The 112,559-nt window shown below is 72.9% G+C and carries 102 protein-coding genes, 2 tRNA genes and 1 pseudogene (1 of these 105 running past the window's edge); 66 read left to right on the plus strand and 39 right to left on the minus strand.

The genetic code is table 11. The annotated features are described in order from the left end of the window. Positions 1-208 precede the first annotated feature (208 nt). Together ACZ6MA_RS14970 and ACZ6MA_RS14975 are read left to right on the plus strand one after the other, a co-directional pair. Positions 209-586 (plus strand): annotated as a pseudogene (locus ACZ6MA_RS14970) (sensor histidine kinase); the annotation flags it as partial. After that, the gene (locus ACZ6MA_RS14975; protein ID WP_469433895.1) at positions 583-1,224 is read left to right on the plus strand and encodes a response regulator; all 642 of its coding nucleotides are present in this window, start codon (positions 583-585) and stop codon (positions 1,222-1,224) included. The pseudogene ACZ6MA_RS14970 and the gene ACZ6MA_RS14975, both read left to right, overlap by 4 nt. 21 nt (positions 1,225-1,245) lie before the next feature. On the opposite strand, the gene ACZ6MA_RS14980 is transcribed toward ACZ6MA_RS14975, so the two are convergent. Then, positions 1,246-2,154 (minus strand): transglutaminase-like domain-containing protein, encoded by a 909-nt coding sequence (locus ACZ6MA_RS14980; RefSeq protein ID WP_469433897.1) that lies wholly within the window; start codon positions 2,152-2,154, stop codon positions 1,246-1,248. 74 nt (positions 2,155-2,228) lie between these two features. Further along, positions 2,229-3,251 carry a GNAT family N-acetyltransferase gene (locus tag ACZ6MA_RS14985; RefSeq protein WP_469433898.1) on the minus strand — a complete coding sequence of 341 codons (1,023 nt, stop codon included), beginning with the start codon at positions 3,249-3,251 and terminating at the stop codon, positions 2,229-2,231. A 114-nt stretch (positions 3,252-3,365) separates the two neighbouring features. Here ACZ6MA_RS14985 and fdxA point away from each other — a divergent pair, with 114 nt between their 5' ends. Beyond that, positions 3,366-3,695 carry a ferredoxin gene (fdxA, locus tag ACZ6MA_RS14990; protein ID WP_087926433.1) on the plus strand — a complete coding sequence of 110 codons (330 nt, stop codon included), beginning with the start codon at positions 3,366-3,368 and terminating at the stop codon, positions 3,693-3,695. Positions 3,696-3,813: 118 nt separating this feature from the next. Next, complete coding sequence (gene dapC / locus ACZ6MA_RS14995; protein WP_469433901.1) at positions 3,814-4,917, plus strand: succinyldiaminopimelate transaminase; 1,104 nt, start codon at positions 3,814-3,816, stop codon at positions 4,915-4,917. Between the two features lie 145 nt (positions 4,918-5,062). Here the strand turns inward: dapC and ACZ6MA_RS15000 are convergent, their stop codons facing one another. Continuing rightward, on the minus strand, positions 5,063-5,443 hold the full coding sequence (locus ACZ6MA_RS15000) for an ATP-binding protein (RefSeq protein ID WP_469433903.1): 381 nt from the start codon (positions 5,441-5,443) through the stop codon (positions 5,063-5,065). A 299-nt stretch (positions 5,444-5,742) separates the two neighbouring features. Further along, positions 5,743-6,669 carry a VldE C-terminal domain-containing protein gene (locus ACZ6MA_RS15005; RefSeq protein ID WP_469433904.1) on the minus strand — a complete coding sequence of 309 codons (927 nt, stop codon included), beginning with the start codon at positions 6,667-6,669 and terminating at the stop codon, positions 5,743-5,745. Between the two features lie 146 nt (positions 6,670-6,815). Here ACZ6MA_RS15005 and dapE point away from each other — a divergent pair, with 146 nt between their 5' ends. Beyond that, positions 6,816-7,895 carry a succinyl-diaminopimelate desuccinylase gene (gene dapE / locus ACZ6MA_RS15010; RefSeq protein WP_469433906.1) on the plus strand — a complete coding sequence of 360 codons (1,080 nt, stop codon included), beginning with the start codon at positions 6,816-6,818 and terminating at the stop codon, positions 7,893-7,895. 142 nt (positions 7,896-8,037) lie between these two features. Then, entirely contained in the window at positions 8,038-8,787 is a 750-nt protein-coding gene (locus ACZ6MA_RS15015; protein ID WP_469433908.1) for an LOG family protein, read from the plus strand. Positions 8,788-8,864: 77 nt separating this feature from the next. On the opposite strand, the gene folP is transcribed toward ACZ6MA_RS15015, so the two are convergent. Then, a complete protein-coding gene (gene folP / locus ACZ6MA_RS15020) occupies positions 8,865-9,725 on the minus strand; it encodes a dihydropteroate synthase (protein ID WP_469433910.1) in 861 nt (286 codons plus the stop codon). Between the two features lie 124 nt (positions 9,726-9,849). On the opposite strand from folP, the gene ACZ6MA_RS15025 reads away from it, so the two are divergent. Then, on the plus strand, positions 9,850-10,251 hold the full coding sequence (locus ACZ6MA_RS15025) for a DivIVA domain-containing protein (RefSeq protein WP_469433911.1): 402 nt from the start codon (positions 9,850-9,852) through the stop codon (positions 10,249-10,251). Beyond that, complete coding sequence (locus ACZ6MA_RS15030; protein ID WP_469433913.1) at positions 10,248-10,865, plus strand: DNA-3-methyladenine glycosylase I; 618 nt, start codon at positions 10,248-10,250, stop codon at positions 10,863-10,865. Before ACZ6MA_RS15025 ends, ACZ6MA_RS15030 begins: the two co-directional genes overlap by 4 nt. A 593-nt stretch (positions 10,866-11,458) precedes the next feature. Here ACZ6MA_RS15030 and chcB read toward each other — a convergent pair. After that, positions 11,459-12,247: a 2-cyclohexenylcarbonyl CoA isomerase gene (chcB, locus tag ACZ6MA_RS15035; RefSeq protein WP_469433914.1), complete on the minus strand. Its 789-nt coding sequence runs from the start codon at positions 12,245-12,247 to the stop codon at positions 11,459-11,461. Positions 12,248-12,558: 311 nt separating this feature from the next. Between chcB and ACZ6MA_RS15040 the strand changes: the two genes are divergently transcribed. After that, on the plus strand, positions 12,559-12,726 hold the full coding sequence (locus ACZ6MA_RS15040) for a DUF3117 domain-containing protein (RefSeq protein WP_009997451.1): 168 nt from the start codon (positions 12,559-12,561) through the stop codon (positions 12,724-12,726). Between the two features lie 113 nt (positions 12,727-12,839). On the opposite strand, the gene ACZ6MA_RS15045 is transcribed toward ACZ6MA_RS15040, so the two are convergent. Further along, entirely contained in the window at positions 12,840-13,505 is a 666-nt protein-coding gene (locus ACZ6MA_RS15045; protein ID WP_469433916.1) for an O-methyltransferase, read from the minus strand. 130 nt (positions 13,506-13,635) lie between these two features. Here ACZ6MA_RS15045 and sigE point away from each other — a divergent pair, with 130 nt between their 5' ends. The 5 genes from sigE (at position 13,636) to ACZ6MA_RS15070 (ending at position 18,412) form a co-directional block, all read left to right on the plus strand. Next, entirely contained in the window at positions 13,636-14,412 is a 777-nt protein-coding gene (gene sigE / locus ACZ6MA_RS15050) for an RNA polymerase sigma factor SigE (RefSeq protein ID WP_469433917.1), read from the plus strand. Further along, complete coding sequence (locus ACZ6MA_RS15055) at positions 14,409-15,173, plus strand: zf-HC2 domain-containing protein (RefSeq protein ID WP_469433919.1); 765 nt, start codon at positions 14,409-14,411, stop codon at positions 15,171-15,173. Before sigE ends, ACZ6MA_RS15055 begins: the two co-directional genes overlap by 4 nt. Positions 15,174-15,344: 171 nt before the next feature. Further along, a complete protein-coding gene (locus ACZ6MA_RS15060; RefSeq protein WP_469433921.1) occupies positions 15,345-17,042 on the plus strand; it encodes a S1C family serine protease in 1,698 nt (565 codons plus the stop codon). A 109-nt stretch (positions 17,043-17,151) separates the two neighbouring features. Beyond that, a complete protein-coding gene (locus ACZ6MA_RS15065; RefSeq protein WP_469433922.1) occupies positions 17,152-17,586 on the plus strand; it encodes a sec-independent translocase in 435 nt (144 codons plus the stop codon). A 118-nt stretch (positions 17,587-17,704) separates the two neighbouring features. After that, complete coding sequence (locus ACZ6MA_RS15070; RefSeq protein WP_469433923.1) at positions 17,705-18,412, plus strand: hypothetical protein; 708 nt, start codon at positions 17,705-17,707, stop codon at positions 18,410-18,412. A 99-nt stretch (positions 18,413-18,511) separates the two neighbouring features. On the opposite strand, the gene ACZ6MA_RS15075 is transcribed toward ACZ6MA_RS15070, so the two are convergent. The 3 genes from ACZ6MA_RS15075 to ACZ6MA_RS15085 form a co-directional block, all read right to left on the minus strand. Then, positions 18,512-19,645 (minus strand): Mrp/NBP35 family ATP-binding protein, encoded by a 1,134-nt coding sequence (locus ACZ6MA_RS15075; protein WP_469434125.1) that lies wholly within the window; start codon positions 19,643-19,645, stop codon positions 18,512-18,514. 71 nt (positions 19,646-19,716) lie between these two features. Continuing rightward, complete coding sequence (locus ACZ6MA_RS15080) at positions 19,717-20,355, minus strand: DUF1003 domain-containing protein (RefSeq protein WP_469433925.1); 639 nt, start codon at positions 20,353-20,355, stop codon at positions 19,717-19,719. Then, positions 20,345-21,649, minus strand: coding sequence for a magnesium transporter MgtE N-terminal domain-containing protein (locus ACZ6MA_RS15085; RefSeq protein ID WP_469433927.1), 1,305 nt, complete (start codon positions 21,647-21,649; stop codon positions 20,345-20,347). The genes ACZ6MA_RS15080 and ACZ6MA_RS15085 overlap by 11 nt, the downstream gene beginning before the upstream one ends. 180 nt (positions 21,650-21,829) lie before the next feature. Here ACZ6MA_RS15085 and ACZ6MA_RS15090 point away from each other — a divergent pair, with 180 nt between their 5' ends. Further along, positions 21,830-22,618, plus strand: coding sequence for a hypothetical protein (locus ACZ6MA_RS15090; protein ID WP_469433928.1), 789 nt, complete (start codon positions 21,830-21,832; stop codon positions 22,616-22,618). Between the two features lie 313 nt (positions 22,619-22,931). Here the strand turns inward: ACZ6MA_RS15090 and ACZ6MA_RS15095 are convergent, their stop codons facing one another. Continuing rightward, on the minus strand, positions 22,932-23,432 hold the full coding sequence (locus ACZ6MA_RS15095) for a hypothetical protein (RefSeq protein WP_469433930.1): 501 nt from the start codon (positions 23,430-23,432) through the stop codon (positions 22,932-22,934). Positions 23,433-23,612: 180 nt separating this feature from the next. Between ACZ6MA_RS15095 and ACZ6MA_RS15100 the strand changes: the two genes are divergently transcribed. Both ACZ6MA_RS15100 and ACZ6MA_RS15105 read left to right on the plus strand, forming a co-directional pair. Continuing rightward, a complete protein-coding gene (locus ACZ6MA_RS15100; protein WP_469433932.1) occupies positions 23,613-24,503 on the plus strand; it encodes a DMT family transporter in 891 nt (296 codons plus the stop codon). A gap of 438 nt (positions 24,504-24,941) precedes the next feature. After that, positions 24,942-25,310 (plus strand): hypothetical protein, encoded by a 369-nt coding sequence (locus ACZ6MA_RS15105; protein ID WP_469433934.1) that lies wholly within the window; start codon positions 24,942-24,944, stop codon positions 25,308-25,310. A gap of 147 nt (positions 25,311-25,457) precedes the next feature. Here the strand turns inward: ACZ6MA_RS15105 and ACZ6MA_RS15110 are convergent, their stop codons facing one another. Beyond that, positions 25,458-26,564 (minus strand): magnesium and cobalt transport protein CorA, encoded by a 1,107-nt coding sequence (locus ACZ6MA_RS15110; RefSeq protein WP_469433936.1) that lies wholly within the window; start codon positions 26,562-26,564, stop codon positions 25,458-25,460. Positions 26,565-27,038: 474 nt separating this feature from the next. On the opposite strand from ACZ6MA_RS15110, the gene ACZ6MA_RS15115 reads away from it, so the two are divergent. The 4 genes from ACZ6MA_RS15115 to ACZ6MA_RS15130 all read left to right on the plus strand — a co-directional run bounded on the left by ACZ6MA_RS15115 (position 27,039) and on the right by ACZ6MA_RS15130 (position 30,317). Beyond that, complete coding sequence (locus ACZ6MA_RS15115) at positions 27,039-27,635, plus strand: suppressor of fused domain protein (RefSeq protein ID WP_469433938.1); 597 nt, start codon at positions 27,039-27,041, stop codon at positions 27,633-27,635. Positions 27,636-27,801: 166 nt separating this feature from the next. Then, a complete protein-coding gene (locus ACZ6MA_RS15120) occupies positions 27,802-28,452 on the plus strand; it encodes a DUF6758 family protein (protein WP_469433939.1) in 651 nt (216 codons plus the stop codon). Positions 28,453-28,673: 221 nt separating this feature from the next. Continuing rightward, positions 28,674-29,549, plus strand: coding sequence for a PHP domain-containing protein (locus tag ACZ6MA_RS15125; RefSeq protein WP_469433941.1), 876 nt, complete (start codon positions 28,674-28,676; stop codon positions 29,547-29,549). A gap of 162 nt (positions 29,550-29,711) precedes the next feature. After that, entirely contained in the window at positions 29,712-30,317 is a 606-nt protein-coding gene (locus tag ACZ6MA_RS15130; protein ID WP_469433943.1) for a MarC family protein, read from the plus strand. Between the two features lie 98 nt (positions 30,318-30,415). Here ACZ6MA_RS15130 and ACZ6MA_RS15135 read toward each other — a convergent pair whose 3' ends face one another. Then, positions 30,416-30,568 (minus strand): hypothetical protein, encoded by a 153-nt coding sequence (locus tag ACZ6MA_RS15135; RefSeq protein ID WP_469433945.1) that lies wholly within the window; start codon positions 30,566-30,568, stop codon positions 30,416-30,418. Positions 30,569-30,787: 219 nt separating this feature from the next. Here ACZ6MA_RS15135 and ACZ6MA_RS15140 point away from each other — a divergent pair, with 219 nt between their 5' ends. After that, the gene (locus ACZ6MA_RS15140; protein WP_469433946.1) at positions 30,788-31,738 is read left to right on the plus strand and encodes an NYN domain-containing protein; all 951 of its coding nucleotides are present in this window, start codon (positions 30,788-30,790) and stop codon (positions 31,736-31,738) included. A gap of 207 nt (positions 31,739-31,945) precedes the next feature. After that, positions 31,946-32,728 carry a VOC family protein gene (locus ACZ6MA_RS15145; RefSeq protein ID WP_469433947.1) on the plus strand — a complete coding sequence of 261 codons (783 nt, stop codon included), beginning with the start codon at positions 31,946-31,948 and terminating at the stop codon, positions 32,726-32,728. Between the two features lie 188 nt (positions 32,729-32,916). Here ACZ6MA_RS15145 and ACZ6MA_RS15150 read toward each other — a convergent pair whose 3' ends face one another. Next, the gene (locus ACZ6MA_RS15150) at positions 32,917-33,771 is read right to left on the minus strand and encodes an alpha/beta fold hydrolase (protein ID WP_469433949.1); all 855 of its coding nucleotides are present in this window, start codon (positions 33,769-33,771) and stop codon (positions 32,917-32,919) included. A gap of 100 nt (positions 33,772-33,871) precedes the next feature. On the opposite strand from ACZ6MA_RS15150, the gene ACZ6MA_RS15155 reads away from it, so the two are divergent. After that, complete coding sequence (locus ACZ6MA_RS15155) at positions 33,872-34,639, plus strand: SDR family oxidoreductase (RefSeq protein ID WP_469433951.1); 768 nt, start codon at positions 33,872-33,874, stop codon at positions 34,637-34,639. A 78-nt stretch (positions 34,640-34,717) separates the two neighbouring features. On the opposite strand, the gene ACZ6MA_RS15160 is transcribed toward ACZ6MA_RS15155, so the two are convergent. After that, a complete protein-coding gene (locus tag ACZ6MA_RS15160) occupies positions 34,718-37,375 on the minus strand; it encodes a DEAD/DEAH box helicase (protein ID WP_469434127.1) in 2,658 nt (885 codons plus the stop codon). A gap of 518 nt (positions 37,376-37,893) precedes the next feature. Between ACZ6MA_RS15160 and ACZ6MA_RS15165 the strand changes: the two genes are divergently transcribed. Beyond that, positions 37,894-38,637, plus strand: a complete 744-nt coding sequence (locus ACZ6MA_RS15165; RefSeq protein WP_469433952.1) for a ferritin-like fold-containing protein — start codon at positions 37,894-37,896, stop codon at positions 38,635-38,637. Positions 38,638-38,808: 171 nt separating this feature from the next. Here the strand turns inward: ACZ6MA_RS15165 and ACZ6MA_RS15170 are convergent, their stop codons facing one another. From ACZ6MA_RS15170 to ACZ6MA_RS15185, 4 genes are all read right to left on the minus strand, one after another. Continuing rightward, entirely contained in the window at positions 38,809-39,090 is a 282-nt protein-coding gene (locus ACZ6MA_RS15170) for a hypothetical protein (protein ID WP_469433953.1), read from the minus strand. Positions 39,091-39,305: 215 nt separating this feature from the next. After that, a complete protein-coding gene (locus ACZ6MA_RS15175; RefSeq protein ID WP_469139257.1) occupies positions 39,306-39,533 on the minus strand; it encodes a DUF3107 domain-containing protein in 228 nt (75 codons plus the stop codon). Between the two features lie 185 nt (positions 39,534-39,718). Continuing rightward, the gene (locus tag ACZ6MA_RS15180) at positions 39,719-40,354 is read right to left on the minus strand and encodes a TetR/AcrR family transcriptional regulator (protein ID WP_469139258.1); all 636 of its coding nucleotides are present in this window, start codon (positions 40,352-40,354) and stop codon (positions 39,719-39,721) included. Between the two features lie 190 nt (positions 40,355-40,544). Beyond that, positions 40,545-40,763, minus strand: a complete 219-nt coding sequence (locus tag ACZ6MA_RS15185) for a hypothetical protein (RefSeq protein WP_469433956.1) — start codon at positions 40,761-40,763, stop codon at positions 40,545-40,547. Positions 40,764-40,976: 213 nt separating this feature from the next. Here ACZ6MA_RS15185 and ACZ6MA_RS15190 point away from each other — a divergent pair, with 213 nt between their 5' ends. From ACZ6MA_RS15190 to moeZ, 12 genes are all read left to right on the plus strand, one after another. Continuing rightward, the gene (locus ACZ6MA_RS15190; RefSeq protein WP_469433957.1) at positions 40,977-41,963 is read left to right on the plus strand and encodes an alpha/beta fold hydrolase; all 987 of its coding nucleotides are present in this window, start codon (positions 40,977-40,979) and stop codon (positions 41,961-41,963) included. A 364-nt stretch (positions 41,964-42,327) separates the two neighbouring features. Further along, positions 42,328-43,308: a DUF3152 domain-containing protein gene (locus tag ACZ6MA_RS15195; RefSeq protein WP_469433959.1), complete on the plus strand. Its 981-nt coding sequence runs from the start codon at positions 42,328-42,330 to the stop codon at positions 43,306-43,308. Between the two features lie 129 nt (positions 43,309-43,437). Further along, entirely contained in the window at positions 43,438-43,530 is a 93-nt protein-coding gene (locus tag ACZ6MA_RS15200; protein ID WP_311775271.1) for an Ms4533A family Cys-rich leader peptide, read from the plus strand. A 145-nt stretch (positions 43,531-43,675) separates the two neighbouring features. Beyond that, positions 43,676-45,403 carry an ABC transporter substrate-binding protein gene (locus tag ACZ6MA_RS15205; protein WP_469433961.1) on the plus strand — a complete coding sequence of 576 codons (1,728 nt, stop codon included), beginning with the start codon at positions 43,676-43,678 and terminating at the stop codon, positions 45,401-45,403. Continuing rightward, the gene (locus tag ACZ6MA_RS15210; RefSeq protein ID WP_469433963.1) at positions 45,400-46,401 is read left to right on the plus strand and encodes an ABC transporter permease; all 1,002 of its coding nucleotides are present in this window, start codon (positions 45,400-45,402) and stop codon (positions 46,399-46,401) included. Before ACZ6MA_RS15205 ends, ACZ6MA_RS15210 begins: the two co-directional genes overlap by 4 nt. Further along, a complete protein-coding gene (locus ACZ6MA_RS15215) occupies positions 46,398-47,387 on the plus strand; it encodes an ABC transporter permease (protein ID WP_469433964.1) in 990 nt (329 codons plus the stop codon). The genes ACZ6MA_RS15210 and ACZ6MA_RS15215 overlap by 4 nt, the downstream gene beginning before the upstream one ends. Then, the gene (locus tag ACZ6MA_RS15220) at positions 47,384-49,018 is read left to right on the plus strand and encodes an ABC transporter ATP-binding protein (RefSeq protein WP_469433965.1); all 1,635 of its coding nucleotides are present in this window, start codon (positions 47,384-47,386) and stop codon (positions 49,016-49,018) included. Before ACZ6MA_RS15215 ends, ACZ6MA_RS15220 begins: the two co-directional genes overlap by 4 nt. Before the next feature lie 168 nt (positions 49,019-49,186). Next, positions 49,187-50,827 (plus strand): DUF3492 domain-containing protein, encoded by a 1,641-nt coding sequence (locus ACZ6MA_RS15225; RefSeq protein WP_469433967.1) that lies wholly within the window; start codon positions 49,187-49,189, stop codon positions 50,825-50,827. Further along, positions 50,824-52,002, plus strand: coding sequence for a hypothetical protein (locus ACZ6MA_RS15230; protein WP_469433968.1), 1,179 nt, complete (start codon positions 50,824-50,826; stop codon positions 52,000-52,002). The genes ACZ6MA_RS15225 and ACZ6MA_RS15230 overlap by 4 nt, the downstream gene beginning before the upstream one ends. A 128-nt stretch (positions 52,003-52,130) precedes the next feature. Further along, positions 52,131-53,045, plus strand: a complete 915-nt coding sequence (locus ACZ6MA_RS15235; protein ID WP_130879769.1) for an NAD-dependent epimerase/dehydratase family protein — start codon at positions 52,131-52,133, stop codon at positions 53,043-53,045. Then, entirely contained in the window at positions 53,033-53,785 is a 753-nt protein-coding gene (locus tag ACZ6MA_RS15240) for a spherulation-specific family 4 protein (protein WP_469433970.1), read from the plus strand. The genes ACZ6MA_RS15235 and ACZ6MA_RS15240 overlap by 13 nt, the downstream gene beginning before the upstream one ends. 84 nt (positions 53,786-53,869) lie before the next feature. Continuing rightward, on the plus strand, positions 53,870-55,048 hold the full coding sequence (gene moeZ / locus ACZ6MA_RS15245; protein WP_469433972.1) for an adenylyltransferase/sulfurtransferase MoeZ: 1,179 nt from the start codon (positions 53,870-53,872) through the stop codon (positions 55,046-55,048). A 105-nt stretch (positions 55,049-55,153) separates the two neighbouring features. Here the strand turns inward: moeZ and ACZ6MA_RS15250 are convergent, their stop codons facing one another. From ACZ6MA_RS15250 to ACZ6MA_RS15280, 7 genes are all read right to left on the minus strand, one after another. Further along, entirely contained in the window at positions 55,154-56,692 is a 1,539-nt protein-coding gene (locus ACZ6MA_RS15250) for an alpha/beta hydrolase (protein ID WP_469433974.1), read from the minus strand. 92 nt (positions 56,693-56,784) lie between these two features. Beyond that, positions 56,785-57,930 (minus strand): hypothetical protein, encoded by a 1,146-nt coding sequence (locus tag ACZ6MA_RS15255; RefSeq protein WP_469433975.1) that lies wholly within the window; start codon positions 57,928-57,930, stop codon positions 56,785-56,787. A gap of 121 nt (positions 57,931-58,051) precedes the next feature. Then, on the minus strand, positions 58,052-59,566 hold the full coding sequence (locus ACZ6MA_RS15260; RefSeq protein WP_469433976.1) for an alpha/beta hydrolase: 1,515 nt from the start codon (positions 59,564-59,566) through the stop codon (positions 58,052-58,054). Between the two features lie 354 nt (positions 59,567-59,920). Continuing rightward, the gene (locus ACZ6MA_RS15265; protein ID WP_469433978.1) at positions 59,921-61,852 is read right to left on the minus strand and encodes an ABC transporter permease; all 1,932 of its coding nucleotides are present in this window, start codon (positions 61,850-61,852) and stop codon (positions 59,921-59,923) included. Next, positions 61,849-62,631, minus strand: a complete 783-nt coding sequence (gene modA, locus ACZ6MA_RS15270) for a molybdate ABC transporter substrate-binding protein (protein WP_469433979.1) — start codon at positions 62,629-62,631, stop codon at positions 61,849-61,851. Before modA ends, ACZ6MA_RS15265 begins: the two co-directional genes overlap by 4 nt. 26 nt (positions 62,632-62,657) lie before the next feature. Then, positions 62,658-63,059: a TOBE domain-containing protein gene (locus ACZ6MA_RS15275; protein WP_469433981.1), complete on the minus strand. Its 402-nt coding sequence runs from the start codon at positions 63,057-63,059 to the stop codon at positions 62,658-62,660. Positions 63,060-63,563: 504 nt separating this feature from the next. After that, entirely contained in the window at positions 63,564-66,353 is a 2,790-nt protein-coding gene (locus ACZ6MA_RS15280) for a lysylphosphatidylglycerol synthase transmembrane domain-containing protein (RefSeq protein ID WP_469433982.1), read from the minus strand. Positions 66,354-66,540: 187 nt separating this feature from the next. Between ACZ6MA_RS15280 and ACZ6MA_RS15285 the strand changes: the two genes are divergently transcribed. From ACZ6MA_RS15285 to nudC, 5 genes are all read left to right on the plus strand, one after another. Further along, on the plus strand, positions 66,541-66,936 hold the full coding sequence (locus tag ACZ6MA_RS15285; protein WP_469433984.1) for an MGMT family protein: 396 nt from the start codon (positions 66,541-66,543) through the stop codon (positions 66,934-66,936). A gap of 239 nt (positions 66,937-67,175) precedes the next feature. Next, positions 67,176-70,469, plus strand: a complete 3,294-nt coding sequence (locus ACZ6MA_RS15290) for an ATP-dependent helicase (RefSeq protein WP_469433986.1) — start codon at positions 67,176-67,178, stop codon at positions 70,467-70,469. A gap of 94 nt (positions 70,470-70,563) precedes the next feature. After that, positions 70,564-74,154, plus strand: coding sequence for a UvrD-helicase domain-containing protein (locus tag ACZ6MA_RS15295; protein ID WP_469433987.1), 3,591 nt, complete (start codon positions 70,564-70,566; stop codon positions 74,152-74,154). Between the two features lie 46 nt (positions 74,155-74,200). Next, positions 74,201-75,601 (plus strand): dipeptidase, encoded by a 1,401-nt coding sequence (locus tag ACZ6MA_RS15300; protein ID WP_469433988.1) that lies wholly within the window; start codon positions 74,201-74,203, stop codon positions 75,599-75,601. Between the two features lie 61 nt (positions 75,602-75,662). Next, the gene (gene nudC / locus ACZ6MA_RS15305; protein ID WP_469433990.1) at positions 75,663-76,610 is read left to right on the plus strand and encodes an NAD(+) diphosphatase; all 948 of its coding nucleotides are present in this window, start codon (positions 75,663-75,665) and stop codon (positions 76,608-76,610) included. Positions 76,611-76,695: 85 nt separating this feature from the next. Here nudC and ACZ6MA_RS15310 read toward each other — a convergent pair whose 3' ends face one another. Beyond that, complete coding sequence (locus tag ACZ6MA_RS15310) at positions 76,696-76,953, minus strand: glutaredoxin domain-containing protein (RefSeq protein ID WP_469139281.1); 258 nt, start codon at positions 76,951-76,953, stop codon at positions 76,696-76,698. Between the two features lie 147 nt (positions 76,954-77,100). Between ACZ6MA_RS15310 and ACZ6MA_RS15315 the strand changes: the two genes are divergently transcribed. The 5 genes from ACZ6MA_RS15315 (at position 77,101) to ACZ6MA_RS15335 (ending at position 80,893) form a co-directional block, all read left to right on the plus strand. Then, positions 77,101-79,320 carry an ATP-dependent DNA helicase UvrD2 gene (locus tag ACZ6MA_RS15315; protein ID WP_469433992.1) on the plus strand — a complete coding sequence of 740 codons (2,220 nt, stop codon included), beginning with the start codon at positions 77,101-77,103 and terminating at the stop codon, positions 79,318-79,320. A gap of 143 nt (positions 79,321-79,463) precedes the next feature. After that, positions 79,464-79,742: a hypothetical protein gene (locus ACZ6MA_RS15320; protein ID WP_469433994.1), complete on the plus strand. Its 279-nt coding sequence runs from the start codon at positions 79,464-79,466 to the stop codon at positions 79,740-79,742. Positions 79,743-79,870: 128 nt separating this feature from the next. Further along, positions 79,871-80,233, plus strand: coding sequence for a WhiB family transcriptional regulator (locus tag ACZ6MA_RS15325; protein ID WP_469433995.1), 363 nt, complete (start codon positions 79,871-79,873; stop codon positions 80,231-80,233). Continuing rightward, positions 80,230-80,556, plus strand: coding sequence for a hypothetical protein (locus ACZ6MA_RS15330; RefSeq protein ID WP_469433997.1), 327 nt, complete (start codon positions 80,230-80,232; stop codon positions 80,554-80,556). Before ACZ6MA_RS15325 ends, ACZ6MA_RS15330 begins: the two co-directional genes overlap by 4 nt. A gap of 130 nt (positions 80,557-80,686) precedes the next feature. Further along, entirely contained in the window at positions 80,687-80,893 is a 207-nt protein-coding gene (locus ACZ6MA_RS15335; RefSeq protein ID WP_469433999.1) for a hypothetical protein, read from the plus strand. Between the two features lie 45 nt (positions 80,894-80,938). On the opposite strand, the gene ACZ6MA_RS15340 is transcribed toward ACZ6MA_RS15335, so the two are convergent. Beyond that, positions 80,939-82,303 carry an ABC1 kinase family protein gene (locus tag ACZ6MA_RS15340; RefSeq protein WP_469434001.1) on the minus strand — a complete coding sequence of 455 codons (1,365 nt, stop codon included), beginning with the start codon at positions 82,301-82,303 and terminating at the stop codon, positions 80,939-80,941. Between the two features lie 42 nt (positions 82,304-82,345). Continuing rightward, positions 82,346-83,521, minus strand: a complete 1,176-nt coding sequence (locus ACZ6MA_RS15345) for a ThiF family adenylyltransferase (RefSeq protein ID WP_469434128.1) — start codon at positions 83,519-83,521, stop codon at positions 82,346-82,348. 281 nt (positions 83,522-83,802) lie between these two features. Here ACZ6MA_RS15345 and ACZ6MA_RS15350 point away from each other — a divergent pair, with 281 nt between their 5' ends. The 4 genes from ACZ6MA_RS15350 to ACZ6MA_RS15365 all read left to right on the plus strand — a co-directional run bounded on the left by ACZ6MA_RS15350 (position 83,803) and on the right by ACZ6MA_RS15365 (position 87,861). Next, positions 83,803-84,399, plus strand: coding sequence for a M48 metallopeptidase family protein (locus ACZ6MA_RS15350; protein WP_469434003.1), 597 nt, complete (start codon positions 83,803-83,805; stop codon positions 84,397-84,399). Between the two features lie 267 nt (positions 84,400-84,666). After that, the gene (locus ACZ6MA_RS15355) at positions 84,667-86,382 is read left to right on the plus strand and encodes a TerD family protein (protein WP_469434005.1); all 1,716 of its coding nucleotides are present in this window, start codon (positions 84,667-84,669) and stop codon (positions 86,380-86,382) included. A 17-nt stretch (positions 86,383-86,399) separates the two neighbouring features. After that, positions 86,400-87,083 (plus strand): AIM24 family protein, encoded by a 684-nt coding sequence (locus tag ACZ6MA_RS15360; RefSeq protein WP_469434130.1) that lies wholly within the window; start codon positions 86,400-86,402, stop codon positions 87,081-87,083. A gap of 16 nt (positions 87,084-87,099) precedes the next feature. Next, positions 87,100-87,861 (plus strand): AIM24 family protein, encoded by a 762-nt coding sequence (locus ACZ6MA_RS15365; RefSeq protein WP_469434006.1) that lies wholly within the window; start codon positions 87,100-87,102, stop codon positions 87,859-87,861. A gap of 52 nt (positions 87,862-87,913) precedes the next feature. Here ACZ6MA_RS15365 and ACZ6MA_RS15370 read toward each other — a convergent pair whose 3' ends face one another. Both ACZ6MA_RS15370 and ACZ6MA_RS15375 read right to left on the minus strand, forming a co-directional pair. Beyond that, complete coding sequence (locus ACZ6MA_RS15370; RefSeq protein WP_469434008.1) at positions 87,914-88,435, minus strand: NUDIX hydrolase; 522 nt, start codon at positions 88,433-88,435, stop codon at positions 87,914-87,916. Next, positions 88,432-89,892: a zinc-dependent metalloprotease gene (locus ACZ6MA_RS15375; protein WP_469434010.1), complete on the minus strand. Its 1,461-nt coding sequence runs from the start codon at positions 89,890-89,892 to the stop codon at positions 88,432-88,434. The genes ACZ6MA_RS15370 and ACZ6MA_RS15375 overlap by 4 nt, the downstream gene beginning before the upstream one ends. A 192-nt stretch (positions 89,893-90,084) precedes the next feature. Here ACZ6MA_RS15375 and ACZ6MA_RS15380 point away from each other — a divergent pair, with 192 nt between their 5' ends. From ACZ6MA_RS15380 to ACZ6MA_RS15395, 4 genes are all read left to right on the plus strand, one after another. Then, complete coding sequence (locus ACZ6MA_RS15380; RefSeq protein WP_130879793.1) at positions 90,085-91,209, plus strand: SDR family oxidoreductase; 1,125 nt, start codon at positions 90,085-90,087, stop codon at positions 91,207-91,209. A gap of 88 nt (positions 91,210-91,297) precedes the next feature. Next, positions 91,298-91,777, plus strand: a complete 480-nt coding sequence (locus ACZ6MA_RS15385; protein ID WP_469434131.1) for a molybdenum cofactor biosynthesis protein MoaE — start codon at positions 91,298-91,300, stop codon at positions 91,775-91,777. Between the two features lie 246 nt (positions 91,778-92,023). Then, entirely contained in the window at positions 92,024-92,206 is a 183-nt protein-coding gene (locus tag ACZ6MA_RS15390) for a hypothetical protein (RefSeq protein ID WP_469434012.1), read from the plus strand. 65 nt (positions 92,207-92,271) lie between these two features. Beyond that, positions 92,272-93,360: a YlbL family protein gene (locus ACZ6MA_RS15395; protein ID WP_469434014.1), complete on the plus strand. Its 1,089-nt coding sequence runs from the start codon at positions 92,272-92,274 to the stop codon at positions 93,358-93,360. An 84-nt stretch (positions 93,361-93,444) separates the two neighbouring features. Here the strand turns inward: ACZ6MA_RS15395 and ACZ6MA_RS15400 are convergent, their stop codons facing one another. After that, positions 93,445-94,023 carry a PPA1309 family protein gene (locus ACZ6MA_RS15400; protein ID WP_469434015.1) on the minus strand — a complete coding sequence of 193 codons (579 nt, stop codon included), beginning with the start codon at positions 94,021-94,023 and terminating at the stop codon, positions 93,445-93,447. Positions 94,024-94,166: 143 nt separating this feature from the next. Here ACZ6MA_RS15400 and ACZ6MA_RS15405 point away from each other — a divergent pair, with 143 nt between their 5' ends. The 4 genes from ACZ6MA_RS15405 to ACZ6MA_RS15420 all read left to right on the plus strand — a co-directional run bounded on the left by ACZ6MA_RS15405 (position 94,167) and on the right by ACZ6MA_RS15420 (position 99,877). Next, positions 94,167-97,049, plus strand: coding sequence for a UPF0182 family membrane protein (locus ACZ6MA_RS15405; RefSeq protein ID WP_469434133.1), 2,883 nt, complete (start codon positions 94,167-94,169; stop codon positions 97,047-97,049). A 51-nt stretch (positions 97,050-97,100) separates the two neighbouring features. Next, positions 97,101-97,174 (plus strand) — tRNA-Met (locus ACZ6MA_RS15410). Between the two features lie 239 nt (positions 97,175-97,413). After that, positions 97,414-99,381 (plus strand): tetratricopeptide repeat protein, encoded by a 1,968-nt coding sequence (locus tag ACZ6MA_RS15415; RefSeq protein WP_469434017.1) that lies wholly within the window; start codon positions 97,414-97,416, stop codon positions 99,379-99,381. Between the two features lie 422 nt (positions 99,382-99,803). Then, positions 99,804-99,877: transfer RNA gene (locus ACZ6MA_RS15420), tRNA-Met, on the plus strand. A gap of 84 nt (positions 99,878-99,961) precedes the next feature. Here the strand turns inward: ACZ6MA_RS15420 and ACZ6MA_RS15425 are convergent. Then, positions 99,962-100,378, minus strand: a complete 417-nt coding sequence (locus ACZ6MA_RS15425) for a Fur family transcriptional regulator (protein WP_184732813.1) — start codon at positions 100,376-100,378, stop codon at positions 99,962-99,964. Positions 100,379-100,560: 182 nt separating this feature from the next. Here ACZ6MA_RS15425 and ACZ6MA_RS15430 point away from each other — a divergent pair, with 182 nt between their 5' ends. Further along, entirely contained in the window at positions 100,561-102,036 is a 1,476-nt protein-coding gene (locus ACZ6MA_RS15430; RefSeq protein ID WP_469434019.1) for a catalase, read from the plus strand. 135 nt (positions 102,037-102,171) lie between these two features. Here the strand turns inward: ACZ6MA_RS15430 and ACZ6MA_RS15435 are convergent, their stop codons facing one another. Together ACZ6MA_RS15435 and hisN are read right to left on the minus strand one after the other, a co-directional pair. After that, a complete protein-coding gene (locus ACZ6MA_RS15435; RefSeq protein ID WP_469434021.1) occupies positions 102,172-102,582 on the minus strand; it encodes a CBS domain-containing protein in 411 nt (136 codons plus the stop codon). A 246-nt stretch (positions 102,583-102,828) separates the two neighbouring features. Then, entirely contained in the window at positions 102,829-103,623 is a 795-nt protein-coding gene (hisN, locus tag ACZ6MA_RS15440; protein WP_469434023.1) for a histidinol-phosphatase, read from the minus strand. 123 nt (positions 103,624-103,746) lie between these two features. On the opposite strand from hisN, the gene ACZ6MA_RS15445 reads away from it, so the two are divergent. Then, positions 103,747-104,394: a TetR/AcrR family transcriptional regulator gene (locus ACZ6MA_RS15445; RefSeq protein ID WP_469434025.1), complete on the plus strand. Its 648-nt coding sequence runs from the start codon at positions 103,747-103,749 to the stop codon at positions 104,392-104,394. Between the two features lie 122 nt (positions 104,395-104,516). On the opposite strand, the gene ACZ6MA_RS15450 is transcribed toward ACZ6MA_RS15445, so the two are convergent. From ACZ6MA_RS15450 to ACZ6MA_RS15465, 4 genes are all read right to left on the minus strand, one after another. Further along, positions 104,517-104,840, minus strand: coding sequence for a DMT family transporter (locus ACZ6MA_RS15450; RefSeq protein WP_469434134.1), 324 nt, complete (start codon positions 104,838-104,840; stop codon positions 104,517-104,519). A gap of 88 nt (positions 104,841-104,928) precedes the next feature. Continuing rightward, positions 104,929-105,933 carry a ribosome small subunit-dependent GTPase A gene (gene rsgA / locus ACZ6MA_RS15455; RefSeq protein ID WP_469434026.1) on the minus strand — a complete coding sequence of 335 codons (1,005 nt, stop codon included), beginning with the start codon at positions 105,931-105,933 and terminating at the stop codon, positions 104,929-104,931. 17 nt (positions 105,934-105,950) lie between these two features. Beyond that, positions 105,951-107,306 (minus strand): 3-phosphoshikimate 1-carboxyvinyltransferase, encoded by a 1,356-nt coding sequence (aroA, locus tag ACZ6MA_RS15460; RefSeq protein ID WP_469434028.1) that lies wholly within the window; start codon positions 107,304-107,306, stop codon positions 105,951-105,953. A gap of 26 nt (positions 107,307-107,332) precedes the next feature. Next, positions 107,333-108,046: a M50 family metallopeptidase gene (locus ACZ6MA_RS15465; RefSeq protein ID WP_469434030.1), complete on the minus strand. Its 714-nt coding sequence runs from the start codon at positions 108,044-108,046 to the stop codon at positions 107,333-107,335. Between the two features lie 41 nt (positions 108,047-108,087). Here ACZ6MA_RS15465 and ACZ6MA_RS15470 point away from each other — a divergent pair, with 41 nt between their 5' ends. From ACZ6MA_RS15470 to ACZ6MA_RS15490, 5 genes are all read left to right on the plus strand, one after another. Beyond that, on the plus strand, positions 108,088-108,912 hold the full coding sequence (locus ACZ6MA_RS15470; protein WP_469434031.1) for an SOS response-associated peptidase: 825 nt from the start codon (positions 108,088-108,090) through the stop codon (positions 108,910-108,912). A 117-nt stretch (positions 108,913-109,029) separates the two neighbouring features. Beyond that, positions 109,030-109,668, plus strand: a complete 639-nt coding sequence (locus ACZ6MA_RS15475; protein ID WP_469434032.1) for an alpha/beta hydrolase family protein — start codon at positions 109,030-109,032, stop codon at positions 109,666-109,668. Positions 109,669-109,997: 329 nt separating this feature from the next. Next, a complete protein-coding gene (locus ACZ6MA_RS15480) occupies positions 109,998-110,684 on the plus strand; it encodes a sigma-70 family RNA polymerase sigma factor (RefSeq protein WP_469434136.1) in 687 nt (228 codons plus the stop codon). Beyond that, on the plus strand, positions 110,681-111,016 hold the full coding sequence (rsrA, locus tag ACZ6MA_RS15485) for a mycothiol system anti-sigma-R factor (protein ID WP_469434034.1): 336 nt from the start codon (positions 110,681-110,683) through the stop codon (positions 111,014-111,016). Before ACZ6MA_RS15480 ends, rsrA begins: the two co-directional genes overlap by 4 nt. A gap of 261 nt (positions 111,017-111,277) precedes the next feature. After that, positions 111,278-112,559, plus strand: the 5' portion of a protein-coding gene (locus ACZ6MA_RS15490) for an HD-GYP domain-containing protein (RefSeq protein WP_469434036.1). The gene runs 53 nt beyond the window's last position; only the first 1,282 of its 1,335 coding nucleotides appear in the window; it begins with the start codon at positions 111,278-111,280; its stop codon lies off the right edge, out of view.

The raw sequence follows: 112,559 nt of genomic DNA on the forward strand, positions 1-112,559 counted from the left end.
CGTTTGCGGGTTCGGCTGGGGGTCCTTCTGTTGGTTTTTGGTGGGTTTTTTGTGGGGGTGGTTGTTTTTTCTTTTGGGCGCCCCCTCCCCCCGGGGGGGGGGGGGGTTTTTTTTTTCCCCCCCCCCCCCCCCCCCCCCCCCCCCCCCCCCGACCCCCCCCCCCCCCCCCCCCCCCCCCCCCCCCCCCCCCCCCCCCCCCCCCGGCGAGGGGGAGGCCCGCGCCGAGCTGCGGCCCGAGGAAGAGGGCGCGCTGGCCTGGGCGCTGCGCGAGGCCGTGACCAACGTGGTGCGGCACAGCGGGGCGAGCCGTTGCGAGGTGACCCTCCGGGAACAGGGGGACGAGCTGTGCCTGACCGTCACCGACAACGGCCACGGCCCCGCCCGGCCGCACGGCAACGGCCTGACGGGCCTCGCCGAGCGGCTGGCCCTCGCGGGCGGCCGGCTGGAGACCGGGCGCGGCCCCCGGGGCGGTTTCCGGCTGCGGGCGTGCGTACCGCTCCCGCCCCGCCCGGCGGACGAGCCCGCGGAGGTCCGCCCCGACGGCCGGGCCGCCGACCCCGGCGAACGGCCTAACCTGTCGCTGTGAACGATCTTCCCGTGCGCCCCGACGGCCACCGCCCCGTCCGCGTCCTCCTCGCCGAGGACCAGTCCATGGTCCGCGAGGCGCTCGCCGCGCTGCTCGGGCTGGAGGGCGACATCGAGGTCGTCACCCAGGTGGCCCGGGGCGACGAGGTGCTCGACGCGGCCCGGGCCACGGCGATCGACGTGGCGCTGCTCGACATCGAGATGCCGGGGATGACCGGGCTGGAGGCGGCGGCGCTGCTGCGCCGCGCCCTGCCCGACCTGAAGATCGTGATCCTCACGACGTTCGGGCGGCCCGGATATCTGCGCCGGGCGATGGAGGCCGGGGCCGACGCCTTCCTCGTCAAGGACGCGCCCGCCGCCCAGCTCGCGGACGCCGTACGGCGCGTCCTGCGCGGTGAGCGGGTCATCGACCCCACGCTCGCCGCGGCCGCGCTCGCCGAGGGCGCGAATCCGCTGACCGACCGCGAGCGGGCCGTGCTGCGCGCCTCCGCCGACGGCTCGACCAACGCGGAACTGGCCGCCGGCCTGCACCTCTCGCAGGGCACGGTCCGCAACTACCTCTCCACGGCGATCCAGAAGACCGGCGCCCGCAACCGCGCGGAGGCCGTCCGGATCGCCCGGGACAAGGGCTGGCTGTGACGTGGCCGGTCACCCGGCCCCTCAGTTGAGCATCGCCCGCGCCGCCCGCGCCTGATGGAGCACGGTCTCGGCCGTACCCGGCTCCACCACCGCGATCACCTCCGCGTACTCCTCCAGCTCCCGTGCGCCGCCCATGAAATCCCCGCGCTCCACGAGCAGCTCGGCACGCTCGTAGCGCAGCCGCGCCGGATGCCGGGGGAGCAGCAGCGAGAGTTCGAGGGCCCACAGCTGGACGTCGCTGCGCTCGGGCCGGGCGGCGGCCCAGGCGCGGATGTTGTTCAGCACCCGCAGCACGATGTCCAACGGCTCCGCGGGGCCGAACGCCGACGGCGACAACGGGGCCCCGGTCGCGCCCGCCACCAGCAGCCCGGCGTCCTCGTCGGACAGCGGCCGGCCGCCGTCGAAGGGATCGACCAGCACCTTCTCCCCGTACGGGTCACCGAAGCCGACGACGAAATGGCCCGGTAGCGCCACCCCGTACACCGGCGCGCCCGCACGCCGCGCCACCTCCAGCCACACCACGGACAACAGGATCGGCAGACCGCGGCGGCGCGCCAGCACCTCGTCGAGCAGCGAGGACTCCAGCCTGCGGTAGTCCGCGGGGGCACCGTGGAAGCCGCAGCGCTCGCCGAGCAGCCCCGCGAGCGCCTCCGCCCACCGCCTCGGCTCCGCCTCGCGGCCGAGCGCCGGCAGCAGCCCGGCGAGCCGGTCCAGCTCTATCTGCGCGGCGTCGATCCGCTGCTCCTCCGACGACACCCCCTCGGACGCGGCTCCCTCCGGCGGCGTCTCCTCCGAAGGCACCCTCTCCGACGCCGCCCCGGGCCCGGCGTGGGCTTCGGCCGCGACCAGCAGACAGAGCAGGGCGAGATCCGGGCGCACCTCCCGGGCCGCCTCCGTGAACCGCCGCCGTCGGCCAGTCGTGTCGTGCATACGTGCCTCGTACCCGCTCGGGGCGCTGGACGGCAAGCCCACCGCCGGTTTCCATGATGCGGCCGCGACCGTGCCTACCGCCGCGGCTCGCGGCGGTAGTGGTAGGCGTGGTGCGTGGTGAAGCCCAGGCCGTCGTAGAGGTCACGGGCGGCGTCGTTGCCCGTCTCGACCTGGAGGTACGCGGCCGAGGCGCCCTCGTCGAGGGCCCGCTTGGCGAGCCGCGCCATCACCAGGGTGCCCAGCCCCCGCCGGCGGTGGGCCGGGCCGACCTCCAGCGCGGCGAACCCCGCCCACCGGCCGTCCACCACACAACGGCCGATCGCCGCCGGGCCCGGCTCGCCGGGCCCGCCCGGCACGGTCGCGAACCAGACCGACGGCCCGCCCGCCAGCACCTCCAGCACGTCCCGGGCGCTCCCGGTGGCCGTCGCGACGCGCCCGTAGGCGGCCCGCCACTCCGCGGAGGGCTCCCGGGAGAGCAGCACCTCGTCCGTGGCCACCCGCGGCGCCCGGTCGGCGATCGGCGCCAGCGCCGCCGTGCGCATCACCGCGTGCCGCTCGGCCGTCCAGCCGCGCCGGGCCAGCTCGGCGTCGAGCGCCGCGTCCGCCGCCGCGTCACCCGTGGTGACCTGCACCGACGCGGGCAGCGAACGCTCGGCGTACCAGGCGGTGACCCGGTCCAGCGCGGCCGGCAGGGGCAGTCCGCAATCACCGAGGGGCAGCACGGAGTTGGCCCGGGCGGTGAAGCCGCCGGCCGCCCGCAGCGTCCAGTCGCCCAGCCGCCCGGTCTCCCGCGCGGGCCAGCCGCGCGCCGCGACCTCCTGGAGCTCGCGCGTGCTCGTGGCCGGGCCGCGCCGCCGTGCGGGGGCGTCCGGCACGACCTTCCCCGCGACGAGCGCCGACTCCCGGACCTCGACCGTCTCCCCGTTTCGGCGTGTGATCCGCAGCACACCGTGGTCCCAGGACGAGAGCACCCCCACCGCGTCGGTGAAGCGCTCCGGTGAACGCTCGCGGTCGTTCAGCAGACGTACGGATACCCTTTTTCCTACATCAGCAGTATTGATCCGGACTTCCAGTCGTCCGCCCGTGGTGAATTCCACAGCTCTCCCCACCCCTCCTGTTCGTCATGTGCCCGGAAACGGAGATACTAGGTGTGGGCATCGACGACGCCGCGCTCCCGCGCGAGATGAGCCCTACCGAGGAGGAACGACAGCGTGACCTACGTCATCGCGCAGCCTTGTGTCGACGTGAAGGACAAGGCGTGCATCGAGGAGTGCCCCGTCGACTGCATCTACGAGGGCTCCCGGTCCTTGTACATCCACCCGGACGAATGCGTCGACTGTGGTGCCTGTGAGCCGGTATGCCCCGTGGAAGCGATCTTCTACGAGGACGACACTCCTGAGGAGTGGAAGGACTACTACAAGGCGAACGTCGAGTTCTTCGACGAGCTGGGTTCGCCCGGTGGTGCCTCCAAGCTCGGCCTGATCGAGCGTGACCACCCCTTCATCGCGGCGCTGCCGCCGCAGGCCGAGGGCGAGCACTGACCGCCCCGAGCAGCGCCGCCGCGGCCCCGTACGGCCCTTCCGCCGTACGGGGCCGCGGCGTTTCCACGGCGGACCGCCGACACCAGACCGACTTCGGACCGACGTAAGAGAGAATTTCGTGGGCGCAGTCTCCTCCCGCCTCCCCGCCTTCCCCTGGGACCGGCTCGAGCCCTTCAAGGCCACCGCCGCCGCGCACCCGGACGGCATCGTGGACCTGTCGGTGGGCACCCCCGTCGACCCCGTCCCCGCCCTGATCCGGCGGGCGCTGACCGACGCGGCGGACAGCCCCGGCTATCCCACGGTGTGGGGGACACCCGCGCTGCGCGCGGCCCTGACAGGCTGGGCGGAGAGCCGCCTGGGCGCCAAGGGACTGACCGAGACCCATGTGCTGCCCGTCGTCGGCTCCAAGGAGCTGGTGGCCTGGCTGCCGACCCAGCTCGGCCTCACCGCCGGCGACAAGGTCGGCTACCCGCGGCTCGCCTACCCGACGTACGAGGTCGGCGCGCGGCTCGCGGGCGCCGAGCCCGTCGTCTACGACGACCCGACGGAGCTGGACCCCACCGGCCTCAAGTTGCTCTGGCTCAACTCCCCGTCCAACCCGACGGGCCGCGTCCTGTCGGCGGACGAGCTGCGCCGCACGGTCGCCTGGGCGCGCGAGCACGGGGTGCTGCTCTTCAGCGACGAGTGCTACCTGGAGCTGGGCTGGGAGGCCGACCCGGTCTCCGTCCTGCACCCGGACGTCTGCGGCGGCTCCTACGAGGGCATCGTCGCCGTCCACTCCCTCTCCAAGCGCTCGAACCTGGCCGGCTACCGGGCGGCGTTCCTCGCCGGTGACCCCGCCGTCCTCGGCGAGCTGCTCCAGATCCGCAAGCACGGCGGCATGATGGTCGCCGCCCCCGTCCAGGCCGCCACCGTCGCGGCGCTCGGCGACACCGCGCACGTCACCGAGCAGCGCGAGCGCTACGCCCGCCGCCGGGCCGCCCTGCGCACGGCCTTCGAGGGCGCGGGCTTCCGGATCGAGCACAGCGAGGCGTCGCTGTACCTGTGGGCCACGCGCGACGAGCCGTGCTGGGACACCGTCGACGCACTCTCCCGACGCGGCATCCTCGTCGCCCCCGGGGACTTCTACGGCACGGCGGGCGACCGCTTCGTACGGATCGCGTTCACGGCGACCGACGAACGAGTGGCCGCGGCCGTCAGCCGGCTGACGGCCCGGGCCTAGCCGGCGGATCTTCGGCTGCGGGCCGTCTTTGCCGCCTGCGGCGGCGAGCGCCCTGCGGGCGCGTCCTCAATCGCCGCGCAGCAGTGGTGCGCACAAAACAAGAGGGCCCGGGAACCGACTCCCGGGCCCTCTCGGCGTGGATGGATCAGCCGCCGAGCGGAGTGCTGGGCAGCCCGCCCTTGGTCGCGGACTTGGCGGTCTCGCCCAGGACCTTGCCGGCGGAGGAGCCGACCTGGCCCGCGGCCTTCTGGACGACCGGGGTGGCCTCCTTGCCGACCTTGCCGACGGTCTTGGTGGCGGCGGGTACGCCCTCGACGGCCTTGCCCCCGAGGTTGGTGGCCGCGCCACCGGCCTGGTCGGTGACCGCGCTCACGTTGTTGGTCAGGTTCGCGGTGTCCAGGCTGCTCAGGGGGGCCTGGGTCACGTCCGCGGCGCTCGCGACGCCGGCCGCGCCGATGGCACCGGCGGCACCGGCTGCGACGAGGAGGGCAGCCTGGGCGATCCGACGCGTGAGGGGGAGGGACATGTTGCTCCTTTGACGGAGTGGAGGAGGTTTGCCGTCCGGCTCACCGACTGGCGAGCGGACGCAGTGACTACCGCGCGAATGCCGTGAAGGTTGCGGTGCCCGAGGGTAAAGAGTTTGCAATGCGTCGCATTATCGGCTCTGCGAAAACCCGGGCAAACGTGGCGCTCCGTCATGGGGTGCGGAAGGCTTACAAGCCTTTAGTCACAAGGGATTCGGGTAAATTCCGTGGCCCTTCCATGCAGGCGGTGACCACGGCATTCGCCTACACCGGGCATCCCCCGGAAGAGGGCGCCGTCGCACTACTGATCGGTGGTGATCCGGACGGTGGGTGCCGCATCCGCACCGGCCTCCCCGGCGGGCCCCGCGCTCTTGCGCCAGCCGGCGGCGGAATCCCCGGCCGTCCACACCCGGCCGTCGAAGGAGACGCGCTCGATGCGCAGTTCGGCCGCGTGCGCCACCGCCCACGACGCCAACGCCCAGCCGCGCCGCGGCAGATCGTCCTCCGTCGACACCGCCCGCAGCGGGACCGTCACCGTGCGGGCGCCCGCCGCGCCCTTGCCGCCCCCGGCCCCGGCGCCCACGACCGGGCGCACCAGCGTGCCGAACTCGCGGGTCAGTTTGGCCCGTACCGCCGACGGGTCACCGGGCTTCCCGTCGCCGGGGCTCCTGGTGCAGCTGAACGCGCCCGTCACACGGCCGGTGAGCGCCGCGGCGAGCAGCGCCGCGCGCGGCTCGTGTTTGGCGTACGCCTGCGGGAAGCCGCTGCGCTGCACCTTCTGCGCGGCCACCGTGAGCGGCAGCCGGGAGTAGCCCGGCACCTCGACCAGGTGAGCGTAGAACTTCCCCGACGCGTACACCGGATCGGTGATCTGCCGCGCGGTGCCCCACCCCTGCGTCGGCCGCTGCTGGAACAGGCCCAGCGAGTCGCGGTCGCCGTGGTGGATGTTGCGCAGCCCCGACTCCTGCATGGCCGTCGCCAGCGCGATCGTCACCGCCCGCTCCGGCAGCACCCGGGAGGTGCCCACGGCCGAGATCGTTGCGGCGTTCACCGCCTGTTCGGGGTCGAGCGAATACTCCTCGCCGTGATCGCGGACGACGCACCGGGGCGCACCCGGCCCACCCGTGACGAAATGCGCCACCAGATACCCGATCAGCGCCAGCAGCACAGCACAGGCGGCCACGGTACGCAGCAGTCGGCCACGACGGGCGAGGGAGATCCGGGACATGCGGGTCACGTTACTGGAGAGACATAAGAATCGATTGAGCCGGACCACGCCTTTTCCCGGTCCCAGGTCTTTCGGGCCCCTTTCCCGAAGTGCCCGAAATCGCCCCGGGCCTCCTCGAACACCACCGCGAGAGTTAGAGTCGCGGCATGGACCATGCCGCACTTGACCTGTCCCTCGACGCGAGCGCCCTGACCGCACAGCTCGTCGACTTCCCGTCGGTGAGCGGTGACGAGAAAGCCCTCGCGGACGCCGTCGAACAAGCGCTGCGCGCCCTGCCCCACCTCACCGTCGACCGGTACGGCAACAACGTCGTGGCCCGTACGAACCTGGGCCGCGCCGAACGCGTCGTGCTGGCCGGCCACCTGGACACCGTCCCGATCGCCGACAACGTCCCCTCCCGGCTGGACCCCGACGGCTATCTGTGGGGGTGCGGCACCACCGACATGAAGTCCGGCGTCGCGGTGCAGCTGAGCATCGCCGCGACGGTGCCCGAGCCGAACCGCGATCTGACCTTCGTCTTCTACGACAACGAAGAGGTCGCCGCCCACCTCAACGGCCTCGGTCACGTCGCCGAGGCCCACCCCGACTGGCTCGCCGGGGACTTCGCCGTCCTGCTGGAGCCCTCCAACGGCCAGGTCGAGGGCGGCTGCCAGGGCACCCTGCGGGTGCTGCTGCGCACGGAGGGCGAGCGGGCCCACTCGGCGCGCTCGTGGATGGGCAGCAACGCCATCCACGCGACGGCGCCGATCCTCGCCCGGCTGGCGGCCTACGAGCCGCGGCGTCCGGTGATCGACGGACTGGAGTACCGGGAAGGGCTCAACGCGGTCCGCATCGAGGGCGGCGTCGCGGGCAACGTCATCCCCGACGCCTGCACCGTCGCCGTCAACTTCCGCTACGCGCCCGACCGCAGCGAGGCCGAGGCGCTCGCGCACGTCCGCGAGGTCTTCGCGGACTGCGGGGTGGCGGAACTGGTGGTGGACGACCACTCGCCCGCCGCGCTGCCCGGCCTGTCCCACCCGGCCGCCGTCGCCTTCATGGAGGCCGTCGGGGGCCGGCCGATGCCCAAGTTCGGCTGGACGGACGTCTCCCGCTTCAGCGCCCTCGGCGTGCCCGCGGTGAACTACGGCCCCGGCGACCCGCTGCTCGCGCACAAGCGTGACGAGCGGGTGCTCGCCTCCCTGGTCGACGACTGCGCGGAGCGACTGCGCGGCTGGCTGACGGCCTGACGGCCTCTCGGATACCCACGCGAAGCCCCCGGGGCTCCCTCCGCATCCCGAATTTCACCGCGCTCCCCGTGCGGGGGCCTAGGCTGATTGGAAGATCCTTCCCCCGCCACGGCGGGGAGGCCCCATGCGGAGGGAGCACGGCATGAACAATCCCGAAGGCAGGCGCGCGCAGCGGGAACAGCGCCGGGGGCCGGTCACACGCCGGCACGGTCAGATGCAGCAGGGGACCACCGACCAGCACCTGCTGGACACCAGGGGCACCGCGGACTGGGTGCACGAGGACCCCTTCCGGGTCATGCGCATCCAGTCCGAGTTCGTCGAGGGCTTCGGTGCCCTCGCCGAACTGCCGCCCGCCATCAGCGTCTTCGGCTCCGCCCGTACGCCCCGGGACTCACCGGAGTACGAGGCCGGGGTGGCCATCGGGCGCGGCCTGGTCGAGGCGGGCTTCGCGGTGATCACGGGCGGTGGCCCCGGGGCGATGGAAGCGGCGAACAAGGGCGCGACGGAGGCGGGCGGCGTCTCGGTCGGTCTCGGCATCGAGCTGCCCTTCGAGCAGGGGCTCAACCCGTATGTGAACCTGGGCGTCGACTTCCGTTACTTCTTCGTCCGCAAGACGATGTTCGTGAAGTACGCGAGCGGCTTCGTCGTCCTGCCGGGCGGGCTCGGCACCCTCGACGAACTCTTCGAGGCGCTGACCCTCGTCCAGACGAAGAAGGTCACGCGCTTCCCGATCGTGCTGTTCGGCACCGCGTACTGGCAGGGGCTGGTCGACTGGGTGCGCGGCACGCTCATCGCCCAGGGCAAGGCGGGGGCGAACGACCTCCAGCTCTTCCACCTCACGGACGACATCGACGAGGCGATCGGCCTGGTGACGAAGGAAGCGGGCACGTAACCGGGGCTCCGCCCCGGCTCCCGGCCCGCAAGCGCCGGACGGGCCCGTCGTCGAGCCCGTCCGGCGCTTGATTCGCTCTAGGCGAGTCCGCGCCTGGCCACCGCGGGTGCCCGATGGCCGGCGATCGTGGCCACCATGTCCAGCACCTGCTTCGTCTCCGCGACCTCGTGCACGCGGTAGACCCGGGCGCCCAGCCACGCCGAGACCGCCGTCGTCGCGAGGGTGCCCAGCACCCGCTCCTTCACCGGCTTGTCGAGCGTCTCGCCCACGAAGTCCTTGTTCGACAGCGAGACGAGCACCGGCCAGCCGGTCTCCGTCATCTCGCCGAGCCGCCGGGTGGCCTCCAGCGAGTGCCGGGTGTTCTTCCCGAAGTCGTGCCCCGGGTCGATCATGATGCCGTCGCGCCGGACCCCGAGCGCGACGGCCCGCTCGGCCAGCCCGAGGGTCACCCGCAGAATGTCCGCCATCACGTCGTCGTACTCGGTGCGGTGCGGCCGGGTACGCGGTTCGACGCCGCCCGCGTGGGTGCACACCAGGCCCGCGCCGTACCGGGCGGCCACCTCGGCCAGCTTCGGGTCGACTCCGCCCCAGGCGTCGTTGAGCACGTCCGCGCCGGCCTCGCAGACCGCCTCGCCGACGTCGTGCCGCCAGGTGTCCACGCTGATCACCACGTCCGGGTGGCGCCTGCGGACCTCGGCCACGAAGCCGACCGTGCGGCGCGCCTCCTCCTCGGCGGTCACCTCCTCGCCGGGGCCGGCTTTCACCCCGCCGATGTCGATGATGGCGGCACCCTCGGACACCGCCCGCTCGACCCGCTCCAGCGCGGGCTCGTCGTGGAAGGTGGCGCCCTGGTCGTAGAAGGAGTCCGGGGTCCGGTTCACGATCGCCATGATCATCGGTTCACGCTCGTCGAACTCGCGTCGTCCAAGCCGCAGCATTTCCGTACTCCCTCTCCGTGGTCCGCCAGCGACCTTAACTGTCAGTGGGCCGTGGCACGATCGTCGGAGCACGGTTTGGCTTGCGGAATACCGACGCACCGCGTGACGGGCGCACCTCGGGGAGATGGTCGTGTTCTGGTTCTTTCTCATCACGCTGCTCGTGGTGGTCGCCGCGGTGACGCTCGCCGTCGGCGGCGGCAGCGGCGGCGGTGCCCTGGCCGACGCGGCCCCGGACCGGATCGGCCCGCAGCTGCCGGCCGAGCGCCCGCTGGCCCGGGCCGACGTCGACGGGCTGCGGCTGCCGGTCGCCCTGCGGGGCTACCGCATGGCCGAGACCGACGACGTCCTGGACCGGCTCGCGGCCGAGCTGGCCGAGCGTGACGCCCGGATCGCCGAGCTGGAGGCGGCCCTCGCGGGAGCGCAGGCGGCGGCCATGAGCGGGCCCGGCCTCCTCAAGGGCGACCCCGGCCGCGGTCGCCCCGGGCAGCCGGGGGACTCGGCTTCGGAGGGGGGAACGGAATCATGAGCGGGGACGCGGTCGTGGGGCCGGACGGGCTGGCGCGCTGCCCGTGGGGTCTGGAGGCGGAGTCCATGGCGGACTACCGCGTCTACCACGACACCGAGTGGGGCCTGCCGGTCCGCGGTGACGACGCGCTGTACGAGCGGATGTGCCTGGAGGCCTTCCAGTCCGGGCTGTCGTGGCTGACGATCCTGCGCCGCCGGGAGGGCTTCCGCGCGGCCTTCGCCGGGTTCTCCATCGCCAAGGTGGCGGCCTTCACGGACGCGGACGCCGAGCGCCTGCTGGCCGACCCGGGCATCATCCGCAACCGCGCGAAGATCGCGGCCGCGATCGGCAACGCCCGGGTCGCGGCGGAATGGGAGCCCGGCGAGCTGGACGCCCTCATATGGTCCTACGCACCCGACCCCGCCGACCGGCCCGCCCCGCGCAGGTGGGCCGACGTACCGGCGACGACGCCCGAGTCCACGGCGCTGGCCAAGGACCTCAAGAAGCGAGGATTCCGCTTCATCGGCCCCACGACGGCTTACGCCCTGATGCAAGCGTGTGGTCTGGTCGACGACCATTTGGCGGACTGCCACGTTTCGCGCCGTCGGCCGCCCGCCCTGCGGGCGGCTCAATAGCCGGACGGGCCGGGGGCTGCGTCCTCAAGCGCCGGACGGACTGAGGCTTCCTGTCCTCTCACGCCGGATGGGCTTGATGTGGGGTGTCCTCAATCGCCGGACGGGCTGGTTTCGGCTGAGGTGGGCCCCATCAAGCCCGGACGAGTTGGTTTTGGCTGGACGGGCTGCTTTGGCTGGCGCCGGCCACATCAAGCTCGGACGGGGCTGTTTTGCCTGAGCCCAGCCCCCGTCAGGCCCGGGCGGGCTGTTTGGCGGGGGATGGCCGCATCAGGCTCGGAGGCTGTGTGGCTGGGGCTGGCCACCTCAGGCCCGGACGAGCTGTTTGGCTGGGGCTGGCCCCACCAGGCTCGGACGGGCTGGTTTTGGCTGGGACTGCCACCTCAAGCCCGTCCGGGCCGGTTTCGGCTGAGGCCAGCCACACCAAGCCCGCTGGGGGCACCTCCCAGCGGTAGCTGGGGGAGATTGAGGACGCGCCCGCAGGGCGCCCGCCGCCGCAGGCGGCAAGACGGGCCTGCAGGCAGAAGGAGCCGCCGCCCAGGCGAGCGGCGGCGAGACGGGCCGCAGGCCAAAGAAACCGCCGGCCAGGCGAGGGGCTACCGACCCACATACCTCGGCTTCTCCTTCTTCAGGAAGGCGTCCACGGCGATGCGGTGGTCCTCCGAGGCGCCCGCCTTGGCCTGGAGTTCGTTCTCCTTGGCCAGTGCCTCGGCCAGGGAGTGCCCGGCGGCGAAGTCCAGGGACGCCTTGATCGCCGCGTAGGCGAAGGTCGGGCCGTCCGCCAGCCGGCGGGCCACGGCGGTCGCCTCGGCGGCCAGCTCCGCGGCCGGGACGACCTTGTTCGCGATGCCCAGCTCCCGCGCCTCCTCGGCGCTGACATTGCGGGGGAAGAGCAGCAGATCCGCGGCCCGGCTGGGGCCGATGAGGCGCGGGAGGGTCCAGGAGACGCCCGAGTCGGCGGTGAGGGCCACCCCGGCGAAGGAGGTGTTGAAGCCCGCGGTGTCCGCGACCACGCGGTAGTCCGCCGCGAAGGCGAAGCCCGCGCCCGCGCCCGCCGCGACCCCGTTGACCCCGGCGACGACGGGCTTCGGCATGCCCGTGATCGCGGTGACGATCGGGTTGTAGTGCTCCGCGACCGTGCTCATCACCTTCTCGGAGTCCCGGGCCAGCAGCTCGACGTGTTCCTTGAGGTCCTGGCCGACGCAGAAGGCGCGGCCGGTGGCGGTGAGCAGCACGGCCCGTACGGCGGGGTCGCCGGCCGCCTCCTCAAGGGCCCGGAGCAGGGCGACCTTGGTCTCGATGTTCAGCGCGTTCATGGCGTCGGGACGATTCAATGTGATCGTCGCGAGTCCGTCGTTCACCTGGTACAACACGGTGTCGGCCATGGTGCGGTCCCTCCCTCGGTCGGCTGTGGTCAGGGCTCAGCATGCCGGAGATCATTCCGCGTCGATATGTGACCTGCGTCAAAGAATCGGGACTCTGTGCGGGTGTGGTGGCGGAGCAGTATCGCAGCCGGATCCCCGAATTGGGTGGTTTTGCGCGAGAGCGTTGTCGAAGGGATGCGGACCGATGTTGGTCATCGGGTCGCGCCATGCGGGATAATGGCCTGGAAGCAATGTGTTCGATGCCGGTGATGCGGAGCCCTGCCAGGGACCCGTCGGCTGACGATGAGCTGGTTTCAGGAAGGGGAACGAGCATGGCGGCCATGAAGCCGCGGACGGGCGATGGCCCGCTCGAGGTGACCAAGGAGGGGCGGGGCATCGTCATGCGGGTTCCGCTCGAGGGCGGCGGTCGTCTCGTCGTCGAGCTGACACCGGACGAGGCCGAGGCCCTCGGAGACGCCCTGAAGAAGGTCGTCGGCTGACGCAGGCCCACGATTCTTTCACTGCCCCGGCGGCCGGATCACCGGCACCGGGGCAGTGGTATGTCCGGGGCGATCCCAGGCCCGGGCCCCGGCCCGGTCCCGGTCGGTCCCGGTCAGCCGCGCCGGACGGCGCACAGCAGCCCGTCGCCGACCGGCAGCAGCGACGGCAGCAGCACGGTGGACTCCCGGACCGCCCGGAGCAGTTCGCGCAGCCGCTGGACCTCGGCGGGCTGCACCGCGGAGTCCACCGTGCGGCCGTCGGCGAAGACGCCCTCGAAGCAGACAAGGCCGCCGGGCCGCAGCAGGCGCAACGATTCGGCTAGGTAGTCGAGGCACTCCAGCCGGTCGCCGTCGCAGAAGACCAGGTCGTATCCGCCGTCGGCGAGGCGCGGCAGCACCTCCAGCGCACGGCCGGGGATGAAGCGCGCCCGGTTGCCGGCGAAGCCCGCCGCGCGGAACGCCTGCCGGGCGAACTGCTGGCTCTCGGGGTCGCTGTCCACCGTCGTCAGCACGCCGTCGGGCCGCATGCCGTGCAGCAGGTGGATGCCGGAGACCCCGGTGCCGGTGCCGATCTCGGCGACCGCCTTGGCGTCCACCGCCGCGGCGAGCAGGCGCAGCGCGGCGCCGGTGCCGGACGACACCGAGCGAAGGCCTGCCTCATGGGCCCGGTCACGGGCCCAGCGCAACGCCTCGTCCTCGGCGACGAACGCATCGGCGAACGCCCAGCTCGTCTGCCGGTTGCCGGTAATGGCCCTCTCCTGTCCCCGTAGTCGACGCACCCGTGACTGTATCCGCTGACCACGGGAACCCGCAGATGGGACCGGGCGTTGAGAGGAGCAGAGGCAGTTGGCGGACCAAGACCAAAAGCAGGTCAAAAATACTTATCCGGAGCTAACGGGCGGGGTGGATATGGTAGGGGCTCTACTGGAGACCGCCAGAGCCGACAGGGGAGGTGCGGCCGGGGCCGGAGACCGTCGGGGAGCGCTGCGGCGCTTTCGCAGGTCCGCCGTCGAGCCGAAATCCGTGACCAACACCGCTGACAGCCCGATCCGCACCGCGGACGCATCCACCGCGACCTTCGCCACCGACGCGGATGCCCAGGCGTGGACCCCTCCCACCTGGGAGGAGATCGTCAGCACCCACAGCGGCCGGGTCTACCGTCTCGCCTACCGCCTGACCGGCAACCAGCACGACGCCGAGGACCTCACCCAGGAGGTCTTCGTCCGGGTCTTCCGGTCGCTGTCCACGTACACCCCGGGCACGTTCGAGGGGTGGCTGCACCGCATCACCACCAACCTCTTCCTCGACATGGTCCGGCGCCGCCAGCGCATCCGGTTCGACGCGCTGGGCGACGACGCCGCAGAGCGGCTGCCCAGCCGCGAGCCCTCCCCGCAGCAGCACTTCAACGACACGCACTTCGACGCGGACGTCCAGCAGGCGCTGGACACCCTCGCCCCGGAGTTCCGCGCCGCGGTGGTCCTGTGCGACATCGAGGGGCTGTCCTACGAGGAGATCGCCGCGACCCTCGGCGTGAAGCTCGGCACCGTGCGCAGCCGTATCCACCGTGGCCGCTCCCATCTGCGCAAGGCCCTGCAGCACCGCTCGCCCGCCGCCCGGGCCGAGCAGCGCGCGGTGGCGGGTGTGGCGCATGGTGTTCCCATCGGTGGGGAGGTCGGGATCGCGTGACCGGTTCAGGCGGTCAGTCCCCCGCCGAGCACCATCTCGGCGACCGCCTCGCGGCCCTGGTCGACGGGGAGTTGGGACACGACTCTCGGGAGCGGGTGCTGGCGCACCTGGCGACCTGCTGGACATGCAAAGCGGAAGCCGACGCACAGCGTCGGCTCAAAAGCGTTTTCGCCCAGGCGGCCCCCCCGCCGTTGTCCGACAGCCTGCTCGCCCGGCTCCAGAGCCTGCCGGCCACCGGCGGTGACGACGGGCCGGACGGACGGCAGGGCCCGGGCGGTCCGGGAAAAGGCGCCTTCGGCGTACGGGCGGAGGATTCGGATCTCCTGCCCGGCGCCGGCCCCCGGCCCCTTGAGCGCGGCTTCCGCACCCATGACGTGGAGCGCGGCGGGGCGCGCGGGCGCCGGTTCGCGTTCGCCGCGGCCGGTGCCGTCTCGCTCGCCGCGTTCGCGCTCGGCGGCTCCCAGCCGCTGGAAACGGCCGTGGACACCCCCCGGGCCCGCGCCGAGAACGCCCGCCGGGTCGCGAGCCCGCTCGCCATGGCCCCCGGCCGGGTCCGCGAGGACACCCGCCGGGAGCGGGGCATGGCCGCCGCCTCGCAGGACCGGCCCGCCGCGATCGGCGCCCCCGTGGTGCCCACCTCGCTGAGCGTGGCCCTGCTGCGCCCCTCCGGGGCGCCGCTCCTGCCGCCGCGGCTGCGCACCACGCTCGCGGTCCCGACGGCACCCCCGCCGCCCGCCGGCGGCGCGTCCTCTGCGCACTGACCGCACCGCACCGGCTCCACCGGCCGCTTCGCAGCGCCACCCTCGCCCTGACGGCGTCGCACTGACAGCCGAGGCCCTCTGCGCACACCCGGGCAGACCTGGTTGAATCCGTAGTGGGCCGCGCACGCCTCGGGCGACGCCGCGCGCCCTCAGGCGAACCGTGGGGAGAAGATGGACGAGGGGAAGGCGGGGGCTCTCGGGCCCAAGCCGCAGTGGTGGAGCCGTCCGCGCCGGGCGCGGGCAGACGGGCCGGACGGGGCGGGCGAGCGGCCCGGACCCCAGGGAGCGGCCCCGCACGCCGCCGACGCTCCACGGACCGGGCCGGCCGGCTCCGAGGGCACGCCCGTCGACGCGGCGTGGCCCGAGCCCGTCGCCCCGCCCCTGCCCCAGGACGCCCCAAGGGAAGCGCGCCCCGCGTACCCCGTCGGGCAGCCTCCCGCCGACGCGACGGTCCCGCCCGTCACCGAGGCCCCGCCCGTTACCGAGACGGGCCACGGCGGCGCACCGGCCCCCCTGCACGCCCCCGATCCCTACGGGACGCCCCCGTACGGCGGCCCCGGCCCCTGGGCACCCGCGCCACCCGTCCAGCGACCGGTGACCCCGGCGCACGGCACTCCTGTGCCGCCGGCCGGTGTCACCCCCGCGCACGGCACCTCCTTCCCCGCCGCCCTGCCCGAGCCGGGGCCGTGGCAGTACGACCCCTGGGCGCCCCGGCCGCACGGCGCGGCGGGAGCCGCCGGCGCCGAGGCACCGGCGAAGCGGGCCCGGCGCGGCAGGCTCGTGGCGGGGGCCGCCCTGGTGGCCCTGGCCGCCGGCGGGGTCGGCGGCGCGATCGGTGCCCATCTGGAGCGGGACGGCGGCATCGGCGGTGGTGTGACGCTGCCGCAGGCGTCCGCGGAGCAGGCGAGCCGCGCCCCGGGCAGCATCGCGGGCATCGCCGCCCGCGCGCTGCCCGGCGTGGTGACGATCCATGTGCGCGGTGGCGAGGACCAGGGCACCGGCACGGGCTTCGTGCTGGACAAGCGCGGCCACATCCTCACCAACAACCACGTCGTGGAGCCCGCCGGGGCCGACGGCTCCATATCCGTGACGTTCAACGGCGGCCAGACCGCCAAGGCCACCGTCGTCGGCCGGGACAGCGGCTACGACCTGGCCGTCATCAAGGTCACCGGGGTCTCCGGGCTGACCCCGCTGCCGCTGGGCAACTCGGACTCCGTCCGGGTCGGTGACTCCGTCGTCGCCATCGGGGCGCCGTTCGACCTCGCGGGCACGGTCACCACGGGCATCATCAGCGCCAAGGAACGCCCGATCACCGCGGGCGGCGAGAAGCGGGACGGCAGCGACGTCAGCTATGTCGACGCGCTGCAGACCGACGCTCCGATAAACCCGGGCAATTCCGGCGGCCCCCTGATGGACGCCCAGGCGCGTGTCATCGGGATCAACAGCGCCATTCGCTCCGCCGGGAACGAGGACGGTCCCGGCGGCGGCCAGGGCGGCAGCATCGGTCTGGGCTTCGCCATACCGATCAACCAGGCCAAGCGGGTCGCCGAGGAACTGATCAACACCGGCAAGGCCACCCACCCGGTCATCGGCGTGACGCTCGACATGGAGTACACCGGCGACGGCGCGCGGGTGAACACCAAGGGCACCAAGGGCCCATCCGTGACCCCCGGCGGGCCGGGCGCCAAGGCGGGCATCGAGCCCCGGGACGTGATCACCAAGGTGGACGGCGTGCCCGTGCACAGCGGCCAGGAGCTGATCGTCAAGATCCGCAGCCATCGCCCGGGCGACCGGCTCGCGCTGACCGTCGAGCGGGACGGCCGGGAACGGACCGTGCGGCTGACCCTGGGGTCGGCGGACGCGGGCTGAGAGGCTTTGGCCCGATGTTGGCCCGACTGTTTCCCTCGGCGCACCCGGGGCCAGGTACCGTGATAGGTGGCCTGGCCCGGCGGCCACTGACGCATCAAGGAGCTGCAACGTGCTCGACATAGGATTCTTCGAGCTGGTCGCGCTCGCCGTGCTGGCGGTACTCATCTTCGGCCCGGACAAGCTGCCCAAGGTCATCCAGGACGTGTCCCGGACGCTGCGCAAGATCCGGCAGTTCTCCGAGAACGCCAAGGAGGACATTCGCTCCGAGCTGGGCCCGGAGTTCAAGGACTTCGAGTTCGAGGACCTGAACCCCAAGACCTTCGTCCGCAAGCACGTCCTGGACAAGGACGAGCTGGGACTGAAGGAGATCCGCAACGGCTTCGACTTCCGGTCGGACATGGCCGACGTCGCGGACGCCGTGCACGGCCGTGAATCCACCCGGCCGGCCCCGTCGACGCCCGGCTCGGGCACCCCGGACCTGCTGAAGAAGCAGACCAGGCCGGACGCGTCCGCACCCCCGCCGTTCGATTCCGACGCCACCTGAGTCCGCGTATGCCGGGCGCCATTGACGGGGGTGGCTATTCTCCCTGTGTTTGGGGTGACGTGGTCCCGCGGGGACGCGCTCGCCCGGGCCGGCAGGGCAACAAGGAGGCGCCACGCAGATGGAGACGACGAGTCGGGTAGGGGCCCAGGGGGCCGGTACAACCGATGCGTCCGCCGTGGACACCGCGTCCGCGGTGCAGGAAGCGGCACAGGGCGGGACCGGTACCCGGCGGTCGGTCGACGGCTATCTGATGGCTTCGTTCCCCTGGTACGGCCTGGACGAGGCGTACACCGGGCGGCGCTGGCTGATGCAGGTGGGTGCCGCCGCCGACGGCACGGTGGAGCACGGGGCGACGGGCCACGGCGAGGAGCCCGCGCTGCGCGGCGAGCACGTCGGCGGCCACGGCTCCCGGCAGCGCTTCGCGGTCGTGGTGACCGTCGCGAGCCGCCCGCTGCGGCGCAGCGCCGACGGCACGGGCGTACTGGAGGCCACCTCGGTGTCCTCGGCGGCCTGGCTCGCCGGCTCGGGGCTGCTGTCGTGCACGTGGCCCGCGCAGATGGAGCGGGCCCTGCGGCAGAACTGGCTGGACCAGCAGACGGCACTGGCCTGGGAACTCGCGGACCATCTGGACGACGCGGCCTGGTCGACCCTGTCGCTGCCGGTGGACGGCGTGCCGACCGACTTCCGCTACCGCGAGTCCGAGTACGGCTGGGTCCTGGCGGGATCCGCCGAAGGAGGCGTCCACCTGGGCGCCTACGGGCGCGGCATGAGCGCGTACGGCATGGGCTTCTCGGTGATCAAGGAGATCACCTCCTACGAGCACTGACCGGGAGCACTGACCGGCAGCCGGGCATGGGTAAGGGGCGGTCTCCCAGGGAGACCGCCCCTTACCGTCCGGCTCTGTGGCCGGTCGGAACGTGCCGGTTCAGAACTTGTTGCGCGGGGTGATGCCGAGCGACATGCCCGACAGACCGCGCTGACGGCCGCCCAGCTTGCCGGCGATGGCGCGCAGCGCGCTGCCCGCCGGGGACTCCGGGTCGGTCAGGACGACGGGCTTGCCCTCGTCGCCGCCCTCGCGCAGGCGCACGTCGATCGGGATGGAACCCAGCACCGGCACGTTCGCGCCCGTGGTCCGGGTCAGCCCGTCGGCGACCCGCTGACCGCCGCCCGAGCCGAACACGTCGACCATCTCGTCGCAGTGCGGGCAGGGCAGCCCGGACATGTTCTCCACGACACCGACGATCTTCTGGTGGGTCTGCACGGCGATCGAACCGGCCCGCTCGGCGACCTCGGCGGCGGCCTGCTGAGGGGTCGTCACCACCAGGATCTCGGCGTTCGGCACGAGCTGCGCGACGGAGATCGCGATATCGCCGGTGCCCGGCGGCAGGTCCAGCAGGAGGACGTCGAGGTCGCCCCAGTAGACGTCCGCGAGGAACTGCTGGAGCGCGCGGTGCAGCATCGGGCCGCGCCACACCACCGGGGCGTTGCCCGGCGTGAACATCCCGATCGAGATGACCTTCACGCCGTGCGCCGACGGCGGCATGATCATGTTCTCGACCTGGGTGGGCTTGCCCTCGGCGCCCAGCATGCGCGGCACCGAGTGGCCGTAGATGTCCGCGTCGACGACGCCGACCTTCAGCCCGTCGGCCGCCATCGCCGCCGCCAGGTTGACCGTCACGGAGGACTTGCCGACGCCGCCCTTGCCGGAGGCGACCGCGTAGACCCGCGTCAGCGAACCGGGCTGGGCGAAGGGCACCTCGCGCTCGGCGGTGCCGCCGCGCAGCGCGGCGGCCAGCTCCTTGCGCTGCTCGTCGCTCATCACGTCCAGCTCGACGGTGACGCCCGTGACGCCGGCGACGCCCGCGACCGCGTCACGCACGTTCGTCGTGATCGTCTCGCGCATCGGGCAACCGGAGACCGTCAGGTACACCACCACGGCGACCGTGCCGTCCGCGGCGATCCCGACGGATTTGACCATGCCCAGCTCGGTGATCGGCCGGTGGATCTCGGGGTCGTTCACCGTCGCGAGCGCGGCGCGGATCGCGTCCTCGCTCGGCACGGAGCCCGGTGCAGTGTCGGTAGCCATACGGTCGATGGTACGGCGCCCGACCAGGGCCGCGGAAAGGGCCGTCAGCGGTCGCGTTCCTCACTCTCTTCCGGGAATATCCGCCGCTGTTCCAGTTCCTTCACCAGTTCCTGGAACTCCGAGCGGATCCAGTCCCGCGTCGCGACCTCGCCGAGCCCCATCCGCAGCGCCGCGATCTCCCGCGTCAGATACTCGGTGTCCGCGATGGACCGCTCGTTCTGCTTGCGGTCCTGCTCCAGATTGACCCGGTCCCGGTCGTCCTGCCGGTTCTGCGCCAGCAGGATCAGCGGCGCCGCGTACGAGGCCTGGAGCGACAGCATCAGGGTCAGGAAGATGAACGGATACGTGTCCCACCGCAGATGCGCCGGCGCGGTCGAGTTCCACACCACCCACAGCACGATGACGACCGTCATCCACACGATGAAGCGGCCCGTGCCCAGGAACCGCGCGATCCGCTCCGAGGCGTGGCCGAAGGCCTCCGGGTCGTACGCCGGCAGCCAGCTGCGCCGCTTGGTCCGGGGCTGGTCCAGCCGCACCCGCTGCGGGGCGGCGGACTGCGCCTTGGTCCGTTCCTTCGTGCGCTCCTTGGCCCGGCTCCGGGCCCGGTCCCTGGCCCGGTCCCCGGCTTCGCCGCGCTCCCCGCGCGGGGTGAGCCCGAAGTCGCGGCCGCGGTCAGTGCCCATCGACGGTCTCCCGCAGGTCGCTCATGTCCAGCGCGCCGTGGTGCAGCTCGGTCTCCCGCCAGTCCTCCGGCAGCAGATGGTCCAGGACGTCGTCGACGGTCACCGCGCCCAGCAGCGAACCGCTCTCGTCCACGACGGGAGCGGCGACCATGTTGTACGTCGCCAGATAGCTGGTGACGGCCGGCAGCGGGGTCTCCGGCGGCAGCGGCCGCAGATCGGTGTCGGCGATCGAGCCGACGAGCGTGAACGGCGGATCGCGCAGCAGCCGCTGGAAGTGCACGGTGCCCAGGTACTTGCCCGTCGGCGTCTCGTCCGGTGGCCGGCAGACGTAGACCTGCGCGGCGAGAGCGGGGGAGAGGTCGGGGTTGCGCACCCGGGCCAGCGCGTCGGCGACGGTGGCGTCCGGGCGCAGCACGATCGGTTCGGTGGTCATCAGCCCGCCGGCCGTCCGCTCCTCGTACGCCAGCAGCCGCCGGACGTCGGCGGCGTCGCCCGGCTGCATCAGCGTCAGCAGCCGCTCCATCTCGTCCTCGGGCAGCTCCGAGAGCAGGTCGGCCGCGTCGTCGGGGTCCATCGCCTCCAGGACGTCGGCGGCGCGCTCCTCCTTCAGCTTGCCGAGGATCTCGATCTGGTCGTCCTCCGGCAGCTCCTCCAGCACGTCCGCCAGCCGGTCGTCGTCCAGCGCCGCCGCCACCTCCGCGCGCCGCTTGGGCGACAGATGGTGCAGCACGTTGGCGAGGTCGGCCGGGCGCAGCCGCTCGAAGGTCGCCAGGAGGTTCTCCGCGCCCTGCCCCTGCTCCTCCATGGAGAAGCCGGTGACGGCCGACCACTCGACGGTCAGTGTCTCTCCCTTGCGGCGCAGCGCCCCGCCCTTGCCGCGCCGTACGAAGACCTTGTCGATCTCCCAGTCGCGGCGGGCCGGCAGCTGGGTGATCGACACGTCGAGGACCGTGACCTCCGCGTCCTTCGGGTCCGCGTCGGCCAGCCGCACCCGCCGGTCCAGCAGCTCGCCGAGGATCAGCCGCTCGGTCGGCCGCTGCTCGAAGCGCCGCATGTTCACCACGCCCGTGGTGATGACCTGGCCGGACTCCACCCCGGTCACCCGGGTCATGGGCAGAAAGATCCGCCGGCGGCTGACGACCTCCACGACCAGCCCGAGGACCCGCGGCGGGCGGCCGCCGACCCGCAGCATCGCCACCAGGTCGCGCACCCGGCCCACCTGGTCGCCGTTGGGGTCGAAGACGGCCACGCCCGAGAGGTGCGAGACGAAGACCCGAGGGGCGCCTGCCGCCATGCCGCGAACCTCCTGTCCCCTGGCCGTTCCCCGGCCGGTCACCGGCCGATCTGCGATTCAGGCTAACGTGACCGGCTGCGCCCCGCCGCGAGGGTGCGCCCGTACGGTCTCCCCGCGTACGCTCCGGGCGGCGCGGGTACGCTGCCGTACTCCCATCGGTAACAGGAGGCAAGAGCCAAGGTGCGAACCCGGAACGCGGCCCTCGTGGGGGCGGTGTGCGCCGTCCTGGCCACGGCCCTCACGGCCTGCGGCGGCGGCACCCCCGAGGATCCCGACAAGGGGACCAACGGTGTCGGCAAGCTCGAGGCCCCGGCGATCCAGACCAAGGCCCGCGCGGCCGCCCGTGGCGCCGCGGCGGTCCACCTCTCCGGCAACGTCGTCAGCCAGGGCCGTACGTACAAGCTCGACATGCGGCTGAAGAAGGACGGCGGCATGGGCCGGGTCTCCTCCAACGGCAGCACCTTCGAGCTGCTGCGGGTGGGCGACGCGCTGTTCCTGAAGGCGAACGCGGCGTTCTGGTCGCACGACGCCGTCCCGGGCCAGGGCGGCCGGAGCACCCCCGGAGCCACCGCCGCGAAGCCGTCCGCGAAGGGCGACGCGGCGGCCGCGGCCACCAAACTCGACGACAAGTACGTGAAGGTCCCGACCGGGGACCCCTCCTACCAGCAGTTCAAGGGCTTCACGGACAAGGACGTGCTCCTCGACGGCCTCCTCGGCCTGCACGGCAAGCTCGCCCGCGGCGAGCACGGTACCGTCGGCGGCGTCCAAACGATCCGCATCAGCGGCGGCGCGGGCAACGGCGGCCAGCTCGACGTCTCCCTCAAGGGCACCCCGTACCCCCTGCGCGTCCAGCGCGCCGGCGGCGCGGGTCAGCTGGAACTCGGCGACTGGGGACAGGACTTCGCCCTGACCGTGCCGGAGAAGAAACAGATGGTCGACTACGGAAAGCAGATTCCGCGCACGGCCTAGCCGGTGTCCTTGCCGGACGGGCTGGTGTGTTCTGTCCTCAACCGCCGGACGGGCTTGCTGTGGGGTGTCCTCAATCGCCGGACGGGCTTGCTGTGGGGTGTCCTCAATCGCCGGACGGGCTTGATATTGCTGACCTCAGCCAAAACCAGCCCGTCCGGCGATTGAGGACGCGCCCGCAGGGCGCCCGCCGCCGCAGGCGGCAAGACGGGCCGCGACCGAAGAACCGCCGGTCAGGCGAGAGGCGGCAAAGACGGCCCGCAGGCAAAAGGTCCGTCGGCCAGGCGAGGCCGAAGGAGCCGCCGGCCGGCCGAGACTAACGCCGCTTCTTGCGAAGCAACCGCGGCAACGCCGCCGGCATCGGCCGCCGCGTCGTGGCCGACGTGGGCAGCGGGCGTGCGGCCAGTGACCCGTCGGGCAGTTCGCCCGTCACCCCGCTCGGATCGATCCGCAGCACCCGGCAGTCGCGGGCCCAGCGCTCCTCGATCTGCTCGGCGTCCGGCGCGTTGAGCCGCTTGCCCTTCAGCTCGGCCACGGCCCCGGTCCATGCCTCGCCCCGGGGCTCCAGCACAGTGACCCGCCCGCTCCACATGACGAGCCGACCGCCCTTGTCCTTGCTGCGCACGGTCACGGTCGCCACCCCGCCGTCCTCGAGCGCGAGGCCCGTCAACGGCTGCTCACCGGGCCCGCCCACCAGATGCACGGCCCCCTCGTGCCACACATGCCACAGCGCACGACTGGGCCCGGCGGGGCCTTCCACCCAGATGAGACCGGACTTCTTGGTGGCCTCTTCGATCAGGGCCTGCGTCAGCGTCATGCGCTTACCTTATGCGGCGGCCCCGGCCCTCCACCGGGGCGGCGAAGCGCAGCACATACGCTGGGAGGCGTGAGAGCTGCCCGTGCCCCCCGTAGCGCCCCGTCCCCCGCGATATCCACCGGTGCGCACCGCCCCGAGGGGCGAGACGAAGGCGCTCGCCCGGGGACGCGTACGGATCTGATGCTGCTCGCGACAGCCATCGCCGGCGTCTCGCTCTCCGCCCCGCTCATCGCCGCCACCGCGGCCCCCGCACTCGCCGTCGCGTTCTGGCGCAACGCCATGGCCGTCGGCGCGCTCACCCCCTTCGCCCTGTTCCGGCACCGCGCGGAGCTGTTCGGCATGGGCCGGCGCGCGCTGCTGCTGGCCGTCGCCGCGGGGGCACTGCTCGCCGTGCACTTCGCGGTGTGGCTGCCGAGCCTGCACATGACCTCGGTCGCCTCCTCGACCGCGCTGGTCACCACCACCCCGATCTGGACGACGCTGCTGCTGCGGCTGCGCGGTCATCGCCCGCCGGCCCTCGTCTGGGCGGGCACCGCCCTCGCCTTCCTCGGCGTCGTGATCCTCACCGGTGTGGATCTGTCCCTCTCCCCGCGCGCCCTCGCCGGGGACGCCCTGGCCCTCGTGGGCGGCATGGCGGCGGCGGGGTACGTGCTGCTGGGCGCCGAGGTGCGCCGCACGGTGGGCACCCTCGCCTACACCTACGTCTGCTACGCCACGACGACCGTGCTGCTGCTCGGTACCTGTCTGCTCTCGGGCTCCGCCCTGGGCGGCTACAGCGGTGCGACGTGGCTCAAGCTGGCCGTGCTGACGGTCTGCGCCCAGTTGCTCGGGCACTCCCTGATCAACCGGGTCGTCAAGGGCCTCGGCCCGTCCGTCACCTCGACGGCGATCCTGTTGGAGACGCCGGGCGCGGCCCTGATCGCGGCCGTCTGGCTGGGGCAGCTGCCGTCGGTCGCGGCCTACCCGGCGCTCGCGGTGATCATGGCCGGTCTCGCCCTGGTGATCATGGCGGACCGCACCCGGAAGCCGGCCGACGCCGGTCCGGCCGACCCCGGCCCGGTCGGCGTCTGAGCACCGCCGTGCGGCGCGGTACGTCCCTCGTTCGGTGTGATGACCATTTTCCGATGGACCGCGTCACCCCGTAGGGGACGGGTGTGCCGCCAGGTCGCCTGTTGGTTGCACGGTGGCACCGGTTTCACCCTTTCGGTACGCCGAATTCCGGTGACAGGTGACGTCCGACCGGCCCGCGAGCCGAACTGATGGGTCGTCAGTCGATACCGCTTGCCTGCTCACACCGCACGTTCGACACCATTTCCGGCCTGCTGATCGCATGATTTGACCGGTCTGCTCGGCGGCCCGTAGGAACTGGTGCTCACCACCGGGCGTCCCCCGGCGGCGCTCTTCGCCCCCGGCCGCGTGACGACCGTGGAGGCGCTGACCTTCCCGTCAACGGGCCGGCCGCCTTTGTCCGGCGACTCTTCCCGGCCCGCTCTTCAAGAGGAGTAGTTGATGTTCGCTGCACGTACCCGCCTGGCCGCCGCCGTGGTGGCTGTCGCCGCGTCCGCCATGGTCTTCGGTCAGGCGTCGGCCGCGATGGCCGACGACCACGACCGTGGCCGCGGCCTGGGGCCGCTGCCGGTGGCGATCGTTTCCCCCGCGCCGGGGAAGATCACCAAGGAGCACAAGGTGACCGACACCTACCAGTACGACGCCAAGGGCGGCTCCTCCTCGCCCGAGGCGCCCCCGGCCTCGCAGACCCCGCCGCCGGCCCCCGCCCCGGAGCCCGGCCCGCTCACCTCGGCCAAGGACACCGTCAACTCCGCGGCCCAGTCCGCGACCGCCGGTGCCTCGAGCACCGTCGACTCCGCCCTGAAGTAGCCGGACCGTTCGTGGGCCCGGGCTTTCGCGTGCCGGGCCCACGGGCACCCCGCGGGGGCGTCCTCACCCTCCCCGGTTACCGCTGGGGGACCCCAGCGGGCTCGATCCGGGCCCGTCCGCGAGTGAGGACATCGTCCTGCCCGCCCGCTACAGCCACCCGTTCCGCTTGAAGCCCCGGTGGATGGCCACGCAGATCGTGACCGTGACGACCATGACCGTCGGGTAGCCGTACTTCCACTTCAGCTCCGGCATGTGGTCGAAGTTCATGCCGTAGATCCCCGCGATCATCGTCGGCACGGCGAAGATCGCGGCCCACGAGGTGATCTTGCGCATGTCCTCGTTCTGCGCGACCGACGCCTGGGCCAGGTTGGCCTGGAGGATCGAGTTGAGCAGGTCGTCGAAGGAGACGACCTGCTCGTGCACGCGCGCGAGGTGGTCCGCGACGTCGCGGAAGTACTTCTGGATGTCCGGTTCCACCAGCCGCATCGGCCGCTCGCTCAGCAGCTGCATCGGCCGCATCAGCGGGGTGACCGCCCGCTTGAACTCCAGCACCTCACGCTTGAGCTGGTAGATCCGGCCCGCGTCGCCACCGCGCGAAGTGCCCTTGCTGGGCGCGGAGAAGACGTCGATCTCGACCTCGTCGATGTCGTCCTGCACCGCGTCGGCGACCGCGATGTAGCCGTCGACCACCTGGTCGGCGATCGCGTGCAGAACGGCCGAGGGGCCCTTGCCGAGCAGTACCGGGTCGTCCTGGAGGCGGTGGCGCAGCGCGCGCAGTGAGCCCTGGCCGCCGTGCCGGACGGTGATGATGAAGTCCCCGCCGGTGAAGCACATCACCTCACCGGTCTCCACCACCTCGCTGGTCGCGGTGAGTTCGGCGTGCTCCACGTAGTGGATGGTCTTGAAGACGGTGAAGAGCGTGTCGTCGTAGCGCTCCAGCTTCGGCCGCTGGTGGGCGTGGATCGCGTCCTCGACGGCGAGCGGGTGCAGGCCGAACTCCCGGGCGATGCCGGAGAACTCACGCTCGGTCGGCTCGTGCAGCCCGATCCACGCGAAGCCCCCCTCGGCCCGTACCCGCCGCATGGCCTCCGCCGGGCTGACGTGGGCGCTCGCCCGCTTGCCGTCGCGGTAGACGGCGCAGTCGACCACGGCGCTGCTGGTGGAAGGGTCCCGGGTCGTGTCGTAGGTGTACGGGGTGTCCCCCCGGCGGAGGGCGGGGCGGACGGCTGCACGCAGGTCACGGATCATCGACATGGCTGGCTCCTTCACGGGCCGGCCGTCAGCCACGGACGCGGGCGCAACGCGGCCGGGAACGTGGACGTGGGTGCCTGGGCAGGGGGATACGTCCGCGAATCGGGCTGCGCTTCGTGCGGGGCGTGGAGGCTGACGGCAGTTCGCAGAGAACTTCGCAGAGAACACGGAACAAAGCGAGACGAAGGCGCTCTTCCGTCAAGTACTGCGGGCGCGAAAGGACTTCCGGGGCCGGGACGGCCGATACGGCGGCCGGGTCTCGGAAGGCTCTTGGGTCACACAGGGCGCGTCCGGAGCGGAGGGACGGGAGAACTGTCGGTACTGCACGGTCGACTAGGATCCACCGCAGCCCCACCTCCTCCGGCCGGTCCCCGCTGAGGGACGAACGTAATTCCCTGACCAGAGGTCAAGGCTAGCAGCCGTGTGACACGCCGGACCCCGCCTTTGCCCGTTCGATACGCGTTCTATGCTCGCTGCATGTCAGACGTTCTCGCACTGGTCGAGGCCCGGCTGCGTACGGCCCTGGGCGAGCCGGACGCACGCGCCGCGGTCACCTTCCTGGGCACGGACCGCATCGAGGTCCTCCGCTTCACCGCTTCCGACGGCGGCGGCGAGGTCGTCCGCTATGCCACCCTCGGGATGTCCGCCCAGCCGATGGCCGATCCCACGGCCACCCTCGTCGATCCGCTGCGCGGCCCCCGCGCCGAGCTGCTCCTCACCGTCCACAAAGGCCGGGCCGACACCGACAAGGTGCTGCGTCCGCTGGCCGTGCTCGCCGCGTCCCCGCAGGTGGAGGGCGTCATCGTGGCGCCGGGCGCCTCGCTGGACACCGGTGAGCCGCTGTGGCCGGGGGCGCCCTTCACCTCCGTGCTCGTCGCCGGGTCCGGAGGCCTGGTCGAGGATCTGGAGCTGGACGAGCCCAGGGAACCGGTCCGCTTCCTCCCCCTGCTGCCGATGACGCCCAACGAGGCGGCGTGGAAGCGGGTCCAGGGCGCGTCGGCCCTGGAGGAGCGCTGGCTGCGGCACGGCACGGATCTGCGTGATCCGCTGCGCGCCGGGGTCCCGCTGGACTGACCGCGGCCGCCGTGGGGCGCGCGGCGGCTTCCGTGCCCCGCCGCCGTGCCGGATGTGACGCGGACGGGGCCGGAGCGACCGGGCACCGGGATGAATCCGCCATGACTCCGCCCGGACGGGTGATCGTCCTTGACGCGGGGCCGACCGCGGAGGACCGTTGGACCCTATGAGGGGCGAACCCAGTTGCCCGAAGTGCGGTGGCCGGGTGCGGGCGCCCGGTCTCTTCGCCGACTCCTGGCAGTGCGGCGTGCACGGAGCTGTGCACCCCTTGCAGCCCGTCGTCCCGCCGAGCGTCGAAGCGCTGGCCGTCGTGGTCAACCGGGCCCGGGTGCCGGTGTGGATGCCCTGGCCCCTGCCGGTGGGCTGGCTCTTCACCGGCGTGGCCTGCGCGGGTGACGACCGCAGCGGCGGGCGGGCCACCGCCGTGGCCTGTTCCGGGCCCGGGCCGCTGGGCGGCCCCGGTGAGCTGCTGCTCGTCGCCGAGGAGCTGGGCGTCGGCCTCGGCGCGCGGTACGCGGGCATCGACGGCCCGGATCCCGGCCCCCATATGTGCGTGGACCGGCCGCCGGACTCCAAGGTGCACGCCGCCGGCCGTCCCACCCCCCTCTGGCACGTCGAGGGCGCGCCGCACGACCGGGCCGTGTTCGCGGGCGAGGCGCGCGGGCTGTGGCTGTGGGCCGTCGTCTGGCCGGAGCGCTCGGGGCTGCTGATGTACGACGAGCTGGTGCTCACGGATCTGCGCGACGCGGGCGCGGAGGTCGACCTGCTGCCGTGCGGCGCGCTCTCGCCGCGCATCCTGACCCCGGGCCCCCAATGAGACCCGTGCCGTCCGCGCTGTCCCGGCCGTCCGGGCTGTCCGTGCCGCCCGCGCCGAGCCGTCCGGCGGGGTGACCCTGACGTGCGTGCGGGCGTCAGATGGCCGTAAGCGATCACGCATGATCCTTGACCGGGCCGGACCCGGTCGTATTCAGGCCGTATTCAAACGACGGCTATCCTGAACCGGTCCTGTCCATACCGCTTGCCGTGGGGAGCCGTGTCGTGCGCATCGATCTGCACACCCACTCCACGGCCTCGGACGGTACGGACACCCCCGCCGAGCTGGTCCGCAACGCGGCCGCCGCCGGGCTGGACGTCGTCGCGCTGACCGACCACGACGGGGTCGGCGGACACGCGGAGGCCATCGCGGCCCTCCCCGCGGGGCTGACCCTGGTCACCGGCGCCGAACTCTCCTGCCGACTGGCCCCCTCCCCGTCCGGGGAGGCCGCCGTCGGCCTGCACATGCTGGCCTACCTCTTCGACCCGCTGGAGCCGGAGCTGGCCCGCGAGCGCGAGCTGGTGCGCGACGACCGGGTGCCCCGCGCGCGCGGCATGGTCGCCAAGCTCCGTGAGCTGGGCGTGCCGGTCACCTGGGAGCGGGTGGCGGAGCTGGCCGCCGGCGGGGCCGTGGGGCGGCCGCACGTGGCCAGCGCCATGGTCGAACTCGGCGTGATCGACACCGTCTCCGACGCCTTCACCTCCGACTGGCTGGCCAACGACGGCCGTGCCTACGTCGACAAGCACGAACTCGACCCCTTCGACGCCATCCGGCTGGTCAAGGCCGCCGGCGGGGTCACCGTCCTCGCGCACCCGCTGGCCGCCCGGCGCGGCCGGTGCGTGTCGGAGAGCGCGATAGCCGCCCTGGCCTCGGCCGGCCTGGACGGCATCGAGATCGACCACATGGACCACGACGAGCCCACCCGCGCCCGGCTGCGCGGCCTGGCCGCCGACCTCGGTCTGCTGACCACCGGTTCCAGCGACTACCACGGCAGCCGCAAGACCTGCCGGCTCGGCGAGTACACGACCGACCCGGAGATCTACGGCGAGATCACGCGCCGCGCGACGGGCGCGTTCCCCGTTCCCGGCGCGGGCGGCTGACCCACCCCGGGTTCCGCCGGCTCCCACGGCCGCCCTCCGCCTTCGCGGGCTCCGCCACGGACGACGTGTCCGTATGCCCGTACCCACCCCTACGCCCTCGGCATCCGCGCTCCCGCGCGCTCCCCACCTCCCCGCTCGCACCACTCCCGCAAGGCCCTCACTGTGTTCGACATCGCTGTCTTCGGATCCCTCTTCCTCACGCTTTTCGTGATCATGGATCCGCCCGGCATCACGCCGATCTTCCTCGCCCTCACCTCCGGCCGTCCCGCCAAGATCCAGAAGAAGATGGCCTGGCAGGCGGCGGCGGTCGCCTTCTGCGTCATCGCCGTGTTCGGCATCTGCGGCCAGCAGATCCTGGACTATCTGCACATCACGACGCCCGCGCTGATGATCGCCGGTGGTCTGCTCCTGCTGCTCATCGCCCTGGACCTGCTGACGGGCAAGTCGGAGGAGCCGACGCAGACCAAGGACGTCAACGTCGCGCTCGTGCCGCTGGGCATGCCGCTGCTCGCCGGCCCCGGTGCGATCGTCTCGGTGATCCTCGCGGTGCAGCACGCGGACGGTTTCGCCGCGCAGGTGTCGGTGTGGACCGCGATCGCCGCGATGCACCTCGTGCTCTGGCTCGTGATGCGTTACTCGCTGCTGATCATCCGGGTCATCAAGGACGGCGGCGTGGTGCTCGTGACGCGGCTCGCGGGCATGATGCTCTCCGCGCTCGCCGTGCAGCAGATCATCAACGGCATCACCCAGGTCATCCACGGCACCTGAGGCCCGGCCGGACTGCCCCGGAGGCACGACCCGGGCATACGAAACGCCCCCGTACGATCGAGCGTACGGGGGCGTCGGCCGTTGCCGAACGTAAGGCGTTACCGGACCGCGGTGGCGGCCGGGCGGATATAGATGCGCTGGCCGATCTGAGCGGCCTGCTGCACGATCCGGTTGACGGAGGCGGCGTCCACGACGGTGCTGTCCACGGCGGAGCCGTCGACGTCGTCCAGGCGCATGATTTCGAAGCGCAAGGCTTCTCCCTTCGTCTGATCCTCCTGAGGAGAACTTCAGTGAATAGTGACGCGCGCGGCTACAGTGCGGCGCGTTCCATACGTGTCCAACGAGGTGGTGCCTGCAAACATTCCCTACGCTAAGGAAATTTTTAACTTAACTAATTACCGGTCGGTAGCGTGATGGATTGTGTCCGCTGGGTGACCGCCGCGAGCATGAGACGCGACAATGAGATGTGTATGAATGACACGCAGGGCCGCACCGGCCCCCAAGAGCACCCCGGCCCCCTGGACCTCGCCACGATCGCCGCCGGCGTCGAGCGCACGAACGAGCTGCTCACCCGGGTGCTGGCCGAGGTCGCGACGACCCCCTCGACCCACGCGATCTTCGTGGACGCCGGGTACGTCTACGCCGCCGCGGGGCGGCTCGTCACCGGCACCGAGGACCGGCGCACCTTCGATCTCGACGCGGAAGGACTCATCGAGGCCTTCATCGACCGGGCCCGCACGATCTTCCCCGACAGCCGGCTGCTGCGGGTCTACTGGTACGACGGCGCCCGCCGCCGGATCCACACCACCGAACAGCAGAGCATCGCCGAACTCCCCGACGTGAAGGTCCGGCTCGGCAACCTCAACGCCAACAACCAGCAGAAGGGCGTCGACTCCCTCATCCGCACCGACCTCGAATCCCTCGCCCGGCACCGCGCCATCAGCGACGCGGCGCTCATCGGCGGCGACGAGGACCTCGTCTCGGCCGTCGAGGCCGCACAGGGCTACGGGGCGCGCGTCCACCTCTGGGGCATCGAGGCCGCCGGCGGCCGCAACCAGGCCGAGCCGCTCCTGTGGGAGGTCGACAGCCAGCGCACCTTCGACCTCGACTTCTGCAAGCCGTACGTGACCCGCCGCGCCGTCTACGAGCCCTTCGGCGACGCCCCCGTCCACCAGGGCCCCGCCCCCACCCGCGACGACGTGCGGTTCGTCGGCGCCCGGGTCGCCGCCCAGTGGCTCGGCTCGCGCGGCCGGGCCACGCTCGCCGAGCTGCTGCCCGGCCACCCCTATCTGCCCGGCTCCGTCGACCAGGAGCTGCTGGTGGAGGCGGAGGCGCTGCTCGGCCTGTCACTGCGCGGCCACGCGGATCTGCGCCGGGCGCTGCGGGACGGCTTCTGGGACCATCTGCGCACCCAGTACTGAACGACGGCCGCCGGGCGGGCGTCGTACGGTCGTACGTAGGGCCCACTGCCCGGCGACATCACCGGGCGCGCCCGCGCGTGCCGGAATGCGCGCGGGGGACACGAGTGGAACCCTGACAAGGGGTAACCCTGACCAAGGGGTGGTCGCGGACGTCGCGGCCGGCCCCGACCGTCGGCGAAGTGCGGAAGAGAAACGAGGCGATCGGCCATGTCGGCCTCCGACCGTGCGGGGCGCGGGGCGCCCTGCTGGGTGAGCCTGCTGACCAGCAACCTCAGCGCGGCACAGGACTTCTACAGTGCGGTGATGGGCTGGACCTTCCGGCCCGGCTCCCTGGGCGAGGACTTCTCCGTGGCGCTCGCGGACGGGAAGCCGGTCGCCGGTCTCGGCAACGTCGCCAAGTCCATGGGCGTCCCCGTCTCCTGGACCTCCTACTTCGCCGTCGACGACGCCGATGTGGTGGCGGCGCGGATCCGTGAGCGCGGTGCGACGGTCGCGGTCGGGCCGATCGCCGTCGGGCGCGGCCGCGCGGCGCTGGCGGCGGATCCGGCGGGGGCCGTGTTCGGATTCTGGGAGGGCACGCTCCTGCCCGGCTGGCACATCGGCAGCGGCAGCGCCCCGGCCTGGCTGGAACTGCGCACCCGGGACGCCTTCGCCGCCGCCATGTTCTACGGCGAGGTCTTCGAATGGGCCACGGACCGGCCGGGCCGGATCGAGGTCCGCTACGAGGACGAGGCGGTCATGGTGCTGGCAGGCGAGCAGACGGTGGCCTGTCTGCGCGGCGGCGGCGTCGAGGCGGCCCCCGATCCCCGGGTCCGGCCGCGCTGGCACGTCTACTTCTGCGTCGACGACGTCGAGAAGGCCGTGGAGGCGGCCCTCGCCGCCGGCGGAACGGTCGCCGCCGAGCCCGGCCGCTCGTCGGTGGGCCGCGAGGCGACGCTGCGGGACCCGGAGGGCGGTCTCTTCACGGTGACGGCGCAGGCCGAGTGCTAGGGCGGGGCCCGCACCACCGCTGCGCGGCGGTGCCCTCAAGCGCCGGACGGGCTGCTGGGCTCTGTCCTCAAGCGCCGGACGGGCTTGGTTTCAAGCCCGTCCGGCGCTTGAGGACGCGCCCGCAGGGCGCTGGCCGCCGCAGGCGGCAATGACAGCGCAATGACGGCGCGCCCGCGGCGGCACCGCGTTCAGTCCGCGGTGCCCCAGAAGCGGATGAGAGCTTCAGCCGTGGCGGCCGGGCGTTCGGCGTTGGGGGAGTGGCCCGCGCCCTGGACGACCGTGCGCACCGCCGACAGTTCCTTGGCCATCGCGTCGATCGACGGCACCGGCCAGGCATAGTCCAGCGCCCCGGAGACCACGTGCTTGGGCAGCGCCACTTCCGCCAGCTCCGACGTGCGGTCCGGCTCGCTGATCAACTGGCGCCCGGTGACGATGAGTTGCTGCGGGGCCGTGCCCATCCAGCGCCGGTGCAGAAAGGCGTCCAGCTCCGGCGACGCGTCCTCGGCGGGGCCGTTCTCCGCGTCCACCCGCCGCATCTCCTGCCAGACGGCCTCCATGTCCAGCGTGGTCAGGGCGTGGATCAGCATCCGGGTCCGGTCCTGCTGCACCGCGGAGATCGCGGCGGGGCCACAGCTCATGACGGTGAGCGAGCGGAACGGCGACGCGTCCGCGAGCACGGCGGCGCGGGTGATCAGCCCGCCCAGGGAGTGTCCGAGCAGATGGACGTCACCGCCCAGCGCGGCCGCCTGCGCGAGCACGTCCAGGGCCAGTTCGCCCTGCTCGTACGCGCCCTCCTCGCGCGGACCGTCGCTCTCGTGCTGCCCCCGGCCGTCGACGGCCACCGCCCGGTACCCGGCGGCCGCGAGGGGCTCCAGCAGGGCGATGAAGTCCTCCTTGCCACCGGTGAAGCCCGGTACGAGCAACACCGTGCCGCGCGGGCGCGAGGCCGGGCGCGCGTCGTGCACGGCGAACTCCCCGCGCGAGGTGGCCAGGCGGTACGCGCGTGCACACGCGGGGAGGGTGAGGAAGGGCGGACGGCTCATGGCACGAGGCTAACGCGACGTCCGATGGCCGCCGGAACCGCGGGCTCGCGACGACGACGATCGGGTTATGTCCTTGAAAGTCGAATCATCGGAGAACGCAGTGAACACGGCAGACACGGCGCACACGGCACGGGCGCTCGACGGCAAGGTGGCCCTCGTGACCGGCGGCAGCCGGGGGATCGGCGCGGCCGTCGCACTCCGGCTCGCGCGGGACGGCGCGGATGTGGCGTTCACCTACCAGCACAGCGCGGAGCGGGCGGCGGAACTCGTCGCCACGATCACGGCCCTGGGCCGCCGGGCCACGGCCGTGCGGGCCGACGCGGCCGACGGGGCGGCGGCGCGGGAAGCGGTGGAGCGGGTCGTCGCGGAGTTCGGACGGCTGGACATCCTGGTCAACAACGCCGGTGCCGGGGCGGTGGGTCCGATCGGGGAGATGAGCCCGGCGGACGTCGACCACATCCTCGCGGTCAACGTCCGGGGCTCCTTCCTGACGGCCCAGGCCGCGGTCGCGCACCTGGGCGAGGGCGGGCGGATCGTGACGGTCGGCAGTTGCATGGCCGAACGGGTCGCCTTCCCCGGAGCGTCGCTGTACGCGATGAGCAAGGCGGCCCTCACCGGCCTGACCAAGGCTCTCGCCCGGGAACTCGGGCCCCGGGGCATCACGGCCAACATCGTGCACCCCGGCCCCGTCGACACCGATATGAATCCGGCAGACGGTCCGTCCGCCGCCACCCAGGCCGCCCTGACCGCGGTGGGCCGCTACGGCCGGCCCGAGGAGATAGCCGACACGATCGCCCACTTGGCGGGCCCGTCGGGGGCGTACATCACGGGCGCGTCCGTCGCCGTGGACGGGGGCTTCGCGGCCTGACCCCGATACGGCCCCGGCCCCGGGTACACCAACGGCCGGTCACCCCGCGTGGGGTGACCGGCCGTCGGTGGTGGTGCGTCAGCCTTCGGTGGTGACCTTGGGCTTGGTGGTGCGCGTGCGCTTCGGCTTGGCCGGGGCCTCGTCCGTCACCTCGGCCGCGGGCTTCGCGGCGCGGGTGCGCTTCGGCTTCGCCTCGGCGGCCGGGGCGGCCTCGGGCTCGGCGGCGACGGCCTTCTTGGCGCGGGTGCGCTTGGGCTTGGCCTCGGTGGCTTCGGCCGTCTCGGCGACGGCGTCGGCGGCCGGGGCGACGGCCTTCTTGGCGCGGGTGCGCTTGGGCTTGGCCTCGGCGGCCTCGGCCGTGTCGACCACGGCTTCGGCCTTCGCGGCGGCGGCCTTCGTGGTGCGAGTGCGCTTCGGCTTGGCCTCGGCAGCCGGCTCGGCGGCCTCGGCCTCGGCGGCGACGGCCTTCTTGGCCCGCGTGCGCTTGGGCTTGGCCTCGGTGGCTTCGACCGTCTCGGCGACGGCGTCGGCGGCCGGGGCGACGGCCTTCTTCGCGCGGGTGCGCTTCGGCTTGGCCTCGGCGGCCTCCTCGGCCACGGGGGCCTCGGTGACGGCGGCGGTCTCGACCGGGGCGACGGCCTTCGTGGCGCGGGTGCGCTTCGGCTTGACCGGGGCGGCCTCCGCGACCTCGGCCACCTCCGCGGCCGGGGCGGCGACGGTCTCCACCGCGGCCTCGGCCTTCTTCGCGCGGGTGCGCTTCGGCTTGACCGGGGCGGCCTCGGCAGCCTCGGCGACCGGGGCCGTCTCCAGGACGGGCTCGGCGGCGACGGCCTTCTTGGCGCGGGTGCGCTTCGGCTTGGCCTCGGCGACCTCCTCGGCCACAGGAGTCTCGACGACGGCGGCGGTCTCGACCGGGGCGGCGGCCTTCTTCGCCCGGGTGCGACGGACCGGCTTGGCCGGGGCGGCCTCTACGGCCGGGGCCGGGGCGACCGTCTGGAAGTCGGCCTCGGGCGCGGCCACGACGGCCTTACGGGCCCGGGTCCGCTTCGGGGCGACGGGGAGCGCCTCGGTGGCCTGAGCCGGAATGACCGAGGTGGCGGCCGCCGCGACAACGGTCTGGACCGTCTGGAAGTCGGGCTCGGGGGCCTTCCGCACGGCCTCCAGCGGCGCCAGCGGCGCGAGGGCGCCCTGCGGCCGGCTGCCACGCGTACGGCGACGGCGCTGCTGACGGTCGGGCTGCTGCTCCGGCGCCGGTGCCTTGGCGGCCGGGGCGTCGGTGGCCGGCGCCTCGCTCGTCACGGGCGCGACGGCGGCCGGGGAGCCGGAGCCGTTACGGGTGCGACGGCGACGGCGCGGCTTCGCGGGCGTCTCCGGAGCGGACTGCTCCACAGCGGTCCCGGTCGGCGCCGGGGCGGCCGCCTCGGCGACCGGGTCCGAGCCACCGCGGGTGCGACGACGCTGACGGGGCGTGCGGGTACGCTCCGGGCGCTCCTCGGCCACCGGCGCGGACGCCTGCTTCGGACCCCGGCCGCGACCGCGGCCACCGGTCTCGCCGAGGTCCTCGATCTCCTCGGCCGCGAGCCCGGCACGGGTCCGCTCGGAACGCGGCAGGATGCCCTTGGTGCCGGCCGGAATGCCCAGCAGCTCGTAGAGGTGCGGGGAGGTGGAGTACGTCTCCTCCGGCTCGTCGAACGGCAGGTCGAGCGCCTTGTTGATCAGCTTCCAGCGCGGGATGTCGTCCCAGTCGACCAGGGTGATCGCCGTACCCGACTTGCCCGCGCGGCCGGTGCGGCCGATGCGGTGCAGGTAGGTCTTCTCGTCCTCGGGCGTCTGGTAGTTGATCACGTGGGTGACGTTGTCGACGTCGATGCCGCGGGCCGCGACGTCGGTGCAGACCAGGACGTCGACCTTGCCGTTGCGGAAGGCGCGCAGCGCCTGCTCGCGGGCGCCCTGGCCGAGGTCGCCGTGGACCGCGCCGGAGGCGAAGCCGCGGCGGGCGAGCTGGTCGGCGATGTCCGCCGCCGTCCGCTTCGTCCGGCAGAAGATCATCGCGAGCGCGCGGCCGTCCGACTGGAGGATGCGCGAGACCATCTCCGGCTTGTCCATGTTGTGGGCGCGGAAGACGTGCTGCGTGATGTTGGCGACGGTCTGGCCCTCGTCGTCCGGCGCGGTGGCGCGGATGTGCGTGGGCTGCGACATGTAGCGGCGCGCGAGGTTGATGACCGCGCCCGGCATGGTCGCCGAGAACAGCATCGTCTGGCGCTTGGCCGGCAGCATCGTGATGATCCGCTCGACGTCGGGCAGGAAGCCCAGGTCGAGCATCTCGTCGGCCTCGTCCAGGACGAGGGCCTTCACGTGCGAGAGGTCGAGCTTGCGCTGGCCGGCCAGGTCGAGCAGCCGGCCGGGGGTGCCGACGATCACGTCGACGCCCTTCTTCAGCGCCTCGACCTGCGGCTCGTAGGCCCGGCCGCCGTAGATCGCCAGGACCCGCACATTGCGGACCTTGCCGGCGGTGAGGAGGTCGTTGGTGACCTGCTGGCACAGCTCGCGGGTGGGGACGACCACGAGGGCCTGCGGGGCGTCGGTCAGCTGCTCGGGCTTGGCCCGGCCCGACTCGATGTCGGCGGGCACGATGACGCGCTCCAGCAGGGGCAGGCCGAAGCCCAGCGTCTTGCCGGTGCCGGTCTTGGCCTGGCCGATGACGTCGGAGCCCGACAGGGCCACCGGGAGCGTCATCTCCTGGATCGGGAAGGGGTGCACGATGCCGACGGCTTCGAGGGCTTCGGCGATTTCGGGGAGAATCCCGAGGTCTCGGAAAGTGGGCTGAGATGTCAGCGGATTGCCTCTTCTGTGAGACGCGGCGTGAGGCGGCGAAGGGGGTCGTACGTACCGCGCCGGGGTACTGCCCGGCCTGGGGAAGCCGGAAAGCGCGGGACCACTGCCTTCGCTCGAGCTCTCGTGCCGCGAGCGGATCCCTCCAGATGTGCGTACGTCTCGCACGCACCGCGCGGAGGGCGGTCGGTTTTGTGGAAGCCGATCGGGCCACCGACCGGGCATCCGCTGGAACTCCGGGGACCGGTGAGTGACGTCTCCAGAGGACACAGCATTGGAACAGCCCACCGAATACTCGGCAGGCGCATTACCACTGTACCCCGGAAACGCGCATGTGTGTCCGGACAATCCTTCGGACGGATGGGGATGAAGTGGCTGACCAGGGCCTTCCCCCTGTAGCGGAGCGGGCTAGGGTGCCTTCCATGGAGACGCCCGACAAGGCCAACGAGCCCGCCGACGAAGAAGCACTGACCGGAATCGCCGCCCAGGACTGGGCCCAGGCCTCCGCCGCCCCGCAGTACCGCGCCGCGGTCGTGGACCTGCTGGGCGCCCTCGCCTACGGCGAGCTGGCCGCCTTCGAGCGGCTCGCGGAGGACGCCAAGCTGGCGCCGACGCTCGACGACAAGGCCGAGCTGGCCAAGATGGCCGCCGCCGAGTTCCAGCACTTCCAGCGGCTGCGCGACCGGCTCGCCGCGATCGACGTGGAGCCGACCGGCGCGATGCAGCCCTTCGCGGCGGCGCTGGACGAGTTCCACCGCCAGACGGCGCCCTCGGACTGGCTGGAGGGCCTGGTCAAGGCGTACGTCGGCGACTCGATCGCCAGCGACTTCTACCGCGAGGTGGCGGCCCGGCTGGACTCCGACACCCGCGCCCTGGTGCTGACCGTGCTGGACGACACCGGTCACGCGACCTTCGCGGTGGAGAAGGTCCGGGCCGCGATCGAGGCCGAGCCCCGGGTCGGCGGCCGGCTGGCGCTGTGGGCCCGGCGGCTCATGGGCGAGGCGCTCTCGCAGGCGCAGCGCGTGGTCGCCGAGCGCGACTCGCTCTCCACGATGCTGGTCGGCGGGGTGGCCGACGGCTTCGACCTCGCGGAGGTCGGAAAGATGTTCTCCCGCATCACCGAGGCGCACACCAAGCGGATGGCCGCGCTCGGCCTGGCCGCCTAGGTCGTGTCGGGAACGTAGCGCCGTACGCCCGGAGGGCGTGGCCCGGTGCGTTTGGTGCGTCCGTGCCAGGCGTCGCGGGCCGGGTGGGACGTGGCGCGCACGCCCTGGCGGCGGCGCGCTCCCCCGGCGCACGGGTGCCGGCCGGGGCGCGGGAATCCGGGCGCGCTCGCTTCAAGCGGTGGCTGATCGGCGGGGCGCCCGGCCCGCCGGGCGCAGCAGCAGGGACTGCAGGGCGACGGCCACGCAGAGGGAGGCGACCAGGGTGGCCACCGCGTGGCCGGACCCGAGGACCGAGTGGGTCAGCAGGGCACCGAAGAGCGCGGAGACCGGTCCGGTGGACAGCGCCAGGAGCCGGGACCGGAACTGCCCGTAACGGCTGGGCAGCCAGCGCAGGGCTCCGTAGGAGACGGCGAGGCCGATGAGGACCGAGCCGAGCGCTTCCCAGAGGATCATGGTCACTTCCCTCCCGTGCGGGGCCGAGGAGCAGGTGCAAATCGGTCGTAGCGGTCTTACCCCATGCCCGTCCGTGGCAATCCTCGCCCCGGACGCCGGGCCGGGTGCGACGGCGCGTACGACGACGGGTGTCGCGGCGGGTACGACGAACGGCGGGGCCCCGGTGAATTCCGCACCGGGGCCCCGCCGTTCGTCACTGCCGTCCGACTGCGGACTCAGAGCGTGCTGAAACCGACCCTGCGGACGGTCGGCTCGCCGAGCTCCACGTACGCCAGTCGCTCAGAGGGCACCAGGACCTTGCGGCCGTGGTCGTCCACCAGGCTCAGCAGCGGCGTCTTGCCGCCGAGGGCGTCGGCGACCAGGCGCTCGACCTCTTCGGCAGACTGCCCGCTCTCCAGAACGATCTCGCGGGGTGCGTGCTGCACGCCGATCTTGACCTCCACGGCTTATGTCCCTCCGAAGATGTGGGTTCCCCCGTGCCGGAGCCCGGGGGAGGGGTGCGCGGTCAGCCGCGCCGTACCTGCCACACACTAGCCCGGTACGGCCACGAGCCGAGCCGGTCTCCGCTCGCTCGCAGCGAACAGGGCGAATCGCCGAAGACCGGCCGGGGCCGTCCCGGAGTCCCGCCTCAGAGTTCCGGGGCGTTCTTCGGGAAGCCCGCGATGCCGCGCCACGCCAGCGAGGTCAGCAGCTGGACGGCCGTCTCGCGCGGGACCGCGCTCTCGCTGGAGAGCCAGTAGCGGGCGACGACCTGGGAGACGCCGCCGAGGCCCACGGCCAGCAGCATGGCCTCGTCCTTCGACAGCCCGGTGTCCTCCGCGATGACCTCGCTGATGGCCGTCGCGCACTCCAGGGAGACCTTGTCGACCCGCTCGCGCACGGCCGGCTCGTTGGTCAGGTCCGACTCGAAGACGAGCCGGAAGGCCCCGCCCTCGTCCTCCACGTACGCGAAGTAGGCGTCCATGGTGGCCGCCACGCGCAGTTTGTTGTCCGAGGTGGAGGCCAGTGCGGTGCGCACCGCGTGCAGCAGGGCCTCGCAGTGCTGGTCCAGCAGGGCGAGGTAGAGGTCCAGCTTGCCGGGGAAGTGCTGGTACAGCACCGGCTTGCTGACGCCGGCGCGCTCGGCGATGTCGTCCATCGCCGCCGCGTGGTACCCCTGCGCCACGAAGACCTCCTGGGCCGCGCCCAGGAGCTGATTGCGTCGGGCTCGGCGCGGCAGGCGCGTGCCTCGCGGGCGCGCCTCGGTCTGCTCGATGGCTGTCACGCCGCCTCCCATGATTGTTCCGTGCACGGTGTGCACCGCGCCCGCCATCGTACTTTTGGGTAACCGGGCCGTGCGTGGTCGGAGCGGAGAATTTCACGGAGCGGACGCTGTCGGAAGCCGACAAATAGCCGACAATCGGTGCAGGTCACCTCAGGTGACCCCGGGTTACCCGGCGGGACCGCGGTCGCGGTCACCGGTAGTCGTCCTCGTCCTCCTCCACGATCCGGGCCTGTTCCAGGAGGTCCGCCTCGTTGGCGGAGTCGGGTCCGGAGGGCGGTGGCGACTCGTCCCGGCGGGGGGCGAGGTCCGCGCGTTGCTCCGCGGCGTCGGCCTCCGGTGCCTCGACATCGAATTCCGTGACGTCCTCGTCGTCCTCGAACGTCGCGGGGTCGGACGGGTCGATGGTCATACGGCGCCTCTTTCCCGGTCTGCCTGATCGAGCCTTGTCGTTCGCGCTGTCCCGTGTGTGCTGCCCGTGCTGTCCCCGGCCGCCGTCCCGTGCCGAAACGGGCCCCGCGCGGCCTTGCGGTTACGAGCCTAGGAGAGGCGGCAGCCGACCGCCAGACGATCTGTGACGGCCGCCACAGGGGGCCGGGCGTGATCGTCTCGTAACATTGCCCGCATGTCATCGACCCAGTCGCCGGACGCCCGCGCCGTACCCGTGGTGCCACCCACGCGGTCCTCGCAGGTCAGCGAGGGCGAGGAAGTGCGCACGGTGTCCCTGGCCGGGGCCACGCTGGCCGTGCGCTCCCGGCCCGCCGCGCGGCCGGGGCTGGCGCCCGCGCTCTTCGTCCACGGACTCGGTGGTTCCTCGCAGAACTGGTCCGCGCTCATGGAGCGGCTCGCGGACACGGTCGACGGCGAGGCGCTGGACCTGCCGGGCTTCGGGGAATCGCCCCCGCCGGACAACGGCGACTACTCCATCACCGGGCACGCACGCGTGGTCATCCGCCATCTCGACGCGGCCGACCGCGGCCCGGTCCACCTGATCGGCAATTCGATGGGCGGCGCCGTCGCCACCCGCGTCGCCGCCGTCCGGCCGGACCTCGTCCGCACCCTCACCCTCGTCTCGCCCGCCCTGCCCGAGCTCCGCCCGCAGCGCACGGCCGTGCCGACCGGGCTGCTCGCGGTGCCGGGCGTCGTCTCGCTCTTCGCCCGCATGACCAAGGACTGGACGCCCGAGCGGCGCACCCGCGAGGTGCTGGCGCTCTGTTACGGCGACCCCGCGCGGGTGTCGCCGGAAGGTTTCGCCCTGGCCGTCGCGGAGTACGAGCGCCGACTCGCGCTGCCCTACTTCTGGGACGTCATGGCGCGCTCGGCCCGCGGCATCGTCGACGCGTACACCCTCGGTGGCCAGCATTCGCTGTGGCGGCAGGCGGAGAAGGTCCTTGCCCCTACGCTGCTCGTGTACGGAACACGCGACCTGCTCGTCTCCTACCGCATGGCACACCGCGCGGCCAAGGCTTTCCGCGACTCGCGGCTCCTGACGCTGCTGGACGCGGGCCACGTCGCCATGATGGAGGATCCGGACGCGGTGGCCCGTGCCTTCCGCGAACTCCTCGCGGACACCGCGAACACGTCTGAACGGAGCGCCCCGCCCCGTGGGTAAACACAGCGCACGCACCCCCCGGGCCGCACAGGAGGCCGCGGCACCGGCCGCCCCCGGCACGGGGCGCAGGCGCGCACCGGCCGGCCAGGGCCCGCCGGCCCCGCGCTCGGGGGCACCGGGCCGGGCCGGCCAGGGGGACGTCGCGGGTCCGGCGGACCACCGTGCGGACCCCGCGGGTGAGGCCATCCGGCCGTCCGCCAGGAGCGGGCATCCCGCCCCGGCGGAGCGGGGCCTCGGCTGGGGATTCATCGGCCCGCAGCGGGGGGAAACCCCCCAAAGCCCGGGGCGCGGGCATGCTCCGCCCGAGGATGGCTCCTCGGCCTCCGAGGCCTATGGCCATGGATCTTCCGGGCATGATCCAGATGTGTATGAGACTTCCGGGTACGGCCCCTCCGGCCAGGCTTCCGCTCCGGCCGCCGCCTACGTTCCCCCGGCGTACGTCCCGTCCGGGGACTACGGCTGTGACGACCCCGACCGGACGCCGCTGCCCACGCCGCGCGGCACGGGCGGCGGTGGCGACCGGCGGGTCGCCGTGGCGAGATCCGGCGGCCCGGCGCGGACGGTGACCGGCGTGGCCGCCGCCGTGGTCACGGCGGTGCTGGCCGTCGTCGTCGGCGGTCAGGTCGAGGACACCGCGGACGTCAAGGCCCAGGCGCGGTCCGCGGATGTCGAGCGGCACCGCTCGGACGCCGCCTCGCGCTCCGACAGCCGGCCCACGCCGAACGGCGGCGCGGCCCTGCCGCTCTCCTACGGCCAAAAGATGGCGAAGAAGTTCCCGCTGGACGCGAAGGCCAAGGCGTCCGGCACGTTCGAGCCCGTCGGCGGCCTCGACCGGGGCCCCGGTACGGGTGAAGTCCTGCGTTACCGCGTTGACGTGGAAAAGGGGCTGCCGCTCGACGGGGCGCTCTTCGCCGAGGCCGTGCACAAGACCCTCAACGACGACCGCAGCTGGGGCCACGGCGGCAAGCGGACGTTCGAGCGCGTCTCCTCCGGGAAGGCCGACTTCGTGGTCACCCTGGCCAGCCCCGGCACGACGCACGTGTGGTGCGCCAAGTCGGATCTGGACACCACCGAGGACAACGTCTCCTGCGACTCCGCCGCGACCGACCGCGTGATGATCAACGCCTATCGGTGGGCGCAGGGCGCACAGACGTACGGCGACCGGATGTACGCCTACCGGCAGATGCTGATCAACCACGAGGTCGGGCACCGCCTCGGGCACGACCACGAGTTCTGCGCGAAGCAGGGCGCCCTCGCGCCGGTGATGATGCAGCAGACCAAGTTCCTGACCACGGACGGCGTGACGTGCCGCCCCAATGCCTGGCCCTTCCCCGAAGAGGACTGAGAAGAGTCGAGGTGGGCCGGGGGGCGGGAAGACCGAGGCTCCCCTTGCCCATCCCATTCCCTGAGACATCTGGTCTCTGATCCTGAGACATCTTTGCCAGTGGCCGAAAATTCGTTCAATGTTCTGGCCATGTCGCACCACCACGCCTCCGAGATCGCCGGCTTCGAGCTGGCGCTGATCGGCGTGGCCGCGCACGCAGTCGCCGACATCCTCTGTCGCTGAGACCGCCCTTCCCCCGCGTGCTTCCGCGCCGCCCTTCGGGGCCGCGCCCGCCGGGGGCGGTCCGTGCGCCGTGCGCCCTTCCCGACCGCCTTCCGTGGGTGCATTCCGCTCTCTTTTCTCGCTTCCGCGAAAGGCATACCCCGTCATGCGTCACATGTCCGTCATATCCCGCCGCGTGGCCGCGGCCGCCGTCAGTGTGGTCCTGATCGGAGGCGCGGCGGCGTGCGGCCCGGAGGGCGGCGACGGCGCCGACGGCGACGGCGGCGCCCAGGGCTCCGCGAAGAAGGGCGGCACCCTCACCGTCCTCAACCGGCAGCCGCAGAAGCAGTTCGACCCCGCCCGCCTCTACACCTCCGGCGGCGGCAACATCCCCTCGCTCGTCTTCCGCACCCTCACCACCCGCAACCGGGAGAACGGCGCCGAGGGCACCAAGGTCGTCCCCGACCTCGCCACCGGCATCGGCACCCCGAGCGACGACGCCAAGACCTGGACGTACACGCTCAAGGACGGGCTGACGTACGAGGACGGCTCGCCCATCACCTCCGCCGACGTCAAGTACGGCGTCGAGCGCTCCTTCGCGGCCGAACTCTCCGGCAGCGCCCCCTACTTGCGCGACTGGCTGATCGGCGGCGACACCTACCAGGGCCCGTACAAGGAGAAGAAGGGCCTCGACTCGATCGAGACGCCCGACGCGAAGACCATCGTCTTCAAGCTGAAGAAGTCCGAGGGCGACTTCCCCTACTTCGCCACCTCCACCCAGTTCGCACCCGTGCCCAAGGCGAAGGACACCGGCGCCAAGTACGCGGAGCACCCGGTCTCCTCCGGCCCGTACAAGGTCGTGAAGAACGTCGGCGACGGCGAGCAGCTGGTGCTGGAACGCAACACCCACTGGTCGGAGGAGACCGACAGGGAGCGGCACGCCTACCCCGACCGGATCGAGGTCAAGTCCGGTCTCTCCCCGGCGGTCATCAACCAGCGCCTCTCCAGCGGCCAGGGCGCGGACGCCGCCGCCGTGACCACCGACACCAACCTCGGCCCCGCCGAACTCGCCCAGGTCAGCGGCGACAAGAAGCTCGCCGCCCGGGTCGGCACCGGCCACTTCGGGTACACCAACTACCTGGCCTTCAACCCCAAGGCGAAGCCCTTCGACGACCCGAAGGTGCGCGAGGCCGTCGCCTACGCGGTCAACCGCACGAGCGTGGTGAACGCGGCGGGCGGCTCCTCGCTGGCCGAGCCGGCGACGACCTTCCTGCCGAACCAGAAGTCCTTCGGCTTCACGCCGTACGACCACTTCCCGGCGGGGAAGACCGGCAACGCGGCCAAGGCCAGGGAACTGCTGAAGGAGGCCGGTCACGAGGACGGCCTGGAGATCACCCTGACGCACTCCACCGCCCAGGACTTCGAGACCAGCCCCGAGATCGCCACCGCCGTCCAGGCCGCGCTCAAGGAGGCCGGGATCAAGGTCAAGCTCGAGGGCCTGGAGACCAACGACTACGAGGAGAAGACCCACAGCCTCGACAAGCAGCCGGCCCTCTTCCTCGCCCACTGGGGTGCCGACTGGCCCTCCGGCGGCCCCTTCCTCGCGCCGGTCTTCGACGGCCGGCAGATCGTCAAGGAGGGTGCGGGCAACTACAACGCCTCCCGCCTCGACGAGCCCGAGGTCAACGACGAGATCGACGCGATCAACAAGATCACCGACCATGACGCAGCCGCCGCGCGCTGGGGCGCCCTCGACCGCAAGATCGGCGAGCGGGTGCTGACCGTGCCGCTGTTCCACCCGGTCTACAAGCGCCTCTACGGCAAGAGCGTCAAGAACGTCGTCATCAGCGACTGGACCGGTGTCCTCGATGTCTCGCAGGTCGCGGTCAAATGACGGACCTCCTCATCACCTCGGAACCGGAGGCGGGGACCGCCCCCGCCTCCGGCGCCCGGCAGGTCTGGCGGCGGCTGACCGCGCGCAAGTCCGCGGTCGCGGCCGCCGCCGTGCTGGGCCTGCTCGTCCTCCTCGCCCTCGGCGCACCCCTGCTGGCCGCGCTGGAGGGCCAGGACCCGAACACCTACCACGACACGCTCGTCGACTCCGCGCGCGGCGGAGTACCGCTCGGCGACTTCGGCGGCATCAGCGCCGAGCACTGGCTCGGCGTCGAACCGGGCACCGGCCGCGACGTGTTCGTACGGCTCCTCTACGGTGCCCGCGTCTCCCTGCTCGTCGCCCTCGGCGCCACCGTCGTCCAGGTGCTCATCGGCCTCGTGGTCGGCCTGGCCGCGGCGCTCGGCAACCGGTTCGTCGACAGCGCGCTCAGCCACCTCACCGATGTGATGGTCGCGATGCCGCTGCTCGTCTTCGCCATCGCGCTGATGGCCGTCGTGCCCGCGGACTTCCCGCGGCCGGTACTGCTGGTCTTCGCCATCGGCCTGCTCGCCTGGGGCCCCACGGCGCGGCTCGTGCGCGGTCAGACGCTGAGCCTGAAGAAGCTCGACTACGTCTCGGCCGCCCGGCTCACGGGCGGTTCGACCTGGCGCGTCGCACGGCGCGAGCTGCTGCCCGCACTCGCCGCGCCCGTCATCACCTACGCGGCCGTCCTGCTGCCGAGCAACATCGTCATCGAGGCGAGCATGTCCTTCCTCGGCGTGGGCGTGAAACCGCCGACGCCCTCCTGGGGGCAGATGCTCTCCAATGCCACCACCTGGTTCCGCGCGGACCCCGCGTACGTCCTGCTGCCGGCCCTGCTGCTGTTCGTCACCACGCTCGCCTTCACCGTGCTCGCGGACGGGGTGCGCGTCGCGCTCGACCCGCGCGAGGCGTCCCGGCTGCGGGTCGGCAGAGGGCGGCGCGAGTCCCGCAAGGCCCGCCCGGGAGGCACGGCGTGATCACCTACTTCCTGCGCCGCGCCCTGGGCGCGGTCGCCGTCGTCCTCGTCCTCTCGGCCGTCGTCTACGTGACGTTCTACGTCGCACCCGGCGACCCCGCCCGCCTCGCCTGCGGCCCGCGCTGCAACCCCGAGCAGATCCGGCAGGTCCGCGAGCAACTCGCGCTGGACGACCCCCTCCTGCTCCAGTACTGGCACTTCCTGCAGGGCGTGTTCACCGGCCGCGACTACTCCACCGGTGCCGCCGTGCTGCACTGCGACGCCCCCTGCTTCGGCCTGTCGTACCAGAACAACCAGCAGGTCACCGACATGCTCGTGGAGCGGCTGCCCGCCACGGCCTCACTGGCCGTCGGCGCCATGGCCGTCTGGCTCGTGGTGGGCATCGGCACCGGACTGCTGTCCGCGCTGCGGCGCGGCGGGGCGACCGAGCGGATCCTCACCTGGCTCACCCTCGCCGGCACCGCCACCCCGGTCTTCATCAGCGGCCTGGTGCTGCTGATGGTCTTCTGCGCGTACCTGGAATGGCTGCCCTTCCCGTCCTACGTGCCGCTGACCGAGGACCCCGAGCAGTGGGCCTGGAACATGCTGCTGCCCTGGGTGGCGCTCGGCCTGTTCGAATCCGCCAAGTACGCGCGCCTGACCCGCAGCTCCACGCTGGAGACGCTGGCCGAGGACCACATCCGTACCTTCCGCGCCTACGGTGTGCCCGAGCGCTCGCTCGTCGCGCGGCACGCCCTGCGGGGCGCGCTGGCCCCGGTCATCGCCCTGACCGCCGCCGACTTCGGGTCGATCTTCGGCGGCGCGGTGCTGACCGAGACGATGTTCGGCCTGCCCGGCATCGGCCAGCTCCTGGTGCGCGCCACCCAGACCATCGACCTGCCGGTCGTCGTGGCCGTCGTGGTGCTCACCGGTGCCGCCGTCGTGATCGCCAACATCGTGGCGGACGTGCTCTACGCCGTCGCCGACCGAAGGGTGGCCCTGCGATGACCGCCGACCTCCAGCCCCTGGTGTCCGTGGCGGACCTCTCCGTCGCCTTCCCCACCGGGGACGGCACCGTACGGGCCGTCGACGGCCTGTCCTTCGAACTCGCCCCCGGCGGGGCGCTCGCCATCGTCGGCGAGTCCGGTTCGGGCAAGAGCACCGCCGCGTACGCCCTGCTCGGACTGCACCGGGGTACGGGCGCCGAGGTCACCGGCTCGGTCCGGGTCGCCGGCCACGACGTGACGGCCGCGGACGACGCCGAACTGCGCCGGGTACGCGGCGGGGTGGCGGCCATGGTCTTCCAGGACCCGCTCTCCTCCCTCGACCCCTACCAGGCCGTCGGCGACCAGATCGCCGAGGTCTACCGCCTGCACCGCCCCGGCGCCTCCCGGCGGGACGCCCGGGCCCGGGCGGCCGAGGTGCTCGACCGGGTCGGCATCCCGGACGCGGCCCGCCGCGCCCGCTCCCGCCCGCACGAGTTCAGCGGCGGCATGCGCCAGCGCGCCCTCATCGCCATGGCGCTCGCCTGCGAGCCCCGCCTCCTCGTCGCCGACGAGCCCACCACCGCCCTCGACGTCACCGTCCAGGCCCAGATCCTCGACCTGCTGCGCGATCTGCGCGCGGAGACCGGCATGGGCCTGCTCCTGGTCACCCACGACCTGGGCGTGGCGGCCGGCAGCGTCGACGACCTGCTGGTGATGAAGAACGGCCGCGCGGTCGAGCGCGGCCCCGTCCGCGCGCTGCTGGGCGCGCCGCGCGAGACGTACACGCGCGACCTGCTGGCGGCCGTGCCCCGGGTGAACGTACGCCGGACGGCCCTGCCCGCACCGCCTGTGGACACCCGCCCCGACGATCCCGTCCTGCTCGAAGCCACCGGCCTGCGCCGGGAATTCGGGCGCGGCAAGCGGGCCGTCACCGCCGTGGACGGGGTGTCGCTGACCGTACGGGCCGGGGAGACGGTCGGTGTGGTCGGCGAGTCCGGGAGCGGCAAGACGACCCTCGGCCGGATGCTGGTGCGGCTGCTGGAACCCACCGGCGGAGAGCTGCGCTACCGGGGCCGTGAGATCGGCACCCTGCGCGAGCGGGAGCTGCGGTCCTTCCGCAGCGAGCTGCAAATGGTCTTCCAGGACCCGGTCTCCTCGCTCAACCCCCGGCGCAGCGTGGGCGAGTCGATCGCCGACCCGCTGCGGGCCGCCGGGAAGCTGGACGACGGACAGATCGTCGCGCGGGTGCGGGAACTGCTGGAGCGGGTGGGGCTCGGCCCCGGCGCGTACCACCGCTATCCGCACGAGTTCAGCGGCGGCCAGCGACAGCGCGTGGGCATCGCCCGGGCGCTCGCGCCCGAGCCCAGGCTGATCGTCTGCGACGAGCCCGTCTCCGCCCTGGACGTCACCACCCAGGCCCAGGTCGTACGGCTGCTCGGCGAACTGCAGCGCGACCTGGGGCTGGCGCTCGTGTTCATCGCGCACGACCTCGCCGTGGTGCGGCAGGTCAGCGACCGGCTGGTGGTGATGCGCGGCGGGCGGATCGTCGAGGAGGGCCCCGCCGACACCGTCTACGAGCGGCCCCGGGACCCCTACACCCAGGGCCTGCTGGCGGCCGTACCCGTACTCGAACCGGCGGAAGCCGTCGTCTAGCGCGGAATAACGCCGCATCCCCCGGAAAGTCACGTGCGTTCACCCCTTCCGGTGGCGCGACGGACAACCGTCCATCGCGCCACCGGGGACCGCGCATAGCGTGCTCCCGCTGCCGTTCGGCGGTTGCCGACGTGGCCATCAGGGAGAGACGGGGGTGCGCTCGTGCGCGTGGGACTGCTGACCGAGGGTGGGTACCCGTACACCGCGGGCGGGAGCGGCCGGTGGTGCGAGCGGCTGGTCCGCGGACTCGGCGGGCACGACTTCGAGATCTACGCGCTGAGCCGCGACGCCCGCCAGGAACAGGGCGGCCGGTACGCGCTCCCCGACCACGTGCGGCGGGTGCGGACGGCCCCGCTGTGGGGCGAACCGGCCGCCCGGGCCGGGGGGCGTGCGTACGGCGCGTACGGCAGGCGCGAACGGCGCGCGTTCGACGGGCACTTCGGCGAACTGGTCGCGGCGATCAGCTCGCCGGGCCCCTGCGCGTCACCGGAACTGGCGTACCGTTTCGCCGACGGACTGTACGGTCTCGCCGAGCTGGCCCGCGACGCCGGCGGCCTGGGGGGCGCGCTCCGCTCCGAACAGGCCCTGCGCACACTGGAGAAGGCCTGCCGGGCGCCGGGCGCGCACCCCGCCGCCTACGGCGCCCGCGTCGCCGACCTCCTCCTCGTCTCGGGGCTGCTGGAACGGGTGCTGCGCCCGCTGTCCCTGGACTGGTACGGCGCCTCAGGCGTCGGCGGCGGCGGTGCCGACCGGGGGCTGGCCGGCGTCGACCTGTGCCACGCGACCTCCGGCGGCGCCGCCGCGCTGCCGGGCCTGCTGGCCAAACGCTTCTTCGGGACGCCTCTCCTCGTCACCGAATACGGGTCGCGACTGCGCGCGTATTACCTGCTGGAAGGCGGTGCGGGGCCCGCCGCCGAGACGGCCGGCGCCGGGCTGTCCCGCGCCGCGCGCACCCTGCTCTCCGCCTTCCACCGGCGGCTGGCCGCCGAGATCTACGACGCGGCGGCACTCGTCACCCCCGGCGACGCCCGGGACCGGCGCTGGCAGGAACACTGCGGCGCCGACCCCGAACGGCTGCGCACGGTCCACCCCGGCATCGACCCGGGCCGCTACGAGGCGGTGGGCGAGGGCGTGGGCGAGGCCGGTGCGGCCCGCACCGACGACGGCCGGACCCTGGTGTGGGTGGGAGGCCGCCCCGAACCCGCCCTGTGGCAGGCGCTCGCCGAACTGCGCGAGGCCGAGCCCGACGTCCGCCTCCGCGTCGTCGGCCCCCCGGACCCCGAACCCCCACCGGATTCCGGGCCCGGCGCGGCCCTGGGCCCGGCCGTCACGTTCGAGGAGACCGCCTCCTACGAGGAGGCGGGCGACCCGGACGTCTACGCCTCGGCCAGCGTCGTGATCCTCGCCGGAACCGTGGACGGCTTCCCGGCTCCCCTGGTGGAGGCGATGCTCTGCGGCAGGGCCACGGTCTCGCCCGACATCGCGGCGGTGCGGGACGTCATCGGCGGGACCGGGCCGGTCGTGCCGCCGGGCGACGCCCCGGCCCTCGCCGAAGCCTGCCTGGCGCTGCTGCGCGACCCCGAGCGGCGGGCCCGGCTCGGTGCCGCCGCCCGGGCACGGGCACTCGAACTCTTCACCGTCGAGCGGAACGTGGCCGCGTTCCACGGGATCTACCTCGAAGTCCTCTCCCGCGCCCCGGTGCGGCAGGAAACCCCGGACCCGTCCGTGCCGTTCGCCCACGCGGCCGACGCCCACCCGCCGCTGCCCTGGAGCCGTTCCACCGCACCGACCTGGGCGGGCCGCCCATGACGACCTCCCTCACCGACGACAGCTCCCCGACCGCCGCCGGCATACCCCCAGCCCACGCCGGCCCCGCCGATCCGGTCAAGGCGCTCATCCGACGCCACCACCTGCTGTGTGCCCGCGCCGCGGATCCCTCGGAACTCGCCGCCGCCCTGGAGGCGCGCGGCGTCACCGACCGGGTGGCGGCCGAGTGCCGGCACCGCGACGTGTTCTCCCTGGCGGAAGAGATCCACGCACGCGTGGAGCGCGCGGACGGGCCGCTGCCGATCGAGCCCGCCACCCCGGCGGCCGACGGACCGGACGCCCGCGGCCCCGGCGCGTCCGACCGGAGGGCATACGACCGCAGCCCCTACGGCTGGGGCCTCACGGGCTGGCTCTGCTGCCTCTGGCTCGTCGCCTACGCCCTCGTCGGCGACCGCCTGCTCGTCGCACTGCACGGCGACCACCGGGGCACCGGTCTGCCCGCCCTGCCCACCGTGGCCGCGGGCGCCGTGCCGACCGCCGTCGCGCTGGCCTGCGCCCTCGCCCCGGCGGCCTGGTGCGGCTACTGGTTCGGCATCCGGGCCTGCCGCGCACTCGCGACCAGCCGGGGACTCGCGGAATTCGGGGCCCGGGTACGCCCGCTGCTCCTCGCCGCGGTCGGCGCGTTCCTCGCCCTGCTCCTCGCGCTCCTGTGGGCCGCGCACCGGGCGGTGTCCACGGCCCCGGTCGTCCCGCCCGGCACCCGGCTGGGCGGACCCTTCGCCGCCGCCCTGGAGTCCGCCGGGCAGCTCGCCGCCACCCCGGCGCCCACCACCTGGCCCGCGCTCGGCTACGCCACCGTGGCGGCGCTGGGCACGCTCCTGTTCGTCGGCCGGCTGCTGGCGGCCCACGGCTTCGGCAAGGCGGCCGTGACCGCCCTGCTCGCCGCCTGCGCGGCGGAGGCCGCACCGCTGGGCGTGCTACTCGCGGCCCGGCTGCCCGGGTGCGCGGACCTGGGGTGGCCCGTGGCCCGGGCGGCCGGGGCGTACGGGCCCGCCGTCTTCCCCCTCGTGGCGTGCGCCGTCCCCGCGCTCGCCCTGCTCGCCTACTCCCTCTCCGCCCTGTCCCGCGCCTGCGCCCATGGCCGCGGGGAATTCGCGTACGCGCCGGGTCGCCTCCGCCCGGGCGCCTCCCCCTCGGCCCCCGCGCCGGAGGCATAGGGGGAGGAGCCCTCGCCCGGTGACCCCGATCCGCCGCCCCCGCGGCACGCCGCACACCCCGTCAGAGGAGCAAGAAAGATGACCGTTCACCCCCTCAGCACCGCCGGGCGAGAGCGAGGGCGCGACCGATGAGGGTCCTTCTTCTCGGCGCCAACGGCTACCTCGGCCGCTATGTGGCCGACCGGCTGCTCGCCGACCCCGCCGTCCAGCTCACCGCCCTCGGCCGGGGCGACGAGGCGGACGTCCGCTTCGACCTGGCCACCGGCAGCCCCGGCGCGCTCACCCGGTTCCTGAACGCCGTCCACCCCGGCGTGGTGATCAACTGCGCCGGCGCGACGCGCGGCGGCGCCCGCGATCTGGCGCGGCACAACACCGTCGCCGTCGCCACGGTCTGCGAGTCGCTGCGCCGCAGCGGCTGCGGAGCCCGCCTGGTGCAGGTGGGCTGCTCCTCGGAGTACGGGCCCTCGCAGCCCGGCTCCTCCACGGCCGAGGACGCCGTGCCGCGTCCCGGCGGCCCGTACGGGGTGAGCAAGCTCGCCGCCACCGAGCTGGTGCTCGGCTCCGGGCTGGACGCCATCGTGCTGCGGGTCTTCTCCCCGGTGGGGCCCGGCACACCGGCCGGCTCGCCGCTGGGCCGGCTCGCCGAGTCCATGCGCCGCGCGATGCAGAGCGGCGACAACGAACTCAAGCTCAGCGGCCTCGGCGTCCAGCGCGACTTCGTCGACGTGCGCGACATCGCCCGGGCCGTCCACGCGGCCTCGCTCTCCGCGGCCCAGGGCGCCGTCAACATCGGCACCGGCCGCGCGGTCCGGCTGCGGGACGCCGCGTCGCTCCTCGCCCGGGTCGCGGGCTTCGGGGGCGCCCTGCACGAGCTGGACGACCCGCACCTGGGCAGCCCGCCCGCGTACCCCTACCCGGACGGCTGCGGCACCTGGCAGCAGGCCGATGTGCGCACCGCCCGCGACCGGCTGGGCTGGCGGCCCCGGATCGGCCTGGAGGAGTCGCTCGCCGATATCTGGATGGAGGCGGCGTGTCGCATTTGATCTCCTCGGGGCGCCGCCGGTCCGCGCCGCCGGGGGAATCGCCGCTCCGCTTCGGTGTCCCCGGCTTCGCCCACCCTCTGGTCGCCCCGCTCGAATGGGGCGAACTGGCCCGTGCCGAAGTGTCCTTGGACTGGACCGTGCTCAATGTCGCGAGCGGCCCGGGCAGCCGCCCCGACCCGTACTGTCTGACCGCCGCCGCCCGGCTGCGCGAGGCGGGCGTCCGCGTCCTCGGTCACCTGGACGTGCGGTTCGGCTCCCGCCCGTTCGGTGAACTGGTGTCGGAGGCACAGCGCTTCCTGAACTGGTACAAGGTCGACGGCTTCTCCTTGGACCGCTGTCCGACCGAGGCATCCGCCCTCCCCGGCATCCGGCGGGCGGTCACTACGCTGCGCACCCTGCGCGAGCGTGCGTACGTCGTACTGGTCCACGGCACGCACCCGTGTTCCGGCTACGCCGCCCTCGCCGACCAGCTCGTCACCTTCGCCGGGCCCTGGTCTCGCTACCGCTGGTCGCAGGTCGCCGAGTGGACCGCCGACCACCCGCCGGAGCGCTTCTGCCACCTCGTGCACGGTGTGCCGCGCCCCCATCTGGACGAGGCCCTGCGCATCGCCCGCTGGCAGGGCGCGGGGACCGTCTACTTCACGGACCGGACGGATCGCGACGAAGCGGACCCCTGGGAGTCCATGCCCGGCTACTGGGACGAAATCGTCTCGCGCATCGGACCGGGTCTCTCGGAATGAGACGGGGCGTGGCAGGGTTACAGGGGAAGTACGTACGTCGCCTGCATGTTCCCCCGTACTCGCGGGGATGACCCTGGAGACCCCGTGTCGCTGCCACCCCTGGTCGAGCCGGCTGCCGAGCTCACCGTCGAAGAGGTCCGTCGGTACTCCCGCCACCTGATCATCCCGGACGTCGGGATGGACGGGCAGAAGCGCCTCAAGAACGCCAAGGTGCTCTGTGTGGGGGCCGGCGGTCTCGGTTCGCCCGCCCTCATGTACCTCGCCGCCGCCGGTGTCGGCACGCTGGGCATCGTGGAGTTCGACGAGGTCGACGAGTCGAACCTGCAGCGCCAGATCATCCACAGCCAGGCGGACATCGGCCGATCCAAGGCGGAGTCCGCCCGCGACTCGGTGCTCGGCATCAACCCGTATGTGAACGTCGTCCTCCACCAGGAGCGCCTGGAGGCGGAGAACGTCAAGGAGATCTTCTCCCAGTACGACCTGATCGTGGACGGCACGGACAACTTCGCCACCCGCTATCTCGTCAACGACGCGTGCGTGCTGCTGAACAAGCCGTACGTGTGGGGCTCGATCTACCGCTTCGACGGCCAGGCCTCGGTGTTCTGGAGCGAGCACGGCCCCTGCTACCGCTGCCTCTACCCGGAGCCCCCGCCGCCGGGCATGGTGCCCTCCTGCGCCGAGGGCGGGGTGCTCGGTGTGCTCTGCGCCTCGATCGGCTCCATCCAGGTCAACGAGGCCATCAAGCTGCTCGCGGGCATCGGCGAGCCGCTGGTCGGCCGTCTGATGATCTACGACGCCCTGGAGATGAGCTACCGCCAGGTCAAGATCCGCAAGGACCCCGACTGTGCGGTCTGCGGGGAGAACCCGACGGTCACCGAACTCATCGACTACGAGGCGTTCTGCGGTGTCGTCTCGGAGGAGGCCCAGGAGGCCGCCGCCGGGTCCACGATCACTCCCAAGCAGCTCAAGGAGTGGATCGACGAGGGTGACGACATCGACATCATCGACGTCCGCGAGCCGAACGAGTACGAGATCGTCTCCATCCCCGGCGCGCGTCTGATCCCCAAGAACGAGTTCCTGATGGGCACCGCCCTCCAGGACCTCCCGCAGGACAAGAAGATCGTCCTGCACTGCAAGACGGGCGTCCGCTCCGCGGAGGTCCTCGCGGTCCTCAAGGCGGCGGGCTTCGCCGACGCGGTGCACGTGGGCGGCGGCGTGATCGGCTGGGTCCACCAGATCGAGCCCGAGAAGCCGGTCTATTAGCCGGTGTCCTCAAACGCCGGACGGGCTGGATGTGGCTGACCTCAGCCGTATCCAGCCCGTCCGGCGTTTGAGGACGCGCCCGCAGGGCGCTCGCCGCCGCCGGGACTATGCGCAACTCGTACCGGCGGCCGGGACCTTGCCGTTGAGCAGGTAGTCGTCGACCGTGCGTGTCATGCAGGCGTTGCCGCTGTTGTACGCGCCGTGGCCCTCGCCCCGGTACGTCACCTCGATGCCGACCCGCTCGCCGAGCTGCCGTGCCATCTTCCGGGCGCCCTCGTACGGCGTGGCCGGGTCACCCGTGTTGCCGATCACGACGATCGGGGCGGCGCCCTCCGCGCGTACGTCCGGTGCTTTCCACTGCCCCTTGACCGGCCAGTCCGTGCAGCCGAGCAGGGACCAGGCCGCCGACTCCCCGAAGACCGGCGACGCCGCACGGAACTCGTTCAGGTGCGCCTTCACGTCGTCCACGCTGTAGCGCTGGTCGGCGTCGGCACAGGAGATGGCCCTGTTGGCGGCCTGGAGGTTGCTGTAGCGGCCGTCCGGGTTGCGGCCGGCGAGGGAGTCGAAGAGCAGCAGCAGGGTGTCACCGGTGCCCTTGCCCATGGCCTCCTGGAGCCCGGCCGTCAGGTACTTCCAGGTGTCCTTGGAGTACAGGGCGGCCGCGATGCCGTTCACCGCCTCGTCCTGGGTGAGCCTGCGGCCGCCCTGAGAGGTGGGCAGCGGCTTCTCGTCGAGCTTCTTCAGCAGGTCGGTGATCCGGTCCTGCGTCGGGCAGCCCGGCGCGCCCTGGGAGGCGCAGTCCTTCAGGTAGTTGCCGAGGGCGAGCTGAAAGCCCTTGGTCTGGCCGAGGTTGCCCCGCAGGACGTCCTGGGTCGGGTCGACGACGGCGTCGAGGACGGCGCGGCCGACCTTCTTCGGGAACAAGTGGGCGTAGACGCCGCCCAGTTCCGTGCCGTAGGAGATGCCGAAATAGTGGAGCTTGTCGTCACCGAGGGCGGCCCGCAGCCGGTCCAGGTCGCGGGCGGTGTTCGTCGTGGTCACATGGGGGAGCAGCTTGGCCGAATTGCGCCGGCAGGCGTCCACGTACGCCTTGTTGGTGGCCAGGGCGGTGCGGAGTTCGGCGTCGTCGTCCGGTGTGGCGTCGAGCTGCGCGGCCGCGTCCAGCTCCGCGTCGCTCTGGCACCGCACGCCCGCGCTCTCGCCGACGCCGCGCGGGTCGAAGCTCACCAGGTCGTAGCGGTCGCGCAGTTTGTCGTAGCTGTCGGCGAAACCCGGCAGTGTGGCCACGCCGGAGCCGCCGGGGCCGCCGAAGTTGAAGACGAGTGAGCCGATACGGCGCGAGGTGTCCCGGGCCTTGACGCGGATCAGCGCGAGGTCGATCTTCTCGCCGTCCGGGTCGGCGTAGTCCAGCGGTACGGGCAGTGTCGCGCACTCCCATGCCCGGCCGGGCGCCTTGCCGTCGCCGCCCTGCGCGGCGGTGGGGGCGGAGCACTTCTTCCAGCGCGGGGAGCCGCTGCCGGAGGCACGGTCCTCCGAGCCGTTCTTGCCGTCGATGGGCCTGCCGTTCTCGCACCCGGTGGCGGCGAGGACGATCGCGAGGGCGGCGGAGGCGAGGGCGGTGGCCCGTAGCCGTATGGGACTCATGGCGCAAACTCTACGGACCGGACGCCGGGGAGGTGGCGGGGCCGCCGGGAAACCCCTGGCCGGGGGGAGTGCGGCGCCGGTGGCGAGCCGGGTCAGGTGCGCAGGCGCGCGCAGCCCGCCTCGCGGGCCGCCGCGTCGACGAAGGCCGGGAAGGCGACGCGCGCGTCGTCGAGCCGGGTGTGGGTGCGGCCCGGTCCGGTCCGCAGGGCGAAGACCGTGGGGCGGCCGGCGCAGTCGGCGCGCACGAGGGCCCTCCTCTCCTCGATACGGCCGTGGGCCCGCCAGCCGGGCGCGGGCGGCCGGTCGCCCGTGAGGCCGTCGAAGAGGGCGACGAGCCGGGGTATGCCGATCGCCGCGAACCGGATCGCCGGCCGGCCGTCGGCGGCGGGCACGGCGCAGGTCCACAGGGTGCCGGGCGGCGTGCCCACCGCCTCGGAGGGGCGCCGGACGCTCTTGGCCGGATGCCCGGGACGCCCGGAACCCTTCTGGACGGAGTGCTCGGCGCCCTCGGTCGCGCCAGCCGTGAGCCCGGGTATGGCGCAGCCGTCGCCCCGCTCCTCGCCCGTGCCGTCCCGGCCGTCGCCTCCGGTGGCGGGGGGCGTCCGCAGGGGTGGCCCGGAAGCACAACCGCTGACGCTTATCGCTCGATTGGCTATTTCTATCAGCAGTTTTCCGGTTATCTCCGGTGCCGGTCCCCGCGCGAGGCCGGGGTGGCCGCCGGGGGCGGTGGAATCGGCGAAGGTGCCGGTCAGGGACACGACGGAGGGGCGGCCGCCCACATCGCAGCTCTCGGGCAGGACCAGCGCGCCCGACCCGGCCGTGACGAACCCGGGAAGCCCGCCCGGCAGCGCCGTGCCGCCGCCCGCGAGCAGCTCCTCCAGCCAGCTCCGCCGCTGGTCGGCGCCGCGCGGACCGGTGTCGAACCGGACGGAGATTCGCTGGCGGTAGGCCTCCGGGCCCCGGTCGACCTGCCAGCTCAAGGCGCAGTGACCGCTGGGCCGTTCGCGCGTGGGGGCGCGCTCGGCGGCGGTACGGTGGCGGGCGCCGCGCGGGAAGGGCCCGCCCTCCCGTGCGTCCCCGGGCCAGGTGCCCCAGCAGTACCCGGGGGAGGTGAGCGGTCTGAACTGCGTCTGCCACAGGGCCACCAGGGCGGCGACCAGGGCCGCGATGGCCAGAGCCCCGGTGAGCAGCCGTGCGGTGCCCCCGGTGCGCCCGGCCCGTGACGTGCTGTACGACACCTCGTCACCCCGCTCGTCGACTCGCCTGCCCAGTGCGGAACTTCAGTGCGGGGAATCGTAGTGCGGGCCACTGACATTCGATCCGGTGTGTCCGAACCGCCGGTGTGATGTGCTATGTGTGCTATGAGCAGACGATGCCCGACTTCGGCACGGTGCCGTCCAGCAGGTACGCGTCGACCACCCGCGTGACGCACGCGTTGCCGCTGTCGTAGGCGCCGTGCCCCTGGCCGCGGAAGGTCATCTCCACGCCGACGCCCGGGCCCAGTTCGCGCGCCATCTCGCGCGCCCCCTCGTACGGTGTGGCCGGGTCACCGGTGTTGCCGACGACGAGGACGGGGGCGGAGCCGGCGGCGCCGACGTCCGGGTTCCGCCAGGCCCCCTTGACGGGCCAGCCGGTGCACTGGGTGAGGCTCCACGCCATGAAGTCCCCGAAGACGGGGGACGCCCGGTGGAATTCCGGCACCTTCTCCTCGATCTCGGCGGCCGTGTAACGCTGCGCGAAGTCGGCGCAGTTGATGGCGGCGAGCGAGGACTGCAGCGAGCTGTAGTGGCCGTCCTCGCTCCGGCCGTTCATGGCGTCGCCGAGCGCGAGGAGGAGTTTGCCGTCCCCGTTCTCGGCGTCCTCGATGCCTTCCGTGAGGTAGTCCCAGAAGTCCTTGGAGTACAGGGCCTGCGCGATGCCGCCGGTGGCGAGGGACTCGGTCAGCTCGCGGGTGCCGCCGGCGGGTACCGGATCGCCGTCCAGACGCTTGAGCAGATCGGTGATCTGCTTCTCGGTGGGGCAGTTGTCGGATGTTCGCGCACAGGCGTCCAGGTAATTGCCGAGGGCCAGCTGAAAGCCCTTCGCCTGGCCGAGGGCGCCCTGTACGGGGTCGTCGGACGGGTCCACGACGGCGTCGAGGACGGCCCGGCCGACGTTCTTCGGGAACAAGTGCGCGTATACGCCGCCCAGTTCGGTCCCGTACGAGACGCCGAAGTAGTGCAGCTTGTCGTCCCCGAGCACCTGACGCATCAGGTCCATGTCGCGGGCCGCGTTCTCCGTCCCCACATGGGGGAGGATCTTCCCGGAGTCCTTCTCGCAGCCGGAGGCGTAGCGGCTGACGCGCTCCACCAGGGCCTTTTCCTCGTCCTTGCCGTCGGGGGTGCCGTCGGCCGCGTAATAGACGTCGAGGTCCTTGTCGCCCAGGCAGGTCACCCCGTCGCTGCGGCCGACGCCGCGCGGGTCGAAGCTGACCAGGTCGTACCGGGTGCGCAGCGCCTTGTAGTCGTCGGCGAAGGCCGGGAGGGAGGCGACGCCGGAGCCGCCGGGGCCGCCGAAGTTGAAGACGAGCGAGCCGATGCGGCGGGCCGGGTCGGTGGCCCGGGCGCGGATCATGGCGATGCCGACGCTGCCGCCGTCGGGGCGGCCGTAGTCCAGGGGGGCGCGCAGCGTCGCGCACTCCCAGTCGCCGCCGGGTGCCTTGCCGGTGCCCTGGCTGGTGCTGGGCGCGGGGCAGGTCTTCCAGTCCGGCCGCTGCCCGGCCGAGGCGGAGGACGCGGCTTCCGCGCGGTCGGCGCCGTCGCCGTCGCAACCGGTGACCGCGCCCGTCAGCAGCACCGCGCAGAGCAGGGCGCCGGCCCGTAGCGATCTGGACACGGTGGCACTCCCGGGGCTCGGCGGAACACGGCGCTCCCATCCTCCGGCCGGTGGTGCGGGGGGCGCGCGGCGTGCGGGGCGTACGGGTTAGGCGTGGCCGGCGGGTGTTTGGGTGACGGCCGGTTGTGCCTCTTGCCTGGCCGGCGGTTCTTTGGCCTGCGGGCCGTCGTTGCCGCCTTTCGCCTGGCCGGCGGATGCTCGGCTGCCAGCCGGTTGTGCCGCCTGCGGCGGCGGGCGCCCTGCGGGCGCGTCCTCAAACGCCGGACGGGCTTGATGTGGCTGGGCTCGGCCGACACCAGCCCGTTCAAGCCCGTCCGGCCATAGAGGGCACAGGCTCGCGGCCCAAAACCGCCTCTACAAGGCGACGAACGTGATCTCGGTGGCCTTGACGCTCACCCATACCGGCACGCCTTCGGCCAGGGACAGGTCGGTGGCGGCGGATGGGGTGATCTCGGCTACCACTTCCGGCTCGCCGTCCACCAGGACGCGTAGTCGGCCGCCCTGTGCGGTGATTTCCCGGACCTTGCCGTGCCAGACGTTACGGGGGCTGCCGGTGGGCCGGGTGGTGTGCAGGGACACCGCCTCGGGGCCCACGACCGCCAGCCCGGCGGTGGCCTTCGCGGGCACCGGGTCCGCGAGGACCAGGCTCGCGCCGCCGTCCAGCAGCAGCGTCCGCTCGTCCGTGGGCGTGCCCGGCCAGGCGTTGCGGCCGAGCATGCGGGCCACCCAGGGGGAGCGGGGGTGCCGGGTCAGCTCGGCCGGTGACGCGTACTGGACCGTACGGCCGTCCTCCAGCACCAGGATCCGGTCGGCGAGCGACACGGCCTCCACGGGGTCGTGGGTGACGAGCAGACAGACGCCGGGGAAGTCGGCGAGGTGGGTGCGCAGGGTGTGCCGGACATGGGCCCGCGTCGACTGGTCGAGCGCGGCCAGCGGCTCGTCGAGCAGCAGCAGCCGGGGGCGCGCGGCAAGGGCGCGCGCCAGGGCCACGCGCTGTGCCTGGCCGCCGCTGATCCGGCCGGGCTTGCGGTGGGCGAGCTGCCCGACGCCCAGCCGGTCGAGCCAGCGCTGGGCTTCGCGGCGTGCCTCGTCCTTGGGCACGCCCTGGGCGCGCGGACCGTACGCGGTGTTGGCGAGCGCGGTCAGGTGTGGGAAGAGGGCACCGTCCTGGGGGACCCAGGCGATGCGGCGCCGGTGCGCGGGGACGCCGGACACGTCCGTGTCACCGAGGGCCAGGACGCCCGCCGTGGCGCGGGGGGTGAGACCGAGGAGGGCCCGCAGCAGCGTGGACTTGCCCGCGCCGTTGGGGCCGACGACGGCGATGGTGGTGCCGGCGGGCGCGTCGAGGTCCGCCTCGGTCGCGCCGGTCACGGTGGCGCGCAGGGGGAGCGGTTCGGCGGGCGGGCCCGCCGGGACCGCCGCCGCCGCCCCAGACTGCTCGGGCGCCGGGGGCTCGGGCGGTCCGGCCGTCGGCCCCGGCACGTCCCGCCCGGCGGTCAGCCAGCGGCCGCGCAGGGCCAGCAGGACCGTCGTGGCGATGGCGAGCAGGAGCAGCGAGACGGCCGTCGCCCCCTCGGGGTCCTCCTGCAGGAGCAGATAGACCTGGAGCGGCAGGGTCTGCGTCGTCCCCGGCAGATTGCCCGCGAAGGTGATCGTCGCCCCGAACTCGCCGAGGGCGCGGGCCCAGCACAGGGCGGCGCTCGCGATCAGCCCGGGCCCGACCATGGGCAGGGTGATCGTGCGGAACACCCGCAAGGGGGCGGCGCCGAGCGATGCCGCCGTCTCCTCGTAGCGCGGGTGGAGCCCCGCGAGCGCCCCTTCCAGGCTGATGACGAGGAACGGCATCGACACGAACGCGGACGCCAGCACGGCCCCCGCCGTGGAGAACGGCAGGGTCACGCCGCACCACGACTCCAGCCACGGTCCGAGGATGCCCCGCCGGCCGAACCCCTGGAGCAGCGCGACCCCGGCGACCGTCGGCGGCAGCACCATCGGCAGCATCACCAGGCACCGCACCGCGGCCTTGCCGGGGAAGTCGACCCGGGCCAGCAGCCACGCGAGCGGCACACCGAGCACCAGGGCGAGCAGCAGGGCCCAGCCGGAGACGAGCAGCGAGAGCCCGAGCGCCTCGGTGACCTCGTGCGAGCCGAGGCGGGACGGGAGGGTCCCCCAGGGCGTACGGGCGAGGATGCCCGCCAGCGGCAGCAGCAGGAAGGCCACCGCCAGCGCGGCGGGCAGCGCGAGCGCCAAGGGTGTGCGCCCCCGGCGCGCACGGGTTCGGGTCACGGCCGCTGGAACCCCGCCGTGCGCAGCAGCTTCTGCGCCTCGTCCGAGCGCAGCCACGTCACGAAGTCGCCGGCCTTCCCGGCGTTCCTGGAGGCCTTGAGGGGCGCGGCGGGGTACGAGGCGATCGCGTTGTGCGCGTCGGGGATGGTGACGGTGGCGACCTTGTCCTTGGCCGAGGTGGCGTCGGTGAGGTACACGATCCCCGCGTCGGCCTCGCCGAGCGTGACCTTGCCGAGCACGGCCCGGACGCTCGGCTCCTGGGAGACCGGTTTCACCGTGACGTGCTGCTGGTCGAGCACCTTCCGGCTGTAACGCCCGACGGGCACCTCGGGCGCCGCCAGGACGACCTTCAGGTCGCTCCTGGCGAGGTCCGCGAGCCCCTTGACGTTCTTCGGGTTGCCCTTGGCGGTGGCGATGGTGAGCCGGTTCCGCGCGATGACTGCGGGGGTGCCGGTGTCGGCCGCGAGGCCGTCCATGGTCTTGGTGTCGGCGGTGACGAGCGCGTCGGCGGGCACGCCCTGGCGCACCTGTGCCGCCAGCTCTTGGGAACCGGCGAAGGAGAACCGCACCTTCGTGTCCGGGTGCCCCTTCTCGTAGGCGGCCCCGGCCTTTTCGAACACGTCGGTGAGGGAGGCGGCGGCGAGTACGGTCAGCGTCGTCGTCTTCGCGTCCTTCCCGGCGTCCTTCTTGTCGTCGCCACCGCAGGCGGTGACCAGCGGGACGAGCAGCGCGGCGGCCAGCACGGGCGGGGCGGCGCGGCGTACGAAGGTGCGGTGCATCGGGTCTCTCCAGGTGGGCCGGGCGGTCAGACGCGGTCGATGTGCACGTTGGTGGCCTTCACCCGGGCCACGGCCTCCATGCCGACGGCGAGCCCCAGCTCCTCCACGGCCTCGCGCGTCAGGAGGGACACGAGCCGGTGCGGCCCCGCCTGCACCTCGACCTGCGCGGCGACATCGCCGAGCTTGACGGCGGTGATGATGCCGGGGAAGGCGTTACGGGCGGTGGTGTACGTCCCCTCGTCCCCGTCCGTGCCGGTCGCCTCGGCGGCGAGCACGACGGAGAACGCCGCGAGGTCGGGCCCGTCGATGATCCGCTTGCCCGCGTCGTCCCTCCGGGTGGGGATCCGCCCGGCGTCCGCCCAGCGGCGGACGGTATCGGAACTGACGCCGAGCAGCCGGGCTGCCCGCCCGATGGTGTAAGACCGCATGCGCGGCACGGTATGGCCATGCGGCCTGCAGATGCAAGGGGGGTTTCGCGGTTGGCCTCGCAACTGCGGGGCCTTGCGTGTGGCCCATACCGGTGCCCTCAAACGCCGGGCGGGCTGATTTTTCTGGCTCGGCACCGCGCTGCCCTCAATCACCGAGCGGGCTTGAAGGGCTCGGTGCCCCCCCGGAGGGCGGCGCGGCGCGGCCCACCCCGCCGCGCCCTGCGGGCAGCTGCCCGCGCCGTAACGCCCGGCAGGGCCGGTCAGAGCCTTGGCCGTGGCCCGGCGTACCGAGCCCAGCGGGCCCAGCCCGACACTGTGCCCCGGCGTAGACGTAGCCCCGGACGGCGGGGCACGCCCGGGCAGCGGGTGGGCGCGGGCTGAGTGAGTTGCCGGACGGCGGCGTGGGCCGGTTCCGTGCCCTGCGGGCGGCAGCCCGGCGCGCCCCCGGCAGGGGGGGTGCCCGCCCACGGGCCGGCACCCCCCCGTGGCAGGGGCAGCAGCCTGCTAAATCGCTCCCTTGCGGGTCAGGTGCGAGAACGACACCCACCCCGGCAGCACCGGCAGCCATAGCGTCATCAGGCGGAACAGCAGCACCGCGGGGGCGGCCTGTTCCGCCGGGAGGCCCGCGAAGGTCAGCGCGCCGGTGAGGGCGAACTCCACCGCGCCGACGCCGCCGGGCGTCGGTGCCGCCGAGCCCAGGGCGTTGGCCGTGAGGAAGACCACCGCGATGCTCGCGTAGCTCAGCTCACCGCCGAAGGCGCGGATCGAGGCGTCCAGGCACATCACGTTCGCCGCCGTCAGCAGCAGCATCCCGCCGATGCCGGAGGCGAGCTTCTGCGGCCGCTGGAGCACGTCCAGCATGCGCGGTACGACACCCGCGAACAGCGACCGCACCCGCGTCGCCACGAACTTCCGCAGCACCGGGATCGCGGCCACGACGAGCACCAGCACCGCCGCCGTCAGCAACCCGCCGATCACCGTCCGGGAGGGGCCGATCGAGGAGCTGCGCTCGGTGCCGGTCACATAGCCGAAGGACAGCAGCAGCATGACGTGGCAGGCGAGACCGAAGAGCTGGGAGGCCCCGACACTTGCCACGGCCAGGCCCGGCCGGACCCCCGAGCGTTGCAGGAAGCGGGTGTTCAGGGCCACGCCGCCCACCGCCGCCGGGGCGACGAGCTTCACGAACGAGCCCGCGACCTGCGCGAGGACCGTCCGTCTGAACGTCACCTTCTCCGGTACGAAGCCCAGCAGGCTCAGCGCGGCGGCGACGTAGGTGAGGGCCTGGAAGCCCACCGCCACCGCCACCCACGCCCAGTTGGCCTTGTCGACGAGGTCGCCGAACTTGATGTGGGTCAGCTGGGAGAGGAGGAAGTACGCGGCGAACGCGCCCGCCACGAAGGTGACCAGCGTCCGGGGCTTGATCCGCTCCAGCCGCACGGGCTCTATCGGCGCCTGGGGCCGGATCAGCAGCACCTGCCGGCGGATCTGCGCGAGCAGGTCCTCCTCGCGGGCCTCCTCCAGCGCCTCGTCGATCGCCTTCTTCTCCGCCTGCCGCTCCGCCTTGAGCGCCTTGCGGCCCGAACTCTCCGTCTCGTGGGGCTCGGCCTCGGCCCCGTTCGCGGCGTTCTCCTCGGCCGCGTTCTCCTTCGCGGCCCGCGCCGCCTCCAGCACCTTCTCGCGCTCCCGCTGGGCGCGCTCGCGCGCCAGCTGCCGCAAGGTGCCGCGGCTGACCCGGGTCAGGGCCAGCGGCTGGAGCAGCGGCAGGCTGTCCGCGACCGCGTCGGGCCCGAGGACGGACACGGCCGCCGCCACCGCCCGCTCGGCACCGACCCGCAGCCCGAGCGTGACGAGCAGCTGGGCCACGTCCATCCGCAGCACCAGGTCACCGGCCGCGATCTCGCCGCCGCGCAGGTCCGTCAGCACCACGTTGCCGGAACGATCCACCAGCAGGGCGTCACCGTCCAGACGGCGGTGCGCGATGCGCCGCGACTGCAGCGCCCGGACCTGCCGCCAGGCCCCGGCCATCAGCTCGTCGGTGATCTCCTCGGTCCCGATGGCGTCGAGGGTGCGGCCGCCGACGTGCTCGTAGACGAGCATCACGGCGTCCGGGCCGAGTTCGGAGGTGGCGATGAGCTTGGGGGCGTTGGCGCCCGCGGCGATGGCCGCGTAGGCGAGCAGCGCCTCCTGTTCGAGGGCCTGCCGCAGGGACTGGAGGCTGCGCCGCTGGTTGATGCCGCGCAGCGCGAGCCGGCGCCACAGGCGGTAGAAGAAGCCCTGCGCCTGCTGCTCGCGGTCGACGACCGTGACGTCGAGGGGCGGACCGTCCTCCAGGGTGACGATGTAACGGCGCCCCCGGTCGTGATGGCGGTCCGGATCGGCCTCCGCCGGCTCCTCGGCCCGCAGCGCGGTGACCGGCTTGAAGCCGACGCGGCGCAGCCCCGCGAGAAGGTTCTGCCCGGTGGGGCGGACGTTCGGGGAGCCGACGGCGTAGAGCGTGCCGTAGGCGACGGTCCAGCCGATCAGCACCGTGGTGACGATCGAGAACGGCGTGGTGTAGCCGTTGACCAGCACCGCGAAGGCGTCCAGCAGCAGCACCGCCCACATCGCGACCCGCCAGCGCGGCCGGCGGGACATCCCGACGGCCGTCATATAGGCGATCACGGGGGCCAGATAGCCGTGCACGGGATCGGTGAGGCCGCCGGTGGGGGCGGCCCGGGTCAGGGCGTCGCGAATGGTCTCCGGGGCGGTCTCGGCGACCCACAGGTCGGTCGCCAGGGAGACGCCGTGCGCGAGCACCGCCGCGAGGACGCCGTCGGCGATGCGCAGCCCGTCCCGTTTGATGAGCCGTTCGATGGCGAAGACCACCGGGACGATGAAGATGACGACGTTGGCGGCGAGCCCCGCGAAATTCGCCAGCAGCTGCGGCGCCCGGCCCGTGCTGTCGCCGATGTCCTTCTCCAGCCCGGCGGTGGTGCCGTGGGCGAAGGCGGCGAGGGCGAGCACGAGCGCGATGCCGACGATGCCGAGGAAGAGCCGGACCAGGTCGACGGGCCGGTGCACCCGGGCGGGCAGCAACGGCTCGTCACCGGAGACCTGGTCGATGTGCGCCTCGCAGCCCTCGCCGGCCGCGCCGCTCGCGCAGTCGTAGGGGCCGGCGGACGGCGACGTGCCGGGGCCCGCACCGTGCGGATCACCGGTGTCGCGGTCGTGGCGGGGCAGCTCTTTGGGAGCGCGGGCCTCCTCGGGAGGCTGCGCGCCCTGCTGCTCGTCCGTCTCTTCTTGGTCTCGTATCACCAGTTCACCGCCCGGAAGATGGTGGCATGGCCCCACCGGGCAAGAGGGCATCAGGGTGCATTTCGGGGGCGCGGACTTGGGATCGTACGCCCTGTAGTGCGGAGGCGCACGCTCGGTGATCTTGTGGCTGAGGTGCGGGAAGGCCGCCGCCCCGGCGTTGTCGGTGGGGTGCGGCAGTATGGACCGGATGAGCGAGGACGTGACGACGGACCACGGGCCGGCCGCCGGGCTCCCCGAGTACGCCGACCGGGTGCTGGCCGTCGCCGAGCTGATCCCGCCCGGCCGGGTGATGACCTACGGGGACGTCGCCGAATGGCTCGGGGAGGGCGGCCCCCGGCAGGTGGGGCGGGTCATGGCGCTCTACGGCGGCCCGGTGCCCTGGTGGCGCGTGGTCCGCGCGGACGGCGCCCTGCTGCCCGGCCACGAGCTGCGCGCCCTGGACCACTACCGCGACGAGGGCACCCCGCTGCGCCCGGCCGCCCGCTCCGCCGACGGCCACCTGCCCCGCCTCGACATGCGGCGGGCCCGCTGGGACGGCACCGGCACCGATGGCACCGGGCCGGATGTGAATCCGCACACCTGACGGCCTCGGCCGTCCGGGTACCGCCCGGCCCCGCCGGAGCAGGCGGGGCCTGGGCGTAATCCGAACGGATGAGGCCGCCGCGCCGGTCCGGTGACACCCGGGACGCCCTGCGCCCGGGGTGCCTCCTGGCGTAGCGTCGGTGGCCGCCCTCCGTCGTCCGCCCCGCCCCACCCTCAGGCCGCTTCCCGGCCCGAACGGCCGTACGTCATCCCGCACCTCCACCAGGACCGGCAACCCACGTGAGCTCCTCCGTATCGTCCCGCCCGCCGCAGCAGCTGCGGCGGCCCTCTTCGGGCGCGTACCGCCTCGTGCGTACCCGGCCCGGGCCGGTGGGCCCTCCTGAGCTGGACGCACGACAGCGCGCCGTGGTTGACCACCGGGACGGGCCGCTGCTGGTGCTCGCCGGACCGGGCACCGGCAAGACCACCACGCTCGTCGAGGCGGTCGCCGAGCGGGTGCGGCGGGGCACCGACCCCGAGCGGATCCTCGTCCTCACCTTCAGCCGCAAGGCCGCGGTCGAACTCCGGGACCGGATGGCCGCCCGGCTGGGCGCCGCCAACGGCCTGCGGGCCACGACCTTCCACTCGTACTGCTACGCCCTGGTCCGCGCCCACCAGGACGTGGACCTCTTCATCGACCCCCTGCGGTTGCTGTCCGGACCCGAGCAGGACGTCGTCGTGCGCGAGCTGCTCGCCGGCCAGGCCGAACTGGAGCGCGCCGGGCGCGAGGCCGTGGGCTGGCCCGACGAACTGCGCGCGTGCCTGACCACCCGCGGCTTCGCCGACGAGGTCCGCGCGGTCCTCGCCCGCAGCCGCGAACTGGGACTCGGCCCCGGGGCCCTCGGCGCCTTCGCCGCGCGCACCGGCCGCCCCGACTGGCGGGCCGCCGCGTCCTTCCTCGCCGAGTATCTCGACGTGCTCGACATGCGCGGGGTGCTCGACTACGCCGAACTCGTCCACCGGGCCGTGCTCCTCGCGGAGCGGCCCGACGTCGCCGCCGAGCTGGCCCTGCGCTACGACGCGGTCTTCGTGGACGAGTACCAGGACACCGACGCCGCCCAGGTGCGCCTGCTGCGCGCACTCGCGGGCGGCGGACGCACCCTGGTCGCCTTCGGCGACCCCGACCAGTCGATCTACGCCTTCCGGGGCGCCGACGTGAACGGCATCCTCGACTTCCCCGACGCCTTCCCCCGCCGCGACGGCTCCGCCGCCCCCGTCGAGGTCCTCACCGTTTCGCGCCGCTCCGGCGCCGCCCTCCTCGCCGCGACCCGGCTGCTCACCCGCCGTATGCCGCTCACCCGCCTGCCGGCCCGGGCCGTGCGCGCCCACCGGGAACTGACGGCCGTCCGCGAAGGCGGCCGGGTGGAGGCGTACACCTACCCCACACCGGGCGCGGAGGTCGACAACATCGCCGACATCCTGCGCCGCGCCCACCTGGAGGACGGCGTCCCCTGGCACGACATGGCCGTCCTCGTCCGCGCGGGCGCCCGCTCCATACCGGGCCTCCGCCGCGCCCTGACCTCGGCGGGCGTCCCCGTGGAGGTCGACGGCGACGATCTGCCGCTGCGCCACGAACCGGCGGTCTCCCCCCTGCTGACGGCCCTGCGCGCGGTGGCCGAACCCCCGGCCCCCTCCGGCGCCTCCCCCCGGGCGGCCTCGTTCGACCCCGAGACCGCGCTCACGCTGCTCACCTCGCCGCTCGGCGGCATGGACGCCACGGACCTGCGCAAACTGGGCCGCGCCCTGCGCGACGAGGAACGCGCCGCGGGCCACGCCGTACCGCGCCCCTCGGACGTACTGATCGCGGAGGCGCTCGCGGAACCGGAGCGCCTCGTGGCGCACGACCCGTCCTACGCGCGGGGCGCACAGCGCCTGGGCGCTCTCCTGCGCACGGCCCGCGAGCTGCTCGAAGGCGGCGGCACCGCCGAAGAGGCGCTCTGGGCCCTGTGGAACGGCACCACCTGGCCGGAGCGGCTGGAGCGGGCCGCCCGCCGCGGCGGCGCCGGCGGCCGGAACGCCGACCGGGACCTGGACGCCGTGTGCGCGCTGTTCGAGACCGCCGCCCGCGCCGAGGAGCGCACCGGCGGCCGGGGCGCCCTGAACTTCCTGGACGAACTCGACGCCCAGGACATCGCCGCCGACACCCTCACCCGCAGGGCCCTGCGGCCCGACGCCGTACGCCTGATGACCGCGCACCGCTCCAAGGGCCTGGAGTGGCGGGTCGTCGTCGTCGCGGGCGTGCAGGAAGGCCTCTGGCCGGACCTGCGCCGCCGTGGCTCGCTCCTGGAGGCCGACCGCATCGGACGCGACGGCCTCGCCGAGCCGCTCAGCCCCGGCGCCCTGCTCGCCGAGGAGCGCCGCCTGTTCTACGTGGCCGCCACGCGTGCGCGCGAGCGCGTGGTCGTCACCGCCGTCAAGGCGGCCGCCGAGGACGGCGACCAGCCCTCCCGGTTCCTGACCGAGCTGGGCACCGAGCCCGTCGACGTCACCCAGCGGCCGCGCCGCCCCCTGGCCGTCGCCGCGCTCGTCGCCGAACTGCGCGCCACCACCGTCGACCCCGACGCCTCGGACGCCCTGCGGGCCGCGGCGGCCGAGCGGCTCGCCCGGCTCGCGGCCCTGAGCGACGACGAGGGCCAGCCGCTCGTGCCCGCCGCCCACCCCTACCGCTGGTGGGGCCTGGACGAGCCGACGCACAGCGCGACGCCGCTGCGCGACCGGGAACACCCCGTCGCGCTCTCCGGCTCCGCCCTCGACCAGCTCGCCAACACCTGCTCGCTCCAGTGGTTCCTCGGCCGCGAGGTGAAGGCCGACGCCCCCGCCACCGCCGCCCAGGGCTTCGGCAACGTCGTCCACGTCCTGGCCGACGAGGTCGCCTCCGGCCGCACCCCCGCCGACCTCGCCGTCCTCATGGAACGCCTGGACTCCGTCTGGGACGCCCTGGCCTTCGACGCGCCCTGGAAGTCGACGCAGGAAAAGGAGCACGCCCGCGCGGCCCTGGAGCGCTTCCTGCGCTGGCACGTGATGGAACGCGACGGCCGCACCCCCGTCGCGACCGAGCACTCCTTCGACGTCACCCTGAACGCCCCCGGGGACTACCGGGTGCGCGTCCGCGGCTCCATGGACCGGGTGGAGACGGACGCCCACGGCCGCGCCTACGTCGTCGACTTCAAGACCGGCAAGGGCACGGTCACCGCCGACGCCGTGACCCACCACCCCCAGCTCGCCGTCTACCAGCTCGCCGTCGAGCACGGTGCCGTCGACGACCTCTTCGACGGCGAGCGCCCGGTGCCGGGCGGCGCGGAACTCGTGCAGCTGCGCCAGGGGGCCGCGAAGAAGGACGGCGGGGACACCCTCCCCAAGGTGCAGGCCCAGGACCCGCTGGGGGAGGGCGAGTGGATCGGCGGCCTCCTCGCCGAAGCGGCCGGCCGGGTCCTGGAGGAGCGCTTCGCCCCCCGGCCGGGCCGGCACTGCACCCACTGCTCCTTCCGCGCCTCCTGCACCGCACGGCCGGAGGGCCGCCAGATCGTTGAGTGAAGCCGCGTGAGGCCCAGTGCGGCCGAGGGCGTGGCGGCAAGTGCTCTGACCTGCGAAGTTCAAGGATGTCAGTGCGGGCCGTTAGCGTTTTCGTGTGACCCCGCGCCTGACCGACCCCGAGCAGCTCAAGGAGCTGCTCGGCATCCCGTTCACCCCGGAGCAGACGGCCTGCATCACCGCGCCGCCCGCCCCGCAGGTCATCGTGGCCGGAGCCGGATCGGGCAAGACCACCGTCATGGCCGCCCGCGTCGTCTGGCTCGTCGGCACCGGGCAGGTCGCCCCCGAGCAGGTCCTCGGCCTCACCTTCACCAACAAGGCGGCGGGCGAGCTGTCCGAGCGGGTGCGCAAGGCCCTCGTCGAGGCGGGCGTCACCGACCCCGAGCCGAGCGACCCCGACCGGGCGCCCGGCGATCCGCAGATCTCCACCTACCACGCCTTCGCCGGCCGGCTCCTGAAGGAGCACGGCCTGCGCATCGGCCTGGAGCCCACCTCCCGGCTGCTCGCCGACGCCACCCGCTTCCAGCTCGCCGCCCGTGTGCTGCGCACCTCGCCCGGCCCCCACCCCGCGCTCACCCGCTCCTTCGGCGACCTCGTCTCCGACCTCCTCGCCCTCGACGGCGAGCTGGCCGAGCACCTCGTACGCCCCGAGGACCTCCGCGCGTACGACACGGAGCTGCTGACCGCCCTGGAAAGCGCCAAGCTCTCCAACGCCGAGCTGCGCCAGGTGCCCGAGACCACCCGCGCCCGCCTCGAACTCCTCGGCCTCGTGACCGCCTACCGCGAGGAGAAGCGGGCGCGCGACCTCCTCGACTTCGGCGACCAGATCGCCCTGTCCGCCGAGCTGGCCGGCACCCGGCCGGAGGTCGGGCGGATCCTGCGCGAGCAGTTCGCGGTCGTCCTCCTCGACGAATACCAGGACACCTCCGTGGCCCAGCGGCTGCTGCTCGCCGGCCTCTTCGGCGGCGGCACGGGGCACGCCGTCACCGCCGTCGGCGACCCCTGCCAGGCCATCTACGGCTGGCGCGGAGCCTCCGTGGCCAACCTCGACGACTTCCCCCACCACTTCCCGTACGCCGACGGGCGCCCCGCCCAGCGCTTCGCGCTCAGCGAGAACCGCCGCAGCGGCGGCCGGCTCCTGCAGCTGGCCAACGGGCTGGCCGCACCGCTGCGGGAACGCCACGAAGGAGTCGAGGCCCTGCGGCCCGCCCCCGGCGCCGAGCGCGACGGCGTGGTGCGCTGCGCCCTGCTGCCCACCCACGCCGAGGAGCTGGACTGGCTCGCGGACTCCCTCGCCCACCTGGTGCGCACGGGCACCCGGCCCGGTGACATCGCGGTGCTGTGCCGCACCGCCGTCGACTTCGCCCACATCCAGGGCGCCCTGGTCGAGCGGGACGTCCCGGTGGAGGTCGTCGGCCTGTCCGGGCTGCTGCACCTGCCGGAGATCGCCGACCTCGTCGCCGTCTGCGAAGTGCTCCAGGACCCCACGGCCAACGCCGCGCTCGTCCGCCTCCTGGTCGGCCCCCGCTGGCGCATCGGCCCCCGTGACCTGGCGCTGCTCGGACGCCGCGCGCGGACCCTCGTGCCCTACGGCAGCGCGGGCTCGGACCCCGACCGGCGCCTGGCCGAGGCGGTCGAAGGCGTCGACCCGGCCGAGGCCGTGTCGCTCGCCGACGCCCTCGACACGTTCCTGACCGCCGGTCCGGACGACGGGCTGCCGTTCTCCGCCGCCGCCCGCGTCCGCTTCGCCCGGCTCGCCAGGGAACTGCGCGAGCTGCGGCGCTCCCTGGCCGACCCGCTCATGGACGTGCTCCACCGGGTGCTCGCCACCACCGGTCTGGAGGTCGAACTCTCCGCGTCGCCGCACGCCCTGGCGGCTCGCCGCCGCGAGACGCTCTCCGCGTTCCTGGACATCGCCGCGGGATTCGCCGCCGTCGACGGCGAGGCGACCCTGCTCGCCTTCCTCGGCTTCCTGCGCACCGCCGCCCAGTACGAGAAGGGCCTCGACAGCTCCCTGCCCGGCGGGGAGAACACCGTCAAGGTGCTCACCGCCCACAAGTCCAAGGGCCTGGAGTGGGACGTGGTCGCGGTCCCCGGTCTCGTCACCAAGACCTTCCCGAGCGAGCAGACCCGCGAGTCCTGGACGGCCCAGGCGAAGGTGCTGCCGCACGCGCTGCGGGGCGACGCGGACACCCTCCCCGACGTCCGCGCCTGGGACGCCAAGGGGCTCGCCGCCTTCAAGGCGGCCATGAAGGAACACCAGCGCGTCGAGGAGCTCCGCCTCGGCTACGTCACCTTCACCCGCCCCCGGTCGCTGCTCCTCGCCTCCGGACACTGGTGGGGGCCGAGCCAGAAGAAGCCGCGCGGCCCGTCCGCCTTCCTCGAAGCCCTGCGCGAGCACTGCGAGGCGGGCCACGGCGAGATCGAGGCCTGGGCCCCGGCCCCCGAGGACGGCGAGGAGAACCCGGCCCTGGAGGAGTCCGCCGCGGAGCGCTCCTGGCCGCTGCCCCTGGACCCGGCGTCGCTCGCCCGCCGCCGCACCGCCGCGGACGCGGTCCTGGCCCACCTCGCCCGCCTGACCGACCACCCCGAGGACCACCCCGTCGCGGCCGTCCACGACGCCCCCCACCCGGCCGCCACCGCCCCCGACCCCGACTGGCCACCGCCCCCCGAGGACGGGCCCTTCGACGAGATGCCCTTCGACGAGACGGCCTTCGGCGAGGCCTGCGACGACGACCTGGCGGACTGGGACTCCCTGCCCACCACGCGCCCGGCAGGCGCGCCCGGCGGAACCGAAGGCACCGAGACCGAGGCCGAGGTTGAGGCCGCCGCCGATGCCGCCGCGCTGCCCGGCCCCCGGCAGGCGCCGGGCGGCCCGGACCACGCGGCCTCCCACCCGGATCCCGCCGGAGGCCGCCCGCACCCCCAGGAGGACGAGGACACCACCGCGCCCGGCACCATGTCGCGGCTGCTGCCCGAGGAGGCCCGGCTCGTCGGCTCCTGGGACCGGGACCTCGACGCGCTCGCGGGCGAGCTGCGGCGGGCCCGCGCCAGTGTGCGGGACGTGGTCGTGCCGTCGTCGCTGAGCGCCTCGCAGCTGGTCCGGCTGGCCGCCGACCCGGAGGGGTTCGCGCGGGACCTGGCCCGCCCCATGCCCCGCGCACCGCAGCCCGCCGCGCGCCGCGGCACCCGCTTCCACGCCTGGGTGGAGTCCCGCTTCGAGGAACTGCCGCTGCCGTTGCTCGGCCCCGAGGAACTGCCCGGCGGCCCCGACGACGAGGACGCCGGCGGCCTCGCCCCCGAGATCGCCGACGAACGGGACCTCGCCGCACTCAAGGAGGCGTTCGAGCGCACCGGCTACGCCCGGCGCACCCCCTACCGGGTGGAGGTGCCCGTGCAGCTCACCCTCGCGGGCCGGGTGATCCGCGGCCGGATCGACGCGGTCTACCGCGAACGCGGCCCGCACGGCGACAGCTACGAGATCGTCGACTGGAAGACGAACCGCGACCACGACGCCGACCCCCTCCAGCTCGCGATCTACCGCCTCGCCTGGGCCGAACAGCACGGCCTGCCGCTGTCCGCCGTCACCGCCGCGTTCGTGTACGTCCGTGACGGCGAGACCGTCCGCCCCGCGGGGCTGCCGGACCGTGCGGACCTGGAGCGGCTCCTCCTCGGGGAGGACGGGTGAGAAACCCGGTCATGGTCACGCCCCGTGGCCGGTTAGGCTCGATGCCATGAGCCCCACCCCGGACAGCGCCGTCCGCGCGTACATCGAAGGCCACCGCGCCGCCTTCCTCGACGACCTCGTCGAATGGCTCCGCATCCCCTCGGTGTCGGCCGACCCGGACCGGGCCGCCGACGTCCGCCGCAGCGCCCAGTGGCTGGCCGCGAAGCTCACCGAGACGGGCTTTCCCACCGCCGAGGTCTGGGAGACCGACGGCGCCCCGGCGGTCTACGCCGAGTGGCCCTCCGGTGACGAGGGCGCGCCGACGGTCCTGGTCTACGGCCACCACGACGTACAGCCCGCCGCCGTCGAGGACGGCTGGCACACCGAGCCCTTCGAGCCCGTCGTCAAGGACGGCCGGCTGTACGCGCGCGGCGCCGCCGACGACAAGGGGCAGGTCTTCTTCCACACCCTGGGCGTCCGCGCCCACCTGGCGGCGACGGGCCGCACCGCCCCGGCCGTCAACCTCAAGCTTCTGATCGAGGGTGAGGAGGAGTCGGGTTCGGCGCACTTCCCCGACCTCGTCCGCGCCCACGCCGACCGCCTCGCCTGCGACACCGTGATCGTCTCCGACACCGGCATGTGGTCCGAGGACACCCCGACCGTCTGCACCGGCATGCGCGGCCTCACCGACTGCCAGATCGACCTCCGCGGCCCCGACCAGGACATCCACTCCGGTTCCTTCGGCGGTGCCGTGCCCAACCCGGCCACCGAGGCCGCCCGGCTGGTCGCCGCCCTGCACGACGAGGACCGCCGCGTGGCGATCCCCGGCTTCTACGACGGCGTAGTGGAACTCACCGACCGCGAGCGCGAACTCTTCGCCGAGCTGCCCTTCGACGAGAAGCGGTGGCTGACCACCGCCCACTCGCACGGCGCCCTCGGCGAGCGCGGCTACACCACGCTGGAGCGGATCTGGGCCCGGCCCACCGCCGAGGTCAACGGCATCGGCGGCGGCTACCAGGGCCCCGGCGGCAAGACCATCGTGCCGTCCACGGCGCAGCTCAAGCTGTCCTTCCGGCTGGTCGCCGGGCAGGACGCCGACCGCGTCCAGCAGGCGGTACGGGACTGGGTCGCCCGCATGCTGCCGGAGGGCATCCGGCACGAGATCACCTTCTGGGGCGCGACCCGCCCCTGCCTGACACCGCTCGACCACCCGGCGCTGCGGTCGGTCGTCCGGGCCATGGGCCGCGCCTTCGGGCAGCAGGTCCGTTTCACCCGTGAGGGCGGCTCCGGCCCGGCCGCCGACCTGCAGGACGTGCTCGGCGTCCCCGTGCTGTTCCTCGGCATCTCGGTGCCGTCGGACGGCTGGCACGCGCCGAACGAGAAGGTCGAGCTGGACCTGCTCATGAAGGGCGTCGAGACCGCCGCCTACCTGTGGGGCGACCTCGCCGAGCACGGGCGCGCGCGATAGCCCCGGCTTCGCTCGCGTCCGTGATGCACACCACCATTCGTAGGGGGAGTTGGAAGCAGCAGTGACCACCTGGACCGATCTCTCAGCCGCCCGGCCCATCACGCTCAGCGGTGCGAGCGGCATCGACCGTGCCGCGCACCACCGTCTGGACGAGGCCTGGCTCTCCGCCGCCTGGAGCCACCCGTCCACGCGGGTCTTCGTGGTGTCCGGCGGCCAGGTCCTGATCGACGACACCCCCGACGGCCGCACCGAGCTGGTGATGACCCCGGCCTTCGAGGCGCCGGTCACCGAGACGCACCGGTACTTCCTCGGGCAGGACGAGAAGGGCGTGGCCTACTTCGCCCTGCAGAAGGACACCCTGCCGGGCCGGATGGACCAGTCGGCGCGCGCCGCGGGGCTGCGCGAGGCGGGCCTGCTGCTGTCGCAGCGCGACGCCGGGCTGCTGGTGCACGCGGTGGCCCTGGAGAACTGGCAGCGGCTCCACCGCTTCTGCTCGCGCTGCGGCGAGCGCACGGTCGTCGCGGCCGCGGGCCACATCCGCCGCTGCCCGGCCTGCGGTGCCGAGCACTACCCGCGCACCGACCCGGCCGTGATCATGCTGGTCACGGACAAGGACGACAGAGCGCTGCTGGGTCGGCAGATGCACTGGCCCGAGGGCCGCTTCTCGACGCTCGCGGGCTTCGTCGAGCCGGGCGAGTCCATCGAGGAGGCGGTGCGCCGCGAGGTCGCCGAGGAGGCGGGCGTGGTGGTCGGTGACGTGGAATACGTCGCCAGCCAGCCGTGGCCGTTCCCCTCCAGCCTGATGCTGGGCTTCATGGCCCGGGCCACGTCCTGCGACATCCAGGTGGACGGCGAAGAGATCCACGAGGCCCGCTGGTTCTCGCGGGCGGACCTGCGGGCCGCCTTCGAGTCCGGGGAGGTGCTGCCTCCGACGGGCATCTCGATCGCGGCCCGCCTGCTCGAGCTCTGGTACGGCGAGCCGCTGCCGCAGGGCCAGAGCTGGAGTTGAGGCTGAGACGGTCCCCGAACGCCGGACGGGCCGCTGCCGGCTCAGCCGGCAGCGGCCCGTCCGGCGCTCGCGGACACCGCGGACGTCAGACCGCGAGGGCCTGCTTCACCTGGGCGAGGCTCGGGTTCGTCATGACGATGTGGTCGCCGCCGTTCGGGGGAACCACGAGAACGGTGGGAACCGTCTGGTTGCCGCCGTTCGCCTTCTCCACGAAGGCCGCCGAGTCGGCGTCGTGCTCGATGTTGACCTCGTTGTAGGTGATCCCCTCGCGGTCCATCTGGCTCTTCAGCCGGCGGCAGTAGCCGCACCAGGTGGTGCTGTACATCGTCACGGTGCCCGACATTCGACCTCGCGCTCCTTCGTTCATGGGTGCTTTTCCGGTGGTAGAACGCGCACCTACCCAGGACCATTCCCGGTATTAGTACGACTGCCCGGGGGTGCCTGTGGACAACATTCCCGGTCGTCTCCTTCGACCTGGCAGCATGGCGGGGTGACAGCAGCAACGCACTTCTCCCTCTTCCCGCAGGTCCCTGACTCTGCCGACGCGGTGCTCGACGGGCTCGACCCCGAGCAGCGCGAGGTGGCCACGGCCCTGAGCGGGCCGGTGTGCGTGCTCGCCGGGGCCGGTACGGGCAAGACCCGGGCGATCACCCACCGCATCGCCTACGGCGTCCGGTCCGGGCTGCTCCAGCCGTCGAGCGTGCTCGCCGTCACGTTCACCAACCGCGCGGCGGGCGAGATGCGCGGCCGGCTGCGCCAGCTCGGCGCGGGCGGCGTCCAGGCCCGCACGTTCCACTCGGCCGCCCTGCGGCAGCTCCAGTACTTCTGGCCGAAGGCCGTCGGCGGCGAGGTGCCCCGCCTCGTCGAGCGCAAGATCCAGCTCGTGGCGGAGTCCGCCGCCCGCTGCCGGGTCCGCCTCGACCGCAACGAGCTGCGCGATGTGACGGGCGAGATCGAGTGGTCGAAGGTCACCCAGACCGTGCCCGAGGACTACCCGGCCGCCGCCGCCAAGACCGGCCGCGAGGCCCCCCGCGACCCCGCCGAGATCGCCCGGGTCTACGGCATGTACGAGCAGCTCAAACGCGACCGCGGAGTGATCGACTTCGAGGACGTCCTGCTGTTGACCGTCGGCGTCCTCCAGGACCGGCACGACATCGCCGAGACGGTCCGCCGCCAGTACCAGCACTTCGTCGTCGACGAGTACCAGGACGTCAGCCCGCTCCAGCAGCGGCTGCTGGAGCTGTGGCTCGGCGACCGGGACAATCTGTGTGTCGTCGGTGACGCCAGCCAGACCATTTACTCCTTCACCGGCGCCACCCCGGACTATCTGCTCGACTTCCGCACCCGCCATCCGCGGGCCACAGTCGTGAAGCTGATCCGCGACTACCGCTCCACCCCCCAGGTGGTCCGGCTGGCCAACGGTCTGCTGTCCCAGGCCCGCGGCCGGGCCGCCGACCACCGGCTGGAGCTGGTCTCCCAGCGCGAGTCCGGCCCCGAGCCCCACTACTGCGCGTACGGGGACGAGCCGGCCGAGGCCGAGGGCACCGCCCGCCGGGTGCGGGACCTCATCGATTCCGGGGTGCCGGCGAGCGAGATCGCCATCCTGTACCGCATCAACGCCCAGTCCGAGGTCTACGAGCAGGCCCTCGCCGACGCCGGGGTGCCCTACCAGCTGCGCGGCGCCGAGCGGTTCTTCGAGCGGCCCGAGGTGCGCGAGGCCGGGCTGCTGCTGCGGGGCGCGGCCCGCGCCGGCGGCGCGGACGCCCAGCTGGCCGACGCCGACGACGTGCCCTCCCAGGTGCGCGCCGTGCTCGGCACCCGGGGGTGGACGGCCGAGCCGCCCGCCGGATCGGGCGCGGTCCGCGACCGCTGGGAGTCCCTCGCGGCCCTGGTGCGGCTCGCCGAGGACTTCGTGCGGGCCAAGCCGGCCGCCACCCTCGCCGATCTCGTCGCCGAGCTGGACGAGCGGGCCTCCGCCCAGCACGCACCGACCGTCGAGGGTGTGACTCTCGCCTCACTTCACGCGGCCAAGGGCCTGGAGTGGGACGCGGTTTTCCTGGTCGGGCTCACCGAGGGCATGATGCCCATCACTTACGCCAAGACCGATGAGCAGATCGAGGAGGAGCGTCGGCTCCTCTATGTCGGAGTCACCCGCGCCCGCCGTCACCTCGCTCTTTCCTGGGCGCTCTCCCGGGCCCCCGGCGGCCGTGCGTCACGCCGCCCCAGCCGCTTCCTGAACGGGCTGCGGCCGGGCTCCGCCGCGGCCCGCCCGGGCACCGCCGGCGCGTCCGGCCGGACGGCGGGCCAGGGCGGTGGGGAAGGCGGCGCGCCCGCCCGGCGCAAGCGGCGTGGGCCCGCGCTGTGCCGGGTCTGCGGACGGACGTTGACCGACGCGGGCGAGATCAAGCTGATGCGCTGCGAGGACTGTCCCTCGGAGCTGGACGAGGCGCTCTACGAACGGCTGCGTGACTGGCGGGCCGGACAGGCCGAGCGGCTGGGCCAGCCGGCCTACTGCGTCTTCACCGACAAGACATTGCTCGCGATCGCCGAGGCCGTACCGGGAACCGAATCGGAGCTTTCCCGCATCTCAGGTGTGGGAGGACGCAAGCTCGACAAGTTCGGTGCCGATGTCCTGGCTCTCTGCTCCGGCCGTGAGCCGATGTCGTCGGACGCGTCACAGGACGCGGCCGAAGACTCTCCCGAAAAATAGTTTGCGCGCGCGGACGGCCTACCCATAGCCTTCCGAGCAGGGAAACTGCGGTTCTTCCAAGAGCCGCTGGTTCCGTGCTGTACTGAACTGCCCCGGACTGGTTTCGACCGGTCCCCCGAGACGCCGAAAGGAGGCGGAGACCAATGATCAGCTTCATGAGCTTCAACAAAATGACCGATCGCTCGGTCGTCGCCTCCTGCCCGCTCGGCGGTTCCCTCCGGGGCACCGGTCTGCCTTTCGGCGGCGCGGAACTCAGCGTGAAGCGACCGAGCAAGGCGTCCGCGATTAAGGCGACGGCGACGGCACAGGCCCAGGCCTATGCCCCCGTGGCGGCGATCAATGGCGCCGGATCCCTGACCGTGCAGCAGCACCACACGATGTGGGCCTTCCGTGGGCTCGAACCCTGGAGAGATCCAGCCTGATCGGCATGATCAGGTCGGCACCTTCCAGGGCCGCGGAACCCACACCGGGATCCGCGGCCCTTTTGTTTGCCCCGAACCGGGGCGCCACCCCGGCTACCAGCCGGAACAACAGACGAGGAAACAACACCGTGCAACTCAAGGCACACACCCCGTCCGTAGCGACCGATCTGATCCCCCCGCCTGTCCCCACGGAGGACACCTTGACCCCCCTCACCGCCCTCACCGAGCTCGACGACGCCATCGAGAACCTCGGTGTCCCGGTCCCCTGCCGCACCTACGACCCCGAGGTCTTCTTCGCCGAGACCCCGGCCGACGTCGAGTACGCCAAGTCCCTCTGCCAGACCTGCCCGCTGCGCGAGGCCTGCCTGGCCGGCGCCAAGGACCGCCGTGAGCCGTGGGGCGTCTGGGGTGGCGAGCTGTTCGTCCAGGGCGTGGTCGTGGCCCGCAAGCGTCCGCGTGGCCGCCCGCGCAAGAACCCGGTCACCGCATGAACACCCTCGGCACCATCGACCGCCCCACCACGCACGACCCCAAGAAGCAGGATCCGACGATGCAGCGCCCGTCCCACGAGCCGGCCGGCTCGAAGACCCCCACCCGTGACACCTCCGGTGCGACCGAGTCGCGCCAGAACAGGACCCTCGAAATGCAACTCATCCCAGAAGCCCTGGCCCGTGCTCATATGCATGAACGCCTCCGGGAGGCCGATGCCGAACGCAGCGCCGTTCGGCTGGCCGCCGCCCGGCGGATGCAGCGGCGCGCCGAGCGCGCCTCGCTGCGTGCCCGCCGGGCCCTGGCCATGGCCGTCATGCACTGAGCGACGGCCCGGCCGACGGCAGGCCGCTATACCACGAGACACCCGCGGGGCCGGTCCGAACGGACCGGCCCCGCGCCGTGTCGGGTGCGTTGTGCCCTCGCGGCCTGTTCGCGGGGATATCGTCTGCGAGGTGGACCAGAACACGCATGAACCAGTGCAGTTGGACCCTGAGGCCACCGAGAACGCCGTGTGCGCTCGCTGTGGCACCACCGCCGACGGTACGCCGCCGACCTGGACCTGCTCCGTCGAGAACGGCCGTCGCCGTTACTTCTGCGACGACTGTGCCCGCGCCAACATCAGATCGATCGAGGGCCGCCTCGACTCCTCCTGGTGGTGACCCCCACCCCCACCCCCTGCCCGGCCCCATCCCGGCCCGGGGCCGTCAGGCGGGGGTTTCCCGGCTCTCGTCGGCCGTCGCGAATCCGGGCACCCACGCCTCCATCTCCTCCCGCAACCGCACGGTCGCGCCCAGCTGACACAGCACACCGATCGTGCTCATCGTCACCCGGTGGATCAGCAGATACGACGGGGGCAGATTGAGCTGCCGGGCCAGCTGGTAGGCGGGGGAGCGGGGATCGGCGATCCGGGTCGCCTGGGCGCGCAGCCAGCTCCGGGTGAAGGTGAACTCCTCCGCCTGGGCCGGCTCGATGATCGGCAGCAGATAGTCCAGCACCGCACCGGGCTCCAGCTCGATCTCCGGCTTGACGAAACCCTCCTCCCGCAGCAGCTCGTGGACCGCTTCCGCCTCGCCGTCCAGCGTCAGCCGCAGCGCGGTGCCTATCTCCGGCGGCAGGCCCTGCGGCAGCCGGTCCACGGTGCCGAAGTCCAGCACGCCCAGCCGCCACTTCTCCGGCGGGCCGTCCGGGTGGTCCCCGGTGATCAGCCGGAAATTGCCCGGGTGCGGATCGGCGTGCAGCAGCCCCGTGCGGGCGGCACCGGAGAAGAGGAACCGCGCCAGCAGCTGGCCCGCCCGGTCGCGCTGCTCCTGGGTGCCGTCCGCTATCACCTCGGACAGCGGCACCCCCTCGAGCCACTCCGTCACCAGCACCTGGTCGCTCTGGTGCACCACGGCCGGAACCGTCACATCCGCGTCACCCGCGAACTCCGCCGCGTGCGCCTGCTGGGCGCGGGCCTCCAGCTGGTAATCCAGCTCCTCGGACACCCGGTCGCGCAGCTCGGTGATGAGGGGCTTGATGTCCATGCCGGGGATCAACGGGCCCAGCAACCGGGCGAAACGCCCCAGTTGCGTCAGATCGGAGAGCAGGGCCTCGCCCGCGCCCGGGTACTGCACCTTGACCGCGACCTCGCGTCCGTCGTGCCAGACCGCCCGGTGCACCTGCCCGATGGACGCCGCCGCCGCGGGCTGGTCGTCGAACTCTTCGAACAGCTCCCGCCAGTCCTCGCCGAGCCGCTCCGCCAGGGCCGCGTGCACCGACTTCGTCGGCAGCGGTGGCGCGGCCTCCTGGAGCTTGGTGAGCGCCGCCCGGTAGGGACCGGCGATCTGCTCGGGCAGCGCCGACTCGAAGACGGACAGGGCCTGACCCAGCTTCATGGCACCCCCCTTGAGCTGACCGAGGGTCGCGAAGAGCTGTTCGGCCGTGCGCTGTTGCAACTCCGCCGCTATCAGCTCCGCGGGCCGCCCGCCGATGCGTTTCCCGAGGCCGAGCGCCGTGCGCCCCGCGAACCCCAGTGGCAGCGCGGCCAACTTGGCGGTACGGGTGACCGCCTTGCGGGGTAGATCAGACATGCGCCCCTCCAACTAGCTGAACAGCCACGCCGCGGACGGCGGTTACCCGTTCATTGTCCCGTGCGGCGCCCCCGCGGCCGAGGCATATTCGGGATACGAAGATCCCGCCGCGCCGCACGGGCACCGCGGATGCGGCTCGACGGGCCGGGGAGACCAGGCCGGACCCGGCAGGGCCAGCTCCAGACGGACCCCCGCGCTCGCCGGGGACCCACCGTCGAGAAAGGCCAGAGCCCTCGCCACGGTCAGCCCCGCCACCACCGTGGCCAGTGCCATGTCGCAAGACGGTACCCCCGCGCCCCGGCCCGACCTCCACTGGGCGAGCATCCGCGGCCATGCCGGGTCCCGCTCGGCCCGGCCCAGCTCGATGCACCCCGCGCAGGCCGACCCGCCCGGGAGCACCAGCGGCCCCACCAGCCCGGTGGCCTCCAGGACCCCCGCGTACAGATGCGGGGTACCCGAAGTGATGAGTTCTTCCACCGTGGCGGGGTCCGGTGCGTAGGCCGCGAGACCGTCGCGCGGAGCGAACACCACCAGCGCCAGCGGTGGCGGCGGCCCGGACTCCGGCGGGCCGGTGCCCTCGGCCGCTCCGGCGCCACCGGCCCGCGGCTCTCCCGCGCGGGCCCGGGGGCGGGGGAGCGGCGCGGACTGCCGCACCACCCGGCGGGCCGCGGCGTCCCGCCGCTCCCCGGCCCGCTCGGCACCCACCCCGCCCGGCGCGACGTCCCAAAGCTCGACCCGGCCACCGTCCAGTACGTCGACCTGGCCCACGCCCGACGCCGACAGCAGCGCCGCGACGGCCGCCCCCACCCGCCCCGCGCCCCGCACTTGGACCCGCGTCGCCTGCCGGGCGGCCATCAGCCGTGCCGCCGCCCCCGGTTCGGGGTGCAGCACCGACAGCGAGGCCAGGTCCGGGCGCAACCGCTCCAGGCCGGCGCCCCGGTTGCGCAGGGTGGCGGCGCCCCGGCCGCCGCCCAGGGGGTCGTCGATGAGCCCGGCCTGGCTCAGCCGCTCCACCAGGGCGTCCGTCCGCCCGTCCGGCAGCCCGAGATCGCGGGCCGCCGCACGGAGCAGCGGCAGGCCGCGGGTGCCGTCGAGCAGTCCCAGAAAGCTGCCGGTCGCGGTGTCCACCGGGCCGACCACCACCGCGTGCGCCGGGGCCACCCCGAACTGCACCGTCTCGCGGTCGCGCCAGCTCCGGCGCAGCGCGGGCTTGAGCATCGGATGCGGGGAGCCGGCCGGCTCCCCGGCCGGGCGCGGGCAGGCCCGCTCCGGGGCCGGGGTATCCCGGTCGTGACACGCGGTGGCTCGGTGCGCGGAGTTCGTCTGCATGGCTTCCCCCTCGGTTCGGCCTTCAGCATGCGCGTCCCGTGCCGTCACCGTGCGAAGTTATCCACAAGCACGGGGTGATTGTCATACAAGCCCTGCCCTCTGCGGGTGTTTCCCCGGCAACCGAGCGAGGGGCGGGACTTCACGCGCCGCCAACGGGTAACGTCGGGCCCGTGCCCGTCGACCCACTGCACAGTGCCGCAAGACCACCGCGCAGCGCCCCGAGCCCGCTCTCCAGTGGCCCGGAGGCGTACGCGGTCGAGGTCCGCCGGAGTTCGCGCCGCCGCCGAACGGTCTCCGCCTACCGGGAGGGTGAGCGCACCGTCGTCCTCATCCCCGCCCGGATGTCGGAGGCGGAGGAGAAGCGGTGGGTGGGCGTGATGCTCGACCGGCTCGCGGCGCAGGAGAGCAAACGGATGCTCGGCGACGCCGAGCTGGCCGACCGGGCACAGCGGCTCTCGGGCCAGTACCTCGCAGGCCGCGCCCGCCCCGCCACGGTCCGCTGGGTCACCAATCAGAACACCCGGTGGGGTTCGTGCACCCCCGCCGAGGGCAGTATCCGGCTCTCCCACCGGCTCCAGGGCATGCCCGAGTACGTCGTGGACTACGTCCTGCTCCACGAGTTGGCGCATCTGCTGGTCCCCGGGCACGGCCCGCGCTTCTGGGCACTTCTGGAGGCGTATCCCCGCACCGAGCGTGCTCGCGGGTACCTCGAAGGTGTGGTCGCCGCCGACCGCCTGCCGCATCTGCCCGCCGCCCGGAGGGAATGACCCCCGGGCCCCCGGCCCCAAGATCCCCCGGCCCCAAGTTCCCCGGCGCTGTGCCCCCTGGCCTCCTTGCCCCCGGCGGCGCACTGACGCACCGGCCCGCTGACACCCCGCCCGCCGGGCGCCGTCCCGCCCGGGGCGGCGCCCGGCTCGCGCGCTTCCGCGCCGCCCCGCGTCCCCGCACGCCCCGGAATCGCTGGCCGTGAGGGTCAGCCGTTAGCCTGACGCAACGCATTCACCGCAGGTTCGGATGGGGGACGGTCGTAACGCATGGCCAGGGAATTCCAGCGCGGCCACAAGGCCAAGATCAGTGACCTGACAGCGGGGACCGATCTGTACATCGGTGTGCAGATCTCCGGACCCGGTATGTCCTTCGATATCAGCTGCTTCGGTCTCGACGCCCAGGAGCGGCTGTCCGACGACCGGTACTTCGTCTTCTTCAATCAGCCGAAGTCCCCCGAGGAGTCCATTCAGCTGCTCGGCCCGCAGGCCGGTGACACGGAATCCTTCCGGGTCACCCTCGACCGCGTTCCGGCACATATCCGGAAGCTGTCCTTCACGGCGACGGTCGACGGCGCGGGCCAGATGTCACAGATCGGCCCCGGCTATATCCGCATTGTCGCGGGCGGCGCGGAAGTCGCCCGGTACTCCTTCACCGGTGCGGAATTCAGCACCGAGCGCGCGGTGATGCTCGGCGACGTCTACCTGAAGGACGTATGGCGGTTCGCCGCCGTCGGGCAGGGCTTCGACGGCGGTCTGGAAGCGCTGCTCACCAACTTCGGCGGAGAGGTCCTGGAGGAGGAACCGGCTCCGGCCCCCGCCCCGGCCGCGGCCCCGGCCTTCGCGCCCCCGGCCGACCGGGCGAGCGCGCCCCCGGCGTTCGCCGCGCCGCAGGCCGCACCCCCGGCGCCGCCGTCACCCGGGCCCGCCGCACCGGTCCCGCCGCCCGGCCAGGGCTTCCCGCCCCCGCCCGGCAGCACCCCGCCGCCGGCCGCCCCCGCGGTGCACGCGGCCGCCACGATCGCCGCGCCGATCGCCCCGCCCGGCTTCTTCTCCGGCCAGCCCGGGACCGGCCAGCCCACCCCGCCCGGCGGCACGGTCCCGCCGCCGCCCGGTCAGCCCGGCGTGCCCGGCCAGCCCTACGGCCAGCAGCCGCCGGCCCCCTACGGGCACCCCGGTCAGCAGCAGCCCTACGGACACCAGGGCCAGCCCGGTCAGCCGTTCCCCGGCCAGCAGCCGTACCCGGGCCAGCCCGGCCAGCCCGCCCCCTACGGCGGACCGCCGCCCGCGGCGCCGCACGGCATGCCCCCGCAGGGCGGCACCCCCGTCGGTGTCCAGGCCGCGCTGGAGAAGTACCGCGAGGCACCCACCGGGCAGCGGTGGACCCTGCAGAACCCGCGGCTCATCCGGGTCGACCTCGGCACCGACCCGCAGCCCGTGCTCGCCCGCCAGGGCAGCATGGTGCTCTACCAGGGCAAGGTCGACTTCGGCTACAAGGGCGCCGGATTCGCCGGCCGGATCATGGGCAATGCCACCGGCCAGGAGATGCAGCTGATGCGCTGCACCGGCCGGGGGCAGGTGTTCCTGGCGGAGAACTCCGCCCACGTCCACCCGATCGAGCTCCAGGGCGACGGCATCTGCGTCTCCGCGGAGTCGGTGCTCGCCTTCGACGAGTCGCTCCAGCACGAGGTCCGCCGGATCGAGGGCCACGGCATCCCCGGTGGCGCGCTGTTCACCATGCAGTTCCAGGGGCACGGCACCGTCGTCGTCAAGACCAACGGCGTCCCCGTGGTCCTGCCGGTCACCCCCACCACCTACGCCGACAGCAACGCCATCGTCGCCTGGTCCGCCGCTTCCCAGGTGGTCGTCTCCAGCCAGGTGCGGCTGCGCCGCAACTCCTATCCGGGCCACAGCGGAGAGACCGTGAACCTCCAATTCCGCGGCGCGCCCGGCAATTTCATCGTCGTCCAGCCCTACGAGGTCTGAGGGAGCCCGAAATGACCATGAACCAGACCCCGATCTCGGGCTACGCCCCGACGCCCGTGGCGGCCCGGATGGAGAACCACGGCAGCAGCATGCTCAAGGTGGCCATGCGGTCCGGCCACGATCTGTTCGCCCGCACCGGCTCGATGATCGCCTACGAGGGCTTCGTCCAGTACGAGGCGAACCCGCCCGCCATCCGCCAGATGGCGTCCCAGTGGGTCACCGGCGAAGGCATGCCGCTCATGAAGTGCCACGGCGACGGGCTGCTCTACCTCGCCGACTACGGGGCGGACGTCGTCTGCCTCCAGCTCAACGGGGACTCGCTCTCCGTCAACGGCACCAACATCCTCGCCTTCGACGCCCATCTGCAGTGGGGCGTGCAGCGGGTGAAGGGAATGGCGAAATTCGCCGGGCAGGGCCTGTTCAACGTGGCCATCTCCGGCACCGGCTGGGTCGCGCTCACCTCGCGCGGCACACCGATCGTCGTCGACTGCGGCAGCGGCGAGGACGAGACCTATGTGGACCCCGACGCCCTCGTGGCGTGGTCCACGGGCCTCAAGATGAAGGGGAAGCGCAGCTTCAAGGCTTCCTCGATGATCGGCCGGGGCAGCGGCGAGGCGTACCAGCTGGGCTTCTCGGGCCAGGGGTTCGTGGTCGTACAGCCCAGCGAGGACAGCACTGACCGGCTCCGGGCCCGGGGCTGAGGGGGAGCGAAGATTTATGCAGAGCCCGCTTTTCGGCCACACCGAGGCCCAGTCCCAGGAGCGCTACGCGCTTCAGAACCCGCAGTTGCTGCGCGTCTGTCTCACCGGCCACGACGACGTCCTCGCCCGCAAGGGATCGATGGTCGCCTACCAGGGCATGATGGAGTTCGACGGCGAGTACCTGACACGCGGTCAGCAGAACGCCCGCGCCCACACCGGCGAGGTCCTGGACCTGATGCGCTGCTCGGGGCAGGGCACGGTCTATTTCGCCAACCTCGCGCAGTACGTCCACATCGTCGACGTCGACCACAACGGCCTGACCGTGGACGCCGCCTACGTCCTCGCGATGGACTCGACCCTGCACTGGGACACCATCGCGGTGGACAGCCAGTTCGGGATCTCCGGCTCGGGCGCCTACAACCTCGTCATCTCCGGGCAGGGCAAGGTCGCGCTCATGACCTCCGGCCAGCCCCTGATGCTCCAGGTCACCCCGGACAAGTACGTCAACGCCGACGCGGACGCCGTCGTGGCGTGGTCGACGTCGCTCGTCGTGCAGATGCAGGCGCCGACGTCCTCGTCGAGCGTCTGGCGGCGGCGCGGAAGCACCGGGGAGGGCTGGGAGCTGAACTTCCAGGGCCACGGCTACGCCCTCGTGCAGCCCAGTGAGCTGCTCCCGCCCCAGGGCGCGGAGATCGGCCAGGGGGCGCTGGCCCAGTACGGCCTCGGCCAGCAGGGGGCGCACGGCCAGAACCAGGGCAACATCTGGTCCAACCGCTGAGCGACGAGTAAGGGGCGCCACCCACTGGGTGGCGCCCCTTACCCATGGGCTCTCACAGCCGGGCGAGCGTCCGCTCCATCAGCCGCACGACCGACTCGTCGGCCACCGAGGCCACCTCGTCGTACGCGAACCAGCGCAGGTCCAGGGACTCGTCGCTGATGGCCTCCACCGCGCCCCGCGGGACCAGCGCCGCGTACTGCACGTCGAGATGCCAGTTGCAGGGCGAGGGGATCGGGTGCCGGTCCAGCCGGACCGGACCGCCCGGCAGCAGGGTCAGGCCCCCGATACCGGATTCCTCCGTCGCCTCGCGCAGCGCCGCCGCCGCGAGCGTGGCGTCACCGGGCTCGCAGTGGCCGCCCATCTGGAGCCACATCCGCAGCTTGCGGTGCAGCGTGAGCAGCACCTTGCCGCGCGCCGGGTCGATCACCAGGGCGCTCGCCGTGATGTGCCCGGCCCGACAGGGCTTCCACGTGCCGTCCGGGTGCGCGGCCAGGTGATCCAGGTAGAGATCGCGCAGCTCTTCCTGGTCGCCGTACTCCTTGAGGACGAGGACGGCGTTCTCATGAAGGCTCACTTGTCGCCTTCACCCTTCCCGTCGCCCTTTTCGCCCTTTTCCTCGTCCTTGGACGGATCCTCGGCGGAGCCCTTCGTCAGGTCCGGCTTCGCGGACCCGCCGCCGGCCGCTTCGCCCAGCATCTTGTCCAGCTCCGAGAAGTCCAGGTGCTCACGGTGCACGAAGCCGTCCGGGTCGTCCAGGTCGGCGGCCGTCGGCAGCATGTCCGGGTGCTCCCACAGGGCGTCACGGCCCTCCAGGCCCCGCGCGTCGGTCAGCGACGCCCACAGCCGCGAGGCGTCCCGCAGCCGGCGCGGCCGCAGCTCCAGACCGATCAGGGTGGCGAAGGTCTGCTCCGCCGGGCCACCGGACGCACGGCGGCGGCGCAGCGTCTCGCGCAGCGCGCCGGCCGACGGCAGGTGCGGCGAGGCGGCCGCGTGCACGACCGCGTCGACCCAGCCCTCGACCAGCGCGAGCGCCGTCTCCAGACGGGCGAGCGCCGCCTTCTGCTCGGGGGTGTCCTCCGGCTGGAACATGCCCTGCTGGAGGGCGTCCTGCAGCTGCTCCGGGTGCGCGGGGTCGAGCTGGCCGACCACGTCCTCCAGCTTGGAGGTGTCGACCTTGATGCCCCGGGCGTAGCCCTCGACGGCACCGAACAGATGCGAGCGCAGCCACGGCACATGGGCGAAGAGCCGCTGGTGGGCGGCTTCCCGCAGGGCCAGGTAGAGCCGGACCTCGTCCAGCGGCACACCGAGGCCGGAGCCCAGCGACGCGATGTTCACCGGAAGCAGCGCGGCCTTGCCCGCGGGACCGAGCGGCAGCCCGATATCGGTCGAACCGACCACCTCGCCGGCCAGCACGCCCACGGCCTGGCCGATCTGCTGGCCGAACATGGCCCCGCCCATCTGCCGCATCATCCCGAGCAGCGGGCCCGCCATGGCCTGCATCTCCTCGGGCAGCACATCGCCCATGGCGGCGCCGACGCGCTCGGCGACCGGGTCGACCAGGTCCTTCCACACCGGGAGGGTCGCCTCGACCCACTCCGCGCGACTCCAGGCGACCGCCGTGCCCGCGCCCGACGGCAGCGACGTCACCCCGTCCAGCCACAGGTCGGCCAGGCGCACGGCCTCCTCGACCGCGGCCCGCTCGCCCGGGGCGACGCTGGCGTCCTTGCCGCCGTCGGCGGTGCCCTGCGCGACGGTCTGCCGCGCGATGTCCTTGGCCATGTCCCAGTTCACCGGGCCGCCCTCGTAGGAGAGCATCTGGCCCAGCTGCTGGAACGCGGCGCCCAGGTCGCCCGGGTTCATGGAGCCGAACATCGCGGCGAAGGGGTTGTCCCCGCCGCCCGCGGCCCCGCCGAACCCGAACGGATTCGCCGGTCCCTGGCCGCCGCCCTGGCTGCCGTCCTTCTTCTTGCCGTCGTCGCCGTTCTCCGGCTCCTCCGGCGGAAGGCCGAATCCGAATGGGTTGTCACTCACGGGTTTCCTCGGCTCGTAGGGCCGCCGGCACGGAACCGACGGCGAATGCGCGACATCACTACCCAGCGTAGACACCTCCGCGGTATCCGGGCTTGGTGCTTCGCCGACCCGGGGCCTGCGGCAGGATGGACGTCACCTGGTACGTACGCGTCATCACACTTACGTACTGAAGACAACCGCTGGAGACGCCCGGTGAGTTCCCCCGACCGAGAAGTTCGCGCAGCGCGAAACGGTTCCGCGCGAGACAGTACGGCCCTGCCCGGCCGCCGACCCGTCGTCGCGGTCACCGGTGCCGCGAGCGGCGTCGGCGCGCTGCTCACGCAGCGGCTGGCCGCATCAGAAGAGATCAAGCAGGTCGTGGCGATAGACGAGCGCCGTGGCGACGTGACCGAGGCACAGTGGCATGTGCTGGACGTCCGCGACCCGGCGATCGCGGAAAAGCTGCGGGGTGCCGACGTCGTCGTCCACCTCGCCCTCGACCTCGACCTGGAGACCGACCCCGCGGCCCGCACCGCCTACAACGTGCGCGGCACCCAGACCGTGCTCACCGCCGCCGCGGCCGCCGGGGTGCACCGCGTCGTGCTGTGCACCTCCGCGATGGTCTACGGGGCGCGGCCCGACAACGCCGTACCGCTCGCCGAGGACGCCGAGCTGCGCGCGACCGCCGAGGCCACCGGCGTCGGCGACCTGCTGGAGATCGAACGGCTCGCCAAGCGCGCACCCCGCGCGCACCCGGGGCTGAACGTCACCGTGCTGCGCCCCGCCGTCCTCGTCGGCGGCACCGACACCGCCCTGACCCGCTACTTCGAGTCGCCCCGCCTCCTGGTGGTCGCCGGATCCCGGCCGACCTGGCAGTTCTGCCATGTGGAGGACCTGGTGAGCGCCCTGGAGTTCGCCGCGCTGGAGAAGGCCGAGGGCGATCTCGCGGTCGGCTGCGACGGCTGGCTGGAGCAGGAGGAGGTCGAGGAGCTGACCGGCATCCGCCGCATGGAGCTGCCCTCGGCGGTCGCGCTGGGCGCGGCCTCCCGGCTGCACCGGCTGGGCCTGACCCCGTCGCCCGCGGGTGACCTCGAGTACACGATGCACCCGTGGGTGGTCAGCGGCAGCCGGCTGCACGACGCCGGCTGGCGGCCGCGCTGGACCAACGAGGAGGTCCTCGCGGAGCTGCTGGAGGAGGTCGCCGGCCGGCACACGGTCGCGGGCCGCCGGCTCGGCCGCAAGGACGCCACCACGCTGGGTGCCGCGGGCGCGACCGTCGCCCTGGTGGGCACCGCCGCGCTGGTCCGCCGTGCCCGCAAGGCGCGCCGCCGCCTGTAGGCCGCGCGGGCCTCTGGAGGACCCTCCGACGGCGGGCCGGGCGGCCTGGTGGAACACCATGCACCACCACCGCCCCGCGTGCGGCACGATGGACCGTATGGCCCGTACGTATGACCGCTCCGGCGGCCACCCCGGTGAGCTGCCCGCCCTGGATCCGATCCGTCTCCTCGCCGTCCGCGACACCCCCCTGTCGCTCGACGAGGTCTTCGCGGCGGTCGGCGACGACGCCGCGGGGGGCACGGCGCTCTTCGTGGGCACGGTGCGCGACCACGACGGCGGCGCGGACGTGGCCGGGCTCGGCTACTCCGCGCACCCCACGGCCGAGGCCGAGCTGCGCCGCGTCGCGGAGAAGGTCGCGGCGGACTTCCCGGTTCGTGCGCTCGCCGCGGTGCACCGGGTGGGGGAGCTGGCCATCGGCGACCTGGCGGTCGTGGTGGCCGTCTCCTGCCCGCACCGGGCGGAGGCCTTCGCGGCGTGCCGCCGCCTGATCGACGACCTCAAGGCGGAGGTCCCGATCTGGAAACACCAGAAGTTCGCGGACGGCACCCAAGAATGGGTCGGCGCGTAGCGCCGTCGGCGGTGGGGGCACCTCCCAGCGGTAGCTGGGGGAGGGTCGGCGCGTAGCGCCGTCGGCGGTGGGGGCACCTCCCGGCGGTAGCTGGGGGAGGGTCGGCGCGTAGCGCCGTCTTCGCAGGCCGGACCACGGTTGGCCGACCCCGGTTGCGTAACCGGGCCCCTGACGTAAGCGTTGAGACGGCGGACGTTTAATCTGCTCATCAGTCAGATGTGGTTCGGAAGGGGTCGGGAGGCCGGCATGGCGGCACTTGCGTGGTTGCTGATCCCCGTCGCCGCGGCTGTCGCCGCCGCCCTGTGGGGGAGTTGGGCGGCCCGTAACCGCAAGGTCGGCGACGTCGCGGAGCTGGCGGGCTACGAGCGGTTCCGCGCCGCCATGGAGCGCCGCGAGTCCGGCGTCTCGCAGGGCTCCGACGCGGCCTAGCGGGCCCTGCCCCGTACGGACCGCCCCGGGGGTGGACTGTCGGACCCGTCCCGTACTGTCGTTCCATGCCCCGCCGCACCGCGACGATGCTCGCCTCCCTCTTGATGCTGATCGCGCTGCTCTGCGCAGGCGTGCTGATCCCCGTGCCCTACGCGGAGATGTCGCCGGGGCCGACGTACAACACCCTCGGCGAGCACGACGGGGAGCCGGTGCTCCAGATCTCCGGCCGCAAGACGTACCCGACCAGCGGCCATCTCAATATGACGACGGTCCGCGTCACCGGCTCGCAGTACCGGATGAATCTGTTCGAAGCGGTCTACGGCTGGCTCGCGCACGACAATCTGGTGGTCCCGCACAGCACGCTCTACCCGGACGACAAGACTCCGGACCAGCTGAACCAGGAGACCGCCGAGGAGTTCAGCCAGTCCCAGGAGAGCGCCAAGGTCGCGGCGCTCAAGGAGCTGAAGATCCCGGTCGGCACGCGCGTCGTCGTGGCGTCGGTCGTCAAGGGCAGCCCGGCCGAGGGCACCCTGCACGCGGGCGATGTGATCAAGGCCGTCGACGGTACGGAGATCAAGCAGCCCGGTGACGTGGCCAAGCTGGTCACCCGGCACCGGCCCGGCCAGCAGGTCTCCTTCCGGGTCGTCCCGGCCAGGGAGGCGGCCGCGGCGGAGAAGGAGAAGCGGGCACCGAGGCAGGAGCAGACGGTCACCCTCGTCACGGGCAAGGCGCCCGACAAGCGGGCCGTGGTCGGCATCCAGGCCGGGCTGGACCACACCTTCCCGTTCTCGATCAACATCAAGCTGACGGACGTCGGCGGGCCGAGCGCCGGGCTGATGTTCGCCCTCGGGATAGTCGACAAACTCACCCCCGAGGACCTCACCGGCGGGAAGTTCATCGCCGGTACGGGCACGATCGACGACAACGGCAAGGTCGGACCGATCGGCGGGATCGAGATGAAGACGGTCGCCGCCCGCGCCAAGGGCGCCCGGTTCTTCCTCACGCCCAAGGACAATTGCGCGGCGGCCGCCAAGGACACACCCAAGGGCCTCACGCTCGTCAAGGTCGACACCATAGGTGACGCGAGGAAGGCCCTGGAGAAGATCCGCGAGGGCGACGCGGCGGGCCTGCCGAGCTGTTCGACGGGCCGCTGAGGCCTGCCCGGCGGTGTCCGTAACAGCCGGACGGGCCGGCCGGCTGGGCTCAGCCGATCCGGCCCGTCCGGACGTGGGCGGGCGTCAGCCCTCGAACGTGGCCGCGAGGGCCTCGGCCAGGCCGGGGACGAGGTCGGCCCCGGTCAGCACCTCGTTCGGCGAGTCCTTCTCTCGCAGCCGCAGCGCCGACTCGCGCGCCCCGTCACGCAGCACCGCGACGGTCATCCGGACCTCCTGCCGGTCCGGGTGCGCCGCGACCCACTTGGCGAGCTGCTTCTCGTTCATCCCGTTGGGCACGGTCCCCTCGGCGGACGGCGGCAGCATCAGCCGCTCCACGGTCAGGGCGCAGCCGACCACCGCGTCGGGCCAGGCGATGGTGCCGAGGAATTTGTCGAGGGCGGTGCCGCGCGGCAGCTCGTCCTGCTCGATCGGGGTGTAGGAACCGGCGTTGCCGGGCGTTTCGTCGAGGCCGAGCTGGGCGGCCAGGCCGGGCTCTTGGGCGCGCAGTTTCGCGGTGTCGACCAGGGCGAAGAGACGGGCGGGCTGGTCCCAGCCGAGGCCGGAGGCGTACTCGTCGATTTCGAGCACGGCTCGGGTCAGCGGGCTGGCGGCCATCGGGGTGCCGGGTTCGGAAGGGCTGGGGAAGCTGGGAAAGCTGGACATGGTCACAATCGTGCCCTGAGAGTGACCAAAAACGGGAACTGAGTAAAGCCTCGGTAAGTTGCCACACTGGGTCCTACTATCGCTGGGCCTGATCGACAGCTTCATCGACAGCGAACTTCGAGGTGCGCACCTTGGCTTTCCAGATGCCGGACCGCGGCGGAGGCCCGACGAGGCCACGGATGAGAGTCGGCCGCCCGTCCCGGCGTGTCCGGACCCTGCTCATGACCCTGGGCGTGCTGGCCGTGCTGGCCATGCTCTTCGTCATGTTCGCGGGGTATTGGACGCAATGGCTCTGGTACCGCTCCGTGCACTACTCGTCCGTCTTCACCACCACCCTGGGCACCAAGATCGGCCTGTTCGCGGTCTTCGGACTGCTGATGGCCCTCGCGGTGGGATTCAACATCTGGCTGGCGCACCGGCTGCGGCCGCCGCTGAGCGCGATGTCGGGGGAGCAGGAGAGCCTCGACCGCTACCGGATGAGCATCGCGCCCTACAAGAAGTGGGTGCTGCTCGCCATCGCCTCGCTCGTCGGCCTCGTCGCCGGCGCGTCCGCGGCCGGCCAGTGGCGCACCTGGCTCCAGTGGGTCAACGCCGTGCCCTTCGGCAAGACGGACCCGCAGTTCCACAAGGACATCGCGTTCTACACGTTCGATCTGCCCTGGTACCGCTTCCTGCTGAGCTTCGGCTTCGCGGCCACGGTCCTGTCGCTGATCGCCGCGACCCTGGTGCACTACCTCTACAACGGTCTGCGGCCCACCAGCCCGGGCGCGCGGGCCACCGCCGCGGCCACCGGCCACCTGTCGGTGCTGCTCGGCGTCTTCGTCACGCTCAAGGCCGTCGCCTACTGGCTCGACCGGTACAGCCTGGCGGTGAAGTCCAGCGGGCTGAAGTCCACCGAGGGCTGGACCGGTCTGCGGTACGTCGACGCCAACGCCTTCCTGCCGGCCAAGACGATCCTGTTCATCATCGCGCTGATCTGCGCCGTGCTGTTCTTCGCGACGCTCTGGCGGCGAACCTGGCAGCTGCCGGTCATCGGCTTCGGCCTGATGGTGCTCTCGGCGGTCCTGATCGGCGGGCTCTACCCGGCGATCGTGCAGAAGTTCCAGGTCCAGCCGAACGAGCAGGCCAAGGAAGCCCCGTACATCAAGAAGAACATCACCGCGACGCGCGAGGCCTACGGCATCGACGGCTCGCAGGTGAAGGACTACGCGGGCACCAGCGACCTCAAGGACAAGGACAAGCAGAAGCTGCGCGACGCGGCCGACTCGACCGCCAGTCTGCGGATGCTCGACCCGAACATCGTCTCGCCCACGTTCCAGCAACTCCAGCAGGTCCGCGGGTACTACCAGTTCCCGTCCACCCTGGACGTCGACCGCTACAAGGTGGACGGCAAGGAGACGGACACGGTCGTCGGTCTGCGCGAGCTGAACATCAACGGCATCCCCGAGCGCAATTGGATCAACGACCACTTCAAGTACACCCACGGCTACGGCGCCATCACCGCGAAGGGCACCGCCACCGTCGGTGAGGGCGACCCGGACTTCACCGAGAAGAACCTGCCGACCACCGGCAAGCTCGGCTCGTACGAGCAGCGGGTGTACTACGGCGAGAAGACGACGCAGTACTCGATCGTCGGCGGGCCGCAGAAGGAGCTGGACTACTCCGGCGACAAGGGCGAGAAGAGCTACAGCTACCAGGGCAAGAGCGGGGTGAACCTCTCGAACCCGATCAACCGGGCCGCCTACGCGGTGGCCTTCGGCGAGCCGCAGATCCTCTACGCGGGCGCCATCGGCGAGGGTTCGCGGATCCTGTACAACCGCACGCCCAAGGAGCGCGTCGAGGCGGTCGCCCCATGGCTGACCATCGACGGCGACGCCTATCCGGCGGTCGTCGGCGGGCGCATCCAGTGGATCGTGGACGCCTACACCACGACCAACGGCTACCCGTACGCGTCCCGTACGACCCTCGGTGACACGACGGCGGACTCGCTGACGACCGGACAGCGGGCGGTGGTGGCCCAGCAGAACCAGGTCAACTACATCCGCAACTCGGTGAAGGCGACCGTGGACGCCTACGACGGCACGGTGAAGCTGTACCAGTGGGACACCGAGGACCCGGTGCTCAAGACCTGGATGAAGGCGTTCCCGGGAACGGTGAAGGCCAAGAGCCAGATCAGCTCGGACCTGATGGACCACATGCGCTACCCGCAGGACCTCTTCAAGGTCCAGCGTGAGCTGCTCACCCGCTACCACGTCACCAACCCGGGCACGTTCTACACCGGCAGCGAGCGCTGGGAGGTGCCGAACGACCCGACCACCAAGTCGAAGAACGCGGTGCCGCCGTACTACCTCAGCATGAAGATGCCGGACCAGCGGGAGCAGGCGTTCTCGCTGACGACGACGCTGACGCCGAAGAGCCGCGAGAACCTCGGCGCCTTCATGGCCGTCGACGCCGACGCCAAGAGTCCCGAGTACGGCAAGATCAGAATCCTCAAACTGCCGTCCGAGACCACGGTGTCGGGCCCCCAGCAGGTGCAGAGCAAGTTCAACGGTGACCCCGAGATCGCCAACAAGATCAATATCTTGAAACGCGGGGACTCCGAGATCGAGTACGGCAATCTGCTGACCGTGCCGCTCGACGGCGGGTTGCTCTACGTCGAGCCGGTCTATGTGCGCGGTGCCGGCACGAACTTCCCCCGGCTCAAGAAGGTGCTGGTGACCTACGGGGAGAAGACCGCCTTCGAGGACGACCTCACCAAGGCGCTGGACGTGGTCTTCGGGGTCAGGAGCCCCGAGACCCCGACGAAGCCGCCGGGGGACACTCCCACGAAGCCGCCGTCCCAGGACCCCACGGTCAAGCAGGCCCTGAAGGACGCCCAGGACGCCTTCGACGCGAGCCAGAAGGCGCTCGACGACAAGGACTGGACGGCCTACGGCAAGGCCCAGCAGAGCTTGAAGGAGGCCCTGGACCGGGCCGCCAAGGCCGAGGCGAAGGCCGCCGAGAAGGCCGCCAAGCCGGGGAGCTGAGCGGCCCGGTAAGGCCCCACCCCGCGCCGTGGTACGGTTGTTTCACAACGGCGCGGGGTGGAGCAGCTCGGTAGCTCGCTGGGCTCATAACCCAGAGGTCGCAGGTTCAAATCCTGTCCCCGCTACTTAAAGACAAGGCCCGGAGTCCTCGGACTCCGGGCCTTGTCGTGTGTCCGGGGCGGGGTGTCCCGAAAATTCGGTGACCCGTACCCCGGCGCGCCGTGGCCTGTGGGGGTTGTGTGCGGGGCTTCTGAATAGAGTTTGCACCACGGCCGTGTCGGGAAGTCGGGAAGTCGACAAAACGCTCAAGTGACCTCATCGGCTGCGGTATACCAGGTGTACGCGGGTTGCGGGTGGTGCGACGATGGGTCTTATGGGGGACAGGACGAGGTTGTTGGGGACACGTCGGCTTGTGGAGGCTCCCGGTGACGGGAGCGATCAGGTACCGCAGGTGCTCGGCTCGGAGACGACCGGCCCCGGCGAGAGCGCCGACGCGGGCGACCTCGCCGCCGAGGCGGCCGACCTCGAACTCGAAACCGCCCGGCGCCGGGCCGAGGAGTCCGGTGATCCCGCCGCCCTCAGCATGCTCGGCGCGCTGCTGCTGCGCCGGGGCGACCTGGACGGTGCCGAGCGTCATCTGAGGGCCGCGACCGCCGCCGGCGACCGGTCCGCCGCCAACAACCTGGGCGTACTGCTGCACCAGCGCGGTTACGCCGACGAGGCCGCCTCCTGGTGGCGCGTCGCCGCCGTCGCCGGTTCCGCCGCCGCGGCCCACGCCCTCGGCCGCTACCACCGCGAGCGCGGCGACGAGCCCGCCGCCGAGTACTGGCTGCGGCAGTCCGCCGAGTCCGGGCACGCCCTCGGCGCGTACGCCCTCGCGGATCTGCTGGAGCACCGCAGCGACGTGGGCGCGGAGCGCTGGTTCCGGTCCGCCGCCGAGCGCGGGCACCGCGAGGCCGCGTACCGTCTCGCGCGCATTCTCGACGGCCGGGCGCCGCGCCGCGGCACGGGCCCCGGTGGTCTCGGCGGGCTGGCCGGGCTCGCTGACGGCCCCGGGGGCCTCGGCCCCTCCACCGGCACCCGCTACGCCTCCGCCGGCGGCGTCGACACCTCGGTCCGTGATCTGCGGGCCGCGGCGGCGGGCCGCCGTGACGAGGGCGCAGCCGGCGAGGCCGAGCAGTGGTACCGCCAGGCCGCCGCCCGCGGCCACCGGCGCGCCGCCCTGCACCTGGGCACCCTGCTGGAGGCGCGCGGCGAGATCCAGGAGGCCGGGCGCTGGTACCTGACGTCCGCCAAGGACGGGGAGTCGCGCGCCGCGTGCGCCCTCGGCTTCCTGCTGCGCGACGCCGGTGACATGGAGAGCGCCGCGATCTGGTGGCGCCGTGCCGCCCAGGACGGCGACGGCAACGCGGCCAACGCACTGGGCGCGCTGCACGCCGACCGCGGCGAATCGCAGCAGGCCGAGCGCTGGTACCGGGCCGCGCTCGACGCCGGTGACGTCAACGGCGCGTACAACCTCGGGCTGCTCTGCGCCGAGCAGGGACGCACCGCGCAGGCCGAGCAGTGGTACCGCCGCGCCGCCTACGCCGGCCACCAGGAGGCCGCGAACGCGCTGGCCGTGCTGCTGCTGCAGGGCGGCGACTCCGCCGGGGCCGAACCCTGGTTCTCCAAGGCCGCCGAGGCGGGCAGCGTCGACGCCGCGTTCAACCTGGGCATCCTCTACGCCGGGCGGGACGAGGAGCGGTCGGCCTTCGAGTGGTACGAGCGCGCCGCGGCCGCCGGCCACACCGACGCGGCCCTCCAGGTCGCCATGGTCCTGCTGCGGGACGGTGAGGACGAGGAGGCCGAGCGTCATCTGCGGGTCGCCGTGCGCGGCGGCAGCGCCGAGGCCGCCTTCCGGCTGGGCGCGCTGCTCGACCGCGACGACGACACGTGGGAGGAGTGCGAGAAGTGGTACGAGCACGCCGCCCGGCAGGGCCACCGGCGGGCCCAGGTGCGGCTCGGCATGCTCGTCGCGGCGCGCGGCGACGTGGTCGAGGCCGCGCACTGGTACCGCCAGGCCGCCGAGGCCGGCAGCCGTAACGGCGCCTTCAACCTCGGGCTGCTGCTCGCGCGCGAGGGCAGCGAGCCGGAGGCGGCTCTGTGGTGGGCCAGGGCCGCCCAGGCCGGCCACGGCCGGGCCGCACTCCGGCTCGCCCTGCTGGCGGCCCGGCGCGGCAACCTGGCCGAGGGCCAGCACTGGTGCGCCCGCGCCGTCGAACTCGGCCCGGCGGAGGTAGCCGAACGCGCGGCGCGCCTGCGCGATGCGCTGCAGCAGGAACTCTCGGCGTAGCGGGCCTTCCGCCGCCCGCACCGCTGCCCTTAGCGCCGCCGGACGGGCTGGGGGTGTCCTGTCCTCAACCGCCGGACGGGCTTGGCGTGGGGTGTCCTCAATCGCCGGACGGGCTTGATTGGGCTGAGGCCAGCCATCAAACCCGTCCGGGCCGTTTGGCTGGGGCTGCCACATCAGTCCGCATGGGCTGGTTTCAGCTGGGGGCCAGCCATCTCAAGCCCGTCCGGCGATTGAGGACGCGCCCGCAGGGCGCCCGCCGCCGCAGGCGGCAAGAGGACGGCCCGCAGCCGAAAGACCGCCGGTCCGGCGAAAGGCGGCACGGACGGCCCGCCCCCGGGCCGCGGGGCTCCTGACCAGGCCGGAGGCCGTTCGCTTACGCGTTTGCCCGCAGCGCCGTCGGCGGGTTACAGTTGGGTCAACGACGCGGGGTGGAGCAGCTCGGTAGCTCGCTGGGCTCATAACCCAGAGGTCGCAGGTTCAAATCCTGTCCCCGCTACTCGAAGACAAGGCCCGGATCCTTCCAAGGATCCGGGCCTTCGTCGTACCCCGCCCCCGGGGCCGCCCCCCCCCGGAGGGGGGATCACGCCGTCGAGCAGTTCGGGCAGATGCCGCGGTAGGTCACCTCGACCGCCGAGACCTGGAAGCCGAAGCGCTCGTGCGCCGGGAGGTCGGCGAGCAGGTCCCCGGAGGGGTGGACGTCGCGGATCGTGCCGCACCGCGAGCACACCAGGTGCTGGTGCGCGTGGTGCGCGTTCGGGTCGTAGCGCTTGGCGCGCCCGTCCGTGCTCACTTCGAGGATCTCGCCCAGGGACACCAGCTCGCCGAGCGTGTTGTACACCGTCGCGCGCGAGATCTCGGGCAGCAGATCGGTGGCCTTGGCGTGCACCTCGTCGGCGGTGTAGTGCACGTGGTCCCCGTCGAGGACCTCGGCGACGACGCGTCGCTGCGCGGTCAGCCGCCAGCCGCGTCCCCGGAGTCGTTCCAGCAGGTCACTCATGCCATCACCTATCAGTCAGATAGGACCAGCGTAGCAGCGGGACCTGTCCACCCATGGATTGCGTATTCATCTCTGATCCATCTTGACTTAGACAAAGTCCAATGTAGGATCGAGTTCGGCTCGGGCCTCCGGATCAGGGGGCGCAGGGGTCCGGTGACAGGGACGAAAAAACGGAGGCGCACGTGTCGGTTCAGGGCGAGGCCATATCGGGAACGGGTCCGCTGACCACGGAGTCCGGAGCTCCGGTCGCGGACAACCAGAACAGCGAGTCCGCGGGCCTCGGCGGCCCCGTCCTGGTGCAGGACCAGTCGCTGATGGAGAAGCTCGCGCACTTCAACCGCGAGCGGATCCCGGAGCGCGTCGTGCACGCCCGGGGCGCCGGGGCGTACGGCACCTTCACCGTGACGGCGGACGTCACCCCGTACACCCGGGCCAAGTTCCTGTCCGAGGTGGGCAAGCAGACCGAGACGTTCCTGCGCTTCTCCACCGTCGCGGGCAACCTCGGTTCGGCCGACGCGGTGCGCGACCCCCGCGGTTTCGCGCTGAAGTTCTACACCGAAGAGGGAAACTACGACCTCGTCGGCAACAACACCCCGGTGTTCTTCATCAAGGACGCCATCAAGTTCCCCGACTTCATCCACACCCAGAAGCGCGACCCGTACACCGGCTCGCAGGAGGCGGACAACGTCTGGGACTTCTGGGGCCTGTCGCCGGAGTCCACGCACCAGGTGACCTGGCTCTTCGGTGACCGCGGCATCCCGGCCACGCTGCGCCACATGAACGGCTACGGCTCGCACACCTACCAGTGGAACAACGAGGCCGGCGAGGTCTTCTGGGTCAAGTACCACTTCAAGACCGACCAGGGGATCAAGAACCTCACCACCGCGGAGGCCAATCAGCTCTCCGGCATGGACCCCGACAGCCACCAGCGGGATCTGCGCGAGTCCATCGAGCGCGGGGACTTCCCGAGCTGGACCGTGCAGGTGCAGATCATGCCGGCGGCCGACGCGGCGACCTACCGCTTCAACCCGTTCGACCTCACCAAGGTGTGGCCGCACGCGGACTACCCGCCGATCGAGATCGGCAAGCTGGAGCTCAACCGCAACCCGGAGAACATCTTCGCGGAGGTCGAGCAGTCGATCTTCTCTCCGGCGCACTTCGTGCCGGGCATCGGCCCGTCCCCGGACAAGATGCTCCAGGGCCGCCTGTTCGCCTACGGCGACGCCCACCGCTACCGCGTCGGCATCAACGCCGACCACCTGCCGGTGAACCGCCCGCACGCCACCGAGGCCCGGACGAACAGCCGTGACGGCTACGCCTACGACGGCCGGCACGGCCGCGCCAAGAACTACGAGCCCAACAGCTTCGGCGGGCCGCAGCAGACCGGCCGGGCGCTGTGGCAGCCCATCGAGGTCACCGGATACACCGGCAGCACCGACGCCCCCTCGCACGCCGAGGACAACGACTTCGTCCAGGCGGGCAACCTCTACCGGCTGATGTCGGAGGAGGAGAAGGGCCGGCTGATCGAGAACCTCGCCGGCTTCATCGCCAAGGTGTCGCGCGACGACATCGCCGAGCGCGCGATCGACAACTTCCGCCAGGCGGACCCCGACTACGGCAAGCGGCTGGAAGCCGCGGTCCAGGCCCTGCGCGGCTGAGTCCTGCGGCGGCCCGGCCGCCGCAGGACTGTCCCGACCAGTCGCTTGCCGTATCCACCGGAGGGACCGGACGCCAATGGGCTCCGGTCCCTCCGGCTTTTCTCCCTCCGGCTCTCCCCGGAGGCCGTGACGCGCTCAGCCCGCCAGTACGCCGGTCTGGGGGCGCCCGGCCCGCTCGGGCGCCCAGCGGCGGATGATGTCGCGGACCGACACGACGCCCACGGGCTCGTGGCCGTCGAGGACGATCAGATGCCGGAAGCCGCCGTGCGCCATGGCGGCCCCTGCCTCCTCCAGCGTCCAGTCCGGGGCCGCGAAGACGACGTCCGTCGTCGTATGGCCCTGCGCGGTCTCCCGGTCCGGGTCCTGGCCGGCGCCGACCGAGTTGAGGATGTCGCGCTCGGTGAGGATGCCGATCCCGCTGGTGTCCGGATCGAGGACGACCGCCGCCCCGATGCGCCGCGCGGACATCATCCGCGCGGCCTGCCTGAGGGTGTGGGCGGGGCCGATGGTGAGGACCACCGTGCTCATGGCGTCGCTGACGAGCATGGTCGGAGCCACCTCCTTGGCGGACTGTGAGTCCGAGAAAGGATTCACAAGTTCACAAGCTTGGGGCTGTCATCGTCACATGCTCGTGCGGGCACAACAAGGGGGCGTGCGGGAGTGGGATTTTCGGCCCGCGCGCTTCGACGGCCGTGTTTGAACCCAGGAGCGGTCTGAACCAGGAGCGTGGTGAACTCGGACCGGTTCGGCCGGGAGCGCGTCCTGACGGCGAACGGCTCCCGGCGGCGAGCCCTACTTGCTGAAATAGCCCAGCAGCTCGTCGTGGAGCAGCCCGTTCGACGCGGCGGCGTTGCCGCTGTGCGGGCCGGGACGCCCGTCCAGACCGGTGAAGCGGCCGCCCGCCTCCTCGACGATGACGACGTTCGCCGCCATGTCCCACAGCGACAGCTCCGGCTCCGCGCACATGTCCACCGACCCCTCGGCGACCATCATGTACGGCCAGAAGTCGCCGTAGCCGCGCGTCCGCCAGCAGTCGCGCGACAGGTCCAGGAAGCCCGGCAGCATGCCGCGCTCCTCCCAGCCCGACAGCGAGGAGTACGCGAACGACGCGTCCTCGATCCGGCCCACCCGCGAGGCCTGCAGCCGCGTCGCCGACAGCAGGCTGCGGCCGGTGAAGGCCCCCGAGTCCTTCGCCGCCCACCAGCGGCGGCCCAGCGCCGGCGCCGACACCACGCCCACGACCGGCTCGAAGCCGCCCTCGACCTGCGCCATCAGCGAGATCAGCGTGGCCCAGACCGGCACCCCGCGGACATAGTTCTTGGTCCCGTCGATGGGGTCGATCACCCACCGGCGCGGCCCCGCGCCCTCGGCCCCGAACTCCTCGCCCAGCACGGCGTCCCGAGGCCGGGCCCGCTGCAGATGGCCGCGGATCAGCTCCTCGGCGGCCTTGTCCGCCTCGCTCACCGGAGTCATGTCCGGTTTGGTCTCGACCTTGAGGTCGAGGGCCTTGAACCGGTCCATGGTCGCCGCGTCGGCGGCGTCCGCGAGGACGTGGGCCAGGCGCAGATCATCGTGGTAGTCGGACATGACTGCACAGTACCCGGGGGTGCCCCGCGGGCCCGTGCGGCCCGCCCGGGTCTTGACACCGTCTGGCGGTGCGTCAATTCTGAGCCCAGACCGTCGTGCGGCCGCACGGCCGGGGAGGCGACGATGCCCGCGGCACGAGAACTCTTGCTGGACGCGGCTTTCGTGGCGCTCGCAGCCCGGCCCTGGAACGGGGTCCGGATGGTCGACGTCGCGGCCGCCGCCGGGGTGTCCCGGCAGACGCTGTACAACGAATTCGGCGGCAAGGACGGCCTCGGACGCGCCCTGGTGCGCCGCGAGGCGGAGACGTTCCTCGCCGGGGTGGAGCGCACCCTCACCGACACCGTGACCCGTGGGGCCGCCGACCCCGGTGACCACTGCGCCGCCGTGGCGCTGTGGACCCTGCGGACGGCCCGGGCGAACCCGCTGGTGCGGGCGGTGCTCACCGGTTGCCGCGACGAGCGGCTCCCGGCCACCGTGCCCGTCGCCTTCCCGGCGCAGCGCGCCCGCCCGGAGACCCCGGTGCTGCGGGGGGCGCCCACGCCGACGGCGATGGCGGGGCAGATCCGGGACCGGGTCGCTGCCGGTGCGTTGGCCGCCCCTGTGCCGGCCGGTGCCTCGCCCGGGGGTGCTGTCGATCCGGACGCGGTCCGGGGGGCGTGTGCGGCCGCGGTCCGGCTGACGTTGTCCTACGTGCTCGCCCCGGGCGACTCCGACGAGGCCGTGGCGGTCGAGGTGGCGCGGCTCGTCCGCGCGCTTCTCGCACACGGTTGATCCGGGCGGCGGTTCTTCGGCCGATGGGCCTGTTGTGCCGCCTGCGGCGGCAAAGCGCCCTGCGGGCGCGTCCTCAATCGCCGGACGGGCTTGTTGTGGCCGGCCTCCACCCGACGCGCGGTCTAGTGGGACGAACCGGAGAGTTGGAGGCCGATGACGCCCACGATCACGAAGGCGATCGAGACGATCTTGAGGGTGGAGACCAGGTCGTCGAGGAAGATCATGCCGTAGATCGCCGTCCCGGCCGCGCCGATGCCCGTCCAGACGGCGTAGGCCGGGCCCACGTCGAGGCGTCTGAGCGAGAGCGTCAGCAGGCCGAAGCTACCGAGCGCGAAGCAGGCGAAGGCGATCGTGGGCCACAGCCGGGTGAAGCCATGGGAGAGCTTGAGGCAGACGGCGAAGCCGGTCTCCAGCAGTCCGGCGACCACGACCAGCAGCCACGCCATCAGATTGCCTCCCGTATCCGCGACCCGCGCCGTCTCTCCGGTGCTCAGCATGCCCTTGCCGCCGGCGGTCACTCGCAAACGTAGGCGATCAATCGCCTTCGCGCCGCTCCCGGGTCGCGAGCAGCCGCCGCAGGGAGTAGAGCCGCTGCGGGTCGGCGTGACCGTCCGTCACCCACTGGTCCAGGGCGCAGTCCGGTTCGTCGTGGCTGCACGCGCGCGGGCATTCCTCCGTGCCGGGCACCAGATCGGGGAAGGCGAGGATGACCCGCGAGGGGTCCACGTGGTGCAGTCCGAAGGAGCGGACGCCCGGGGTGTCGATCACCCAGCCGGTGTCGCCCGGCAGGGGCAGGGCCAGCGCCGAGGTCGTCGTGTGGCGGCCGCGGCCGGTGACCGCGTTGACGTGGCCGGTGGCCCGCTGCCGCTCGACGAGCGCGTTGACGAGGGTGGTCTTGCCGACGCCCGAGTGTCCGACGAACGCGGTGACCCGGTCCGTCAGCCGCTCCCGGACCCGCTCGGCGGCGGCTCCCTCGGCCAGCTCCGCACGGCTGGTCACCACGTACGGCACGCCCAGTGCCCCGTAGGACTCCAGGAGCTTGTCGGGCGAAGCCAGGTCCGACTTGGTCAGCACGAGCAGCGGCTCCAGCCCCGCGTCGTACGCCGCGACCAGACAGCGGTCGATGAGCCGGGGCCGGGGCTCGGGGTCGGCGAGGGCGGTGACGATCGCGAGCTGGTCGGCGTTGGCGACGACGACCCGCTCGTAGGGGTCGTCGTCGTCGGCCGTACGGCGCAGCACGGAGGAGCGCGCCTCGACCCGGACGATCCGCGCCAGGGTGTCCTTGGCGCCGCTCAGGTCGCCCACCACGGCGACCCGGTCGCCCACCACGGCACCCTTGCGCCCCAGTTCGCGGGCCTTCATCGCGATGATGGTGCGGTCCTCGACGAGGACGTGCAGCCGGCCCCGGTCGACGGTGAGGACGAAGCCCTCGGAGGCGTCCTCGTGCTTGGGGCGGATGTTGGTGCGGGGACGGTTGCCCTTGCGGTTGGGGCGGACGCGGATGTCGTCCTCGTCGGGGTTCTTGCCGTAGCGGCGCATGGTGCTCTTCCGCTCTCTCAGACTCTGCCTGCCGGGGCCGCCCCGGCGACCGGCCCGAGCATGCCGGTCCACAGGGCCGGGAAGTCGGGGAGGGTTTTGGCGGTGGTGGCCACGTTCTCCACCTGGACGCCTTCGACGGCCAGGCCGATGACGGCGGCCGCGGTGGCGAGCCGGTGGTCCTCGTAGGTGTGGAAGACACCGCCGTGCAGGGCGCGCGGGCGGATGTGCAGGCCGTCCTCGGTCTCGGTGACGTCACCGCCCAGCTCGTTGATCTCCTTGGCGAGGGCCGCGAGCCGGTCGGTCTCGTGCAGCCGCAGATGGGCGATGCCGCGCAGCACGGACTCGGAGTCGGCGAGGGCGGCGACCGCCGCGATCACCGGCGACAGCTCGCCGACCTCGTGCAGATCGGCGTCGATGCCGGTGATCCGGCCGGTGCCGGTGAAGGTCAGACCGGCCTCGGTCAGCTCGCAGCTGCCGCCCATGGCGGTGAAGATCTCCCGCAGCGCGTCGCCCGGCTGGGTGGTGTGCTCGGGCCAGTCGGGGATGGTGACCTTGCCGCCGGTGACCAGGGCGGCCGCCAGGAACGGCGCCGCGTTGGACAGGTCGGGCTCCACGACGATGTCCCGGCCGAGCAGGGCGCTGGGGGAGACCCGCCAGACGTCCGGCTCGCCGCCGGACTCCGGGGTGTCGACCTGGGCACCGGCCATCCGCAGCATGTCCACGGTCATCCGGATGTGCGGCATCGAGGGCAGCACACCACCGGTGTGGCGCACCTCGACCCCCTGGTTGAAGCGCGGCCCGGACAGCAGCAGCGCGCTCACGAACTGCGACGAGGAGGACGCGTCGATCTCCACCGGCCCGCCGTCCAGGGCACCGCCGCCGTGCACGGTCAGCGGCAGCGCGCCGCGCTCGTTGTCGTCGATGCGGGCGCCGAGGGAGCGCAGCGCGTCGATCACGCCGTGCAGCGGGCGCTCGTAGCTGCGCGGGTCGCCGTCGAAGCGGATCGGGCCGTCGGCCAGGGCGGCGACGGGCGGCAGGAAACGCATGACCGTGCCGGCGTTGCCGACGTCGACGGTGGCCGGGCCGCGCAGCCGGGCGGGAATCACCCGCCATGCCTCGCCCTCGGAGTCGGCGGTGGCGGAGGACACCGTCTCCTCGATGCCGACGCCCATGGCGCGCAGCGCCTCGGCCATCAGCAGGGTGTCCCGCGAGCGCAGCGGCCGGCGGACCCAGCCGGGCTCGGCGGCGAGGGCGGCCAGTACGAGGGCGCGGTTGGTGACCGACTTCGAGCCGGGCACGGTGACGGTCGCGTCGACTGCTCCGGTCGCGGTCGGGGCGGGCCAGAGATCGGTGGGCGCGGGGCTCTCGGTCATGCCTTTACCTTAGTGGCTCGTTCGGGTCACAGTCCGAGCAGCCAGCGCCCGCCGCCGGTCAGTGAGCACAGCGACACGATGTGGAAGAAGCCCAGCCAGATCACCGGCGGTACGTTCGTGAGCCGCGCCAACTGGTCCGCGTCGGAGTCCGGGGCGCCGCCGTGCCGCCGCTTGCGCTGGAGCTCGAAGGCCGGCCGGACACCGCCCAGCAGCAGGAACCACACCACTCCGTACGCGAACGCCGCCTGGACCGCCGGGCCGGTCAGCCAGGAGACGAGGACGAACGCCGCCCCGGCGAGGACGACGGTCAGCACGCCGTAGGCGTTGCGGATCATCACCAGCATCGCGGCGAGCAGCACGGTCGCGCCCCACAGCAGGGCCGTGATGTGCCCGGCGGCCAGCAGCCAGGCGCCGAGCAGGCCGAGCAGCGAGGGGGCGGTGTAGCCGGCGGCGGCGGTCAGGATCATGCCGATGCCGGTCGGCTTGCCGCGCGAGACGGTCAGGCCCGAGGTGTCCGAGTGCAGCCGGATGCCGTCCAGCCGGCGGCCGCTGAGCAGGGCCACCAGCCCGTGACCGCCTTCGTGGGCGATGGTGACGGCGTTGCGCGTCACCCGCCACAGTCCGTAGGGGACGACCGCCGCGAGCGCCACGACGGCGGTGAACACCACCAGCCACATCGACGGGTCGGGCTGGGTGCCGACGACGCGGTCCCACAGGTCGGTGGCGTGCGTGCTGTCCATATGTGCGCGGCTCCTCGGGTCGTCGTGGCAGTGTGGCACTCATGTGCGGGCGATATGCGGCGAGCCGGCGGCCGGAGGATCTGGTCGGGCTCTTCGGGGTGGAGAAATGGGAACCGACGGAGACTCTGGCTCCGGACTGGAACGTGGCACCGACCAAGAGCGTCCACGCGGTGCTCGAGCGTCCTGTGAAGGACGCCGCGGACCGGCGTCCGGTTCGGCAGCTGCGGGCGATGCGGTGGGGTCTGTTGCCGTCGTGGGCGAAGTCGCCGGAGGGCGCCGCGAAGATGATCAACGCGCGGGCGGAGACGGTCCACGAGAAGCCGTCCTTCCGCCGGGCCTTCGCGTCGCGGCGCTGTCTGCTCCCGGCCGACGGCTATTACGAGTGGGTCACCGGGGCCGCCGAGCGCGAGCTGGAGGAGAAGGGCCGTAAGAAGAGGTCCCGCAAGCAGCCCTACTTCGTCACCCCGGCGGACGGTTCGGTCATGGCCCTGGCGGGACTGTACGAATTCTGGCGCGACCCGGCGCTGCCCGGTGACCATCCGGGGGCCTGGTGGGTGACGTGCTCGGTGATAACGACGGAGGCCGAGCCGGAGCCGTTCGCGGACGGCGGCCCGGCGGCCGGGGCCGGGCCGCGCTCACTGGCGGAGATCCACCCCAGGATGCCGTTGGTGCTGCCGCCGGACCGGTGGGACGCGTGGCTGGACCCGGCCCGCACCGACCCCGCCGAACTGCGCGCGCTGCTGGCACCGCCGCCCGCCGGTCTCGTCCGGGCCTACCCGGTGGCGACGGCGGTCAGCGACGTCCGCAACAACGGGCCGGAGCTGCTCACCGAGCTGGAGGCGCCGGAGGAGACGACGCTGTTCTGACAGGCGGCGTTCCGAGAGGCGGCCGGGGCGCGTGAGGGATCGCGGCGGCGGGCGGCAGGATGGCCGGTGGCCGATTCGGCGATCGACTCGGTGACGGAAGAGACCACGGAGGGCCCAGTGGCCGAAGCGACTGTCGAGACAGTGCCGACCCCGGCGGGGGACGCCCGGATCCATTGGTACCCCGCGCCCGGGGCGCGGTTCACGCTCGCCCTCGGGCACGGCGCGGGCGGTGGCGTCGAGGCCCGTGACCTGCGGGCGCTCGCCGCCGCGCTGCCCGGCCGGGGGGTGGGCGTCGCGCTCGTCGAGCAGCCCTGGCGGGTCGCGGGCAAGAAGGTGGCACCCGCCCCGAAGGCACTCGACGCGGCCTGGGTCGCGCTGTGGCCCGCGCTCGCCGCGCCGGGCGTGCCGGTCGTGGCGGGCGGCCGGAGCGCCGGGGCCCGCGTCGCCTGCCGCACGGGCGCGGAGCTGGGATCCGTCGCCGTGCTCGCGCTGAGCTTCCCCCTGCACCCGCCGGGCAAGCCGGAGAAGTCCCGCGCCGAGGAGCTGACGGGGGCCGGGCTGCCGACGCTCGTCGTCCAGGGCGCCCGTGATCCCTTCGGCCGGCCCGAGGAATTCCCGCCGGGCACCGAGCCCGTCGCCGTGCCCTTCGGCGACCACGGCTTCGCGGTCCCGAAGAAGGCGGACCTCACCCAGGAGGACGCGCTCGCGGTGATCACCGACGCCGTCGGCGCGTGGCTGGACGGGCTGCCGCGCTGAGGAACGGGTGGTCGATGACCGGTCGTCGGCTGACGGACCGAGCGATCGGCAAAGATCGTTCAAAGATCCACCATGTACGGGCCGGTGGGAATGCGACATCCGTTGTCGCTGTTGTGCCAGTCGTAGTCACGTACCGGTAGAGCAGAGGATTGGGAGTTCCCCGCATGGGTTCGATCGCTTGCCCGTCCCGCCCGCAGTCGGCCGACCTCGAATGGTCGGTGCTGCGCGTGGCCCGTCCGGCCCTGGCTGGAGCGGCGGGCGCACCGGATCGTCGTCTATTCTCCGATTCGAGCGGGTCCGTATCCGGTTCCGCCACTGTGCTGGAGGAGGTGGGTCCGGTCACTGGGACCGACGCGGGGACGGATGACAGCCAGGAGCGGCAGCCCACGGAGAGCGCTGTCGAGCGCAATGCCCGTTTCGAGCGGGATGCCCTCACCTTCCTCGACCAGATGTACTCGGCCGCCCTGCGCATGACGCGCAATCCCGCTGACGCGGAGGACTTGGTCCAGGAGACGTACGCGAAGGCCTACGCCTCGTTCCACCAGTTCCGTGACGGTACGAACCTCAAGGCGTGGCTGTACCGCATTCTGACCAACACGTTCATCAATTCGTACCGCAAGAAGCAGCGTGAGCCGCTGCGCAGCGCCTCCGAGGAGATCGAGGACTGGCAGCTCGCGCGCGCCGAGTCGCATATGTCGACCGGATTGCGCTCCGCCGAGTCCCAGGCGCTCGACCACCTTCCCGACTCCGATGTCAAGGAGGCCCTCCAGGCCATCCCCGAGGAATTCCGCATAGCGGTCTACCTCGCGGACGTGGAGGGCTTTGCGTACAAGGAGATCGCGGACATCATGGGTACGCCCATCGGTACGGTCATGTCCCGGCTGCACCGGGGCCGTCGTCAGCTGCGCGGAATGCTCGAGGACTACGCCCGCGAGCGGGGACTGGTCCCGGCCGGGGCCACCCCCGGAGCGAAGGGCTCCGACGAGTCGCACAATCGGAAAGGCTCGGACTCATGAGCTGCGGAGACCCGCACGAGACGGACTGCTCTCAAGTCCTCGACCATCTTTACGAGTTCCTCGATCACGAGATGCCCGACGGTGACTGCGCCAAATTCGAGGTGCACATCGACGAATGCTCACCGTGCCTGGAGAAGTACGGGCTGGAGCAGGCCGTGAAGAAGCTCGTCAAGCGCTGCTGCGGCCACGACGACGTCCCGGCCGACCTCCGGTCGAAGGTCATGGGCCGGATCGAGATGATCCGCGCCGGTGAGACCCTGCCCGAACAGGACGTCGTGACCGAGGCCCGGGAGGCCGAGGCCGCCGCCGCGGACGCGGTCTCGCGGGACTGAACCCCCCTCGGGCGACCGGTGGGCTCCCCTTCCCGCGCCCCTCCCGCTCCCCGTCCGGATCGCGTTCCGCTTCGTGCCCGTACCGGGACGGAGCACACCACCACGGCCCGCCGGGCAAACCCCCACGCCGGGGATCATCACCCGAAGGTGTGCATCCGGCGGATACGGGCCGGGCAATCCCCCGTTGCGCCGTTCTCCGGCCGTATACGCGCCTATTCTCCCCATCCACGGGCAAGCCTGAGTGGACGGGGAGGACGCGCCATGTGGGCACTTCCGGCGACGGCGCGCGCCCTGGTCACGGGCGCCGTACTCGCCGCGGCACTGTGCGCCGCCCCCGCGACGCGGGCCGGCGCCGACGTGCCCTGGGCGGCGGTCGCCCTGCTCGCCGTGGTCGGCGTGGCCGCCGAGCGGCTGCCGCGCCGGTCCCTGGTCCTGCCCGCCCTGCTCACCGCGGCGTTCGTGCTGCCGCCGGCCGCCGCCGCGCTCGTCGCCGTGCCGGGGGCGCTCGCCGGCCGGGTCGAGCGGCCCCCCGTGACCACGCGCCGCCTGTGGCACGCGGCCCAGCACGCGCTGGCCGCGAGCGCCGCCTCGTACGTCTTCGCCGCGCTGACCGCCTCCCCGGTCTTCGCCCGGCCCGGGCCCCCCGGGCCGTACGCGCTGCCGCCCGCTCTCGCCGCCGCCCTGGTCTGCGCTCTCGTCGTCACCGTCCTCGACGGGGCGATCCGGAACACCGCCGAGCACCGCCCGCCGCACGAGGCCTGGCGCGGCCTGGTCTCCGGCACGCTCGGGCCCGCGCTCTTCCACGGTCCGGCCGCGCTGCTGGCCGTGATCCTGTGGCACGGACCGTACGGGCCGGCGGCGGCCCCGCTCGTGCTGCTGCCCATGGCCCTCTCCGGCCGGCTCCTGGACAGTGGCCGGCGGGAGCGCGCCGCCCAGCAGGCCGCGGTCCGGGCGCTGGTGCAGGCCGTCGACCTCAAGGACCGCTACACCCGGGCCCACTGCGAGCGCGTCGGGCGGGCCTCGGTGCTGATCGCCCGCGAGCTGGGCATGACCGGTGAACGGCTGGAGGCGATGCGTCTCGCGGGGGTGCTGCACGACATCGGCAAGATCGGCGTCCCCACCCGGCTGCTGCGCAAGGAGGGGCCGCTCACCCCCGAGGAGCGCCGCGTCATCGAACTCCACCCGGAGTACGGCCACGAACTCGTGCGCGGCATCGCCTTCCTGGACGAGGCGCGGGCGGCGATCCTGCACCACCACGAGCGGCTGGACGGCACGGGTTATCCGCACGGGCTGACGGGACATCAGATCCCGGAGTTCGCCCGGGTCGTCGCCGTCGCGGACGCCTTCGACGCGATGACCTCCCACCGCGGCTACAGCCGCGCCCGCCCGGTCCCCGTCGCCCTGGCCGAACTCCACCGGTGCGCGGGCTCCCACTTCGATCCCCGTATGGTCGCCGCCCTCACCCGCGCCCTGAACCGCCCGGGCCGGCGCCCCATCGCCGCTGCCGAGCTCTCCGACCTGGCCTTTTCCACCAGCCGAAACG

It is taken from the genome of Streptomyces sp. NPDC042259, assembly GCF_055582085.1.

Coding starts and splice junctions, on each gene's coding strand:
- ACZ6MA_RS14980 (WP_469433897.1), bottom strand. CDS start 2,154: ATGCACGACACGACTGGCCGACGGCGGCGGTTCACGGAGGCGGCCCGG.
- ACZ6MA_RS15000 (WP_469433903.1), bottom strand. CDS start 5,443: ATGTCCCTCCCCCTCACGCGTCGGATCGCCCAGGCTGCCCTCCTCGTC.
- ACZ6MA_RS15005 (WP_469433904.1), bottom strand. CDS start 6,669: ATGTCCCGGATCTCCCTCGCCCGTCGTGGCCGACTGCTGCGTACCGTG.
- dapE (WP_469433906.1), top strand. CDS start 6,816: ATGGACCATGCCGCACTTGACCTGTCCCTCGACGCGAGCGCCCTGACC.
- ACZ6MA_RS15015 (WP_469433908.1), top strand. CDS start 8,038: ATGAACAATCCCGAAGGCAGGCGCGCGCAGCGGGAACAGCGCCGGGGG.
- folP (WP_469433910.1), bottom strand. CDS start 9,725: ATGCTGCGGCTTGGACGACGCGAGTTCGACGAGCGTGAACCGATGATC.
- ACZ6MA_RS15025 (WP_469433911.1), top strand. CDS start 9,850: ATGGTCGTGTTCTGGTTCTTTCTCATCACGCTGCTCGTGGTGGTCGCC.
- ACZ6MA_RS15030 (WP_469433913.1), top strand. CDS start 10,248: ATGAGCGGGGACGCGGTCGTGGGGCCGGACGGGCTGGCGCGCTGCCCG.
- chcB (WP_469433914.1), bottom strand. CDS start 12,247: ATGGCCGACACCGTGTTGTACCAGGTGAACGACGGACTCGCGACGATC.
- ACZ6MA_RS15040 (WP_009997451.1), top strand. CDS start 12,559: ATGGCGGCCATGAAGCCGCGGACGGGCGATGGCCCGCTCGAGGTGACC.
- sigE (WP_469433917.1), top strand. CDS start 13,636: ATGGTAGGGGCTCTACTGGAGACCGCCAGAGCCGACAGGGGAGGTGCG.
- ACZ6MA_RS15060 (WP_469433921.1), top strand. CDS start 15,345: ATGGACGAGGGGAAGGCGGGGGCTCTCGGGCCCAAGCCGCAGTGGTGG.
- ACZ6MA_RS15070 (WP_469433923.1), top strand. CDS start 17,705: ATGGAGACGACGAGTCGGGTAGGGGCCCAGGGGGCCGGTACAACCGAT.
- ACZ6MA_RS15080 (WP_469433925.1), bottom strand. CDS start 20,355: ATGGGCACTGACCGCGGCCGCGACTTCGGGCTCACCCCGCGCGGGGAG.
- ACZ6MA_RS15085 (WP_469433927.1), bottom strand. CDS start 21,649: ATGGCGGCAGGCGCCCCTCGGGTCTTCGTCTCGCACCTCTCGGGCGTG.
- ACZ6MA_RS15095 (WP_469433930.1), bottom strand. CDS start 23,432: ATGACGCTGACGCAGGCCCTGATCGAAGAGGCCACCAAGAAGTCCGGT.
- ACZ6MA_RS15100 (WP_469433932.1), top strand. CDS start 23,613: ATGCTGCTCGCGACAGCCATCGCCGGCGTCTCGCTCTCCGCCCCGCTC.
- ACZ6MA_RS15105 (WP_469433934.1), top strand. CDS start 24,942: ATGTTCGCTGCACGTACCCGCCTGGCCGCCGCCGTGGTGGCTGTCGCC.
- ACZ6MA_RS15110 (WP_469433936.1), bottom strand. CDS start 26,564: ATGTCGATGATCCGTGACCTGCGTGCAGCCGTCCGCCCCGCCCTCCGC.
- ACZ6MA_RS15115 (WP_469433938.1), top strand. CDS start 27,039: ATGTCAGACGTTCTCGCACTGGTCGAGGCCCGGCTGCGTACGGCCCTG.
- ACZ6MA_RS15120 (WP_469433939.1), top strand. CDS start 27,802: ATGAGGGGCGAACCCAGTTGCCCGAAGTGCGGTGGCCGGGTGCGGGCG.
- ACZ6MA_RS15140 (WP_469433946.1), top strand. CDS start 30,788: ATGAATGACACGCAGGGCCGCACCGGCCCCCAAGAGCACCCCGGCCCC.
- ACZ6MA_RS15145 (WP_469433947.1), top strand. CDS start 31,946: ATGTCGGCCTCCGACCGTGCGGGGCGCGGGGCGCCCTGCTGGGTGAGC.
- ACZ6MA_RS15150 (WP_469433949.1), bottom strand. CDS start 33,771: ATGAGCCGTCCGCCCTTCCTCACCCTCCCCGCGTGTGCACGCGCGTAC.
- ACZ6MA_RS15160 (WP_469434127.1), bottom strand. CDS start 37,375: ATGACGCTCCCGGTGGCCCTGTCGGGCTCCGACGTCATCGGCCAGGCC.
- ACZ6MA_RS15165 (WP_469433952.1), top strand. CDS start 37,894: ATGGAGACGCCCGACAAGGCCAACGAGCCCGCCGACGAAGAAGCACTG.
- ACZ6MA_RS15170 (WP_469433953.1), bottom strand. CDS start 39,090: ATGATCCTCTGGGAAGCGCTCGGCTCGGTCCTCATCGGCCTCGCCGTC.
- ACZ6MA_RS15185 (WP_469433956.1), bottom strand. CDS start 40,763: ATGACCATCGACCCGTCCGACCCCGCGACGTTCGAGGACGACGAGGAC.
- ACZ6MA_RS15190 (WP_469433957.1), top strand. CDS start 40,977: ATGTCATCGACCCAGTCGCCGGACGCCCGCGCCGTACCCGTGGTGCCA.
- ACZ6MA_RS15200 (WP_311775271.1), top strand. CDS start 43,438: ATGTCGCACCACCACGCCTCCGAGATCGCCGGCTTCGAGCTGGCGCTG.
- ACZ6MA_RS15205 (WP_469433961.1), top strand. CDS start 43,676: ATGCGTCACATGTCCGTCATATCCCGCCGCGTGGCCGCGGCCGCCGTC.
- ACZ6MA_RS15210 (WP_469433963.1), top strand. CDS start 45,400: ATGACGGACCTCCTCATCACCTCGGAACCGGAGGCGGGGACCGCCCCC.
- ACZ6MA_RS15220 (WP_469433965.1), top strand. CDS start 47,384: ATGACCGCCGACCTCCAGCCCCTGGTGTCCGTGGCGGACCTCTCCGTC.
- ACZ6MA_RS15230 (WP_469433968.1), top strand. CDS start 50,824: ATGACGACCTCCCTCACCGACGACAGCTCCCCGACCGCCGCCGGCATA.
- ACZ6MA_RS15235 (WP_130879769.1), top strand. CDS start 52,131: ATGAGGGTCCTTCTTCTCGGCGCCAACGGCTACCTCGGCCGCTATGTG.
- ACZ6MA_RS15250 (WP_469433974.1), bottom strand. CDS start 56,692: ATGAGTCCCATACGGCTACGGGCCACCGCCCTCGCCTCCGCCGCCCTC.
- modA (WP_469433979.1), bottom strand. CDS start 62,631: ATGCACCGCACCTTCGTACGCCGCGCCGCCCCGCCCGTGCTGGCCGCC.
- ACZ6MA_RS15275 (WP_469433981.1), bottom strand. CDS start 63,059: ATGCGGTCTTACACCATCGGGCGGGCAGCCCGGCTGCTCGGCGTCAGT.
- ACZ6MA_RS15285 (WP_469433984.1), top strand. CDS start 66,541: ATGAGCGAGGACGTGACGACGGACCACGGGCCGGCCGCCGGGCTCCCC.
- ACZ6MA_RS15300 (WP_469433988.1), top strand. CDS start 74,201: ATGAGCCCCACCCCGGACAGCGCCGTCCGCGCGTACATCGAAGGCCAC.
- ACZ6MA_RS15310 (WP_469139281.1), bottom strand. CDS start 76,953: ATGTCGGGCACCGTGACGATGTACAGCACCACCTGGTGCGGCTACTGC.
- ACZ6MA_RS15320 (WP_469433994.1), top strand. CDS start 79,464: ATGATCAGCTTCATGAGCTTCAACAAAATGACCGATCGCTCGGTCGTC.
- ACZ6MA_RS15330 (WP_469433997.1), top strand. CDS start 80,230: ATGAACACCCTCGGCACCATCGACCGCCCCACCACGCACGACCCCAAG.
- ACZ6MA_RS15340 (WP_469434001.1), bottom strand. CDS start 82,303: ATGTCTGATCTACCCCGCAAGGCGGTCACCCGTACCGCCAAGTTGGCC.
- ACZ6MA_RS15345 (WP_469434128.1), bottom strand. CDS start 83,521: ATGCTCAAGCCCGCGCTGCGCCGGAGCTGGCGCGACCGCGAGACGGTG.
- ACZ6MA_RS15355 (WP_469434005.1), top strand. CDS start 84,667: ATGGCCAGGGAATTCCAGCGCGGCCACAAGGCCAAGATCAGTGACCTG.
- ACZ6MA_RS15360 (WP_469434130.1), top strand. CDS start 86,400: ATGAACCAGACCCCGATCTCGGGCTACGCCCCGACGCCCGTGGCGGCC.
- ACZ6MA_RS15365 (WP_469434006.1), top strand. CDS start 87,100: ATGCAGAGCCCGCTTTTCGGCCACACCGAGGCCCAGTCCCAGGAGCGC.
- ACZ6MA_RS15385 (WP_469434131.1), top strand. CDS start 91,298: ATGGACCGTATGGCCCGTACGTATGACCGCTCCGGCGGCCACCCCGGT.
- ACZ6MA_RS15390 (WP_469434012.1), top strand. CDS start 92,024: ATGGCGGCACTTGCGTGGTTGCTGATCCCCGTCGCCGCGGCTGTCGCC.
- ACZ6MA_RS15395 (WP_469434014.1), top strand. CDS start 92,272: ATGCCCCGCCGCACCGCGACGATGCTCGCCTCCCTCTTGATGCTGATC.
- ACZ6MA_RS15400 (WP_469434015.1), bottom strand. CDS start 94,023: ATGTCCAGCTTTCCCAGCTTCCCCAGCCCTTCCGAACCCGGCACCCCG.
- ACZ6MA_RS15405 (WP_469434133.1), top strand. CDS start 94,167: ATGCCGGACCGCGGCGGAGGCCCGACGAGGCCACGGATGAGAGTCGGC.
- ACZ6MA_RS15415 (WP_469434017.1), top strand. CDS start 97,414: ATGGGTCTTATGGGGGACAGGACGAGGTTGTTGGGGACACGTCGGCTT.
- ACZ6MA_RS15425 (WP_184732813.1), bottom strand. CDS start 100,378: ATGAGTGACCTGCTGGAACGACTCCGGGGACGCGGCTGGCGGCTGACC.
- ACZ6MA_RS15435 (WP_469434021.1), bottom strand. CDS start 102,582: ATGCTCGTCAGCGACGCCATGAGCACGGTGGTCCTCACCATCGGCCCC.
- hisN (WP_469434023.1), bottom strand. CDS start 103,623: ATGTCCGACTACCACGATGATCTGCGCCTGGCCCACGTCCTCGCGGAC.
- ACZ6MA_RS15445 (WP_469434025.1), top strand. CDS start 103,747: ATGCCCGCGGCACGAGAACTCTTGCTGGACGCGGCTTTCGTGGCGCTC.
- ACZ6MA_RS15450 (WP_469434134.1), bottom strand. CDS start 104,840: ATGGCGTGGCTGCTGGTCGTGGTCGCCGGACTGCTGGAGACCGGCTTC.
- rsgA (WP_469434026.1), bottom strand. CDS start 105,933: ATGCGCCGCTACGGCAAGAACCCCGACGAGGACGACATCCGCGTCCGC.
- aroA (WP_469434028.1), bottom strand. CDS start 107,306: ATGACCGAGAGCCCCGCGCCCACCGATCTCTGGCCCGCCCCGACCGCG.
- ACZ6MA_RS15465 (WP_469434030.1), bottom strand. CDS start 108,046: ATGGACAGCACGCACGCCACCGACCTGTGGGACCGCGTCGTCGGCACC.
- ACZ6MA_RS15470 (WP_469434031.1), top strand. CDS start 108,088: ATGTGCGGGCGATATGCGGCGAGCCGGCGGCCGGAGGATCTGGTCGGG.
- rsrA (WP_469434034.1), top strand. CDS start 110,681: ATGAGCTGCGGAGACCCGCACGAGACGGACTGCTCTCAAGTCCTCGAC.